The 115,343-nt window shown below is 51.4% G+C and carries 85 protein-coding genes (2 of these 85 cut by a window edge); 43 read left to right on the top strand and 42 right to left on the bottom strand.

The window, feature by feature from the left end; translation table 11 throughout:
* Together U9S71_RS12950 and U9S71_RS12945 are read left to right on the top strand one after the other, a co-directional pair.
* Positions 1–1,739 carry the 3' portion of a DUF4091 domain-containing protein gene (locus U9S71_RS12950; RefSeq protein WP_326327930.1) on the top strand. Its footprint begins 16 nt before the window's first position, so 1,739 of the gene's 1,755 nt are visible here — the last part of the coding sequence; the start codon falls outside the window, past its left edge; its stop codon occupies positions 1,737–1,739.
* Positions 1,740–1,787: 48 nt separating this feature from the next.
* Positions 1,788–2,264 (top strand): DUF5362 family protein, encoded by a 477-nt coding sequence (locus tag U9S71_RS12945; RefSeq protein ID WP_326327929.1) that lies wholly within the window; start codon positions 1,788–1,790, stop codon positions 2,262–2,264.
* 12 nt (positions 2,265–2,276) lie between these two features.
* Here U9S71_RS12945 and uvrC read toward each other — a convergent pair whose 3' ends face one another.
* The 3 genes from uvrC to porW form a co-directional block, all read right to left on the bottom strand.
* Positions 2,277–4,082 (bottom strand): excinuclease ABC subunit UvrC, encoded by a 1,806-nt coding sequence (gene uvrC / locus U9S71_RS12940; RefSeq protein ID WP_326327928.1) that lies wholly within the window; start codon positions 4,080–4,082, stop codon positions 2,277–2,279.
* A gap of 142 nt (positions 4,083–4,224) precedes the next feature.
* Positions 4,225–6,474, bottom strand: coding sequence for a penicillin-binding protein 1A (locus tag U9S71_RS12935; RefSeq protein ID WP_326327927.1), 2,250 nt, complete (start codon positions 6,472–6,474; stop codon positions 4,225–4,227).
* 33 nt (positions 6,475–6,507) lie between these two features.
* Positions 6,508–9,408 (bottom strand): type IX secretion system periplasmic lipoprotein PorW/SprE, encoded by a 2,901-nt coding sequence (porW, locus tag U9S71_RS12930; protein ID WP_326327926.1) that lies wholly within the window; start codon positions 9,406–9,408, stop codon positions 6,508–6,510.
* Between the two features lie 111 nt (positions 9,409–9,519).
* On the opposite strand from porW, the gene U9S71_RS12925 reads away from it, so the two are divergent.
* From U9S71_RS12925 to U9S71_RS12915, 3 genes are all read left to right on the top strand, one after another.
* Complete coding sequence (locus U9S71_RS12925; RefSeq protein WP_326327925.1) at positions 9,520–10,404, top strand: M23 family metallopeptidase; 885 nt, start codon at positions 9,520–9,522, stop codon at positions 10,402–10,404.
* Between the two features lie 31 nt (positions 10,405–10,435).
* A complete protein-coding gene (locus U9S71_RS12920; protein ID WP_326327924.1) occupies positions 10,436–10,849 on the top strand; it encodes a bactofilin family protein in 414 nt (137 codons plus the stop codon).
* A gap of 74 nt (positions 10,850–10,923) precedes the next feature.
* A complete protein-coding gene (locus U9S71_RS12915; protein ID WP_326327923.1) occupies positions 10,924–11,160 on the top strand; it encodes an AtpZ/AtpI family protein in 237 nt (78 codons plus the stop codon).
* 10 nt (positions 11,161–11,170) lie between these two features.
* Here U9S71_RS12915 and U9S71_RS12910 read toward each other — a convergent pair whose 3' ends face one another.
* From U9S71_RS12910 to U9S71_RS12895, 4 genes are read right to left on the bottom strand one after another with little or no spacing between them, the layout of a single operon-like run.
* Positions 11,171–12,109, bottom strand: a complete 939-nt coding sequence (locus U9S71_RS12910) for a DUF5777 family beta-barrel protein (RefSeq protein ID WP_326327922.1) — start codon at positions 12,107–12,109, stop codon at positions 11,171–11,173.
* A gap of 21 nt (positions 12,110–12,130) precedes the next feature.
* Positions 12,131–12,670: a YceI family protein gene (locus U9S71_RS12905; RefSeq protein ID WP_326327921.1), complete on the bottom strand. Its 540-nt coding sequence runs from the start codon at positions 12,668–12,670 to the stop codon at positions 12,131–12,133.
* Positions 12,667–13,038 carry a hypothetical protein gene (locus tag U9S71_RS12900; protein ID WP_326327920.1) on the bottom strand — a complete coding sequence of 124 codons (372 nt, stop codon included), beginning with the start codon at positions 13,036–13,038 and terminating at the stop codon, positions 12,667–12,669. The genes U9S71_RS12905 and U9S71_RS12900 overlap by 4 nt, the downstream gene beginning before the upstream one ends.
* A gap of 59 nt (positions 13,039–13,097) precedes the next feature.
* Positions 13,098–13,940 (bottom strand): hypothetical protein, encoded by an 843-nt coding sequence (locus U9S71_RS12895; RefSeq protein ID WP_326327919.1) that lies wholly within the window; start codon positions 13,938–13,940, stop codon positions 13,098–13,100.
* 160 nt (positions 13,941–14,100) lie between these two features.
* On the opposite strand from U9S71_RS12895, the gene U9S71_RS12890 reads away from it, so the two are divergent.
* The 13 genes from U9S71_RS12890 to U9S71_RS12830 all read left to right on the top strand — a co-directional run bounded on the left by U9S71_RS12890 (position 14,101) and on the right by U9S71_RS12830 (position 27,865).
* Positions 14,101–14,688 (top strand): RNA polymerase sigma factor, encoded by a 588-nt coding sequence (locus tag U9S71_RS12890; RefSeq protein ID WP_326327918.1) that lies wholly within the window; start codon positions 14,101–14,103, stop codon positions 14,686–14,688.
* A gap of 22 nt (positions 14,689–14,710) precedes the next feature.
* Entirely contained in the window at positions 14,711–15,850 is a 1,140-nt protein-coding gene (locus tag U9S71_RS12885; protein WP_326327917.1) for a hypothetical protein, read from the top strand.
* 21 nt (positions 15,851–15,871) lie between these two features.
* Complete coding sequence (locus U9S71_RS12880; protein WP_326327916.1) at positions 15,872–16,300, top strand: hypothetical protein; 429 nt, start codon at positions 15,872–15,874, stop codon at positions 16,298–16,300.
* 117 nt (positions 16,301–16,417) lie between these two features.
* Positions 16,418–18,802 carry a TonB-dependent receptor gene (locus U9S71_RS12875; protein ID WP_326327915.1) on the top strand — a complete coding sequence of 795 codons (2,385 nt, stop codon included), beginning with the start codon at positions 16,418–16,420 and terminating at the stop codon, positions 18,800–18,802.
* 4 nt (positions 18,803–18,806) lie between these two features.
* Entirely contained in the window at positions 18,807–20,087 is a 1,281-nt protein-coding gene (locus tag U9S71_RS12870; protein ID WP_326327914.1) for a DUF4374 domain-containing protein, read from the top strand.
* Complete coding sequence (locus U9S71_RS12865) at positions 20,087–21,280, top strand: alpha/beta hydrolase (RefSeq protein ID WP_326327913.1); 1,194 nt, start codon at positions 20,087–20,089, stop codon at positions 21,278–21,280. The genes U9S71_RS12870 and U9S71_RS12865 overlap by 1 nt, the downstream gene beginning before the upstream one ends.
* Positions 21,281–21,309: 29 nt before the next feature.
* Positions 21,310–22,362, top strand: a complete 1,053-nt coding sequence (locus U9S71_RS12860; protein WP_326327912.1) for a YncE family protein — start codon at positions 21,310–21,312, stop codon at positions 22,360–22,362.
* 24 nt (positions 22,363–22,386) lie between these two features.
* Complete coding sequence (locus U9S71_RS12855; protein WP_326327911.1) at positions 22,387–23,439, top strand: YncE family protein; 1,053 nt, start codon at positions 22,387–22,389, stop codon at positions 23,437–23,439.
* A 7-nt stretch (positions 23,440–23,446) separates the two neighbouring features.
* On the top strand, positions 23,447–24,550 hold the full coding sequence (locus U9S71_RS12850) for an ABC transporter substrate-binding protein (RefSeq protein ID WP_326327910.1): 1,104 nt from the start codon (positions 23,447–23,449) through the stop codon (positions 24,548–24,550).
* Between the two features lie 9 nt (positions 24,551–24,559).
* A complete protein-coding gene (locus tag U9S71_RS12845; RefSeq protein ID WP_326327909.1) occupies positions 24,560–25,606 on the top strand; it encodes a FecCD family ABC transporter permease in 1,047 nt (348 codons plus the stop codon).
* A 14-nt stretch (positions 25,607–25,620) separates the two neighbouring features.
* Complete coding sequence (locus U9S71_RS12840) at positions 25,621–26,400, top strand: ABC transporter ATP-binding protein (RefSeq protein WP_326327908.1); 780 nt, start codon at positions 25,621–25,623, stop codon at positions 26,398–26,400.
* Positions 26,401–26,482: 82 nt separating this feature from the next.
* Positions 26,483–26,770 carry a DUF2218 domain-containing protein gene (locus U9S71_RS12835; protein ID WP_326327907.1) on the top strand — a complete coding sequence of 96 codons (288 nt, stop codon included), beginning with the start codon at positions 26,483–26,485 and terminating at the stop codon, positions 26,768–26,770.
* 114 nt (positions 26,771–26,884) lie between these two features.
* Positions 26,885–27,865 (top strand): endonuclease/exonuclease/phosphatase family protein, encoded by a 981-nt coding sequence (locus U9S71_RS12830; RefSeq protein WP_326327906.1) that lies wholly within the window; start codon positions 26,885–26,887, stop codon positions 27,863–27,865.
* On the opposite strand, the gene U9S71_RS12825 is transcribed toward U9S71_RS12830, so the two are convergent.
* Complete coding sequence (locus U9S71_RS12825) at positions 27,851–28,855, bottom strand: AraC family transcriptional regulator (RefSeq protein WP_326327905.1); 1,005 nt, start codon at positions 28,853–28,855, stop codon at positions 27,851–27,853. The genes U9S71_RS12830 and U9S71_RS12825 overlap by 15 nt on opposite strands.
* A 91-nt stretch (positions 28,856–28,946) precedes the next feature.
* Between U9S71_RS12825 and U9S71_RS12820 the strand changes: the two genes are divergently transcribed.
* The 3 genes from U9S71_RS12820 (at position 28,947) to U9S71_RS12810 (ending at position 34,123) form a co-directional block, all read left to right on the top strand.
* On the top strand, positions 28,947–31,409 hold the full coding sequence (locus U9S71_RS12820) for a TonB-dependent receptor (protein ID WP_326327904.1): 2,463 nt from the start codon (positions 28,947–28,949) through the stop codon (positions 31,407–31,409).
* Between the two features lie 12 nt (positions 31,410–31,421).
* Positions 31,422–32,798 carry a DUF4374 domain-containing protein gene (locus tag U9S71_RS12815; RefSeq protein WP_326327903.1) on the top strand — a complete coding sequence of 459 codons (1,377 nt, stop codon included), beginning with the start codon at positions 31,422–31,424 and terminating at the stop codon, positions 32,796–32,798.
* Between the two features lie 86 nt (positions 32,799–32,884).
* Positions 32,885–34,123 carry a PepSY-associated TM helix domain-containing protein gene (locus U9S71_RS12810; RefSeq protein WP_326327902.1) on the top strand — a complete coding sequence of 413 codons (1,239 nt, stop codon included), beginning with the start codon at positions 32,885–32,887 and terminating at the stop codon, positions 34,121–34,123.
* Here the strand turns inward: U9S71_RS12810 and U9S71_RS12805 are convergent.
* The 8 genes from U9S71_RS12805 to U9S71_RS12770 all read right to left on the bottom strand — a co-directional run bounded on the left by U9S71_RS12805 (position 34,120) and on the right by U9S71_RS12770 (position 45,072).
* Complete coding sequence (locus U9S71_RS12805) at positions 34,120–34,320, bottom strand: sugar phosphate isomerase/epimerase family protein (protein WP_326327901.1); 201 nt, start codon at positions 34,318–34,320, stop codon at positions 34,120–34,122. The genes U9S71_RS12810 and U9S71_RS12805 overlap by 4 nt on opposite strands.
* 42 nt (positions 34,321–34,362) lie before the next feature.
* The gene (locus U9S71_RS12800; protein WP_326327900.1) at positions 34,363–35,373 is read right to left on the bottom strand and encodes an MBL fold metallo-hydrolase; all 1,011 of its coding nucleotides are present in this window, start codon (positions 35,371–35,373) and stop codon (positions 34,363–34,365) included.
* 17 nt (positions 35,374–35,390) lie between these two features.
* Positions 35,391–36,080, bottom strand: coding sequence for a DUF4998 domain-containing protein (locus U9S71_RS12795; RefSeq protein WP_326327899.1), 690 nt, complete (start codon positions 36,078–36,080; stop codon positions 35,391–35,393).
* Between the two features lie 29 nt (positions 36,081–36,109).
* A complete protein-coding gene (locus U9S71_RS12790; RefSeq protein WP_326327898.1) occupies positions 36,110–37,468 on the bottom strand; it encodes a DUF5126 domain-containing protein in 1,359 nt (452 codons plus the stop codon).
* A 34-nt stretch (positions 37,469–37,502) separates the two neighbouring features.
* Entirely contained in the window at positions 37,503–39,518 is a 2,016-nt protein-coding gene (locus U9S71_RS12785; protein WP_326327897.1) for a RagB/SusD family nutrient uptake outer membrane protein, read from the bottom strand.
* Between the two features lie 21 nt (positions 39,519–39,539).
* Positions 39,540–42,995, bottom strand: coding sequence for a TonB-dependent receptor (locus tag U9S71_RS12780; RefSeq protein WP_326327896.1), 3,456 nt, complete (start codon positions 42,993–42,995; stop codon positions 39,540–39,542).
* Positions 42,996–43,162: 167 nt separating this feature from the next.
* Positions 43,163–44,359 (bottom strand): FecR family protein, encoded by a 1,197-nt coding sequence (locus tag U9S71_RS12775; RefSeq protein ID WP_326327895.1) that lies wholly within the window; start codon positions 44,357–44,359, stop codon positions 43,163–43,165.
* 113 nt (positions 44,360–44,472) lie between these two features.
* Positions 44,473–45,072: an RNA polymerase sigma factor gene (locus tag U9S71_RS12770; protein WP_326327894.1), complete on the bottom strand. Its 600-nt coding sequence runs from the start codon at positions 45,070–45,072 to the stop codon at positions 44,473–44,475.
* Positions 45,073–45,332: 260 nt separating this feature from the next.
* Here U9S71_RS12770 and U9S71_RS12765 point away from each other — a divergent pair, with 260 nt between their 5' ends.
* From U9S71_RS12765 to U9S71_RS12735, 7 genes are all read left to right on the top strand, one after another.
* Positions 45,333–45,914: an RNA polymerase sigma factor gene (locus U9S71_RS12765; RefSeq protein WP_326327893.1), complete on the top strand. Its 582-nt coding sequence runs from the start codon at positions 45,333–45,335 to the stop codon at positions 45,912–45,914.
* A gap of 73 nt (positions 45,915–45,987) precedes the next feature.
* Positions 45,988–47,124, top strand: a complete 1,137-nt coding sequence (locus tag U9S71_RS12760) for a FecR family protein (RefSeq protein WP_326327892.1) — start codon at positions 45,988–45,990, stop codon at positions 47,122–47,124.
* Between the two features lie 183 nt (positions 47,125–47,307).
* The gene (locus tag U9S71_RS12755; protein WP_326327891.1) at positions 47,308–50,718 is read left to right on the top strand and encodes a TonB-dependent receptor; all 3,411 of its coding nucleotides are present in this window, start codon (positions 47,308–47,310) and stop codon (positions 50,716–50,718) included.
* A gap of 22 nt (positions 50,719–50,740) precedes the next feature.
* Entirely contained in the window at positions 50,741–52,723 is a 1,983-nt protein-coding gene (locus U9S71_RS12750) for a RagB/SusD family nutrient uptake outer membrane protein (protein WP_326327890.1), read from the top strand.
* Positions 52,724–52,736: 13 nt separating this feature from the next.
* A complete protein-coding gene (locus U9S71_RS12745) occupies positions 52,737–54,080 on the top strand; it encodes a DUF4959 domain-containing protein (protein WP_326327889.1) in 1,344 nt (447 codons plus the stop codon).
* A gap of 4 nt (positions 54,081–54,084) precedes the next feature.
* Positions 54,085–55,947 (top strand): DUF4998 domain-containing protein, encoded by a 1,863-nt coding sequence (locus U9S71_RS12740; protein ID WP_326327888.1) that lies wholly within the window; start codon positions 54,085–54,087, stop codon positions 55,945–55,947.
* A 69-nt stretch (positions 55,948–56,016) separates the two neighbouring features.
* Complete coding sequence (locus U9S71_RS12735) at positions 56,017–57,840, top strand: hypothetical protein (protein WP_326327887.1); 1,824 nt, start codon at positions 56,017–56,019, stop codon at positions 57,838–57,840.
* A gap of 701 nt (positions 57,841–58,541) precedes the next feature.
* Here U9S71_RS12735 and ispF read toward each other — a convergent pair.
* On the bottom strand, positions 58,542–59,027 hold the full coding sequence (ispF, locus tag U9S71_RS12730; RefSeq protein WP_326327886.1) for a 2-C-methyl-D-erythritol 2,4-cyclodiphosphate synthase: 486 nt from the start codon (positions 59,025–59,027) through the stop codon (positions 58,542–58,544).
* A 161-nt stretch (positions 59,028–59,188) separates the two neighbouring features.
* Here ispF and U9S71_RS12725 point away from each other — a divergent pair, with 161 nt between their 5' ends.
* Positions 59,189–60,760 (top strand): SUMF1/EgtB/PvdO family nonheme iron enzyme, encoded by a 1,572-nt coding sequence (locus U9S71_RS12725; protein ID WP_326327885.1) that lies wholly within the window; start codon positions 59,189–59,191, stop codon positions 60,758–60,760.
* 105 nt (positions 60,761–60,865) lie between these two features.
* Here the strand turns inward: U9S71_RS12725 and U9S71_RS12720 are convergent, their stop codons facing one another.
* Positions 60,866–62,329 carry a DUF4270 family protein gene (locus U9S71_RS12720; RefSeq protein ID WP_326327884.1) on the bottom strand — a complete coding sequence of 488 codons (1,464 nt, stop codon included), beginning with the start codon at positions 62,327–62,329 and terminating at the stop codon, positions 60,866–60,868.
* Positions 62,330–62,351: 22 nt separating this feature from the next.
* Positions 62,352–63,182, bottom strand: coding sequence for a glycogen/starch synthase (locus U9S71_RS12715; RefSeq protein WP_326327883.1), 831 nt, complete (start codon positions 63,180–63,182; stop codon positions 62,352–62,354).
* Between the two features lie 150 nt (positions 63,183–63,332).
* Here U9S71_RS12715 and panC point away from each other — a divergent pair, with 150 nt between their 5' ends.
* The 7 genes from panC to U9S71_RS12680 all read left to right on the top strand — a co-directional run bounded on the left by panC (position 63,333) and on the right by U9S71_RS12680 (position 69,744).
* Positions 63,333–64,181, top strand: a complete 849-nt coding sequence (gene panC, locus U9S71_RS12710) for a pantoate--beta-alanine ligase (RefSeq protein ID WP_326327882.1) — start codon at positions 63,333–63,335, stop codon at positions 64,179–64,181.
* Between the two features lie 30 nt (positions 64,182–64,211).
* Positions 64,212–64,559 carry an aspartate 1-decarboxylase gene (gene panD / locus U9S71_RS12705; protein ID WP_326327881.1) on the top strand — a complete coding sequence of 116 codons (348 nt, stop codon included), beginning with the start codon at positions 64,212–64,214 and terminating at the stop codon, positions 64,557–64,559.
* Between the two features lie 79 nt (positions 64,560–64,638).
* Positions 64,639–65,007: a DUF8478 family putative metalloprotein gene (locus U9S71_RS12700; RefSeq protein WP_326327880.1), complete on the top strand. Its 369-nt coding sequence runs from the start codon at positions 64,639–64,641 to the stop codon at positions 65,005–65,007.
* A 77-nt stretch (positions 65,008–65,084) separates the two neighbouring features.
* Positions 65,085–67,385 carry a TonB-dependent receptor gene (locus U9S71_RS12695; RefSeq protein ID WP_326327879.1) on the top strand — a complete coding sequence of 767 codons (2,301 nt, stop codon included), beginning with the start codon at positions 65,085–65,087 and terminating at the stop codon, positions 67,383–67,385.
* A gap of 79 nt (positions 67,386–67,464) precedes the next feature.
* Positions 67,465–68,040: a CAP domain-containing protein gene (locus U9S71_RS12690; protein ID WP_326327878.1), complete on the top strand. Its 576-nt coding sequence runs from the start codon at positions 67,465–67,467 to the stop codon at positions 68,038–68,040.
* Between the two features lie 179 nt (positions 68,041–68,219).
* A complete protein-coding gene (locus U9S71_RS12685; protein ID WP_326327877.1) occupies positions 68,220–68,795 on the top strand; it encodes an FKBP-type peptidyl-prolyl cis-trans isomerase in 576 nt (191 codons plus the stop codon).
* A gap of 37 nt (positions 68,796–68,832) precedes the next feature.
* Positions 68,833–69,744, top strand: coding sequence for an FKBP-type peptidyl-prolyl cis-trans isomerase (locus U9S71_RS12680; protein WP_326327876.1), 912 nt, complete (start codon positions 68,833–68,835; stop codon positions 69,742–69,744).
* A 10-nt stretch (positions 69,745–69,754) separates the two neighbouring features.
* Here the strand turns inward: U9S71_RS12680 and gldB are convergent, their stop codons facing one another.
* The gene (gene gldB / locus U9S71_RS12675; protein ID WP_326327875.1) at positions 69,755–70,789 is read right to left on the bottom strand and encodes a gliding motility lipoprotein GldB; all 1,035 of its coding nucleotides are present in this window, start codon (positions 70,787–70,789) and stop codon (positions 69,755–69,757) included.
* A gap of 86 nt (positions 70,790–70,875) precedes the next feature.
* On the opposite strand from gldB, the gene U9S71_RS12670 reads away from it, so the two are divergent.
* The 3 genes from U9S71_RS12670 (at position 70,876) to U9S71_RS12660 (ending at position 73,893) form a co-directional block, all read left to right on the top strand.
* Positions 70,876–71,550, top strand: coding sequence for an outer membrane beta-barrel protein (locus U9S71_RS12670; protein ID WP_326327874.1), 675 nt, complete (start codon positions 70,876–70,878; stop codon positions 71,548–71,550).
* 26 nt (positions 71,551–71,576) lie between these two features.
* A complete protein-coding gene (locus U9S71_RS12665) occupies positions 71,577–73,220 on the top strand; it encodes an NAD+ synthase (RefSeq protein ID WP_326327873.1) in 1,644 nt (547 codons plus the stop codon).
* Between the two features lie 94 nt (positions 73,221–73,314).
* Positions 73,315–73,893 carry a DUF4136 domain-containing protein gene (locus U9S71_RS12660; protein ID WP_326327872.1) on the top strand — a complete coding sequence of 193 codons (579 nt, stop codon included), beginning with the start codon at positions 73,315–73,317 and terminating at the stop codon, positions 73,891–73,893.
* Positions 73,894–73,940: 47 nt separating this feature from the next.
* Here U9S71_RS12660 and U9S71_RS12655 read toward each other — a convergent pair whose 3' ends face one another.
* The 11 genes from U9S71_RS12655 to U9S71_RS12605 form a co-directional block, all read right to left on the bottom strand.
* Positions 73,941–74,972 (bottom strand): GntR family transcriptional regulator, encoded by a 1,032-nt coding sequence (locus tag U9S71_RS12655; protein ID WP_326327871.1) that lies wholly within the window; start codon positions 74,970–74,972, stop codon positions 73,941–73,943.
* 126 nt (positions 74,973–75,098) lie between these two features.
* Entirely contained in the window at positions 75,099–75,413 is a 315-nt protein-coding gene (gene rhaM, locus U9S71_RS12650) for an L-rhamnose mutarotase (RefSeq protein WP_326327870.1), read from the bottom strand.
* 68 nt (positions 75,414–75,481) lie between these two features.
* Positions 75,482–77,203: an alpha-L-rhamnosidase-related protein gene (locus U9S71_RS12645; protein WP_326327869.1), complete on the bottom strand. Its 1,722-nt coding sequence runs from the start codon at positions 77,201–77,203 to the stop codon at positions 75,482–75,484.
* A 107-nt stretch (positions 77,204–77,310) separates the two neighbouring features.
* A complete protein-coding gene (locus tag U9S71_RS12640) occupies positions 77,311–79,575 on the bottom strand; it encodes an alpha-L-rhamnosidase-related protein (protein ID WP_326327868.1) in 2,265 nt (754 codons plus the stop codon).
* Positions 79,575–81,815: an alpha-L-rhamnosidase-related protein gene (locus U9S71_RS12635; protein ID WP_326327867.1), complete on the bottom strand. Its 2,241-nt coding sequence runs from the start codon at positions 81,813–81,815 to the stop codon at positions 79,575–79,577. Before U9S71_RS12635 ends, U9S71_RS12640 begins: the two co-directional genes overlap by 1 nt.
* 157 nt (positions 81,816–81,972) lie before the next feature.
* Complete coding sequence (locus tag U9S71_RS12630) at positions 81,973–84,876, bottom strand: glycosyl hydrolase (protein ID WP_326327866.1); 2,904 nt, start codon at positions 84,874–84,876, stop codon at positions 81,973–81,975.
* Between the two features lie 31 nt (positions 84,877–84,907).
* Positions 84,908–86,353 carry a sulfatase gene (locus tag U9S71_RS12625; RefSeq protein ID WP_326327865.1) on the bottom strand — a complete coding sequence of 482 codons (1,446 nt, stop codon included), beginning with the start codon at positions 86,351–86,353 and terminating at the stop codon, positions 84,908–84,910.
* A 40-nt stretch (positions 86,354–86,393) separates the two neighbouring features.
* On the bottom strand, positions 86,394–88,121 hold the full coding sequence (locus U9S71_RS12620; protein ID WP_326327864.1) for a RagB/SusD family nutrient uptake outer membrane protein: 1,728 nt from the start codon (positions 88,119–88,121) through the stop codon (positions 86,394–86,396).
* Between the two features lie 19 nt (positions 88,122–88,140).
* Entirely contained in the window at positions 88,141–91,281 is a 3,141-nt protein-coding gene (locus tag U9S71_RS12615) for a SusC/RagA family TonB-linked outer membrane protein (RefSeq protein ID WP_326327863.1), read from the bottom strand.
* Between the two features lie 207 nt (positions 91,282–91,488).
* Positions 91,489–92,322: a sugar phosphate isomerase/epimerase gene (locus U9S71_RS12610; protein WP_326327862.1), complete on the bottom strand. Its 834-nt coding sequence runs from the start codon at positions 92,320–92,322 to the stop codon at positions 91,489–91,491.
* Positions 92,322–93,137, bottom strand: a complete 816-nt coding sequence (locus U9S71_RS12605; RefSeq protein ID WP_326327861.1) for a phytanoyl-CoA dioxygenase family protein — start codon at positions 93,135–93,137, stop codon at positions 92,322–92,324. The genes U9S71_RS12610 and U9S71_RS12605 overlap by 1 nt, the downstream gene beginning before the upstream one ends.
* Positions 93,138–93,320: 183 nt before the next feature.
* Between U9S71_RS12605 and U9S71_RS12600 the strand changes: the two genes are divergently transcribed.
* Positions 93,321–94,211 (top strand): helix-turn-helix transcriptional regulator, encoded by an 891-nt coding sequence (locus tag U9S71_RS12600; RefSeq protein ID WP_326327860.1) that lies wholly within the window; start codon positions 93,321–93,323, stop codon positions 94,209–94,211.
* A gap of 1 nt (position 94,212) precedes the next feature.
* On the opposite strand, the gene U9S71_RS12595 is transcribed toward U9S71_RS12600, so the two are convergent.
* The 11 genes from U9S71_RS12595 to U9S71_RS12545 form a co-directional block, all read right to left on the bottom strand.
* The gene (locus U9S71_RS12595) at positions 94,213–95,565 is read right to left on the bottom strand and encodes an alkaline phosphatase family protein (RefSeq protein WP_326327859.1); all 1,353 of its coding nucleotides are present in this window, start codon (positions 95,563–95,565) and stop codon (positions 94,213–94,215) included.
* A 7-nt stretch (positions 95,566–95,572) separates the two neighbouring features.
* Complete coding sequence (gene eboE, locus U9S71_RS12590) at positions 95,573–96,787, bottom strand: metabolite traffic protein EboE (protein WP_326327858.1); 1,215 nt, start codon at positions 96,785–96,787, stop codon at positions 95,573–95,575.
* Between the two features lies 1 nt (position 96,788).
* Positions 96,789–97,949: a 3-dehydroquinate synthase gene (locus U9S71_RS12585; RefSeq protein WP_326327857.1), complete on the bottom strand. Its 1,161-nt coding sequence runs from the start codon at positions 97,947–97,949 to the stop codon at positions 96,789–96,791.
* A 7-nt stretch (positions 97,950–97,956) separates the two neighbouring features.
* Entirely contained in the window at positions 97,957–98,844 is an 888-nt protein-coding gene (eboC, locus tag U9S71_RS12580) for a UbiA-like protein EboC (RefSeq protein ID WP_326327856.1), read from the bottom strand.
* A 6-nt stretch (positions 98,845–98,850) separates the two neighbouring features.
* Positions 98,851–99,831, bottom strand: coding sequence for a TatD family hydrolase (locus U9S71_RS12575; RefSeq protein WP_326327855.1), 981 nt, complete (start codon positions 99,829–99,831; stop codon positions 98,851–98,853).
* Positions 99,831–100,673: an EboA domain-containing protein gene (locus U9S71_RS12570; protein WP_326327854.1), complete on the bottom strand. Its 843-nt coding sequence runs from the start codon at positions 100,671–100,673 to the stop codon at positions 99,831–99,833. Before U9S71_RS12570 ends, U9S71_RS12575 begins: the two co-directional genes overlap by 1 nt.
* A gap of 117 nt (positions 100,674–100,790) precedes the next feature.
* Positions 100,791–104,261, bottom strand: a complete 3,471-nt coding sequence (locus U9S71_RS12565) for a PVC-type heme-binding CxxCH protein (RefSeq protein ID WP_326327853.1) — start codon at positions 104,259–104,261, stop codon at positions 100,791–100,793.
* Positions 104,258–105,496 carry a GDSL-type esterase/lipase family protein gene (locus U9S71_RS12560; RefSeq protein WP_326327852.1) on the bottom strand — a complete coding sequence of 413 codons (1,239 nt, stop codon included), beginning with the start codon at positions 105,494–105,496 and terminating at the stop codon, positions 104,258–104,260. The genes U9S71_RS12565 and U9S71_RS12560 overlap by 4 nt, the downstream gene beginning before the upstream one ends.
* Positions 105,497–105,551: 55 nt before the next feature.
* Entirely contained in the window at positions 105,552–106,724 is a 1,173-nt protein-coding gene (locus tag U9S71_RS12555) for an FG-GAP repeat domain-containing protein (protein ID WP_326327851.1), read from the bottom strand.
* Positions 106,725–106,764: 40 nt separating this feature from the next.
* Complete coding sequence (locus U9S71_RS12550; RefSeq protein ID WP_326327850.1) at positions 106,765–109,491, bottom strand: family 78 glycoside hydrolase catalytic domain; 2,727 nt, start codon at positions 109,489–109,491, stop codon at positions 106,765–106,767.
* 178 nt (positions 109,492–109,669) lie between these two features.
* Complete coding sequence (locus U9S71_RS12545) at positions 109,670–110,818, bottom strand: glycoside hydrolase family 5 protein (protein ID WP_326327849.1); 1,149 nt, start codon at positions 110,816–110,818, stop codon at positions 109,670–109,672.
* A gap of 634 nt (positions 110,819–111,452) precedes the next feature.
* Here U9S71_RS12545 and U9S71_RS12540 point away from each other — a divergent pair.
* The 3 genes from U9S71_RS12540 to U9S71_RS12530 all read left to right on the top strand — a co-directional run.
* On the top strand, positions 111,453–112,073 hold the full coding sequence (locus U9S71_RS12540) for a hypothetical protein (protein WP_326327848.1): 621 nt from the start codon (positions 111,453–111,455) through the stop codon (positions 112,071–112,073).
* Between the two features lie 27 nt (positions 112,074–112,100).
* Positions 112,101–113,516, top strand: coding sequence for a D-alanyl-D-alanine carboxypeptidase/D-alanyl-D-alanine endopeptidase (dacB, locus tag U9S71_RS12535; RefSeq protein WP_326327847.1), 1,416 nt, complete (start codon positions 112,101–112,103; stop codon positions 113,514–113,516).
* Positions 113,517–113,596: 80 nt separating this feature from the next.
* Positions 113,597–115,343 carry the 5' portion of an NADP-dependent malic enzyme gene (locus tag U9S71_RS12530; protein ID WP_326327846.1) on the top strand. The gene runs 560 nt beyond the window's last position, so 1,747 of the gene's 2,307 nt are visible here — the first part of the coding sequence; the start codon lies at positions 113,597–113,599; its stop codon lies beyond the right edge, outside the window.

The following is a 115,343-nucleotide window of genomic DNA, read 5'->3' as shown; positions in this document are numbered from 1 at the left end:
TCCTACCACTAGCCTGTTTGGCCTTGCTAACGGCATGTAATCCATCCCGCCCGGTAAAAACCTGCGAAACATATGCAGAAGCACCCGATCCGGATACGACACATGTCGACTGGTCGGCCGTCAACGGTTTGAACTATGCATTCGCCACCATCGATAAGCGGTATCCCAAATCGGCTATACCCGAGGTCGGATCATCCACAACGTGGCAGGGCAACGGCTGGCGCGGAGAGCGTATATCCGCGCAGTTGCTCCTGTGGTCTGACCGGCCCGTCGATCAGATCGAATTTGACTTTTCCCCCTTCACCGCTGAAGATGGGTCCACCATGGCGGGCTCCATCGGTACAGCGCGTTTCGTACGGTATGTGCTTACCGATGCCTTTGCCAATGGCTGCGGTCGCCGTAAACCCGAAGATTTCCCGGTGTCGCTATCCGCCGATGTGTTGGACAATGTCGACTGTTTCGATATGTCGGGGGGAACCACCCTACCCGTATGGCTGAGTTTTGACATCCCTGCGGATGCAACACCAGGCACCTATACCGGCACATTGAGTTTGCACGCCCAGGGCGAAGGAACCAAAAAAATGGACTTATCCATTGAAGTGCTTCCACAGCTACTGCCCGCGCCAAGTGAGTGGGCTTTCCACCTCGATATGTGGCAACACCCCTCGGCCGTTGCACGCGTACATGGCGTAGAGGTCTGGTCGGAGGAACACTGGGAGTTGATGAAGGTGCCCATGAAGATGCTAGCCGATGCGGGGCAGAAGGTTATCACTGCTAACCTCAATAAAGACCCATGGAACAACCAGTGCTTTGACCCTTACGAAGACATGATCGTTTGGACCAGGAAAGCAGACGGTCAGTGGACGTATGACTATGCGGTTTTTGATCGCTGGATTAACTTCATGCTGGATCTCGGGGTAAACAAGCTCATCAATTGCTATTCGCTGCTGCCATGGAACCATGAAATCCATTACATCGACGAGGCAACCGGCGATACGGTGAATGTGAGCGCAAAACCGGGAAGCCCAGAATTCACGGAGCTCTGGACACCCTTCCTCACCGACTTCCGCGACCACCTGGATGCCAACGGTTGGCTGTCGTTCACCAATATCGCCATGGATGAGCGTTCGCCAGAGGAGATGAAAATCGCACTAGCCCTGCTAGAAAAGGTTGTCCCCGAGTTGGGTGTGGCCCTGGCCGATAACCACAAAAGCTACCAGCAATACCCCATGCTGAACGACATTTGCGTAGCATTCGGCGCCGATTTTGCAGAGAACGACTTAGCCTTTAGAAAAGAAAAAGGACTAATAAGTACATATTACGTGTGTTGTGCTGACGAATTCCCAAATGTGTTCACGTTCTCCGATCCTTCCGAGGCCGTTTTCATGGGGTGGTATGCACGCGCTACCGATCTTGATGGATATTTACATTGGTCTTACAATTCGTGGACCGAAAAGCCACTGACCGATTCTCGGTTCCGCACATGGCCCGCTGGCGACACGTATGTCATCTATCCCGATGGCCGGAGCTCCATTCGATTTGAGCGCATCCGTGAGGGCGTTCAGGACGCCGAGAAGATAAGGATATTGCGCGAACAATTCACGGCGGCCTCCGATACTGACAAACTAACGATACTGGAAGAAGAGCTGGCGAAGTTCAACATCAAATCGGCACCCGATTCTACCACCGCCGCGCTGGTTAACCATGGGAAGAACGTGCTCGAAAAGTTAAGCAGATAGACCATTACACTAAAATTGCTGCCTCTATAACAAAAAACACTTGATATTATGGAAGAGAACAACCATGTAACGGCTGTAGCGAATGTACCACCGGAGCCACCGTTGGTTATCAACAATGAAATCCACTTATTCTTATCCGAAACCGCGAAATGGAGTAAATTTCTAGCGATTGTTGGTTTTATCATGGCTGCCTTGATTATTTTGGCAGGCATTGCATTCATGATTTTTGGATCGGCGTTTGCCGCCCAACTACCTGCACAATTTGCCTTTACAGGCATGATTGGTGTCATTTATGCAGTCATGGGACTACTATATTACTTTCCGGCCAAGTATTTATATGATTTTTCGACATACGCGCACCAGGCATTGGCCATACAGAATCAAGAAGCTCTTGTCTATGCTTTCTCCAAATTGAAATCCTTCTATAAGTTTTGGGGCATCATGATGGTCATTGTACTGGCAGTATACGGCGTTGCCCTCGTTTTCGGGGTACTCGGAACCTTGGTATTTAGTGCCATGAACTAGTTCAGTTGTCGTTCATTCGAGCAGGGCGGCGAAATAAGCTTGTAACGCGGTTACTTGTCGCTCGTTCAAAATTTGCCGGAGTTGCTCAGGCGCGGCCTCCCGGATTTTCTTTACCGATTTGAAGGTTTTAAGCAGCTTCTCTGCCGTCGTTCGACCGATTCCGGGAATACTTTCCAGTTCCGTACGGAAGGTATTTCGGCTCCGTTGATTGCGGTGGAAGGTAATACCAAAGCGGTGGGCCTCATCGCGGAGGTGCTGGATGACCTTCAATGTCTCTGACTTCTTATCGAGGTATAGGGGGTACTGATCGCCAGGATAGTACAGTTCTTCCAGTCGCTTCGCAATACCGATCACAGTAACCTGCTTATCGATACCCAACAGCTTCAGGCTCTTCAGCGCAGAAGACAATTGGCCTTTGCCCCCATCGATGATGATGAGCTGTGGAAGCGTCTGCCCCTCGTCCAACAGCCGTCGATACCGCCGATGCACAGCCTCCTCCATTGTCGCAAAATCATTGGGCCCCTCGACGGTTTTCACATTGAAATGGCGATAATCTTTCTTTGAGGGTTTCGCATCTTTGAACACCACGATAGCCGAAACCGGATACTTACCTTGGAAATTGGAATTATCGAAACACTCGATATGCCTTGGGAGTACATTCATCCGCAGGTCGCGCTGCATCTGCGTAAGGATGCGGTCGGTCTTCAGTTCGGGGTTGAGCTTCTCGTATTGGTTGAGCCGCTCCTTTTTGAAGTACAACGCATTTTTGAGCGATAATTCCAGTAGCTTCTTCTTCTCGCCCTGCTTCGGCACGGTAAACCGAAGGTCTCCGGTATCGACATCGAGCGCAAATGGCACAAGGATTTCCTTGGATGTGCTGTTGAATCGTGCTCGTATTTCCGAAATCGCCAAACTTAGCAATTCAACTTCACTCTCATCCAGCCGCTTCTTCAACTCCACGGTCTGCGTTTGGATGACCACACCATTCATCACCTTCAGGTAGTTGACAAACGCATACTTTTGGTCGGCAGCAATGCTAAACACATCGACATTCGTGATGGAAGAGTTGACCACGGTCGACTTGCTTTGGTAACGGCCCAACAAGTCGAGTTTACTCTTCAAATGATGGGCGTATTCAAAATTCAATTCAGAAACGGCAGCATCCAGTTGTTCCTTCAACCGGCGGATAACCACACTGATTTTACCATTGAGAATATCGCGGATATCCTTCAAGCTATGTTCGTAGTCTTCCTCCGTTTGGTACGCTTCACATGGCCCTTTGCAATTGCCGATTTGGTATTCCAGGCACACCCTGAACTTGCCACTGGCAATGTTCTCCGGTGTGAGCGACAAGTTGCAGGTACGGAGGGGATAGAGCTCACGGATGGTATCCATGATGGCGTGCATCATACCCACCGAAGCATAAGGCCCGAAATACCTGGAGCCGTCTTTGACGTATTTTCGGGTTGGGAAAACACGGGGAAATCGTTCATTTTTGATGACAATCCAAGGATAGGTCTTATCATCCTTCAATAGCACGTTATACCGTGGTTGATGCTTTTTGATCAGGCTGTTTTCCAACAGCCATGCATCTATCTCGGTATCGACGATGGTAAAGGTAATGTGGTTGATTTTGCGTACCAGCACGCGGGTCTTGCCATTCAGCTGGCTGGTCTTGACAAAATAAGAACTTACCCTGTTTTTGAGGTCTTTTGCTTTTCCGATATAGATGAGTTCGCCATCGGCGTCCCAATACTGGTAAACCCCCGGCCGGTGCGGTATCTGCTCAAGTACTTTACGGTAGTCAAATTTGGTCACTGCTATCTCCTTTCACACTCCATTCACGCAAAGTGCGCGGAGGTTCCACGCAAAGTACGCAAAGAAGACGTATGCAAAGAACCCTCAGCGGCCTTTGCGTGAAAGATCTTAGCGACCATTGCGTGGACTTTTTAATCGTTACTCAAAACCCAAGCCGGTCGTCCAACTGCGGCTCTTCGCTCGGTCTGAATTCTTCGTATTTACTGCAATCTAACTCCTTGGTAAGCCCCCCTTCCGGCAATGGGAAGTCGCCTTGCGTATAATTCAATGTCGTGTCGGCATAGACCTTCTGCATATAAAGGGCAAACACAGGGAGCGCTGCCTGCGCGCCCTGTCCTTCTGCCATCGAGGCGAAGCTGATGCCCCGATCTTCCGCACCTGTCCATACGCCGCTCACCAATTCGGGTGTGATACCAATAAACCAAGCGTCTGCATTATCGTTGGTGGTACCGGTTTTGCCACCGATGGGGTTGTTAAGGCCATAGCGCCAACGCAGGCGCCCACCCGACCCATTCGCCACGACGCTCTTCAGCATGTCGACCATGATGTAGGCGGTCTGGCTATTCAACACCTTGGAAACCCGTGGTGTGTTTTCGTAGATAGGCATGCCGTTCTTATCTTCGATGCGGAGGATATAGGTAGGCTCTACCCATACGCCATGGTTCACGAATGCCGAATAAGCGCCCACCATGTCGTATACCGAAGCTTCATAAGCACCCAGCGCTATCGAAGGAAACTCGGGTACGTCGGAAGTAATGCCCATGCGCTTGGTCAGTGCCGCCACCGGTGTCGCCCCCACTTCGTCGATCATATAAGCCGTTGCGTAATTCTGCGAGTGGGCCAGGGCGGTGCGGAGCGTAATGGGACTACCTGCTGAGTTGTCGCCACGGGGCGACCAAGCATTCGGGCCAGTGCCGACCGTGATCGGCACATTGGGCACTTTAAAACAGGGCGAATAACCATTGTCGATGGCCACTGCGTAGGTAAAAGGCTTTGCCGTAGACCCTACCTGCCGCGTACCGGTTTTCACCTGGTCGTACTTGTAGTGTTCGAAATTGATGCCACCTACCCATGCGCGTACATAGCCGGTATGAGGTTCCATAGACATGAACGAATTCCGAAGGATGAGCTTGTTATACCGAATGGAGTCCATCGGCGTCATCACCGTATCTTTATCACCATCCCACGTAAATATCGTCATGGGTGTTGGCGTCTCGAAATCTTTCTTGATTTCCGATTCGCTTTTGCCCGCCTGCTTCAGCACCCGATAGCGATCGGAGCGCTTCATGCCCGTTTCCAACAGCCTTGCCTTGTCGCCCCGGAAGGGGTCACGGCTTTTCCACTGCCTATCAAACGATGCCTGAACCGTCGTCATCCATTCTTTCTGCGCCGCTTCGGCATAGGCTTGCATCTTGGAGTTGATGGTTGTGTAGACCTTGAGCCCGTCGCGGTCCAAATCATACGGGCTTCCGTCAGCCTTCGTGATCGATAGCTCTTTGAACTCCCGCTGGATTTCCCGTTTCATCACCGCTCGAAAATAGGGGGCTAAACCGTCGCCATATTCCGATATGTTCATCGACAGCACCCGTGGTTTCTTCTGCAATTCCAACGATTCTTCCCGGGTGACGTACCCGGCCTTACGCATGTTCTCAATCACTACGTTGCGGCGCCGGATGGCATTTTGCGGATAGCGCACCGGCGAGTATATACCCGGCCCTTTCAGCATACCCACCAGAAGGGCTGCTTGTGTAATGCTTAGCTTATCGGGCGTTGTATTGAAGTACGTCCGGGCAGCCGATTTGATACCGAACGTGTTGTAGGCACCAAAATCGACCGTGTTGAAATACATTGTGATGATCTCTTCCTTCGTATAGTTGCGCTCGAGGCGCACGGCGGTTATCCATTCCTGGAATTTCTGGATGATGCGCTTGCCGGTACTCCGCGCACGCCCTTCGGAAAACAAGTTGAGCGCCAATTGCTGTGTAATAGTACTCGCTCCTTGTCGGTTGCCAATCAGGTTATAAAAAATAATCGTGAATGTACGTCGATAATCGATTCCCGAGTGGCGGTAAAAACGTTTGTCTTCCGTAGCGATCAGTGCCTGCACCAAATAGGGCGAAAGTTCATCGTAACGCACTTTCGACCGGTTCTGTACGTAGTAAGTACCCAGCACCATGCCATCCTCCGAGATAACCTCAGAGGCAAGGTTACTCTTCGGGTTTTCCAAATCGCGGAACGTCGGTAATTTACCGAAAAGCCCCACGCCCACACAAAAGATAAATAAAAAGCCCAATAAAATGATACCGATAAGTATCTTCCAGAAGGTACGGGTATACCGGCTGATTTCGTCCTTTGTTAGCTTGTTGTTATCGTTCTTTTTTTTGCTGTTCATTCTTCTACTTAAAACGCACGCTTAAGCGCGCACTTACCTATCCAACTGATCTTGATATACGGCATGGTAATCGTCTATCTTATTGAAATCAGATAACGTGCCAAAATTTGTTTCGGTAATCACAAAGGTGTTATACAGATCCCCCGGGATTTTCATGATATCGGGTATAAGCGGTAAAATCCGCGTTTCATACCGCTTGGCGTCGTCGTAGTTATTAAATGGTCCGATGTAAATCAACTGGTTTTCATCGCTGACGGCTTTCAACTGGTGGGCGATGTCCTGTTGGGCATACCGTGTTCGGTTGAATTGACCGATGCCGAAACGCGACGGTGCCAGGTTAACACGCCCATTCATTACGTTCACCACGAAATAGTAGATTGCCGAATCGGGCAGCAATGCCAAATCACGGTATACATTAGCGCCCAATTCACCGACTTCCGCCACTTTGGCCAGCTGTTGTTGCGTTACCCCAACCCCACTCCCTAAGCCATGCATGCCGGCTACCCCCGAGCTTCCGGCAGCAGCAACATCCAGTTCCCGGCGTGGTCTGGGCGGCTCGGGCCCACGTTTAATCACGAGTTGCGGCCACAGGGTCATGGTCGGTTCATCGACAAACCGCTCCCTACCTTCAACGATGGGTTGCAACGCATACTGGCGGGTAGACAGGGTGTCCCGGTGGGTTGTTATGAATTTCAGGTGCTGGTTCACTAGTGGGGTAATGAGGCTGTCATCGGGAAAATCTGCTACCAACTCCTTCAATGCGGTTTCAAATGTATCAATCGTGGATATCCGCCCCAAAGCCAATGCCCGCAGATAAGCCAGTTGGCTCAATGTCTGCCGGCGTCCGGTCCCTTTATCGAGTATAGAATTAATCTCGTCGATTATCTCGTGGTACTCCTGCGCGGCATAGCGTGTATAGGCCGCTTCATATACCTGATCCAGCACGCGTTGCTGCTGTTCCAGTTTGGCCAGGTACATCGGGTCGCGGATGATATGGCTGTACCTCGAATCAGGAAAATCAGCTAATAGTTTCTCGCGGTAGTGGGATACTTTTGCGGCATCAATGTCGGTATACAGTCGATAGAGGTTGTAATACAACAGGGGTACATCTGCAGTGGCCGGGTAGCGGGCCAACAGTTCTTCGTAGGTACGAATCGCTGCTTCGTTGTCGAGCAATTCATCGCGGTAGCTATTGCCAATCCGCAAGAGGGCTCCGTGTATGAGGGTGTCAGAAGCCGCCAATTTTTCATCCGTATCAGGCAGTTCCCCCACGTACGCCTGCTGGAGTTCGGCAGCCCATGTAGCACTATCCACCTCCATGGTATCTTGGGGCAGGGTAACTTCGGTATCGGCAGTAGCTCCGTCAGTGATTGCGGCCACAGCGCTCCCCCCAGCCATATCGCTAAACCGCCAGTTATCCTTCAGTTGACGGTTGCCCCACCGACGTCGGAATTCCGCCTGCCCCATCCCCATGGCATCGGGATTATTAAAGTAAAACCGGTTATCGGTATACGTTGGTGTCGCAGCCATCATATCATCAAACGGCGAAAAGCGCGTCGACCGGGTGGATTTTTCTTCCGTTGGTTCTTTCTTACTGGCTTGGTAGTGAGCCCATCGGCGAGCGATAAGGCTATCCAGCTCAACCTGGCGCTGCACCTCATCCAGCCCCGCCAAATATTGCAAACTATCTTGATGCGCTACGATCCGCAATTGCGTAATCAGGCCATCTAAATTGGCGATTTTCCGCTGCACTTCCCCCGCTTGGGGAAAATCGACAGGCAGTACCATGCCAACGCTATCGTAGTAAAGCTTGGCCGTAGGGTAGTCTGCGGCATGAAAATAATGGTCGGCAAGTTCCAGATAGGTCAGCGTGGTCTGGTACCGGTTGTTACTTTCTTGCCGCAGGGCCAGCTCGTAATTAGCCAGCGCTTCCAGCAGGTGGCCGTCGGCATAGAAAATTTTAGCGATCTGGTAATAAATCTGGTCTTTGAACTCCTTGTTCTTGCCGTCATGCAGCATACGCCGCAGCAGTTTCACCCGTTGTTCGCCAGTGCCGTTTTCGGCCGTCGCTAAAAACACGCGGTTCAGCCCGGCATGAAACGACATTTCGTAAGGCGCATTGCTGCGTACCACTTTGCTGTAGTGGTCGTATGCGTCTTCCGCACGATCGTGTTTCTGCAACAGCTGCCCCAATAGGAAATGCCACCGCAATTTGGTGGGTTTGTGCCGGGTATGCTCGATGGCTTGCTCCAGCATCGTGATTGCAGATACTTCGTCGTGTACAAGGAGGTAGTACTTCGCTTGCGTAGCGAATGCCAGCCCCACCGATTTCTTCTCGGCCTCGAGGCCGGCAAACACGGTATCCAGCACCAGTCCGGCCTGGGTAAGGTTACCCAGCTGCATCTGGGAGCGTGCCTTCCAGACCAAGGCAGCCTGCCGGTATTCAGGCATATCGGCAAACGTATTAGCCACATAGGTAAAAAACTCCACGGCGTTGTAGTAGTTCCCTTTCAAATGGTTTGCCTCGCCGGTAAGCAGGTAAGCCTCGTTGATGTATTTACTTTTCGTTTTAGTATTGATGATATTCCGCGCCTTGCCAATAACAGAATCCATCAATTGTGCGTTTGACGTCGCGGTGGCCTCGGTAGGTTCGATGAGTACGGGCAGCAACTGCTGGTAATTATCGTGGTGCGCCTCAAAATTCTGGCGCGTTACATCGGCAATGATCTTACGGCCATGGTAGACGATGTTGAACCGAGCCGTCAGGTTCTCCATCATATCATACTTGACTTCGCTTTCCTTTTCCCGGTTCGCTGCACACCCGGCCAAAATACAACACGTCAGTGCGCCTGCAACGATATGAAGGGCCGAAATGGCCGACAAGTGCCGAAAAAATGAATATATTTGCTGGGAATGCACATGCAAAAATATCATTTATTTTCGTCTGTATATAATTATTCATTAATTGCTTACTTTTAATGGTATTCACGAATACGTCGCCATTTATTTCATGTTGTCGTACCCCTTACCTAGAAACGTGGTGCTATGGCTAAACAAAAAAACAAGCTGTCGAAAATACTCAACGCCCGTTATAAGGTCGTGGTACTCCATGAAGATACCTTTGAGGAAAAGGCAGCTTTCAGGGGTAAACTATGGTACTGGATAAGTGGCACCATATCGGCCATCATTGTACTTGTGGTACTCACCATCGTCCTCATCCGGTCCACATCACTACGTGAATACGTTATCGGCGACTCGCTCAGCGGGTACGAGCGTACAGCCTTGCTGGATACATACGCCCGGATCGACTCGATGGAGCAGATAGCCCGTGCGCAGGAACAATACCTCAATAACATCAAGCAGGTGATCAGTGGTGAAGTTGGCGAAACCGCCGCAGAAGCACAGGAAGAACACCCCGTGAGCGACGTGACTGCACCATCGGCCTCCGGGGCTCCGGAAGTAGGCCTCTCGGAAGACGAGCTGGCCTTGCGCGAGCTGGTGGAATCAGGCGCACCCTACGACCTCCCCGAAAACCCCGGGCCTACCCGTACGGGCATCGCATCCTATACATTCTATAGCCCCATTAAGGGGATCATCAGCTCGAGTTTCAGTGCCCAGGAGCAACATTATGCGGTGGATATTGCGGTGAAACAGAACGAACCCGTGCGCAACACCCTGAGCGGCCACGTGGTTTTTGCGTCCTATACGCCCGAGACCGGGTATGTGGTCATCGTACAACATGGCAATAATTTGCTATCGCTGTATAAACATTGTGCATCAATTATCAAAAAAGTTGGTAGCTTTGTTCGTGGTGGGGAAGTGATTGCGTTTGCCGGGAATACAGGATCGTTGACAACCGGTCCGCACCTCCATTTCGAGTTGTGGTACAACGGCAACCCAGTGAACCCCACCGATTACATCGCTTTTTGATAACCATATGTTTACCTGAGCATCTATCCAAATGTTTACAAACAAAAAAACCGAAAAATTACCCGAAACGCGGAGCAGCAGTTTTAACCTGATTGCCAGCGGGACCGAAATTAATGGCGACATCACGACTGCGGGCGACCTGCGCATCGATGGCCGCATCAACGGCAACGTCTCTTGCACCGCCAAGCTCGTCATTGGCGACGGCGGCGACATCAACGGAAACGTCAATTGCTGTTCTGGCGAGATTTCAGGCACTGTGCAGGGCCAGGTTATCGCCAAGGAAGTCCTTCAACTCAATCAATCGGCGCTGATCCAAGGGGATATCGAGGCCACGCGGTTCATCGTTGAGGATGGCGCCTCCATCAATGGCCGGTGTACGACCAGCCGCAGTTTGGCGTTGCCCGAACGCCAGCCCGAAGTGAAACTGATTTCGTATGAAACCTGACATGTCAGTGCCTACTGATTAAAAGGCGATGACATACAGGTTCCATGAGGCCGTTAAAAACAAACTATTATCGAATGAACAAACCGAAACGGTTACCGACTAAAGCGCTGGGCAAATACGCCTATTTCAGCGGGGTGGGCATCCAGATGCTGGCCATCATCGGTGTATTCACCTACATTGGATATCGGATCGACCAATCGCGCGAGGCCGAAACGCCCATCTGGACAGCGCTTTTCGCACTAGCGGGGGTTTGTATTAGCATGTATACGGTAATACGGGCGGTGACACACCGCAATAAGAAAGACTCCTAGACCGATACCGTCACAACGAAAACCGCCTGGAGATGGTAAACCCCCATCGGAACTGTCCTTTGGTCCATGATGAGGTGGTTTCCGGAATGTACTGCATCTCCTGGATGGCCGTGGCATTGGTAAAATTGAGATTGAACACATGGCCGCCGGTCTCGACTTCCAAGCCGATGCCCAGGGGGTTGTAAAGCGCGGTGATGGCTTCCGCATACCGTTCCTTGCTTGCCGCCGATCGGAACGACAGGAAATAGTCCATCACCAGCGCCATACGCCTGCTCACCTTCAACCGCCCACCAATCCCCAGAGCAAACAGGTTATCTTGACCATCGTAATCCGCCGTGGTATTCCTACGGATATACGTGGGATGCACGGCCAGCGACAGTGCCGAGCCGAATTTACGGGCAATGATCAATTGCCCTACGATATTGAGCCGGTTGGCAAATTGCCGGTACGAGGTAGCTTCACCATCATTCTGCCAGTCGGCTTGCACGCCGGGGATGGTCATACTGGCGTAACCCGTTAGGGTAAGCGGCACCTTGCCATCGACCGTTTGCCGCAGCATCCGGTATTTTACGTTCATTTCGTATAACTGGGCTACTTGCGTAGCACCCTTGGCGCGGGCGATACCGACACTCAGATCGTCCGTTATCCCATACTCAAACCCGATTTTGATATCCGTGGAATTATCCAAGCCGAAGAAATTCTTGGCACCGCCGTTCGCGCCGGCAATATCGCCGAAACGGTGGTCTACCTTGAAATCGAGCTCGCGTTTATGGATGGTCTCGGGCGATTGGCTATTGATGATGCGTGTCGTCTTGAAGGTAGCTTCCACTACTTCACGGGTATGGCTGCTACTGTCCGCAAGGGCCGCCTCCAGGTCGATCTGCGCCGTTACCGGAAGTGAAAAGGCCACGGGCATGAGTAAGCGTGCCGTACTTTTAATCAATCGCATAGTCTTCATAATTGTTAGGAGTTACTTACTAAACGCTGCGGAAACCTTTACTTCCACCACTTCGGCGATGTTCTTGATAACAATACGGGGAATCCTCACATCGTGGTCGGCCACCCGCACATTGAACTTGGCGGTGGCCGTTACCGATGCTCCCCTTACCGTGATGGTTGCAGGAATCGTGTACCGCTTTCCGACGCCGTGTATATCCAGCGTGCCCACCACCGTAACAGGGTACGCACCGTCACTGCGCCAGTCGACAGGCTCTTGGATTTTACCGTTGAAGGTGGCGTGGGGAAACCGGTCGCTTTCCATGTAATTCTCGTTGAAATGTTCCTGCATGAGCCGTTTTTTGAATGCAAAAGTCTTTATCGCCACCTTGAATGCAATTTCACGGCGGCCGGTATCGAGCGCCGACGCCGCCTTTTCGGTTACCGCAGCGATATTCTCAAGGGGCGCTTCCGAAAAAAAAGATATTCGGCTTGCCTTGTCGATCAATAAGCCCTGCGCCTCCGCTCGGAAGCACAGAGCCATTGCGAAAAACCAAACGTATACCTTTATCATTGCGGTGCCCCCTTATCGATCCATGCCTTGAGCAATTCGCGTTCGCGGGTAGACAAACTCCCGTTTTTGGGCATCACCCTGCGCACGATCACCGCGTCATTGATCCGCTCGATATTATCTTTCACCGAATTGAAACCCGACAACACCCACTGCGAGGTTCCTTCCCCGGAGCCCGCATGACAGCCACTGCACTTCGTCTGCAGCAAGCTGCCCGCGAAGTTGGTGTAGGTCACATTTTCGGTTGTTACTTCATCACCGCCGCCATTTCCGGGCGGATCGGGGTCGGGCGTTGGCCCATCGCCTTTACCGCATGCTATAAAACCGAGTGTTAGTAAAAGCGCAGATATTTTCCAAAAAATTATTTTCAAGGGTGCCATCATTTTGTCCGTTAGTAAATAGTAGAAAACGTCAAGGGGTGGGTTTGTCGTTAAGGCGCTGCGGCTTCCGGCGAATCGGCGTTCAGTACCGGCCAAATGCCGACTGCGGGAAAATCAACCCCTTTGTTTTCACCGCGGGCGGCATCTTGGCCGAAATAATAAAGTGGCCACCCTTTATAGGTCAATTGCGTGCGCCCATGCACGGTTATTTCCTCGAAATCGGCGGGATCAAGTACCGATGGAACGGATGCCAATCCCGCTTCATAGATGGGCCATACACCATTATTGGAGAAATCGGCATTTGTGAAATTGTTGACGTTATACCGATCCTGGACAAACCCGTACAGTGTACGCCCGTAAGCATCAACCAGGTACCGTGTTTGGCCTTCGCCCGGTGTAAGGTCGTCGGTATAAAGCATACCATCCACCCCTACCAATTGGTGTTGCACCACCATCACCGAATAGTCGGGTTTTGCCACAAACCAATTGTTACCCACGCCATCTCCGCCGATAGCTCCGGGCGCGGTATCACTGGCATAATAGTATAACGGCCACCCTTTGTACGTGGATTGCAGGGAACCGTTGGCTAGGGTGATGGTACCGACATCATCGCTATCGATAGCCCCGCTGGCAGCGGCATTCGGGCTATAATAGGCAGGCCATATCGAGGCACAATTGCCTGCACATGCCGAGCTTCCATCGGCATCGCGGGCGAAGAAATATAGCACCATACCTGCACTGTCGGTCAGTACCTGCCCGTGGGTGGCATTGGTTTCAACAAAAATCCCCACTTTGGCCTCCGGCTCGACCGGATTGTCTTTTTTACAAGCGGCGATAGGCAGGCAAATCAGCATTGCCGCCCACCCTACCCATTGGTTGCGATGTGCTTTCATAACGCAGCGGATCATGTGATCTTTTTTGAATCGTTCCATACTTGCAATACGGAACAAGTGCCAAATAGGTTGCTTCAGAAGCGCAGGAAAAAAAAATAAAAAATGCAGGCAACCTTTTGCACCGAAACCCCGTATTATTGTGTAAACGAAATAAAATAGCTTGCCGACAGTAGTAAATGACGACGCCGTACAACAGCATATTGCCGGTTGCTTGAAATACGATAAGCAAAGCCAGTATGCGTTGTTTAAGTATTTCTATAGCTTTGCTATGGGGATATGCCGGCGTTACGCGCGCCAGTCGGATGAGGCGGCAGACATCCTGAACGAAAGCTTCTTGAAAATATTCAACCGCATGGAGCATTACGATGCATCCCGACCGTTCAAGACTTGGATAAGCAAGATCGTCACCAATACGGCGATTGACTATTACCGGTCTTCGCTCAAATTTGCGCAACACGACGAAATCGAAGCATACGAACACCTCAGCGATAGCGAACGTATATATGACAACTTAGCATACAACGATTTACTGGCGATGGTCATGTCGCTCAGTCCGGCGTACCGAACGGTTTTCAACCTGTATGCCATAGACGGATACAGCCATCAGGAAATTGCGGAATTATTGGGTATCACCGTAAATACATCAAAGTCAAACTTACATAAGGCACGCAAAAAACTACAGGAGTTGGTGGAGGATGGCCGCGACACCGGGTCGCTTAAACAAGCCGCAAAGGCAAGCGGCCGGTAAACGGTAGCAAAAGGAATGTGAAATGGAAGAGAAACACCCCATAGATAAACTTTTCAGGGACGGCTTAAGCCAGACCAACATTCCCTTTGATGAGGGTGCCTGGACTACCCTGTCACGAAAAATGCGTCCGCGCAAGCGATGGCCCCTCCTGATCGGTATCGGCAGTGGCATAGCCGCCGCCATGGCCATCGCGACCATTTTGCTATTCGGTGAGCGTGAGCTGGAGGTAGCACGTCCTGAACACCATGCCGTATCGCAGCAGCCAGTCGCACCGCCACAACCCGAAATACCAACGCCCGGTGTGTCCGCTTCCGTCGACGCTACCGATTCGGCAGTAACTGGCATTAAGCTAGCATCAACACCTGTCGTTAACCCACGACCAACGGGTGTCGAGTCAGCCCTTGCCCCTACGCCTGTTCGATTACAGGAACTGACCACGACCACCTTTCCCAACGGTCTTTACCTCGGACCGCAGCGCGTAACCATAGCATTGCCGACGCGCTCACTTCAGAAACCCTATATACCTACTGATAACCAGCCGTTCCCTACCATCCGAAGAGGGAACCGTGGGTGGACATTAGGCATTATCGCTGCCCCCGACTTATCGGGCACACAGCCCTTCCGTGGTAAACTCAGCGGCAACTTGGGACTTATGGCTACCTATCGTCTTAATGGATGGATCAGCATCAGCGCGGGAGTACTTTATGCCAAAAAAATATACCAAGCCGATTTTGCGGACTACCGTCCCGCCGGCAATCCGCTCTATGCCCAATACACACCGATGACCGTGGATGCCGATTGTAACGTACTGGATATTCCAGTGAATATCAATATTGACATCGCACGGCAGCAGCGCGCAACGTGGTTTGCTTCCACTGGAATATCCAGCTACCTAATGCTCAAGGAAACGTATGATTACACCTATCCGCCGCACCAGTATGGCGACTTGGAGCAGCTCACGCTACGCAATCAGAACCGCCATATCCTGGGCATAGCCAACTTGTCAGTGGGTTACCGCCGGCAACTTGGGGGTGCCGTAAGCCTTACCGTACAACCATTCGTCAAAGTGCCGCTTACGGGGATCGGCAACGGCAAGCTCAAACTTTATTCTTCCGGAGTAGCCCTATCGGCTGATGTGGACCTTACCCGCAGGGTTAAGTGACATTCAAATAGGCTTATTTACGTGTCGGAGGCCGTTGTTTCCGGCGCGGAACCCTTCACTTGCGGATTGGAGGCCATTGCTTCCGGCCCGGGACCTATCACTTGCGGAGCGGAAGCCGTTGCTGCCGACCCGGAAGCAACCACTTGCGAAGCGGAAACCGTTACTTCCGATCTGGAAGCCATCACTTGCGTAGCGGGAACCGTTGATCCCGGCAGGCGAGCCATCGCTTGCGTAGCGGAAGCCGCTACTTCCAACACGGGACCCATTACTCGCGGAGCGGGAGCCGTTACTTCCGACCGGGAAGCCATCGCTTGCCGACCGGGAGCCGTTGCTTGCGGAGCGGAAGCCGTTGCTTGCGGAGCGGAAGCCGTTGCTTGCAGTCCGGAACCTATCGCTTACGAAGCGGAAGCCGTTGCTTACGAAGCGGAAGCGATAGATTCCGAACCATAAAAAACCCTTATACAGCATTGTTACACACATTTAATGGATTAGATTTGCTTATAGTTTGTAATTAATCTAAATTAGCGGCATTTTTAAGCGGTCGTTGTGAGACAATTGGTTAGTTTGATGATTTCGAGAACGGGTTTGGTCGCTGCATGCGCACTTTTCATGACCTTGCATGCCTTTGGACAGTCGGGCACACTGGCCGGCACAGTGACCGATAAGCAGGGGAACACGCTTGTTGGAGCCTCGGTGACCCTGGGTACTGCCGTCTCATCGCAAATCACTAATCAATCGGGCGCATTTACTTTCGCTAACCTTCCCGCCGGCAACTACACCTTACGGGTGACGCATGTCGGATACACCGAATACACGGAAAATATCCAGTTCAATGGCCGGGCGACCAAGCTCACCATCCAATTATCGTCGCAATCCAATATGCTCGAAGGTGCTACCGTGGTCGGCAAAAGCGAAACCCAGCAGGTACGCGAACAGGCTATCCGTGCCGTGGTGGTAGATACCCGGGCCGTGGCCGAGCAGCCCACCACACTGGCCGAGCTGATGAACCGCTCGCCGGGTATCCGCATCAGGCAGAGCGGTGGATTGGGCAACACGGTGGATGTATCGATCAACGGATTCCAGGGCAATGCTGTCCAGTATTTCCGTGATGGCATCCCGCTCGAATACCTGGGTGGCGGTTATGGCATCAACAATGTACCCATCAACCTGCTGGAACGCGCCGAGGTATATAAAGGTGTGGTGCCCGTATCTTTGGGGGGTGATGCGTTGGGGGGTGCCGTAAACCTGGTGACACGCAAGCACATCGGCTCGATGCTCGATATTTCATATGAAGCAGCATCGTTCAACAGCCATATCGCTAATTTATCCGCTTATCACCGGGCCGAAAAAGGCTGGTTTGTCGGAATCGATGCGTTTTACAATTATTCCGACAACGATTACCAAGCCGATGTGGAGGTGGTCAACGAAAACGCCAACCTCGTACCGGTAACGGTGCCTCTGTTCCATAACGGCTATGCACATTATTTCGTGGAAGCCTACACGGGGATAGGCAATACCAACTGGACCGATGAACTCCGTTTTTCCGTTGCCCACTATGGCATTGATAGGGAATCGCAGCATCCTGCACTGATGACCAACCCTTATGGCGCGTTGACCATGCACAATACGGGTTGGGTGCCGAGTATACGGTACCGGAAGGCAATCGGCAGTTTTGCGGTCGACCAATTCGTATCTTATAGTACCATCGACCGGTCGCGGGTAGATACCGTCCGTGGCACTTATAATTGGTACGGCGACTTCACGCCACACAACGGTATAGGCGAAAGCCCACGGCCGTCATTAGCGACTATCGACTTCTACAACTTCATCAGTCGTACACACGTAGCATATACGATCAATGAGTCGCATAAACTCGATGCCAATGTCGTCTATAACCATAACAGACGGATCGGTGCCGACCCATACGGCTTGCGCTTTGCGGGAACGGATATCGACATCCTAAGTAAAGAGGCGATTTACGCCAAAACCACTGCCGGTATCTCCTGGGAATCGAAGTGGTTAAACGAACGGTTGGTTAACCAGCTGTCGGCCAAATTCTTCCGGTTCGAAACCCGGGGTATCGATGGATTTATGGCGAATGCGACCGACCTCGACGACTACACCACTTCCGAAAACAACAATTGGGGCATCGGAAACGCTGTGAAGTACACCCTGGGCGACCACCACCTGCTGCGGGCATCATTCGAACTGACCAACCGGTTGCCTAGGGAAAATGAGCTATTTGGTGATAACGACACCCGTGCCCCTAACTTTGACTTGGAGCCTGAACGGAGTTTCAACGTCAACCTCGGTTACCGTTACCAAGCATCACAGCTTTCTGCCGAAATCGGCGCGTTCTACCGGAAAACCAAGGGCATGATCATGCTCGTACCTGTGCAGCCACCCTTTGCACAGTACCAAAACCTCGATAGTATACGCGGGTACGGCGTAGATATCGATCTCCATTACCGCATCAGCGAGCTACTGCAACTAAACGCGAATGCCACATGGCAAGACAACCGGATGGTGGACATCGGCGATGGCCTGCACCAATGGATTGAAGGCACGCGGCTACGGAACACACCCTATTTTTTCGCCAATGCGGGCGCAGTCGCTAACTTTAATGGCGTACTGGCATCCCATGATCGGTTGAAACCCTATGTCCACTGGAACTTCATCCGTGAGTTTTACCTCAACCACATCCCGCGCGATGCAGAGCCCAGTGGATTCCTCGGCCTCTTCGGCAACGCCAAGGTACCGGTAACCAACGTAGTGCCCAACCAGCACCTGCTCAGCGCCGGTTTCAATTACTTTTTGGCTAACCAGCCGGTTTCCCTCGGGTTTGAAGTAAAGAATATGGCCGATAGCAAATTATACGACTACTATAAAATACAGCGGCCCGGCCGCAGTTTCCACGTAAAAATTAATTACCATTTAACAAAAAAGCGATAATCATATGAACAAGCAATTCCTTCGCGCTGCTACAGCAATCGTTACGGCAGCAGCCCTGTTTACCTCCTGTGCAAAAGATGACCCCGCTCCCGACCAGGATAGTGACACTAAATACGTGTTAATCACCTTGGCCGACCGGGTATCCGGAAACAAAGCCGGTTTTATCAGTTCCTTCGACGAGATGCCAACGGGAACGATTTCCAACGCTACGGCCGGGTCGTTGGAAGGCCAGGGCATGGGTGGTTGGCGCACTTACGGCAACAACATCTATAAGATGTTCCGCACGGCAGATTATGTCCAAGGCATCGAGAAAATAAATGTGGCCGCAGATGGTACGGTTACTTCGGGCGCATTCATCAGCTCGAAAGACCAAGCGGCTGCCGCAAAGTATTTCGGAACCGGCAACTTCGTTATCCAAGACGATAACCTGGGTTACTATTGGGATGCCGCAGAGCCTTATAATATCCAAAAATTCAACCCCACCACCATGGTAAACACCGGGTCGATGGATTTCGAAGAAGAAGTGAAGGAGATGGAATTGAGCGAAGTAAGTTTCGCCGCAATCGGCCAGAAATTCCTAGCCATAAAAAACGGTAAACTCTTCGCCAACCTTACCTATGCGAAGAATACCGAAAGCCAAATCGGCTTCTTTGACGACTTTTATACAGACGTATACATTGCGGTTATCGATCTCGCATCAGGAACCTGGGAAAAACGCATCAAAATCGAGGATACGGGAAGCATCGCCTACATCAATGAAAACCATATGTATGACTTTGATGACAATGGCGACCTCTACATCGTTACACAAGGCACCCATGCCAAGGGACTGGGTGGAAAATCAAAGATTGCCCGTATCAAAGCTAACGAAACCGATATCGATAAAACCTGGGAGATGAACTTCTCCGAGTTCCGTAGCGTAGACAATGGCAAATTTGTGAACGTATTCGCTAAAAACGGCCGACTTATCGTGACGCTCAATACGGAGACATTGGCTGGCGGACCTACAGGCAACATCAACAGCGCAGACATCTGGGAGTTCTACAGTGTAGACATAGACAATCCCACGCAGTATAACAAAATCGAGGGTATTCCCGTAGGCACCAACCCTGGCGCAGCCATGCTCGCTTCGGAAGTGGATGGAAAGGTATTCCTCCGTGGTTCTTCCATCAACTCGGGCAACGGGTACTATGTGTATGATTTCGCAACCAATTCCGCAGAACTCGCATTCAGCGTAGACGTCGGCGGAGCGGTATCCGGTTTCCATAAAATAGAAGTGCAGTAATGAGCAAACGGGGTTGCTACATGCTTTTGTTGATATGCCTTCCGCTCTTCGGCACGGCCCAGTATACACTTACGGTAAACGTGACCGGCGTACCGCCATCGCATACCGACGAGCCCGTTTACATTACCGGCAACTTCAACCGCTGGAACCCGGCGGAAGAACACCTCACCCTGAACAAACACGCTGATGGCTCTTATGGCATCAGCGTGTTGCTGGAAGACGTGCCCAGCGACCGCCTCGAATTCAAGTTCACCCGTGGTAGCTGGCCCACTTCCGAATGTACGGCCGATGGCCGATTAGTGGGGCCACGGCTGGCCAGACTGAATCGCGATACAACCATCACCTGCCGAATCGAGGGCTGGCGCGATGATTTTCCGGCATCCACCGCATCACCCAACGTGCACGTGTTGGATTCGGCATTTTACATCCCCCAACTGGATAGGCACCGCAAAATCTGGATTTACCTGCCCGAGGATTATAACGCGTCTACCAAGCGATACCCCGTGCTTTATATGCACGATGGCCAACACCTCTTCGACGAAGCCACCTCACGGGGCCGCATCGGCCCCATCGAATGGGGGGTCGACGAGGTGATCGACACCGCCAGCGAAAAGTGCATCGTGGTGGCCATCAACCACCAAACGGATTACAAAGACCGCGTGCCGGAGTTCTATTACCGCACCAGCACGGACTACCCCACCGTGGAAGGCCCGCAATACCTGGCGTTTATCGTAGAGACGCTAAAACCATACATCGACGCGCGTTACCGTACGCTCGCCGATAAAGCACACACCGGCTTGGCGGGTAGCTCCATGGGTGGCCTCATTACGTTCTACGGCGGACTTGCCTACCCCGGGGTCTTCGGCACCGTGGGCGTCTTCTCGCCATCCATCTGGCTCGACCATGGAAACATTGAAAATGAACTGACTACACTGACAAACATAGCAAACATCCATACCCAACGGTACTACTTCTATGCCGGCACAAGCGAAAACCGCCGCAAACCCGACGGTACGTTCGTGCACATGAACACCGACGTACAACGGGCCATCGGTCTGCTGCAGAAAGCCGCCGACCCCGAAATCGAACTCTCGGTACGCGAGGACGGGCGGCACGGTGCGCTCTACTGGCGCGAAGCATTCCCCGCCTTTTACCACTGGTTCATGGAAGGTACCCAACAGGCTGTTTATTAACCCTATGTTTTACTTTAATCTTAATCGATATGCAACAATTCAAATTCCACCAACTGTTTCCTAAAGCCACCATGTTGGCTTTAGCCGCCGCTGCCAGTGTAACATTGTCTCCTGCCCAAACCCTTTCCACATCGGCCAAGGTGGGCAAAGGGCTTTACGAAATCGTGGTCGACCACAACGACGGTGCCGTTTACGTTGCATCCGTCGGCCAAGGCGATGTCCTCGGTCCCTACATCTACAAACTTGACCCAAAAACCCTGGCAGCCGTTGATAGCATCGCGCTGGATGAGGTCCCTGGATTCGGCCTGGGCATCAACCAAAAGACACAAACGCTGTACACGTCCGATACCCGGTCCAACTCCGTCCACGCCATCGACCTCAAAACCGGCACCGTGCTCGCCACCATCAGCAACGGCGCAGAAAAAAGCCATACACGTGAAATCGCCGTCGACGAGAAAACCAACAAAGTATATGTATCGGATGTAGGGGACCCCAGCACCATCTGGGTGATCGACGGAAAAACGAACCAGTACCTGTATTCGTTGGAAGATGCTGGTAAAACGGCTACCGGACTGGCCATCGACAGTAAAAAAGGATTACTTTATGTAACGGCCATGGGCGACAACGAAGTGCACGTGTATAACACCAAAACCCGCGAAAAGGTAACGTCCTTCCCCTCGGGATCGGAAAGCCCCATTAACATTGCACTCGACAAAAAGGGCAACCGCCTATTCATCACCGATTCGAAAAACAGCGTACTGACGGCCCTAAACGCCTCAACAGGTAAACTGTTACAGAAAATAACGGTGGGCGAAAACCCCATCGGTGTAACTTTCGATGCCAAGCACAACCGCATTTTTACGGCCAACAGGAAAGGCCAATCGCTTACGGTTATCGATGGAAAGACCTACGCCATCATCAAAGACATCGCCACCGAAGGGCTTTCCAACACGGTAGCCGTAAACCCGAAAACCGGCGAGGCCTACGTCACCAACAAGCAGGTAGGTAGCCGCGTGCGCGAAGGACAAACCCCACCCGCTCCGCTGCCGAATGGCGATACGGTAAGTTTGATTACGTTTTAACCCTTGATTTTTAACTTCAACTCCATGAACACAAAAAACAACGTCCGGAAAATCGCTGCCTTTGCATGTGCAGCCGTTACTTTGGTAGGCATGACCGCCTATGATGCATACGCCCAAAAGTTGGTGAAGACCGAAAAAATCAGCACCAATTCCAACGTGTACCAACCCGTATATAACCCTAAGGACGGTTTCGTTTACGTCTCGGCTGCCCATGAACAGGGGAATACCGGCAAAGTATACAAGATCGATGCGGAGACCCTCAAGACGGTCGACAGCATCGCTGCACCCGAGTCGGCACCGATGGGATTAGGCATCAGTGTGAACACCCAAACACTCTATTCCACGAACAGCCGCACCGGTATCGTAACCGCCATTAACCTGGCTACCGGTGAACAAACGCACATTACAACCGGCGAAGAAGGGCAGGCACCCCGCGAAATCCGTGTGGATGAAAGCCGCGACCTCGTGTATGCCAGTAGTGTGCGCGGCGGCGGCTTGTGGGTCATCGATGCCAAGACCAATAAATTTCTGAAATTTTACGGCGACCTCGGCGGTGCCATTACCGGACACTACATCGATGAAAAGAACAACATCATCTACGCGACCGCCATGCGCGACAATGAAGTGGTGGTGGTTGACGGTGCCACAGGCAAGGTGCTGAAGAAATTCGCCGCACACGGCGAACGTCCTACCAACGTGCACCACGACGCCAAAAACAACCGCCTATACGTAGCCAACCAGACCACGGAGAACATCACCGTGCTGGATGCCGAAACCGGCGAACTCATCAAGGCCATCCCCACCGGGAAAGGGGCCCTGGGCGTAAACCACGACCCCAAGCGCGGAAACATCTACGTGGCTAACCGCCATGGACGTACCGTGACGGTGATCGACGACAAGTCGTTGGAAGTGACCAAAACCTTCGAAATGGATGCACTGCCCAATACCGTGGCCATCAACCACGCTACGGGCGACGTGTACGTGACCAATAAGCAAGCGGTACGGGAGCGGAGTGAAAATGCTCCCGAGCCCGTCCCGGCACCGAACGCAGACTCCATCAGTTTGATTAAATTGTAAAAAGAACATGCACACGAAATTTAAAATAACCACCCTCCTACTCGGTGTGATCTTTGCGACAGCGCTGCATGGCCAGCCCATTACGGTCACCGATGTGGTCGGCCGCGACGTGACCATCCCGCAACCCGCCAAACGGGTTATCCTCGGTGAAGGGCGCCAGCTGATTACCCTGAGCCTCCTCCTGCCCGACCCGGTGGCGATCACCGCAGGGTGGACTGGCGACTTCTCCAAATCGGGCGGTTTGCTCTATGAGGCGTACCGCACGCAATTCCCGGCACTCGACGACATCCCGCTCATCGGCACGTCGGGCAAGGAAACCGTTTCCACCGAACAGATCATATCGCTGAAGCCCGACCTGGCCATCTTCGGAGCCGGCTCACACGGGCCGGATGCGAAATCCGCCGACATCATCCGCCAGCTGGAAGCAGCAGGCATTCCCATCGTCTTCATCGATTTCCGCCTCCACCCATTTAAAAACACGGTACCGAGCATGTCGCTATTGGGTAAGGTGCTGGGCCGCGAGGCACAGGCAAATGCCTTTGTGGAATTCTATAACAGGCGGATGAACCACATCCGCGGCACCCTGGCCAAGCACCAAGACATCAAGAAGCCCAAGGTGTACATGGAGATGATCCGCGGCACCGCGCCTCCGGGCTCCCCCGGCAATGGGAACCTGGGCGAATTCATCGAGTTTGTCGGCGGCAACAACATCGGCACCATCCTGCCCGGCGAAGTGGGAACGCTCAACATGGAATACGTGATCAGCGAGCAGCCCGATGTGTACATCGCAACCGGTATTGCCAAGCCGGAAGAAGAAGGCATGGTCATCGGTCAGGACGTATTTACGTACCAAACCCAGGAAAGTCTCGCCAAGCTGGCGGCACGCCCGGTGGTGAGTCCGCTCAACGCCATCAAGGAAAATCGAGTATACGCCATGTGGCACCTCTTCTACGATTCGCCGCTCAACATCGCGGCGGTAGAGGCGCTCGCCAAATGGACCCATCCCGAACTGTTCGGCAAGCTGAAACCCCATGGGGTGCTGAAGGAAATAAACGAACGGTTTTTGGCCGTTCCATTAAAAGGTGTTTACTTTGCGGAATTGAAACCATAGGGAGTAGCTTTGTATCCATCAACCGCGGTCATTGAAAAAGGGTATCGCCAACAGTTTATTAAACGTGTCGTACTGCTGGTCGCGCTGGCCGTGGCCACGGTAGCCTCCTTCCTGGTCGATATCGCCGTTGGCCCGTCGACACTCGATTTTGCCGGCGTATTACAGGCCATTTTTTCACCCGACAGCGTCGACCTATCGGCCCGGGTAATCGTCTGGGAGGTACGCATGCCTTACGCGGTCATGGCACTTTTGGTAGGCGCTTCCCTGTCGCTGGCCGGCTGCGAGATGCAGACCATCATGAACAATTCGATGGCCAGTCCATTCACGTTGGGTGTGTCGGCAGCGGCATCATTCGGCGCCGCGCTGGCTATCGTTCTCGGGCTCAGCATCCCCGGTGTGGGCGGCGAATGGATGATCGTGGTCAACGCATTCGTCTTCGCCTTCGGGGCTACCCTCCTGCTGCAGGCGCTGTCGTCGTTGCGGGGCACGGGTCCAGAAGGCTTGGTGCTGTTTGGCATTGCATTGGTTTTTTTATTTAACGCATTCACGGGCATCATGCAATACTTAGCCAGCGCCGAAGCACTGCAGCAATTCATCTTCTGGAGCCTCGGCTCATTGACCAAGGCCAATTGGGACAATATCCCGTTGCTATTCGGGTTATTTGTGGTCCTCGCGCCGTTTTCGCTAGCGTCGGCCTGGCAGCTCACGGCCTTGAGGCTCGGTGAGGAAAGTGCCCGTAGTTTTGGCGTCGGCGTGAAGCGCCTGCGTTTCCTGTCCCTATTGCGCATCAGTCTGCTCACCGCGGGTGCCACGGCCTTTGTGGGCACCATCGGGTTCATCGGATTGGTAGGTCCGCACATCGCCAAGCTGCTCATCGGCGAAGACCACCGGTTTTCGCTGCCCGCGAGTATCCTATCGGGCGCACTGATCATGTCGTTGGCATCGATCATCAGCAAGGCCATCCTGGCGGGAGCTATCGTGCCGGTAGGTATCGTGACCTCCCTGATCGGTGTGCCGGTATTCGTAGCCTTGATTTTGAACAAGCAAAAACGTTAGGAGAAAGGGATTCCATGGCAACACTCCAGGTTAGCGAAATCCACGCAGGTTACCCCAAGAAAAAGGTAATCGACGGCCTCACACTGCCGCCATTGGCTAGCGGGGAGGTAACGGTACTCACGGGCCCCAACGCAGCGGGCAAGTCCACGCTGCTGCGTGCCATAGCGGGTTTGCTGCATGCCCATGGGTCGGTGCAGTATGAAGGGAACGAGTTGACCACGCTTTCCCCGCGGAAACGGGCATCGTATGTCAGCTTCATGCCCCAAAGCGTACCGACCGATATCAACCTTTCGGTGATGGAGGCCATTATCAGTGCCCTGAAGGCATCGCCCTTCGACGCGGCCACTACCCACAATGAGCAATTGCACCGCCGTGCCATTACGGTGCTGGAGCGCATCGGCATCGCCCACTTAGCCCTCGAGCCCCTCAACCAGCTGTCGGGTGGGCAACGGCAGATGGCCAGCCTGGCGCGGAGCGTGGTACGCGAACCCCACATCCTTTTGCTGGACGAACCCACCAGTGCGCTTGATCTGCGCCATCAATTGAAGGTGATGCGCCTGGCCCGCTCCTTTGCGCAAGACGGGCGCATCGTTATCATGGTGCTGCACGACCTTAACCTGGCCATGCGCTGGGCCGACCGGGTGGTGGTGATGCACCAAGGCAAACTCGTGAGCCAAGGCTCCCCTACCGAAGCCATTACACCCGCGGTGATCGAATCGGTGTATGGTGTACGCATACGTGTGGAACGCTGCAGCCAAGGCAAGCCGAACCTGATCGTGGACGGAGAGTGCTGAATCCATATGAGATAAAGACCCAAAATTAGTACTACCTTTGTTTGTCGATGGAATTGAACCATCCCTAAGAGGACGATTACACATGAAATCAACAACAACAATCGCCACCGAAGCGGCAAGCCGATACATCGGCCAGCTGTGCCGGCATTTCCGGCATAAAATCGAAACAGAATATACGGCTACGACCGGGCTCGCCACCTTCCCTTTCGGCACCTGCAACATGGCAGCCACACCCACCCACCTTACGTTTGACATCGCCGCGGACAATGCGGAAAGCGTGGAAAAAATCAAAGGCGTACTCATCCGTCACCTGGATAAATTCGCCTACAGGGAAAAACTCGAAGTGGAGTGGCAGGATCGTAGCAACTAGCGTTGAAAAAGTTCACACTTTGACAATAATATCGTTAGTTTTGTTTCGGCACCTTTGAGTCCGTACAGCCAATTTCACGATATGTATAAAAACAGCAAAACAGTACCCGGATCCATGACGACAAGAAAGACATTTCTAAAACAATCGGCGCTATCGCTCCTTGGTTTAAGTTTACTTTCATCAACGAAAGCTGCTTGGGCAGAACAAGCCTTTGGTAGTGCTGCTGCTAATGGCAGCTTCAGCACGGATATAAAAACCATCCGGTCGATTTCGTATAACATCTTCAATGGCTGTATTGGATATAAAGGCATCAATGGCCGCAACTTACCCCCGGGCGAACAGAGCACGTTAATCAAAGCCGCCCGGGATTTGGGGCAGATCCCCGCGCGGATTATGCAGGAGCTGGCGCTGTACCGGCCCGATATTATCAATTTCTCGGAGGGTCCCGATGAAAAAACCGTTGCAGAAATGGCGGAGATGCTGGATATGTCATACGCATTCTTCCCCGGCGGAAAAGATGGTTCGGGAAAATTCCCGGGAGCCATCCTCACCAATTTTGAAATCCTGAGCGCCGAAACCCGGCCGTTTGCGGACAAAAACGGCGACCTGGAGGAACTGTTCACCCGCCACTGGGGAAAAGCCAAACTTCGCTTACCAAATGGCAAATCCATCGTTGTCCATTCCGCCCATCTGTGGCCATTTGCAAAAGAGGAAAACGATACCCGCATCCGATTGGACGAAATTGCGGCAATGCAGGCAGCCATCGCACAAGATGCTGCCGGCGATGCGGATTCCATCCTCCTCCAAGGCGACCTGAACCATAGGCCGGACACCGAGGAATACAAGCGGTTAAATAGCGGTTCATTGGTCGACACATTTACAGCGGCAGGCCAAGGCGATGGCTTTACGGCCAACGCCATCAAACCCGCGAAACGGATCGACTACATTTACTGCACAGGGACATTTGCCCGGCACATCAAAGCTTGCCGCTCACTGTACGAAGGGAATTTCCGGATGAATAACGAGGACCCGAACGGGTTTGCATTGAGCGACCACCTTCCGGTGTTGGCCGATTTCGGGTTAGGCAGCGAATAAAAAGGCGCAGATGGTTTCAAGCTCGCCCAGCACGGGGAATGCCGGCAGAACCATACGCAACAGCTTGTTGGGAAGCACACCGAAATGCTTGCGGAAAGCAGCAGTGAAATGCGACGCATACTTATAGCCGACTTCCTGCGCCACCGCCGCCACCTTCAATTCCTTGGATAGCAGCAACGCCTTCGCCAGTTCCATGCGCCGCGCGGTAAGGTAACCGAATACGGTGGTGCCGTAAACCGCCTTGAAGTGCTTTTTCAAGGTAGCCTCATTGGTGCCCACCGCATGTGCGAGGCCGACCAGCGAATACGACCGGGCAGGTTGGTTATACAGCAGGTCCCTTACCTTTTGCATCCGCTCCAACTCTTCGGATCGCAGCCGGGCTAACGCACCTTCATTACTGAAATGATCGGCTTTTTCCAGAAAAAGCACCCAAAGCTCAGCCAGTTTCAGCTGGGTATAGGCGCGCTGTAAATAAACCGGCTTCTTATCATGCAGCAGCTGTTGGATCACCGCTACCTTCCGCATCCCCAACACCATACCCCGTCCACCCAATAGCCAGGCACATGTATCGGTACGCAAGAATTTATTAAGATATGACGGCCGGCCAGCATTAGGCAATGGGAAATCCGGAAGCCCGACAACCAATATGAACAGTTCACAGCTACCTTCGCCATCAATGCCAATGTTTTGCGTACATCCCTCGGTCACCAACGAACAGTCGCTTTCACCGTCCGAAAACACCTTCGCTGGCCCGTGGCAGCCTACTTGGATGCCCTTCCCCTGGGCAACGTACACCAGGCGGACTTCCGGGCGCGGTTGTGCCAGCATACGGAAACGGTGGGCCGCAGACGAGGTGTGGAACCGATAGTAGGTAAACGTACCCGACCGGCTTATCGTCACCTGGCCGCCAACCCATATTTCCGTGTGGGTCTCCCCATCCGCCAATCCTGCGTGCGTTAGTCCACTACCCATGCCTATAAATTCCGCCATTTATAAGTGATTTTCCGTTTTCTATAATTTTCAGGTTAACCGTAACCCTATATTTGCGCCAAATATAAGTTATTTAGACTACATACAAATAATGAGTCTCCGAAAGTATATCACCCGCCTTTTATGCGCCGTGTTTTTCACCCTCTGCACCGCGCTGGGTTTCGCCCAAACCGCCATGCTTTCGGGTACCGTTACCGTCTCCTCCGGACAGCCGGTAGCGGGCGCATCGGTGATGCTAAAACCCGGTAATCGGGCGACGATGACCGACGAAAAAGGCAATTATACATTTGCGGATGTGTCTTTCGGTAAATACACCCTCGTTGTCACGTCGCTTGAAATCCAACCGATGGAGACGTCTGTGGCTGTCGTCCGCGCCCGCCAACGAAAAAACCTTGTTGCAACGGAAAACGAAGCGATCGATCTGGACGAGGCGATGGTTTCGCGGAATACCGAAAAAAAGGAAATGGAAACCAGCGGATTTGCGGTGGCCATCGTAGAGACGAAAGAAGCATCACTAAGAAACCTGACCACCAATGAGCTCCTCGACCGTACCGTGGGCGTACGGGTACGGCAAAACGGAGGCATCGGCTCGCAGGTAGAATATAACCTCAACGGCTTGTCGGGCAGCGCTGTTGGTTTATTTTTAGATGGTATCGAAATCTCCACCTACGGTTCGTCGTTCAACCTGAACAACATCCCGCCAGCGATGATCGAGCGTATCGAGGTGTATAAGGGCGTGCTGCCGTCGCACCTTACGGGCGATTATGTAGGCGGGGCCATCAACGTGGTGTTGAAGAAGGACGCATCGCAGAATAACATCACCCTTGCCACCTCTTACGGGTCGTTCAACACTTTCCAGACCGATGTAGGTGCTACCTTCCGCGATAAAAAAAGTGGCTTCTCCATACGGGCGTCGGGATTTTATACCTATACTGACAATAGCTTTACCACATGGGGACGGTCGACCACCTATGTAAACCACCTGCAACAGATCACCCGACCCTACCGTGCTAAACGATTCAACGATACTTATAAGTCGCTAGGTGGCCGTTTCCAGGCGGGATTTACCGATGTCAGCTGGGCGGATCAGTTCTTTCTAGGATACAACATTTCAGATACCTATAACGAAATCCCCCACGGCACCACGATGGCTGTGCCGTACGTAGGCCGCTTTTCGGAATTCCAGGCACATGTATTAAGCTTGAATTATCATAAAACCAACCTATTGGCGGATGGGCTGGCATTGACAGTCAATGCCGTGCACAGCAACCGCAGCACATACTTGCAAGATACCGTGGGTTTCGCCTATAACTGGGATGGGACCGTGCGGGAGGTGATCGAGTTTGGCGAACGCGTGCCACTCCGGACCTCCGGGGGCGGGCAGCAAGGCGAAAAGACCATCTCACAGATCGACCGGAAGATTACCAACATCCGTTCAAACCTCGGCTATACTATCGCTGAGGGGCATCGCGTCTCGTTAAACCATAAATTTGAAACCACAGACCGGGACGACAATGACCTGCTGAACCCCATTAATAAAGATTTGGTGACCATCAGCAAACTGGCTAAAAACATCCTTTCCGCCAACTACGAGGCACAGACACTGAACAATCGGCTGCGCACCAACTTGCTGGTCAAATACACGGCCAACCGGACCAGTACCAGCCGGCCGGAATTTGTTACCCAAGATGGACAGCTCGTACTTGTGCGGCGTGACACGGCCACGTTTGCCGACAACTTCGGCTATGGTGCCACCCTATCGTACAACATCATTCCCGACCTTTTCGTGATTGCCTCGGGCGAAAATGCCCAGATTATGCCGAGCGAACGGCAGTTGTATGGCGACCCTGAAATCAACATCCTGCCCAACCTCTGCTTGATGCCGGAAAAAAACATCAATTACAACCTCGGACTCCGCTGGGGGATGGTCGACTTCGGCAAGCACCGCTTGTCCGTATACGGCAGCGCCTTTTGGCGGAACGGCTTTGACAAAATCACGCAGCAAGTGGTGGATGAAGACGAAATCGACGAGGAATCGGACGCCGATATCCAAACTACCCGGTACATCAATTTGGGTAAAACCCAAGCACGTGGTGTAGAGGGTGAAATCAACTACATCTATGACAACCGCCTGAATGCCACGGTAAATTTCTCCAAGTTCAATAACCTATTCAAAGGTGGTAATGATGTCGCTGGCGAAGATCACGACCTTTACAACGAACAGGTACCCAATGAGCCTTTCTTTACCATCAATACCAATATCCAATACCGGCTGCGCGATATTTTCCAACGCCAATCGGTCATGAACCTGTATTACAACATGGGCTATGTCGGCGAGTTCTATATCGTGTGGGGGCAACCCGAATGGTCGAAAACCCCTACGCAATTCGCTCACGATCTCGGTGCTAGTTACCGATTCCCTAGCGGAAAACTTGTGGCCAGTCTAGACGTAAAAAACCTTTTTAACGCCGAAGTGTACGACAACTTCATGGTGCAGAAGCCCGGGCGGGGCATCTATTTCAAATTGAATTATACCATCAGTAAATTTTTATAAATAACAGATAGCATGAATAATCAACTAACAAAAATGATGTTTGCGGCGGCACTTGCGGCAATAACGCTAGGCAGCTGTAGCAAAAGTGAAGGCCCCGATCCTTCCACGGAACCACCCGTTGAAGACGGCACACGTTGGATTACGCTGACCGCTTCATTCCCCGACGAGAACGGCACAGCGGGCAACGGCGGCACGCTGGCCTATGCCATTACACCCGAAAACGCCGCAGACCCGAACTACGAAGTAAAGATATTCGATGCCGGCAACGGATTTTCGTTGAAATCGCAGCGCACGGCACGTGTACAAGCATCGGCCGATGGCCAATACCTCTACAATATCCAGTATACCGGTGCCGAAGGTGGTACCTTCAACCGATATAAAGTATCCGGTGAAGGCAAATACGTAGAAGACGGCTTTGAGTTGAATACAGCTATTATTCTGGGCTCCTCACCCCGTTGGACCAAAGCCGCTGAAGGTATCGGCGTAGGCGTTTCCTTTGTCAACGCCAGAGACTCATACACTGGGGACGTACCCAACCACGAGTATCAGCATCCGAAAGGTGAAATCCGTATGGCCTACATCGACCTAAACGAAAACTCCATTAAGAATACAGGGACCATCGAAGTGGACCTGGGCGAGGAACTGGAAAGCCAAGGGTACCATGTATGGCGCGCGGACGTGCCCGTATTGAACGAAGCAAAAGACAAACTGTTCATTGGCGTAGGCATCCGCAGGCACGACCTCGACAACAGGGAACTGGAAGTTAGCCGGAATGGATCGTTAAGCTGGGCCCGAACGGAAGAGCGTGATTTGGGTACGGTAACCTATGTGGTCGATTTCCCCTCATTGCGGAATCCAAAAATCATCACGTCTACCGTTGCACAAACCGACAACTTATCGTACCGTACCATGACACAATACGTCGGTACCGATGGGCATATCTACCAAGCGGCAACGGCCATGGGTAGTGGGCACCAGATCTTACGCATCGACAAATCGACGAACGATTACGATAATTCATACAATTTTGATTTAAATGCAGCGTTGGGCATTGACGACGCCGGCATCCGGGCCTTCCGCTATATACAAGATGGCATCGGTGCGGTCCTATATACCAAGGGAACGGTCGACGGTGGTTACCTTGCCCTGGTTGACCTGAATAACCTGACGGCGACTGCCTTGGCCACAGACAATGAAGGTGATGAAGCCATGGCTACGGCACTCGGTCAATTCCAAAACATCGGTGCAGACGGTGACTACATATATTTACCATTAACGCCCACCGGTAAGGACGGCAACCTGTATGTGATTAACTGGAAAACCAAGGAAATTACGAAAGGAGCCAAATTGGTTAACGGCTCAGGAAGTCATTATATCGGTGCTTACTAGAACATAAACATCTACTTACGAAATAGGAATGTCCCGGATCGTCAGCGATCCGGGACATCGCTTTTTAAACTTCCAACTAAACACCGATGGCTAAGCAAACACGCAAAAAAACAACCTGGCAAAAGACCCGGAAGCTGTTCAACGACATCCATCTATGGGCGGGCCTCATCAGCGGCATCGTAGTTGTCGTTATTTGTTTCAGTGGTACCATCTATACCTACAATACGGAGTTGCGCGAATGGGCGTCGCCCCACCTGCACAAGGTAGCGGTACCGGCCGACGGGGATCGGACTCGGGCCGACTCGTTTATATCAAAAATCGCTGAACTATCCGGTGGCACGGTCACCGCGGTGGGTATACCGGCAGACCCCGCCCGCACCTATACGTTCACGGTCCGCGTAGACGGCGATGACAGTCGCCGGGGTACCACCTATTACGTCAATCCGTATACCGGGCTGGTTACGGACACTTCCGAGGAAGTGACCAAAACCGACGAATTTATGCAAATGCTGTTCAGCTTACACCGCTGGCTGCTGCTGGACAGGATAGAAGAACCCCTCATCGGCGATTTGCCCAACCGGAAGCTGGGCAGTTACCTATCGGGCGCCGCTACGATACTATTTACGCTGGGGGTGTTAACGGGTATGGTCATCTGGTTCCCGCAAAAGCTGAGAAACTGGCGGCAAGGGCTTACCATTAAATGGAGCGCCAACTGGAAGCGCATCAACCACGACCTCCATAACTCCTTGGCCTTTTATTCCCTTATCTTCTTATTCCTGATGGGCATCACCGGACCGCAATGGTCTTTCCCTTGGTATCGAACGGGTCTCCAAAAAGCGTTGGGCACGTATCAGGAGCGACCCGCACAACGCGGTGGTGAGCGACCGGAACGCCCTGCTACGGCGACCAATGAAACGGGCAGCACCGCAACTGCCGATCAACGCGCTCCTATTGAGCTGCTCCCCTTCTCGGCTTACCTCGCCGCTACCGATGCGGCGCTCCCCTATACGGGCGACTACCAGCTGTCGTTGCCGCAGGATGGCGCTACGACCCTATCCATCCGGAAAAACCGAACCGGATTTTTTGCACCTGCCGCCAGTGACCAAGTGAGCTTGGATGCTGCAACGGCCGTAGTGAAAGAAGTAACCGTGTTCCGTGACAAACCGTTCAATGAACGGGTGGCAAGTTCCATCAAAGCGCTGCATGTGGGCAATGTATATGGCCAATTCACTAAGCTGCTCTATTTTCTCGCGTGTTTGGTGGCCACGACCTTACCCATTACGGGAACGCTGATCTGGCTTAACAAAATGAAGAAACGGCGTTAAGCACATTCATACATGAAGGGCCCAGCATACCCCGCTTCATCAAGCGCGGCTAGGATGGCGGGCCAATCATTGTTCCCCTTGCCGGAGCAGGGAAGCCAATGGTTTTCGGCATCGCCGGTACCATCTGCAATATGCACATGTTTCAGCCGCTTACCCAATGCCCGGATGAGCCGTTCGGGATGCTTAATGTGGTTCATATCAACAGCAGCATATACGGTGCCCGGCAAACGGTGAGTTGTCTATTGCAGTTTACCATCCGCCCAAACGAATTGCTCTCCCCAAAACGGCAGCAGGGTATTTTCGCAGTTTACCCCGGGAAGATGCTTCAGTGTCTGGGTAATCGAGGCCTGACCTTTAGGCTCGTGCCGCAGCTCGATTAAATGGGACAACACCGCGTAGCGTGGATTGACGAGTCCCGGCCCTGTGCCGATGATATCATTTTCCCTCGGCGCACCCCAACGAAGCACCAACAGATCCACATCGCCCTGGACATTGGCAAAGCGATCGGATTCAAAACCCGAATCCCCACAGGATAGCAAAGAGAAATTGCCGGCATCGTCGCCACAGTCTATCCGCAGCGACATCACGAAGTCAGGAAGCTTGGGATTTCTTAGATGACTGGAAATATCCGTGCGGATGGTAAAGTTCCCAACTTGATAGCTGGTTGCCGTTGTTGACCTATATTCGGCACAGCCTTTATAGAAATTGGTGATCACGGGCTTTCCCGCTTTCGTCATCGCTTCCATCAGCTTCACATGTGCGTGGTCGCCGTGATTATGGGTGATCCCGATGAAATCCAAATAAGGTGCTAATTGTTCTGCCAAGCGGTGTTCTACATCAATACCGAAACAACCGGAAGGTGTCTTCACTACAAAACCCATATTATAAAGCAACCAGACCAATGCTGTTCCTTCCTTCACCTTGGTATTTTTCACCTCGTGCAGCACCTTATCAAATGCCTCCCGGTAACAATAGATCATCGGAATACCGGCTTCCATCTGCTCGACTTCGGCTTCCGGCTTGTTCAAATAGGCTTTAAACGTCGTGGCCTCCAGACTGTCCGCATAAACCTGAAACGTGTTTAAAAACCGTAATCGTTCGTCATCCAGCACAAACGGCGATGTTTTCCGAAACTGTTCCATGGTCCGGACAGCATCACGCATGCCCCGTTTATCCGATTGTGCATATCCGGATTGGCCTGCTGAAAGGACCATCAGCAGCGCCATCAACACTACATATATTTTCTTCATCTGTCTATCGTTTTATCTTATGGTATCACCGTCTCCAAATAGTTAGGCGCCGCCAACGTGTCGATATCGGTTTCCGTAATCAGGTACCTTGTCTTACTCCGTAAAATCCCACCCCGTTTTGCATCGACGAGCGTAAAACTCCCGTCCCTCACCAGCACTTCCTCGGTAAACTGTCCGTTGGCCTGCTCATAGCTGACCAGGTTGCCCACCGCACCTATTTTCTGCTCGAATGTAATCTCGTCCGTTTCGGGCAAAAAGTTCACCGATGCGTTCACCAACGTAGACACATAGCTATCGCCATAAATAAATGCCCCTTCGCTGGTAACGAGCGACCGGTTGCCAAAGGTATCGACGTTTTGTGCGCCGATAAGGAGGTTACCTTCCACAGACGCCAGCGGGATCAGAGTATAGTAGCAGGCTAAATCTTCATCATAATTCGCTTCCACAAATTCTACCATCACAGAGTCGCGTTCGCCACCGGCTACCTGCCAGCGGAGTACGCAATGCGACCGGTTCACATCTTCGGCCGGATAGATGTTTACACGCAGCCGATAATACCCCGACTGCATATCCAGGGTATCGATTTTACCGGCATAAACAATGGGGCCGTTCTTAAGGTGCTGATCCAATAGCTCATTGGCATTTTCGCAGCCTGCATAAAGGATGGCCATTAACAAGGCGGTTATATAGACATATTTGCTCTTCATTCCTCTTTAATTTAAAGATCGTATTAGGATTAGTACGTATTCAACACTTCGCCGAACATCTGGAACTCGTTGATTGTATAAAACGCTTCATTCGCATTGTAGCTTTCCATCAATTGGATTCGCATATAACGGAAACTTTCCGTCGGCTGTCCCTCCGGGTTGACATTACCCTCTGCAATGGCGTATTCTTGTTGCGTATTGAAATACTCAATTTCCTCATCGGTTAAGCTGGCCAAGTTCGCGGGTTCCCGGCCAACATATTCACCGATCAATGTCCAGGTCTCCGGGAATTTCTCCCATCGCTGCGCGTTGGCATCGTTCGTACCCCATATCCGGAAGCGCTTTACGCTGGATCGCGTATAGGTGTAAACGAGGGCTGTCCGCGGAAATATTTTCACCCGACTGAGCCGTACATCCATATTCAGGTCGAACGTCAAATAGAAATCATGTACGGTCTCGCGGTTCGCCGGGTCAGGATCGTCAAGGTTCTTTACGAACTTATACCCGTAAAATCGGTTCCCCGTCGCGATACCATTAAACATAGTCTGGGGAGAAAAATTCGCTCCGTGGCTGTTTCCGTCGTTCTGGATTCCGGTCGCCGGATTTATACCGTAGGTACCATAATCACGGCTTCCGGCATACAGTGTGGGGTTAAAAAACGAAACGGCCTCTACCTTGTTATAATCGATTTCCACCTCTTTATATGGAACCAGTGAATGTATCAGTGTATCCGTCCGGTTCCCCCATTTATCCGATATCACAAAGCCGAATTCCTGCTCGATGGACGGATATTGGCGAACATAAGCGGTAGTATTCGCCGAGTCGCTGTTATAGATGGTCTTACTGGGATCTTCCTGCAGTGAGGCAACCCCTTTTTGCAGCGTGTCTTGTGTGAGTATATGGATAGCAAACGGTTGTGCACTTTTATTCTCCCAATCGACTTTGACACCACCGAATGCCGGCTCAACGGTCATCGTTGTCAATGCCTGTTCCACTGGCGAGAGCAGGGGTGCCGCGCTCACTATCGTTTCTCCCGACCGGTTGCCGCTGCCATCTACGCATACCAATGCGACCGTTACCTCGTCCGTTCCGGTAAACCCTTCCACCAGAATCGTGGCACTGTACCGCGACGCGGTGAACTCCATGAGTTCGCCCCGCTTATTGGTATACGAGGCCACCACCTGCGCAATATCGGGTTCCCCTTTCGGAAGGGTAAATTTTATCTCCAAGGCCCCCGCGTGTGGCGTCACCTCACCAACAACCAATTCCCCGGGTGCGTCCCCATCCGTTTTAAGCTGTTCTACACCCAGGTACGTATCGTTGCAGCCTGTCAACAGCAACGAACCAGCCGTGGCCATTGCCAGCATACATTTTATAGCACTATTCATGTTCATGTTCTTTGATCAACTATTAAATCGATAATTACCAGCCCGGATTCTGCACCAGATTCCGGTTTTGTAACAATGTATTGGTCCGGATCGGCATCAGGTAATCTTTCATTGAAAACCGGGGTTGCAACAGTACCCGGATATTGTAAAAATCCGCCTTGTTCTCGCCTTCCTTATTCCAGCCCAAAATCGGGTGGTTAAACAATTCCTCAGCCATCATCCACCGCCGTACATCGTAGTAGTAGTGCCCCTCGAAAGCCAGTTCGTTCAACCGTTCCTGACGGATGATTTGGCGCAGCCCATTGCGGTCTTTAGGCTTGTTCTGATAGGCGGGCAGCGCATACTTGGCCCAACTATCTACCACACCTTCCATACCGCTCCGAGCCCTGATCACATCCAGGTAATGGTACGCATTGTTCCCTTGCGAGTCAGTTGCTTCGGGACCTCCGACTTCATTCAAGGATTCAGCGAGCAACAGATACACATCAGCCAGCCGGATAATCGGAAACGAGTACGGTTGGTCGATCAACGTAATCCGGGTGGCGGTATAGGTCGTTGCCAAGTGGCTTAACTTTTTCGTCAGATAACCGGAAAACGGATAAAACCCATACGTTTCGCCATGCTTAAACCCACTGCCGAAATAGCGCATCATATTGGGGAATGACGCTTCGGACAGCGGCTTCTCCCGTCCTTCCCAAATTCCACCATCAAAACCAACCGAAGCATAAAAGCGCAACGAACGATTAAAATGCAGGATAGCAGTTTCCTGACCTTCCTTGATGAAATACTTTTGGTGTTCTTCATCCGGAAGCTGGGTGGTATACCGGTTGTCGTACCAACCGTTATTCTGCCAGTCGGCATCCTCATCGATGGGTATGCCGTTTGCCGAATAGAACTTTTCGACGACATTCACCGTGGGCGACTGCCGTTGCCCGATATCCGAGCCGCCGGAGCCGGCCAGGTTAAACCATTCGTCGTTGCTGAGCATGGTACTGAATTGCTGCAGCCGCCGGGTGCTTTCATTGGTCGACCATATGTGTTCCACATTCCAAGATTCGGTCACCGCTTGCCGCAGGCTCACCATGGCCTTGGTGGTATCGTTGATGTTGGTACTGTTGATATCGCGTATGGCACCATTGCCACCATCGGTCGTAACCAATATCGCTGCGCCATCGGCCTCGGCCGAGCGGGCGGCTTCATCGCAGGCTTGCAGCGCGCGCTCCCACCGTTCCTCGCTGTTGCCGCTGGGGAACAGCTCTACCCCGCGGTTGTCCTTAATCCCACTATAATAGTTGTTATTGTTAAACAACGGACTGGCAGCCAGCACCAGCGTCTTTGCTTTGATGCAGCGGGCAATCGTTTTGGTAAACCGCCCATACTCGCTCACCACGTCCAGCTGGTTGAGCACCGGCAACGTTTCAATCGCGTCGTCCAGCGTACCCACGATGTAGTCCACCACTTGGTCTACCGGTTCGCGGTACATCGCCAGCTCATCGCCCTTTGCCGAGATCGGGATGACTTCATCCACAATCGGGATAGGCCCATACAGGCGCAGGAGGTAATAGTGGAGGTAGGCCTTGATGGTTTTCACTTCGGCAATCCACTGTTCGCGGACCATCTGGTCCAGGTCGCGCGGGCCACCGTTTTCTACCTGGATATACTCCAGGAAGATGTTGCAGTGGCGGATACCCTGCCAAATGTTCTCGCTCGCCCCGTTTTGGCCGTCCCAGAAATTCATATACGGATTGACGGTATTATTTCCGTTAAAGAGCATCAATATCGTACTGGGCACATGTGCCGGGTTACCCCCCGGCATATTCCGCGGATCGTATAAGATATCTCCACCGCCGGAAATGCCCAGCGTAGTATATGGGTTCACAAAATCGGGTAAGCTGCCGTAGCAGGTAAACAGGTATTTCTCCGCATTGTACTGGTCCTTGAAGGCATCTTCCAGTACCGGTTTATCATCGGGTAAAATATCCAGATACTGATTGCACCCAGCTAGCGTAAACAGCATGGTACATGTCAATAAATAGCGTAAATTTTTCATCGTCTTTCTCATTTTTTTCGATTAAAAGTTGATTTGAACCCCAAGATTGAACACTTTCTGCAGCGGGTAGGCCAAGCCATTTCCGCGCATTTCGGGATCCCACAATTTGAAATCAGAGAGTGTGAGTAAATTGGTTCCGCTCGCATATACCCTGCACGACACCCCTTTCACATCTGGGATTTGATAACCCGCTTCTACCGACTTCAACCGTAGGTAACCGGCGGTGCGCATCCAATAATTGCTTCTCACGAAATTGTTGTTGCTACCAATCGCCGCACCGGCCACATCCGGCGACAGCCGGGGCCATGCCGCATAGACATCCCTGTTGGTTTCGGTCCACAGATCTTCAGCAATAAAGTTCAGCATGGCCCTATTTCCACGCTGGCCACCCGAGGTCACCTCGACAAATGGGGCCATATCTTCTGCATCGAGGAAAAAGGAGAACCGCGAGGCGCCCTGCACGAATGCTGAGATATCGAAATTCTTGTAACCGAAAGAGGCGCCCAGACCATACTGGATTTCCGGATTAACGGGATACCCCATGGGTACGATATCGAACTCGTTGATGACGCCATCACCGTTGATATCGCGGTACTTGATATCGCCCGCCTGGTATTCACCGCCGGCGCTATTCACCTGCTGCACCGGCGAGTTGCTCACCTCGTTATCATCGATGAATAGGCGTTCGGCGACGTAGCCTCTCGACTGCCCGACCTTTTGCCCGACCACCGACCGCCAGGGTGCAACGTCCGAATAGTCCAATTCGTCATACACGGTTATCTTGGCCGTTCCGTAGGTAAAATTACCCCGGACGATGTACCACATCGAATTGTTCATCGCTTTATTGTAATTCAGCGTCAAATCCAGCCCCTTCCCTACTGCTTCACCGTAGTTCGTCCGCACACCGGCCGTCAATCCCACGATGGAAGGAATATCCTGACGCACCTGCACGATATTCGTCCGGTTTTCATGGTAAACCTCGGCAATCAGGGAGAGGTCGTTGTTAAACAAGCCCAGTTCGAGACCCAAGTTGGTCTTGTACGATACTTCCCAGGTGATATGGGGGTTCGCATACCGCAGCATCTCGATGGTGGGCCTGCTGAACGTGGCTTCGGGATCATTACCGAAATAGCCTGCGTTGGGTCCGTTCAGGTCGATGTTGGACGTAAAAAAGAAACGGTCCCTTTGCGACACGATGACATCGTTACCCACCAGGCCATACGTTCCCCTGATTTTCAACAGTGGGATGGCGTCTTCCAGTCCATCCCAGAATTTTTCTTTCGAGATCTGCCACCCCGCTCCGATGGACGGGAAAAACCCCCACCGGAACCTGGGGTCGAAACGTTCGGAGCCGTTGATACCGAAATTGAATTCGACAAAATACTTCTGGTCCAAGCCATAGGTGAAACGTCCGGCAAGCGCCACGTTCCTGGAGGGGAGCGAAGAGTCCAGGTTGCTAGGGCTGCCATCCATCGTTTCCTTTACCGACCCCACGATGAGCCCGCCGACATCATGCCGTTCCTGATACCGGCGGTTATACAGCAATGCCCCCTCAGCATAGTAACGGGCCTGCACGAATTTACTTCCCGCCGTATAATCGATGTGGTCCGAGCCACCTTCCGGATTCAATGCCGCAAGTTCGTATGGAAATGCAGCACCTGGATTATGCGTGCCTTTGATATACTGGTAATAGTAAGGCTTATAGCTTCGTTGAATACCAAACCCAGAATACCGCGTTACACTGCCGATAAAGCGGGCTTTCAAGCCCTCGCTAACCATGTTCAGGTCTTGGTGCAGTTCCAATTGCGCTAAGAACGTATTGTTGCGTACGTCTTCATACCCCCGCATCACGTCCGCATAGGGGTTGATATAATCCGGCGAGCCTACGCCATAAGGGTCGCCCGTATAATTCCCAAACAGGATACGGTCGACGTATTGTGTTGCATCATCCGGCGCATAATAAGCCGGGAAAAGCACGGGATTGGCCAGCAATGTTTTGCCGTAGGTATGTGCCCCGCCACTGCCCGATTCGCCGATCGGCCCCGAATAGTCATCGAAATTGGCGCTCACCCGAACCTTGGCCTCCAATGACTTCGTTAAATTCAGGTTGACATTCGACCGAACGGAATACTTCTTCAAATTGATATTCGTATTGAACGGGTTAGCCTTATCCACCTGCAAAATCCCGTTATCATGCGAAAACGAGCCCGCCAGGTAATATTGTGCTGCATTTCCACCCCCGGTGAGGTTAATGTTGGCCCGTTTGTTCAGGGAATGGTTACGCGTAAGCATGTCTTTCCAGTCGACAGCCGGATACACATACTGATTCCTGTTCGGATCCTTGGTAAATTCAATTTTGCTCTGCGGGTAGGTCAGCTGCCCGTGGCGGGTCATGCTTGCCACGTTGGAATATTCCATGAACGTAATCGGGTCGGCCACATCCACCTTTGTCGTAGGCGTCGACATCGACGTTTCGTAACGGAATGACGTTTTCACCTTTCCCTTCTCCCCTTCCTTGGTGGTAACCAGCACCACGCCGTTGGCGCCCCTTGCTCCGTATAGTGCCGTAGCCGATGCATCTTTTAAGATGGAGAAGCTGGCGATGTCATCTGGGTTTAACCGGGATAGATCCCTCGACGTCACTTCAATGTTGTCGATGAGGATCAGGGGCGACGTCAGGCCGCTACCAAAGGAGGTTACACTACGCACGAAAAACTGTGCATCTTCCTCACCCGGGGCACCTGTCGATTGGTAAGCCACCATACCGGCCAGCCGCCCGGCGAGGGCCGTGGTTAAATTACTTGACGGTGTTCTCAGGTCCTTCACGTTTATTGTCGTAATGGATGAAACCACACTTTCCTTTGCTTGCTTTCCGAACGCCACCACGACGGCTTCCTCCAACGATTCGGTATCCTGCGAAAGCCGCACGTTGATGATCCGGACATCGCCGACCGCCACTTTCTGCGTTAAATAGCCTACCGATGAAAACACGAGGGAATCGCCTTCATTCGCTACCAGTTCATACACACCGGCGGTGTCTGTCTTGGTGCCACCCGCGGTTCCCGCTATTGAAATACTTACCCCCGCTATGGGTGCATCGTCAAATGCGTCGGTTACCTTTCCCGTAACGGCTCGCTGGACGACCGCGCGCGGTGGTTTGGGGATAACGGATATCACCCGCCCTTTCATCCCGTAGGTAAGCGGCTGCCCCTGAAACACCAGCGGTAACACTTCCTTCAGGTCGCGGTTTTTTACCCGCAGGGTTACCGGCACGGCCTGCGCCAGGTCTTTTTCGTTGTAGAGAAATGCATATCCGCTTTGCTTGCGCAATTGATGCAACACGGAGACCAGCGACTGGTTGCTGACCTCGAGGTCTATTTTCTGCGCCAGGGCCCCAGCGGTAGCCTGGAGGGCAAACACGGCGGTTAGAACAATGGTAAGCTTCACGACAATGAGTACATTAAAATATTTCTTCATTTATCCATCTGTTGTACAATGCTCACTTAGCCTATTTTGCGTAAGTTTGCATTGCTTGGTAATATTTAAAAATGCGTTAGCCAGTACGATTTGAATGGTTGCCAAGCATCTGCCGGGGGTGTGCAACCACTCCTGGCTTTCTGCTTTCCACAACAATGGGGAGTAATTTATCTTTCCACAAACACCCTCCTTCCCTCGATTTTAAATGTGGCATCTACATGCATCTCCAAGGCTTGCAGTATTTCCGAGAGCCGGATACCGCGGGGCAGTTCCCCCGACAACGCGCCGGAAACGGTTAGTCCGCTTGCGCCGACGAACTCCACATCATACCACCGTTCAATCTGTTTGACGACGGTAGAAACACTTGCGCCTTTCAGCACAATCAGTCCATCTTTCCATGCGGTGTGCGTAGACACATTTACCTCGTGCTTGGCAATCGAGCCGGCGGTTGCCAGTACGCCTTGCTCTCCCGGGGTTAGCGAAACAGCCGACCCGCCGGCGTCCGGGCGCAGTCGCACAGCGCCTTCCACCAATGTGGTTTTGGTTTCTTCGTTCGGGTAAGCGGAAATACCGAATGTGGTGCCGAGCACTTCTACCGTCTGCCCATTCGTGATGACCCTGAATGGGATTTTGCTTTTATTGGGGCCTGTGCCCCTTGTTTGTCGTTTGACATCAAAAAAGGCCTCGCCCTCCAAGGTGACGATACGCTCCGGGCCCGAGAACCGGGCGGGATATTGCAACGTGGATGCGGCGTTGAGCCAGACCTTGGTCCCGTCGGATAAGGTGACGGAATAAGTCCCGCCGTTGGGGGTGGTGAGTCGCTGTTCATTGATGGCCAACCGGTTATCGGCAGTGCCATATTCCGAAACCGCACTCCCATCGAGGTACCTGATCCCTTCACCGACGACAATCCCTTGTTGGGCTTCGCTCAGATGGATCGATCGCCCATCGGCAAAAGCCAGTGTTGCACGGTTGGTGCCCGGTTGCACATCGCCTCCATAGCGGCTTACCAAATGGGTATTGCCCCCTGTGCCAAGCCAATAGATACCGACAGAAAGCATCATCACCACCGCGGCTGCGTAAGGCCATATGCGACGGATGATGGATCTGCTTGCAGGTTGACGGGTGTTGCCTATCGCTGCGGACAGCTTACGGTGGACACCATCCAGGATGGCTTGCCGCTCGGCGGAGATCGCATTGTCCACCCCGATTTCTTCCAATGCCTCCCTAACCAGCCTGCCTAAATCATCGGGCGCAGCATCGCCAAAGTAGTCGAGCAGCCAACGCATCTCTTCCTCGTTGCAACGGCCGTCTAAAAATTTACCGAAAACGATCCGGTGGTTGTATGGCGGTTTTCTTTCCAAAACTCAGATTTTACTAGGTTAATACGCGGACTCCCCTGAAAATCACTATCCCGAATCGAATAAATTCAAAACAGGAACCCTAACGGGCTATCAATCAGTAAGAAATTTTTCGATTAACCCAAGCAAATCTGAAGGATGAGGATGGCAGTAGCGGGAATATTGAGGTGCGAACGGATCAGTTTGTTGGCCTTGGTCATGTGGTTGCTGATGGTTGCGGTAGACATATCGAGCTCTGAGGCAACCTCCCGGTAGCTTTTGCCTTCGATTTTGCAGAGCGTATATACTTCACGGCATTTCCGCGGGAGCTGTCCTAACGCCTCTTGCAAACGATCCAGCTTTCTTTGGTATAATTGATGTTCCCGTTCTTCGTCAAAAGGTTGTTCGTGCGCTGTCCCCACGTGGAGCAGGTGGTCGTACACACGGCGGTCTTTGGCAGCGCGACGGTAATAGTCGCTAATGAGATGTTCGGCAATCCGGAAAAGGTACGATTTGAAAGGCAACGCCGGATTGATCCTTTCGCGATGCTCCCAAACCTTCATGAATACGTCTTGCAACAATTCTTCGGAAATCTCGACCGACCTTGTCAGCTTGAGTAACCGGCCGTAGATACGGTTGCTATATCGGTGGTAAAGGCCATCGAATGCCGTATCGTCCCCATTCTGTAACCGGGTAAGTAGCTCGTGTTCGTTGTCTATTGAATCAATGGAAGGCATCCTTTTCTGGTTTCGAATTGCATCAATTGCCTTTCGTTTAGTTAGCTAATGCAATAATAACACAACTTTTCGACAATCGCGCATGTTTGTACGTTTTTTTACACGGCAAAGGTAGGTTTGTGGTGTGAACCCAGGGTAAAGCCTGAGTCAACTCTCTTAGTCCAATCTATTTATAGCCAAATCTTCTAAACAAAAATGAATCGAACTCAGGTTTTTTTGTTTATACTTGGAAATTCTTGAAAGATGAACCTATATGCTGAATGATGGGGAAATACAACACGATGCCCGATGAGGAGTTGATGGATTGTGTCAAAACCGGCGATAAAGACGCTTTTGCCGAGTTATATCAGCGCTATTGGCCACCACTTTTTCTTCAAGCCGAGCGTATGCTACAAGATGACGAAGCGGCTCGAGACATCCTGCAAGAGGTTTTTCTGAACATATGGCAAAAAGGTGCCGAATTACCGAAAATAACAACACCCGGCGCATACCTGTATCGGATGGTGCGGTACCAGGTAATCGATCGTATCAGTAGTAACCGAAGGCACGAAAACCTATTAACCAGCTTTACATTATACGCGGATCGTTTCACCAACGCTACAGATTCGGCATTCGATGAGAATGAACTTATGCAGATGATCACCAATGAAATTAAAAGTATGCCGGCCAAAATGCAAGAGGTATTTATCCTTAGTAGATTCGAGAATCTCTCGCACAAAGAGATCGCTAACCAGTTGGGCATATCGGTGGCAACTGTGAAAACACATATCAACAATGCGCTTCACCGTGTTAAAAAAGGTTTAAAATTGTATTTTTTATTATTGTTAATCAGTCATTTATAAATAAATCTATTTTCAGCCTCCACCTTCCCCTCTTTTTTTCAGACATCTATATAAGCAACCATATGCTTAATATATGACAAAAAGGGAAGCTGTAGCACTTCTAAGGAAATACGCGCAAGGACAATGCACCGAAGAAGAACGGATGCTCATCGAAGCTTGGTACGATGAGCAGGTCGTTCAGCGCGGTCGCCAGCCGTCGGGAACGGACTATTCGCAACATTACGCGCAATCGTACAAAGCGATCATAAACCATCGGCGAAAGCCAAAACTAGCAATCTACAGGTTTATTCCCTATGCAGCGGCGGTAGCCCTCATTTCCTTTGCGGTTATCTGGTGGTACCACGATGCACGAATCGATAAAACCCGCACCCAGCAGGAAAGCGCAGAAATCCAGCCCGGACGCCATCGAGCTACATTAACGTTAGCGGATGGTCGGCAAATAGACCTGAGTTCGGACCATCAAGGCATCGTCATGGAAGATAGCATCTGCTATGCCGATGGTTCTGTCGTCACCGTTGAGCCCGGTACCTCCGAAATCACTACTGCCCCCGAAACCTCGAATTATGTATTAAGTACTCCAAAAGGCGGCACCTATCAACTTATATTGCCTGACGGATCGAAGGTGTGGCTCAATGCTGCGTCGAAATTGACTTACCCCGCCAACTTCAGCGCAAGTAACCGTACCGTATCCTTAGCGGGAGAAGCCTTCTTTCACGTAAAACCGATGCGTGCAGAAAATGCTTCAGGTCGGAGCCCATTTCGCGTGATGAGCAGGGGCCAGGAAATAGTGGTTTTGGGTACGAAATTTAATGTTTCTGCACACCTCGATGAGGATGAGGTGGTGACGACCTTGGTGGATGGCAAAGTACGCCTAGGCCTCGAGGCGAGGGCCAAACGCTACATTCTCCGGCCTGGCGAGCAAGCTAAAATGATGGGTGGCGGGTACTCGATAGCCAAAGTGGACGTCAGTGAATTTATCGATTGGAAGGATGGCTATTTTACATTTAATAAGACACCGATAAAAAAAGCATTAGCTAACATCGCGCGGTGGTACGATGTGGAGATTGTCTATCATGGAAATCTGGATGGCCTGTACTTCGGCGGATCGCTATCGCGGCAAAACAGCCTGCAAAGTACGTTGGATATTCTTTCGACTACCGCAGCGATGAAATTCAAAATAAATGAAAGGAGGGTTATCGTAATGCCTTAAACTATACTTCTACCCGGACATTATGTATTGATGACCAATAACCTTTAAAATTATCCATTTATACCCGCAATTCTTTGCGGAAAAACCACAAATGGCTTAATGGAATTTATCTTGGTTTGTTTGGCCCACACAGGGGGCAGATACACCTGATTGCTCCATTACCATTGAGCATAAATTATTCGAATGAAAATTAATGATAGCTATAGCGTGCTGGTACGCTCAAAATGCTTGTTTCTGCTATTCTTTTTGTTTGTGATGCAAACCAACGGAAGAACGTTTGCGCAGAAAATAACGATTCAAGTCGAGCGCCAGCCGTTGACAACTGTACTCGAGACGATAAAACAACAAAGCAACAAAGATGTATTCTTCTTGCATAGCCATATCTTGAAGGCCAAGCCTGTGACACTATCCGTCGAGAACATGGAGTTGGAAGACGTACTCAGAACCCTCTTCAGCGAGCAACCCCTTGCCTTTGAAATTACCTCAAACACCATTGTGGTAAAAGACAAAAACCTGCCCATGGAGCCAGAAAAGCCCCTGCAGGCGCTTGTTACCGGCAAGGTTGTGGAAGGAGAAACAGAAGAAGCCTTCGCTGGGGTAAACGTGCTGATAGAGAACTCGTCCGGTGGTGTAATCACCAACGATAAAGGCATATTCGAAATCCGGGTACCCGCAGACGGTGTGCTGGTGTTCTCGGCGATCGGGTACGAGACACAACGGGTGGCGGTTGAAGGCCGCACGAGCCTCACGGTAGCGATGTTGCCTAAGAAAAGCGATTTGGATGAGGTTACGATAGTTGCCTTCGGGAAACAAAAGAAGGAAAGTGTGGTCGCATCGATAGAAACGGTTAACGTCAAAGATTTGACCATTGCATCGTCTAACCTGACCGGTGCATTCGCAGGGAAAATACCCGGTGTTATTTCCTACCAGACCACCGGTGAGCCGGGGGCAGATAACGCGAAATTCTTTATCCGAGGTGTTACGACTTTTGGTTACAAATCAGACCCGCTGATATTGATCGATGGTTTTGAAGCATCTACAGACGACTTAGCCCGCATCCAACCGGACGATATTGAAAGTTTTTCCGTTCTTAAAGATGCGTCAGCAACGGTGTTGTATGGCGCGCGGGGTGCCAATGGCATTATCATGGTCACCACCAAAAGCGGACAGGAAGGAGCCATTCGTGTCTCCGCCCGGATAGACCATAACATCGCTATGCCTACCAAAATGCTGAGCCTATTAGATGGCGTAGAATACATGAAACTGTATAACCAAGCGCTGGTTTCGCGGTATGATGATCAAGAGCATGACGCCAATGACATCCCAACGCCACCCTGGTATAAGGAAGACAAAATCAGAGCAACCCAGCGGGGAGACGACCCCATGATTTATCCAAATATAAATTGGTATGACATGTTATTTAAGCAAGGCACATCAAATACCAAGGCTAACGTAAGCTTTTCTGGGGGCGGAAAAGCGGCACAGTATTATGTGGCTACCGGCTTTGACCGCGAAACCGGGCTATTGAAAGTCGATAACCAAGACTATTTGAACAATTTCAACAATAATATCAACATCAACCGCATCCATTTACGGAGCAATGTTTCGTTTATATTAGGGCCGACAACCAAATTAGACACGCGTATTTACGGGCGATTTGAGAAGTACAATGGGCCATATACCAGCGCTGGCTCACTCTTCCGCCGGGTAATGGATAGCAATCCTGTTGATTTTCCCGCGGTTTTCGAGCCCGACGAACACAACCTTTCCACCCGCTGGACACTCTTTGGGAACGCAGACCCCATGAAAGCCAATCCCTATGCCGAAATGGTGCGTGGCTATCGCGAAAACAATGAAAGCACCATTACCGTGCAAGGTACGTTGATGCAAGACCTGGATTTCATTACCAAGAACCTGAAGTTTCAGGTGCGGGCATCTGCAAGTACTTGGAACTATAATTCGGGGGCCAGAAGATACTCCCCTGTCTACTACGCGTTAGAACAATACAACGCAGCTACAAAAGACTACACCCTATACAACCTGACGCCCAATACCGTTCCTTATTTGGGCGACACCGAGGCAGGCCGGGATGGCAATACCCATTTCTATTTCGAAGGCCGGTTAAATTGGGACCGATCTTGGGGGAAACACTCCGTAGCGGCTATGACCGTGGGCATCCGGGAGGAAAAAATATTAACCAACGGACAGGGAGGTTCGATCTACTATACCCTTCCTGAACGGAACATTGGCAATTCGGGCCGCGTATCCTATGATTTCGATTCACGGTATTTCGTCGAATTTGCATATGGTTATAACGGGTCCGAGAAATTTTTTGGTGATAAGCGCTTCGGCTTCTTCCCCTCTTACGGTGCAGGGTGGATCGTCTCTAACGAACATTTCTACGGTGACAAATTAAAAGACGTCGTTAGTCTGTTGAAATTCCGTTATACGTATGGAAAAGTTGGCAACGATGCCATATCCAACCGCGAAGGACGCTTTTTCTACCTGTCGAGAATCGAGCCAGGCGGAGGTGTATATCAATTCGGTGAGGTATTCAGTCAAGGTTACCCCGGCTTCCATTTTGCCCGCTATGCCAACCCGGATATTTCGTGGGAAATTGCTAAAAAACATAACCTGGGGATCGAGCTCGGCTTCTTCCAGAATGAGGCCCTTCGCTTGCAGGTCGATTTATTTACCGACATGCGCGAAAACATTTATATGGTCCGGGAGAATTTCCCTGAAACTGCGGGTTTCCAAACGGCCATACACGGAAATGTGGGCCGGGTATCGTCAAAAGGGATTGACGGTTCTATCGACTTCAAGAAATTCTTCAATAACTCGCTATGGATAACGGCACGTATGAATTTCACGTACGCTGCCAACAAGTATCTCGAGAAAGATGAGAAGAACTTTCGCGACGAGTATCTGAAATCCATCGGATACCCCATCAACCAAACTTGGGGTTTAATCGCAGAACGATTGTTTGTAGACCAACTGGAAATAGACAATTCCCCGCGGCAGGAGTTCGGCCAATACATGCGTGGCGACATCAAGTACCTTGACGTAAATAAAGATGGAGTAGTCAATAGCAACGATCGCGTGGCTATGGGCTACCCTACGGTACCTGAGATACAGTACGGGTTCGGGATGTCTGCGGGCTATAAAAATTTCGACCTATCGTTCTTCTTCCAAGGCAATTCACGCGTGTCGTTTTACATCGACCCCGATGGGATAGCGCCATTTGTGAACCGTAGAAATGCGCCGGAGATCGTTGCACGCGATTCATGGAGCGAAACCAATCCAGACGTTCACGCCTTTTGGCCACGGCTGGCCACCTACCAGGTGAGTAATAATATCCAGCGATCGTCCTGGTGGCTTCGCGAAGGCGGTTTCATGCGATTGAAAACCATTGAGTGTGGCTATAACATACCGGCTGCGAGACGCTGGGGGGTAGAAACACTCCGGGTTTATTTCAGTGGAGAAAATATCTTTTCAATAAGCCCCTTCAAGCTCTGGGACCCCGAAATGGGGGGTAACGGGCTAGCTTATCCGCTGAATCGCCGGTTCAATATGGGTTTACAGTTCAATTTTTAAGATCATGCAGCAAAAAAAGATCATGTATAAACGCATCATAAACTATGTTTTGGTCACCACCACGATTGTGGTATCGAGCGCGTGCAGCGATTTCCTCGACATCGTACCGGACAACACCATTACATTGGAAGATTATTTCGCAAACAAAGAATCGGCGTACAACGCATTGAGCAATGTATATGCCGGCCTCCCGCGAAACCATCACATTCACGCAACTGAATGGCTCCTTGGCGATGATTGGTTGGGGCAGCGGGACGCCACAAAAGCCCACAGCGGACTGGTTGGCACAAGGGTAATGGAAGGAATCCAAACATCGACCAACCCATTGCTCGGGTTCTGGCAAGGTTCGAACTACGCAACAGACCTCTATGAAACCATCCGCTCGGCGAACACGTTTTTTGAGTACATCGATTTGGTAAAAGATATATCCGATCAGGAAAAGAAAAACTGGGTTGCCCAGGTACGTTTTCTCAAAGCATACTATCATTTTCTGTTGGTTAAACATTACGGCCCCATTGTACTCATAAAAGAAAATGTGGTGCCGAATTCGCAATCGGAGGAACTTTTCGTCCGGCGTTCAAAGATTGAGGAATGCTTCGACTACATTATCAGCGAAATCGACGCTTCGATTCCGGACCTGGCCGATGAACTTTTTGCAGATCAATTGGGAATGGTCAATAAAGCCGCGGCAATGGCGATGAAAGCCCGGATCATGCTGTTTCGCGCCAGCCCTTTTTTCAATGGAAACAGGGATCTCTTCGGCGATTTCTACGATGAAGACGGCCAAACATTCTTCCCGATGGACGAAGAGGGGTCGGCGCGCTGGTCGGAAAAATGGACCGATGCACTAACCGCAGTAAATGCGGCAATAAGCCAATGCGAGGCCGACGGATATGGGCTGTATACCTATGAAGACCAGCCGTATAAGTTCGACATGGAAGACTGGCAGGCGAACCCCGATACAATGCAGCGGTTCTATACCCTGCGGATGCTCATCGTCGATCCTTGGAATAAGGAAATCATTTGGGGAAGAACCTATCCCTTGAATGAAGGCGGTACGATCCAGGACGCCAGCAACATCCGACTGCCGCGTACATTTACCAACGGCGTGCAGGAAACCACAGGCAACTCCTATAATTGGGCCGCTGCAACTTTCCAAGCGATGTACCGCTACTATACGAAAAATGGCTTACCGATTGACGCGGACCGGACTTACGATCGCAACAACATGTACCGTGCGGTATCTACGCCAAGCGCCGATGCCGCCAGTTATCAACCACTGAGGGGTATTATGCAGCCCGATTACACAACAATCAACCTGTATCTGAATCGGGAGCCCCGTTTTTATGCCAACCTCGGAATTACCGGTGGTTATTGGCGTGGCCACCAGGTGCGCATCGACACGGAGATGTACGGTGGCACGGCGGGAGGTTATGACCCCAGTGTGAGCGGCACCGATTTTTTCTGGACCGGGATAGGCGTCAAAAAGTTTGTCCACCCAGAATCGAAGTCGGGCAGTTGGATCAGGCAACGGCATTTCCCTTACCCCATCATCCGGATGGCCGACCTGTTCCTGATGAAAGCAGAAATACTCAATGAGATAAACGGGCCCGGCCAGGAAGTGTTTGACCTACTCAACAAAATACGCCACAGGGCAGGTATTCCAGCTGTTGAAACCGTTTGGTCCGACCCGGAACTATGCATGCCCAGCTATTTGAATAGCCATACTACCAAAAACGGATTGCGAGACATCATCCTCCAGGAACGGGGAATCGAATTGGCTTTTGAAGGCAGCAGGTATTGGGACATGGTCCGCTACAAGCGCGCGGTCACCGAATTTAACACGCCGGTAACCGGTTGGACAGGTAACGCCTACGGGCAACAGAACTTCTTCCGCTTAGAGGTGAAGCAGCGCAGACGCTTCCTGGAACGAAATTACCTATGGCCATTGTCGCTAAATGAAATGAACACAAATGCTAACCTCATCCAGAACCCAGGCTGGTAAAAAACACGAAAATATGTTTAAAAGCACCATATTAAAAGCATTAACGCTAATTACGATTGCACTTTCGCTATGCTACAGTTGCAAAGAAAGTGGGCGGTTTGAAATTGGATATGAAGACGGCGTTCCGCCCCAGACTCCCGAGTACTTACGATATAAACCCACGTATGGAGGGGCACGGATTTACTTTAAGCGACCGGCGGACGAAGACTTGCTTTCCATAGATGCGTCGTATGTAAACGAAGCAGGGAAGAAAATGTGGTTTTCAACATCGTTTATTTCTGATTATATCGATGTTTATGGATTTGCAACCCAAAACCCCACTACAATAGCGTTGTATGCAGTAGACCGGGCCGGTAATCAGTCGGATAAAATATCCATTGTCGTGGAGCCACTAGAACCGGCAGTCGAACAGGTGGCAAGCACCATTTATTGCGTAGCGGGTTTCAGTTCATTTTATGTGAACTGGGAAAACGGATTGAAGCAAAGCATTAACGTGTTTGTGGATTATACGGTCGAAGATGAAAACGGTGTCCAAACGGAAAATCACCTCATTTACACATCGCGCGAGGCAACTGAACGCCGCTTTATCCGTGACCCCAATTTTTCGTCAGTTAAACCGGTCTCTGTGTCTGTGTATGTTGAAGATGAGTTCGGGAACTCCAGCGAAAGGCTCGAATTGGGGCAGCTCAACTTATTGGAAGATTGGGAAATACCGAAGGAAGCCTGGCAGATCCCGGGGGCCAATGACTCTACCATTGTCAACGCGATCGGCGAGCGGATAAATACCGGTGTACCGATGGGCTTTTTCAATGCCCTCGAAGGGCGAGACTATATGGCGATAGACGGCATCATAAGCGATGGCACGTCGGTAAACTTCACCCATACGTACGGGTGGGGGCGCACAGGAGACCCTCGGGATGGAAACATGCCGTGGAATTATATTATTGACCTGGGCGACTATTACGAGCTGAGCCGCATCGTTACGCATCAACGTTACCGCCACACCGGTGCTACGGAGTACAGCGGACGGGAAGATTATTACCGAAATGAAAACGTCGGTAAGTTTGCCGTATGGCGATGGGATGACCAAACACAAAAATGGGATTCGATCACCACCCACAAGATTACATTCCCCATTGATTTGCCCGATAGGCAGTACAGGGTGCTGGGCCGTCAGGGAGATATGGCGTATATGGCCCCCGAAAACCCTTCGTTTACGAAACCGACACGATGGTTCCGCTATGAAGCACTTACCGGGTTTAATGATAATTACGAAGCGTTGAATGCCAATTGCCTTTCTGAAATAACATTGTATGGCAGAAAAGCAGAAGGCTATTCGGCAACAAAAAATGACTGACAATATGAGACGGGTTTTAAGCTTTTTACTAAGTATATGTTTTTTTGCAGTGCTGTGTCTTTCTTGCAGCGACGATTTCTATGACAATATCAAAAAATTCTCTAAAGAAGAAATCATATATCCAGCTGCCTACGATACGGTTTACGCAACCATTGGTTATGAACGGGCCGAAATTGACCTTCGGAAAGATGGCAGGATACCTGCCAGCGAGATGGATTTCGCCAAGGCTAAGCGAACCATCATCGAGTATGATGTCGACTATCCAAATCCCAAAATCATCACGATCGACAGTGTATGTTCCTATGTGAATGTGACCGGGCTAAATGAACCAAGGCTATATCGGTTCAATATTTATACGGAGGATGAATATGGAAACCGATCGATTCCCCAAACCATTTCGTTGATACCCTACACGTCCTATGATGTTGAAGTACTGGCCAAAGGCATCCTGGAACCCACCATGTCGATGTCTCCCAATGCGATCGTGATGGAATGGGGAAACGGGCTGAACACCATTCTGATGGAGTATCACGGCTTAAGCTACGCATACACCGATAAGGATGGAGCGGTTCACAACGATACAGTCGGCAACAACCCGCGGATATATAGCGGTAATCTCTCCGCCGGGGAAGAGGCGGTTTTCGACATGAAATACCGGATTTTACCGATTCTGGAAAATGGCGAAAAGTTGTTGGATACCCTACTCATCGAGAAACCCCTCGCCGTGAAAATGCCGACATCCGATCAGCCTTTTATCCCCCAAGAGCTGGAAATACTCCAAGCAAATGGCATCAGCCAATTCACAACGGCGGATGTAGAAGGGATATCCAAGTTGGCTTACCCCATGAACATGTCCACGTTTGCCGATCTATTTTATTTCCCCAACGTCCGCGAGCTCGACTTAACGGGCAAAGGGCTAAAAGGCATATTGGAAACGACAACCTATGCGTTAAACAACATGCACAGTGTCGTCGGTGGTGGCGCTTGGCAAGAGTTTATGATGCCCGTGGATAAGCCGGCAAACATCGAGGCGCCCGAAAGTTTACAGACACTAAAGGATCTGATAGACGCCGGCCAGATTACGCAGATCAAGTATATCCCCAAATCCTTTGGCCTCGAATTCGACGAATTCCTTGCACCGTATGTAGAAGACGGCGTTGTAGAACTATTGACGAACGACCACCCCTTTTTCCCGGATCATGTATTTATCGAACCGCAGTTTTTTGCTCATGGGAAAGTGCAATCCAATAGTTGGAACATGAACCTCTCCTACTCTGGTGCCTCCCTGCCCAGACCGGGGTTTACTGATATCGGCAAATTTGATGCGAAAAATGATCGGGTGAATGGTAGCGCCGTTGATTTGAAATTGGATCAACTCATCCAGAGCGACGGACAGAATATTTATCGGGGCGTGGTGGTCGACTATCGTCCATCGTTCTTTTTTGCGCTGCCGCGCCAATGGCGTTTTGACAATAAAAAATACCGGTACCTGAAGTTTAAAATGTTCATCGGTAGCGACCCGTCATTGGTAAGCAACAACGGTGGTAACAACCGGCATGTTTACCGCGCACCGTGGGTACGGCCCATGAACAGATTGTGGGCATTCAGCCAATACAGCGACTACGGTCAGGAGAGTTGGGATGCCGGCAGGCTGTCCTCCCTTTCAGACCATGAAATCGGGCAGCAGTGGAAAGAATACACGGTTGACATGAACAATAACGACGGGGGCGACAACTCCAATCGGCGTAACCGCGTTTATGTTTTCAATATTGGCCATGAAGACGGGGTGACCTGGAATTACGATAAAAATAAGGAGGTCGTCATTTATATCGCGGATGTCAGGTTAAGTAAAACCGAAAACGATTGATCATGCATCCACGGGCTTCGATAAGCCGTTAACGAATAAAAAATTACTGATGAACAAAATTATTTTCGAATGAAATATATGATAATTAATTCGTTTCAAACTTTTGTCGGGATTGCCATATTGTGTTTGGTGATATCTTGTAAGAAAACAGGAGATCCGGAAGACATCGATAAAAAGGACATCCCATACAAACCAGTAAGTGTTACGCCAATCAGCGGTGTCCGCATCGGATGGGACTACAACAGCCTTGAACAGCTTGCCGAACGCGGACAGGCACCTGTGATGGTTCGACAGAACGAATCCAATTCGGTCGTAGTATATGAAGCAAATGGTGAGGTTTTTCTACGGAGTAGCGCGGATGGCGGTAACACCTGGGACGCCCCTGTGACCCTATTCGAGAAAACCACACACGAGGGCAAAGACGGTAGCTATGCGATCACGTATACCGACCTTAAAAAGAACCCCTCGATTATCCAGCTTCAAAGCGGTGACCTACTGGCCGCATGTGCCGTGTACTATCAATACACCGAACCCAACTCCAACCCGCGCCTGGATATTAGCTACCCGGCTGGCATCCTCGTGAAAAAAATCAACGGAAATGACCTGCTGATCGGTGAAGCCAAAGAAGTCTTTTTTAACCTGGGGTGCGACGAACCCGCATTTCTGCAATTGCCAAACGGCGATATCCAATTATATTTCACAAACGGAGCCGTAGAAACAGATCTGGCACTACTAAGTGCCACCGGGTTGGATCTCTCGCATCCGACGCGGCGGATAGACATGATCAGTTCGTCGGATGATGGTGATACGTGGTCTTCCAAGGTAGCGCGGTTCGGCGCAAATGATGTTGAACAGCGGTGGATAGGCGCCCACACCATCGTATCCCGTTATAATCAGATAAACAGTGAGGCATCGGCAGTGACCATCAACGAAAAAATTATATTAGCCTTTTCAGATAATCAAAATGTAACGTTCAAACCGTACACCGTTCGCACGCCGCTTACCAACCCATGGCCATTTGCCATCAACGGTGATGCGCAGGAGCGCGATTATGCTTTATATAAGCTTTTACCCGACAACCAGCTGATTGCGGGGCCTACCCTGTTAAATCTGCCGTCTGGCGAAGTGCTGCTTTCATACGAAACCGATTTCGGAAAGGCTAGCGGTATCCGGTCAATGGGTGTGGCCGTGGGCAATGCCGATGCATTTGATTTCACTAACGACACACACCCTTTCGGATTCTCGGACAAACACATGAGCAGGCAATCATCACTTGTATTGTGGGATACGGATACCATCGCAGCCCTGGCAACAAGCAACTACATCCTAGAGACCGACAGTGCACCATACTTGATCAAAGGGCTTATTATGCGTGATTTGGATTTGTCAGCTAGCGAAGACGAACCATACCCGCTATTTGTAGGCAGCAAATCTTCGACCCAATTACGGGCCGGACTCATGGATGCGGGCAACGATTTAAATGTCCGTATTTCTGTAGCCGACAACACACCGGTACCACCCCCCGCGGGCACCGTGGCTGGAGACGGGGTCTATGTATATATCGACGCTCCTAACCTATCGTTGCTGGATGTCGACGCCGGCATGTCCAAATTTTTCATCTCCAGTGAGGGGGATGTGATTCGTTGGGACGGTAAAGAGGGAGCATGGGAATTAGGATCACCCGAAGGAGTTAGCGCCGATGTTTCCGCCGATGAATCAGGTTATTCCCTGATGGTATCCATCCCGAAAAACGCATTGGTTAATTACAATGCAGAGGCGATTCGCTTTGCTGTTGGCTTTACCGACTATTCGGATGAAACTACCCATCTCACCGAGTTGCTCGCGTTGAGCGAAGATTTGAAATCAAGCACTTGGTTAGGCGTTACATTCTAATCTACCGGTTGATATTTTTCCCGACTGTTTTGGCCCCGTTAAAAACGGGGCCGAAATGGTCTTAACATAAAACGCGATCTTCCCTTCTTCAATTAAACCTTGTCGGCACTAAAATGCAAAAAAACCAAACTGGCTGCACGTTGAGCCAACCTGAAAGCTGCTTTGAACATCTTGCAGGCACGTCAAGCCAAACCGTCAGCTATTTGTTTCAGCGAATTACCTTTTCAGACCAAGAAGCAATCTCTCCGGTTCGTCCGGTTAGCTGTCTGATCCGCAAAGCTACCCCGCCAACTAAAAAGGGTAGCGGGTTGAACAAGGCAGTTCACCGTTTGCTCCAGCGAGTTACCTATTCAGGCCAGCGAGTTATCTCTCCAGCTTAACTAGCTAACCGTCCGGCCGGGAAAGTAAACCGTTTATCCGGGAAAGCTATCTCGGCAACATAAAAGGGTAACCGTTTGACTCAAACCGTTAGCTTTTTGGTTCGGCGAGTTACCTGTTTGAGTCAAAAGTGTAGCTCGCGCATATTTCAACCAACCTATTTAATTTAGCTTAAAAACCTTCTTAATGACGCCAAAAAAGCGATTTTTCAAGATAAATCCCCAGAAATCGAATTGAAAAAGGTGTAAAAATGGGCCAGCCCTTTTTGCGTACCCTCCGAAATTTGGCCCATTTTTACACCCTTTGCCCTAACGCCACATCTTTCACTCCCGTTCAATCAGGCACACCGCGTAAGCCACTACCCCCTCCTGCCGGCCGATGAAGCCCATGGTCTCGTTCGTAGTGGCCTTGATGGAAATATCGTCTTCGGTAATCCCTGCCGCCTCCGCGATTCGCGCCTTCATCGCGGGGATGTAAGGCTTTATTTTCGGGGCCTCCAGGCACAGCATGGCGTCGATATTGCCCAGTGTCCATCCCTTCGCCGCCAAAAGTTTAACGCACTCCTCCAACAGCAGCAGGCTGCTTATGCCGCGCCAACGCTCATCGGTATTGGGAAAATGGTAACCGATATCTTCCAGGTTGGCCGCGCCGAGTACGGCATCGCAGATGGCGTGTACCAGCACATCGGCATCCGAGTGGCCAAATGCTCCGGCATGGTGTTCCAACTGTACCCCTCCTAAAACGAACGGATGCCCGTCTTTCAACTGATGCACATCAAAACCGAAACCTACTTTTATTTTTTTAGACATTAGACAACAGACATTAGACAACAGACGTTCGGCCAAACATAGGTAAATACCCCGGTATTCTCAAATGGTATGGAATTTGTGCGATTTAAGTTGTGGGTAACTCCAATAATTTACTTAATTTTGATTCTTTAGAAAAGAAACGTGTCTTTCCGATATACCAAATGAGAACAAAAACGAATACGTATTTCGCCCCCATCCTGATCTTGTTTTTCTGCAGCACCTTATTCGTCTCTTGCAAAAACCAGAGTGGGGTTTCTTCGAAAACGGGCGTTGCCTATAACGACCCCTATAATGGTGGCTTACAAATCAACAGGAAAGTGAAGGAAGGCCCCGGACCGGGACTGATTGTTATTGAAGGTGGCACGTTCGTGATGGGTGGTAGCCTTAATGAAGACATCACCTATGCGCACGACAACCTGAAACGCCGCGTAACCGTAGCCTCCTTTTACATGGACGAAACGGAAGTATCTAATGCCGACTGGTTAGAATACTTGCATTGGCTCAACCAGAATTTCCCGGACGACAAAGAACTTTATTACAAGGCACTGCCCGACACGCTGGTGTGGCGCCATCCGCTCTCCTACAACGAACCGTATGTAGACCTCTACCTGCGCCATCCGGCTTATCAGGATTACCCGGTGGTGGGTGTAACGTGGGAACAGGCCAATGACTATTGCATTTGGCGCACCGACAGGGTAAACGAACATATCCTGCGCCAGCGTGGTGCATTGGTTGACTATAAGACCCTGGCCGAATCGCAGGCACAACCCGCCGAGCCATTCAATACCGACATCTACCTCAACGGCCAGTACCGAGGCGAAGGGATAGACGGCGAGAAGATGCCAAAAGACAATAGGCCCGGTACGGAAGAAGATGCCCGCCGGCCCGTCCGGATGGAGGATGGCGTGCTCAAACAACCCTATCGCCTTCCTACAGAAGCAGAATGGGAATACGCTGCCCTTGGACTGGTGGGAAATACCGAATATGGCAATATCGAGAGTGGAAAAATATATCCATGGGATGGATTGGGCGTCCGCTCGGCAAAACGACGTACACAAGGATTGATGATGGCTAACTTCAAGCCGACCGGTGGCGACAACATGGGGGTGGCAGGCTACCTCAACGACGGTGGGGACATCACCGTATCGGTGACCAGTTACCTACCCAACGACTACGGCCTTTACAACATGGCCGGCAATGTCAACGAGTGGGTGCGCGATGTCTACCGACAGCTGTCGTTTGAAGATTTCCAGGACTTCAACCCCTTCCGCGGGAATGTATATATGGATAAGCAATATGAAGATGCCGAAGCGGGCATCATTGCGAAAGATAAGTATGGCCGCCCCATCCGGGTACCGGCTAAGGCACCCCGCAAACAAACATGGGAAGAGCTGCAGGCGGCTGCTGCTACACCCGACTCCGCGGCACAGGCTACCTTTGATTACGACGTACGCGGGTATGCCGACGAAACCAACGACGAACTCTATGGCGTCACCACGCTGGTGAATGATAAGTCGCGCGTATACAAAGGCGGTTCATGGAACGACCGTGCTTATTGGCTCAACCCTGCAACGCGTCGCTATATGCAACAAGACGAATCGAGTGCGATGACGGGATTCCGCTGTGCAATGACACTGGTCGGCTCTCCCGAAGTGAACACGCAATCGAAGCCTACGTTTCCTGCCAATCGCGCACGGACACAGGGCGACCGGAAAGTGCTAGGCATCTTCTAGTCTTCTAACACGAATAACGACTGTATTAAAAGAGAAAGCGCCCACTCATTATGAGCGGGCGCTTTTCTTATTATGCTGTTTCGCTTCGCGATAACCGGCAATGAACTAATCCACAGACCGTTTCGTATAATAGATATTGAGCTTCATCTTCAGTTCCGTGTCTTCCACGTTGTTGATAATGGTACGCCCACCGGCATTCAACACCGGGAAATAGGGAACGGAGTTGTCGGAAGTCGCTGCAGGGGCGATAAAGAACTCGCTACTGCTGATCTTTCCTTGAAGGATGTCCTGGATATAGGAAGTCAAATGGAAAATGTAACGGTCTTTTTCCTCGTCCAGCAGGCCACCGAATGCGCGCCAGTTGCCATAGCGGTACCAAAGGCTACGGCTATCGCCGGCGAAACCGCCGCCGCTGGTCCGCGAATCGCCATCGGGTATAGGCTGCCGCTGTCCGGCGATGTCTTCCCGGTACAACGTGAGCCTCGGCGCCTGGAGGCCAAGCGCATCGCCGGGTATATCCGTGGAAGCATACAGTACCAGTTCAACCTTATTGATCGCGATGTTGCGATCTTTCAATTCGTCGATATAAGGGATGTGCACGCGGGTGCGGAGCCCCGCCGGAGCTTGCAAGTACAATACGTCATAATGTGCTTCGGGATGGTCCAACTGCGCCTGTACATCGGCCGTATAAGTCCGCCTGATACTGGACGTCAGCCTTCGGAAAGTCCCGCCGTTACCCTGTATCGTGGTTGGCAAGAATGCACGGAGGGTATCGATGGCGGCGTCTTCGCCTTCCTCTCCATTCGGCTGCCTATAGGTGAGTTCGATACCGGTTTTATTTGCCAATCCCTGAAAGGACACCAATCCACCCACACCGGTCATCTCGCTTTCAGCAACGCGCAGGTATAGTCCTTTTACGTGGTTGTTAAATCCAGCTTCAGTAGACAACATCGCCGAGTCGACCTCCTCACTGAGGAGCTCCCTGAAAAAGGCGGGCGACAGGGAAATCCGCAATTGCGGAATATCCATTAACGAGGTATCCCTGTCGTCAACGTGTGTGATGATTTTGACGCTGTCTGTCTCTTTATACGCAAAACGGCCGATGGTTTTCGTGCCGATAACCTCATCGGTCACTGCCCATTGCTTGGTGGCATACTCGCCGTCGGTATAGGCTTCATCCAGTTGCAGTACTTCGAGGGTAAAATTGGGGCGAAGCGTATCGCCGAAATATTCGGTGCCGTAAGGCAGCACAAGAATAACAGAGTCGATTTCGGCATCGGTCCGTATACGCGGAACCGTGGTGGGCCGGCCAATGGCCAACGCCAGATCGGCTACGGTTTTTCCAATAACCGGATCATCAAGCCAACCGAATGTAGTCTGGGCAAAAGACGAGGACCGTGTGCTATCGTCGGGTACCGTCACCGCCTCCAATGTGAGCGTGTCTGTCAATACACCCACCAACTCATCTCCCGGATCGACATCCAACCCGATACCTGATGGATTGGTACAACCTCCTAAAACAAAAAGACTTATCAACAGGGTTAATAAGTCTTTGGTATGATATCTCATTCGCAAAGAATTACATTCAAAATTATGCTTCCAATTCTGTCTCAAGCGCTACACTTGAAAATTGTTCGTAAAGGTTGCAATAATTTTCGAATTCTTGGTGGTCTTCTAACTCGAATACCGGAATATCGCTCTTTTTAACAATATTTAACAGTTGTTTATCTACATCGTCGCCGGTCAGCACCACGCCATCAGAATAGGCCAATGCGCCGTTATACAACCCGGCATAATCACCGGCACCGTAGGGCGCTACGTCTTCGGCGGTCATATCGCCCGTACGGGCAATTTCGGAAAAATCGTTCCCTAATGAAAAATCGATTTCTTCGTTATAGAGGGAATAAACCACCTTAGCATCCTTAAAGGTAGGATCATCTTTATAGGCTGTTTTTATATACGCCGGTATCAACGCGCTCATCCAACCGTGGCAATGCACCACATCCGGAGCCCAGCCCAGCTTTTTCACGGTTTCCAACGCACCTTTGCAGAAAAATACCGTTCGCTCGTTATTATCCTCGAAAAACTTGCCGCAATCATCACAGAATACCTGCTTACGCTGGAAATATTCTTCATTATCCAAGAAATACACCTGCATGCGTGCCGCCGGAATAGACGCTACCTTGATGATCAGCGGATTGTCGTTGTTATCCACAACAATGTTCATCCCCGAAAGCCTGATGACCTCATGCAACCGGTTACGGCGCTCGTTGATATTGCCGAACCGCGGCATCAGGATACGAATCTCGTAGCCCCGCTCCTGCATCGCCTGAGGCAGTTGACGGGTGATTTCGGAAATTTTGCTTAATTCGAGGAAAGGCGACATCTCGTGGGTAACAAACAGAATCTTCGTTTTTGACATCTCCAATTATTTGTTTTTATTTTATTTGCACAGTAAAATCGGTTCGCAAAGATAAGCAAATTTTGTCAATATACCAATTAGTTAACGAACCCGGCGCGGATATCCGGTAAAAAATCACCATTTTTGCCGAACAAAAAAAGCGTTCATTTGTTGGAAACAGTTAGCACCAAAGTTTCGTTACAGCAGCTTCTCGCGCTGCCCCGCAGCCAGGGGCAACGGATTGCCTTTGTGCCCACCATGGGGGCGCTGCACAAGGGCCACTTGGCCCTGGTTACACAGGCCCGGCAGTTGGCCGATATCGTGGTATGCAGCATTTTCGTCAACCCAACCCAATTCAACGACCCGAAGGACCTGGAAAAGTATCCACGCCCCATCGAGCGCGACACCAGCCTGCTGGAGGAGGTCCACTGCGACGTCCTCTTCCACCCTGCCGTGGACGAGATATACGGCGCGGAAGGTACAGAGGGGGATTCGCCTTTCGACCTCGGCCACCTCGAACAGGTGTTGGAAGGATTACATCGTCCGGGGCACTTCCAGGGGGTTACACAGGTACTTAGGAAGCTCTTCGATGCGGTGCAACCCGATGTGGCGTGTTTCGGGCAAAAGGATTTCCAGCAGTACAAGGTGGTGGAATATATGGTAGACCAACTGAAGCTGCCCCTGCGCCTGGAGTTATGCCCTACGATCCGGGAACCGGGCGGACTGGCCATGAGCTCCAGGAATGTGCGATTAACACCCGAAGGGCGGAAACAAGCGCTGCAATTATACCGCATCCTGCAACACACCAAGGCCGATCTGCAACGGAAAAGCATGGATGCACTCCGCGCAGATGCCATCAAGGCCTTAAATGACAGCCCCGGTATCCGAGTGGAGTATTTCGAGATTTTCGAAGCGGAAAGCTTCACGGCAGCCGACGAAACATCGCGCGACAGGCAGCTGGTGGCGCTAGCCGCCATTTGGGTGGATGGCGTACGCCTGATCGACAACCTGTTTTTATAGCATTATTTTAATTTTACGTACCTTTGCACCATGGTTATCGAGGTACTGAAATCCAAAATCCATCGGGTACGCGTTACGCAGGCCGAACTCAATTATGTGGGAAGCATTACCATTGACGAGGATTTGATGGATGCGGCGAACATCATTGCCAACGAAAAGGTGCAGATCGTGAATAACAACAACGGAGCACGCTTCGAAACGTATGTCATCAAGGGCGAACGTGGGTCTGGCGTGGTTTGCCTCAATGGTGCAGCAGCGCGACTGGTGCAGGTAGGCGACGTGGTGATCATCATTTCGTATGCACTGATGGAGCAGCAGGAAGCGAAGGGATATGAGCCGTTATTGGTATTCCCCAATGAGAACAACCGATTAATCTAGCCTACGTGTTAGATTAGTCAAACTTTATTCCTTACTTTTGTTTTGCGGCACCGGTTTCGGTGGGGTAATAATCGCTGTGGTGAAAAAGCATTCGGACAACATACGATCGAGGCTCGCACTGTTCCAAGCAGTGTTGTTCTGTTTGATCGTGGCCAGCGGCACGGTCTTCATGCATAAGCATAAAACGCGCGATGGACGGATCATCATCCATACGCACCCCTATAACCTCAAGGCCGACCCCGCCACCAACCCGCACCACCAATCTGAAACAGAAATCTATTTATTGGATGCGATCTTCCAAGGCCGCTTTCTGCAAACGGATTTCACCACCTATGAACAGCCCGTTATTAAGCCCTTCACGGTGGCTTACCGCCCCTATCGGACGGCGGATGTGCAATTGGCGGCGATCTACCATCGCTCCCCCCGCGCGCCCCCATATTTCAACTAGATACATTCTACACGTGATTAGTAACAAACAGGGACCGTTGGGGTCGCTGCTTCCATCGCATTTTCTAGTTGACTATTATGAACACAAAACACCTGATTGCCAGTTTCGTACTGGTGCTTTTTGCCCTACGGGGCTATACCCAATCCGTTTCATCCATACACGGTTCCGTTACCGACAAATCGGGCAGCGCCATTCCCTGGGCCACGGTGGCCATCCCTTCGCTCCATATCGGCACAACGGCCGACAGCACCGGCCGGTTCTCCCTGCCCGACGTGCCGGCAGGAAACTGGGAACTGGAAGTTAAATACGTGGGTTACCAACCTTATACACTGCGTATCCGGACGAACGGTACGGCTCCCGTGCATAAAGATCTGGTACTCCTCGACGCGGGCACCTCGCTGGATGAGGTGGTGGTATCCGGCACGATGAAAGAGGTATCCAAATTGGACAGCCCGGTACCGGTAGAGGTCTATACCGCCAAGTTTTTCAAGTCGAATCCGGCAGCGACCGTGTTCGACGCATTGCAAAACATCAACGGTGTGCGCCCCCAGCTCAACTGCAACATCTGCAACACGGGCGACATCCACATCAACGGGCTCGAGGGTCCCTATACCATGGTGCTGATCGACGGTATGCCGATGGTTAGCGGCCTGTCGACCGTGTACGGCCTGAGCGGCATCCCCCAATCGCTGATTGAGCGGGTGGAAATCGTAAAGGGACCGGCGTCGACGCTCTATGGGAGTGAAGCCGTGGGCGGGCTCATCAACATCATCACCAAGAATCCGCGGAACTCCCCCATCTTGGCGGTCGATGCCTTCGGCACCGGCTGGGGCGAACTCAGTGCCGACGTCGCCGCAAAGCTGCATGTAGGCAACAAGGTACAGTCGCTCTTGGGGGTTAGTTATTTCAACTACCAGAACCCGACAGACAACAACAACGACAATTTTACCGATGTGACCCTTCAACACCGTATTTCGCTATTCAACAAGTGGAACTTCGAACGCAACGAGGGCCGGATTTTTTCATTTGCCGCCCGCTATGTCTATGAAGACCGCTGGGGTGGTGAGATGGGCTGGTCGGGCGAGCACCGCGGTGGCAACGACGTGTACGGCGAAAGCATCTACACCAGCAGGTGGGAGGCCTTCGGTACCTACCAGCTTCCGGTGAAAGAACACATCGTGTTGATGTTCAGCACGAATGGCCATAACCAGAACAGCGTGTATGGGAATATGCCTTTCCTGGCCGACCAATATATTGGTTTCGGCCAGCTGGTCTGGAACAAACCATTGGGCAACCACGACGTGCTCGGTGGCCTGACCTACCGACATACCTACTACGACGATAATACCCCCGTTACCGCCGACCCCACGGACGTAGCCATCAACAGGCCCATGCACACCCGGTTGCCCGGGGCGTTCGTCCAAGACGAGATTTCGCTCAACGAAACCCACAAACTGCTACTCGGTGCCCGGTATGACTACAACTCCATCCATGGGAGCATCCTTACGCCACGCATCAACTATAAATGGAACACCCCCAACGAACGCAATGTGCTCCGCCTCAGTTTCGGGAACGGGTACCGCGTAGCCAACGTGTTTACGGAAGACCACTCGGCGCTGACCGGTGCCCGCGAAGTCGTTTTCCAATCGGAGCTTGCCCCCGAAACCTCATGGAATGGCAACGTCAACTTCGTGAAGAAAGTCCCCTTATCGAGCGGCGGCATCATCGGCTTCGACGCCACCGTATTTTACACCTATTTCAGCAATAAAATCATTGCCGACTACGACACGGATGCGACGAAGATCATGTACGGCAACTTGGATGGCCATGCCATCTCGCAGGGCATATCGTTGAATATCGATCTCGCATTGATGAATGGGCTCAAGGTGAACGCAGGCGCCACTGCACTGGATGTATATAGCCGCGAGGGCGGACAAAAGGTCCAACAACTATTTACGGAAAAATTCACCGGGGTATGGAATGCCAGCTATCCCTTGAAACGCCTGGGGCTCACCGTGGATTATACCGGCAACCTCTATGGCCCCATGCGACTGCCGCTGCTGAGTACCGCCGACCCCCGGTCGCCGAAATCGCCGTGGTGGAGTATCCAAAATATACAGCTGACCAAGGCGTTCCGGAACGGCGTTGAAGTATATGGTGGCATAAAAAACCTGCTGGACTGGACACCCAACCGGAGGAATCCGTTCATCATCGCCCGGTCGCACGACCCGTTCGACAAGCTGGTGGAGTTTAATAGCGATGGCCAGGCAGCCATCACGCCTGAGAACCCGTATGGCCTCACGTTCGACCCTTCCTACGTTTTCGGGCCCAATCAGGGCGCCAGGGGGTTCCTGGGTATCCGGTACAGTTTTTATTGAAAGAATGCGTACGATCGGAGAAAAAATTTGTGATAACTAAATTTTTTTACGTTTATTGCAAATAAATTAATAACTACCTATGTTGAAGTACGTTGCTTCTGTCGCTTTCTGCGTGTTCGCCTTGCTGTTTGCCTGCGAGCCGAATGGCAGTGAATTGATGGAGCCCGTAGTTGGACAAGAGCCGAATAGGTCGCCAGGTAACGAACAGGCCAACCAACAAGATGGCACCACAGCTTTAGACGCCAAGGCGGTCCAAGCATTAGCGGAAGTCAATAACTGGCGGCAAAAGGGCTGCACGTGTGGGGATGTATCCATGCCCGCCACCACCAAGGTTACTTGGAATAGCAAGCTGTACGAAGCAGCGCTGGCACACGCTAAAGACATGAACGCCAACAATTATTTCAGCCACACCAGCCCTTCGGGCGAAAACGTGTACAACCGGCTTGTGCAATCGGGGTATATCGGCGATATCCGCACCATCCTTGCCTATGGCGAAAACATCGCCTTCGGCAATTTCGACCTGCAAGCCGCCGTGAAGAAATGGCTCGATAGCTCGAGCCATTGCGCCAACTTGATGCGCGACTCCTACCGGGAAATGGCCATTGCCCACGATGGCAACTATTGGGTGCAGGTTTTCGGTGCCACCCGCGATTAATGTGCTTTCAATACCCCATACCATTTTATTTGCCGCCTGTAGCGAAACCGGAAATGAGCACGTCTGTACTTTCGACAACACTCGGCATACTTGTTGATTATGTTTGTTAAATAGTGTTAACAGCTCAATTAATTGGATTATTTAAATAACTTTGCATCCTGCAAGGTTGAAACAACGAAATGATGAAGAAAATACATGTATTGATGTTGGGCGCTTTCGTCGCCTTAGGATTGTCGTCGTGCATCAAAGAGGGGGAGCCATATGATCGCGAAGCACAATATGCATTGGAAAAGCCGGTTATTGAAGAGTACGTGCTGGCCAATATGCCCGGGGCGATGGAACACGAGGAAACCGGCGTTTGGTACGAGATTGTAGAGCCGGGCGAGCCGGGATCATTCAATTATAAAACAACGTACCCGAACGTGTACGTGAATTACGTCGGTGAGTTACTTGATGGTACTGAGTTTGATAGCGACGATTCCGAGTCGGGCGCAAAATTACCCCTGGGCAACATGATCGGTGCATGGCAACTCGTCTTTTTCCCCACAGAAATCAGGTATGATGAAAACGGTGAGCTGTTACCCGAAACCTTCAAATTCGGTGGCCTCCTACCCGACGGATTACAAAAAGGAGCTAAAATCCGGTTTGTTACCCCGTCGTTCTTTGCCTACGCGCAGCAGGGAAGGGGCACGATTAAGCCGAATTCACCCCTCTATTTCGAGATAGAGGTAGTGGATATCGAAGACCCGAATTAAGCAAGCAACTAATTTAAATCAACTGTACAGATATAACATGATCAAATCGACTCCTTGTATTGCGGCTATCGGCATCGTGGCTATCGTGTCATTGATGGGTTGCTCCAAAAAAGACTACCAATCGTTTGAAGAGCTGGATAACGCAAACATCCGTGCGTACATCGAAAAAAACAACCTGACGGTGCATCAGTACAAGGAAACCGATTTGTTTTATCAAGTGCTGGAAGAAGGAACAGGTAGCCCCATCGACTATACCGAGAAGTACCCGGTGGTTTACACCGTAAAAAGCTTAGACGGCGTCTACAACGCGGCGGATACCTTAGACGCCAACAGCCGTTATGCCGACTTCTTCGGTTACTTCCCTTTCGGGTCTTCATATGCGGGAACACCTACCGTTGAACGTCCCGGCGACTTCAAAGAGGTGATCCGTGAGGTACTGCAACACACGAATGGGAAAATCCGGATTATCGTCCCCTCACGCCTCATGTACGGTAGAAAAGGACTCCCACGCCTCGGCATCCCCCCCAACGCGTCGCTCGACTACGTGGTCACCGTGCACGATAATTTTACCGACTACGAAGATCAGGTGATCCAACGGATGATGGCCAGCGAATCGCTGAATATTGACGATTTCACCAAACGGGAAGATGGTATTTATTACCAGATTATCGAACAGGGAACCGGCGATGCCATTACGGCCGACTCAACCATAACGGTTGATTACACGTTGAAAGATCCGGAAGGTAACGTACTCGACTCGGACACCGACAGCGAATTCAGTTTAGCGGGCGGGGTTATATCCGCGTGGCCCAAGATCGTACCGTTGGTCAATAAAGGGGGGAAAATCCGCTTTTTTACGCCGAGCGACCACGCTTATGGAAGAACCGGGAGCACCAACGTCGCCCCCTTCCTATCGCTTGATTTCGAGGTGGAAGTGAAGGATGAATAAGGTTAATGCCTTAGCCGCCCCGATACCTCGATTCTTCCAGTAGCCTTTGGGCATCTTTCATGCCCAACAGTTCCGCAAGGCTTACATCCGGATTTCGCTCCATATAGGATTGCACCATTTTCCAGCCGATGAACACACCTAGTTTCGGTGCCGACTCGTTTTGCTCGCCCAGCTCGGGGGTAAATGGGGCTTCGCCGAGGTACTTCTGGATACGGCTGTAGTCGGCCTCATAAAGCAGGTTCTCCTGTAAAAACCACGCCCAAATATCGCGTTCGAAATGATTGGCCCACGCCCACTGGTCGGTGGTATACCCAATCATCAGGCTGTCGGCTACGTCGGGCATCGTCCGCTCCATCACATACATTACTTTCCCCTGGTACACCATGTGTTGCAGCAAACTCACATCCAAGGCATCCTGCGGGTACAGGTTCTCGCGTACATAGCTTTCGACTACCCTAGGCACGATGTTTTCCGGTGTGAAACGCTGCGAAAGGTACTGCGGGATGCTACCGCGCAGTGCGGGATAAAATTTGGAGTCCGCTCCGAGGAACATATCCAGCCCGACACCGATGTAATCTTCACCGACGGGCGTTTGTACGGCAAAACCGGAAAAAAAGGCGATGATCCGCGGAATGGCGATCGACGGAAAGTAATATTTCAAGTGTTTGAACGCATCGGTCAGCCCGGCCTCCTGCATCCCCATGTCCGGGAAGGTTTCATAAACACTCGCTTTCAACGCCTTGAAATCGTCCGTAGCAATAACCGCCTCCAACACCGAAGCCACCTCGGCGCTGTCTAACGGATTGCCGGCCTCCAGCATATATTGCATATAATCGGCATAGAAAAAACCGTACTGATGAAGCCAGGTCCGGTTTTTGGCGATAATATTAGACAAGCTCAGGCTGTCCAGCACGCGGTCGAAGCGTTCTACGGTAATATCCACATCGATGTGGCTCACATCTACTCGTTCGGTCCGGCCGCATGAAAACAGGCCAATAATTAAAAAAAAGCAATAAATTTGTCGCGCAGGGGTTTTGAGCATCATTTTTGTTCATTAGCTGGCAGCGAAGTTAACGATTTCGGCGGGGTTTGATGGAACCTGGGTTTGACAGATTAAACGAATTTATTGATATGCGAAACAAAAGAATACCCTTTTACATATTGATCTTTTTATTCCTCACATTCAGTGGCCCGCGCGTCGTTGCGCAGGATTACTACAGCTCGACTTATCAATACAGGCCGGTTTCGCTGGGGATTACATTCGCGCCGAATATCGCATGGATGCGGTACGGTGATACTGGCGACCACAAGAGCATGCCAAAATTCGGTTACGCCTACGGCCTGCTTGCCGATTTTGCTTTTACCGAAAATTACTACTTTTCATCCGGATTGCTCATCAATACGTTGAACGTCGAATCGGACTACACAAACCCCACGGTGGATTACGCGCCCGGGACGGATTTGACCAGCAGCTACCGGCTGCAATACGCCGAAATCCCGATAACCGTTAAGCTCAAAAGCACCATGCGCTATTTCCGCAGCTACTATGGTCAATTCGGCTTCACCGGTGGCGTAAAACTCAACGCCAAGGAAAAAACACCGGGCAACTCCACACGGACATCCATGGGTGACGACGCCGACTTCTTCAGGCTGGCCTTGCAAATCGGCGGCGGGGTGGAATGGCAGCTCGATCACAACATGGTGATGGTAACCGGATTGAGCTTCAATAATGGTTTCACTCGGGCCATCAAAGCGGGCGAACCCCGTAATTCGTATGTAGCATTTAATTTCGGCATCTTTTTCTGACCCTAACCGACAACTGTAAGAACCCTATGATCATTGCGCTAGCCCAACTCAACTACCACATCGGCAACTTCGACCGGAACACCGCAGCCATCATCGACGCCATCCATTCCGCACAGGCCAAAGGTGCTCACCTGATTGTATTTGCCGAATTGGCCATCGGCGGCTACCCTGCCAAAGATCTATTGCGGTCGCCTGCATTTCTGGCAAATTGCGAATCGGCTGCCGCCGAAATCGCCAGCCACTGCACAGACATCGCCTGCATCATCGGTGCGCCGGTTGGCAACACGACTGGAAAAGGCAAACCGCTGCATAATGCGGCATTGTTTATCGAAGGGGGCCGTATACAGCAGGTTGTTCACAAAGGGCTGCTTCCAGACTACGACGTATTCGATGAGTATCGTTATTTCCAGCCCGCCGAAGCTTTTGGCTGCATCAACTACCACGGCAAGAAAATCGCGCTGACCATTTGCGAGGATCTGTGGAACATCACATCGCCGCAACTGTACCGCCGGAGCCCGATGGACGCGCTGGCGGAGGAACATCCCGATCTCATCATCAATATTGCGGCGTCGCCGTTCTCGTACAACCACCTTAACGCGCGGCTGGACGTATTGCGCACCCACGCCAAAGACAACGCAATACCCCTACTATACCTCAACCAAGTGGGTGCCCACACCGACATTATATTCGACGGCCGGTCGATCGTCCTTTCGCCCACGGGCGAGTTGGTTGATCTGATGGCCTCCTTTGCAGAAGCGGTAAATTTTTACGAAGTGGGCGACAATGGTGTCACCCCATTGCAGCAGGCAGACCCCGTACACCACCCGCTGGACACGCCGTTGATCCATAAAGCGCTCTTACTGGGTATCCGCGACTATTTCGGGAAATCGGGCTTCAGCAAAGCCGTCGTCGGGCTGTCTGGCGGCATCGACTCGGCGGTGGTGGCAGCCCTAGCATGTGAAGCCCTAGGAGCCGAAAATGTCATGGCCGTACTGATGCCTTCGGTGTATTCGAGCGACCATTCCATCACCGATGCGCTGGCTTTGGTGCAGAACACGGGTTGCCTACACGAAATCGTCCCCATACGCCCCATGGCTGAGGCTTTTGAAGAAAGCTTGGGTACGGCGTTCGAGGGGCTGTCGGCCGATGTTACCGAGGAAAATATCCAAGCCCGCATCCGGGGCACGTTGCTGATGGCTTTTTCGAATAAACTGGGCTATATCCTGCTTAATACGTCCAATAAAAGCGAAGCCGCCGTGGGTTACGGCACCTTATATGGCGATATGGCTGGTGCGTTGGGCGTCATCGGCGATGTATACAAAACACAGGTCTACCATTTGGCGAACTACCTCAACCGCAACGGGGAAGTTATCCCGCAACACACCATCACCAAACCCCCTTCGGCCGAATTACGGCCTGGACAGAAAGACAGTGATTCCCTACCCGACTATGAGCTGCTGGATGGCGTGCTCTTCCAATACCTCGAAAACGAAAAGAGCGCCACGCAAATCATTGCGCTCGGATTTGAAGAAGCGTTGGTAAATCGCGTGTTGCATTTGGTAAACAGGGCCGAATTTAAACGTTTCCAGGCCCCGCCCGTATTGCGCGTAAGCAGCAAAGCCTTCGGTGCCGGGCGTGCCATGCCGCTGGTGGCTACGTATCCGTTGTGACGATCCAACTGTATCGGTGGTCCCCTACCCGATTAAACCATCCCGCCCGGACATCGTCTAAGTCTTATAAGCAAATGATTAGGAGGCCATAGCCATGAAAAAATTCATTCTATATCTTGTCCCCCTGATGGTGCTGGCATCGTGTTCGGCTTATCAATACCATACCACTAAAATACAAAGCACCGATTTTTCACGATACCACACCTACGGCTGGCTCTCACCGGTAGATTCATTGTCAAAATCCTATTTCGACAACGATATTGCCAATGCCAATATTTTAGAGACGGCCAACCGGGAGCTGGAAGCCCGTGGGTTGACATACAGCAAGGACAATCCCGATTTATTATTCCGTTACATTGTTATTGTGAATAACAAAAGCCGACCACTTTACAGTGGGCGCCCGTACGGCCCCTGGGGCATGTGGGGGTACCATCCGTGGATGTGGGGACCTGGTTGGGGATACTACGGATACGGCTGGAACCGACCGGTCGGCGAAGAACGTTACCGCGCTGGCCACGTTATCATCGAAGCGCGCGACCGGCAATCCAACACGGTGATTTGGCAAGCGCGCGGTAGCGGGCAGGTCCGTTCGCCGGAAGACGCCATCAATAAATTACCGGAAATCGTTACCGGCGTGATGGATCAGTTCCCTGTAGCGCCGGCCAAACAATAGTCGCGTAATTTTCACGGAGCTCACAACCTCACAAGTTCACAAGCTCACTAAAGTGACGGCCGGAGTGTCAGGTAAAACGGCACTTCCTCATGCTGTTTCGAATTCTCCAAGATAAGACGGGCTGCGGTCTCCCCCATCTGCTTGAAATCGGTGGAGATGGTGGTGATCCCGTTAAGGATGAATTTTTTCAAAGGCGTCTCATTGTATGAAATGATGCCCACGTCCTTCCCTATTTTCAACTTGAGGGAAATCACACGATCGAGCAATTTCACCAAATCGTCTTCCATCAGGTTAATGTAGATCTCGCCCGACGATATGGGTTCTTCCGAAATATCACTCACCAACAGGTGATTGAAAGCATATTGCTGGCAGAAACGGTAAAACCCTTTGATGATGCCTTTTGGAAAATAACTTTTATCGGGAAATATCAACTTCAACGTGTGGTATTTACTCAATTGCTCTTTGGCCTGTTCGAGGGCTTTATAGATATCCTTCTCGAAATTCTCATACACCGCCGCATATTCGCCCCCAACGCCGGGCACCAATTTATCCACAAGCACCAACTTTTCCTTGGGGATGTTGTTGATGATTTCACCCGCCGTATCCCGCGCTTCGATAAAGTGTGGAATAATGACGTAATGGGTATAATTCTGCTTCAGGTTCTCAAGCAGCTTACGGAAGAGTGGAAGGTCGTTATTATACACGTAAAAATCGACAGACGCATCGGCGCCGATGGCATCCACAAACGCATCGTATACGATTTTCTTATGTGCACTTAGCTTGTTAAAAAACAAGACGATTTGCAATTTCCGCTTGAAATTAGCGTCGGCGATGTAATAACCTTTACCGGGAACCGACCCCAGCACACCGAGTTGCTTGAGGTGCTTGTACCCTTTCTCGGCAGTATCGCGCGATATTTCCAAGACATAACTCAGCTCATTGATGGATGGGAGCATATCGCCCTTTTTTATTTTCCCATTTTCAATGGCGTTGATTACTGCATTTGCCAGCTGCTGGTATTTGGGCGTGGCGGAGTACTCATTAATGTAAATATGTTCGAACACAGAAACAGGTTTCATGCTTGCAATTTTTTTTTACCCGGGGCTAAAATTAACCGGATAAATCGATATTATCGTGAAATTTGCGTCATTTTATTCCAGCTTCTATGATACGATTGGTCGACAGGCTCGCTTTAGACCGGATAACTATGGCATATAAAACACTTCGGTGAGCGGAATGCTCACCGGCGAATTATCGGCATTGGTTTCCATGAGATCGGCCATGTATGCCCACCACCGCTGCACGATGGGGGCACTGCCCAAATCTTGCGACGATTGGTCACCAACCTGCCCCTGTACGGCGAACAAGGTATTCGTCTCTTCATCCAGGAAAATGGCGTAGTCGCAGACACCGTTTTCTTTTAACAGAGCGGCCAATTCGGGCCAGATGGCATCGTGGCGTCGCTTGTACTCGTCGCGGCAACCCGCCATCAGTTTCATCTTAAAAGCTATCCGTTGCATGGTATGCTGAGTTCATCGTTAATCTACCGTTATGACCTATAGGCCCGCGAGCCTATAGGTCATAACGGTTAGCGACTGCGTATGATATTGACCTCTTTCGGTGCCGCAATCTCTGATACGACCTTACCGTTTTTGTCTTTCCGGTGACTAACGTGTATCACCCCATAAGGTGTGGGGTATGTCCCTTCGGCATACTCCAGATCGCCCAGGTGCGGATCTACAAGAATCGTCTTACTTCCCGGGGCTACCACTTTTATGCCCAAGACATGCTCCGTGAGCCACGACGTGGGGCCAGATGCCCATCCGTGGCACAAGCTATGGCGAAATCCGACATAGCAATACGCACCGTAGTCGCCGTGGATATCTTTTTTGCCTGCGGGCACGAGCTCATCGATCCGGCCCGCATTCGGCAGCCACTCCATATTGAAGTCTTCCCAGAAGGTGGTCGCTCCCAAATCGAGCATGGCACCCCAATAGTTACGGATGACATCCAATGCGCCTTCATAATTGTCCGCTTTGGCCATGGCTTGCAGCATATAGTAGCCATAAAAGGTGGAGAAATTCTTTGCACCACCTACCGCCAGCACATCGTCATTGGCTGTCTCGGCGTCTACCATACCCGTAAGCGCCATGAGTGCTGCCGCTTGCTTCGAATGACCCATAGGCGGGGTGTATTTTTTCAACCGTTTCACCGCTTCGTTGGCAATGCGGCTCGTCTCCGTATCGCCGATGATCTCACCTATTTTAGCAGCGATGGACAACGACCACATGCTCATGGCCTGCAGGCCGGCATGCACGGCGGCTTCATCTTCGCTGGATGGCCAATCGAGGAACCGGTTTCCGTCCATTTGCTCCTTCCCATCGGGGCCGATTTTGGAAACGATCTGTTTGACCAAGTCGGAGAGATAAGGTTGCTGTTCCTTGAGGTAAGCCAAATTGCCATGATGCATATACCAATCGTGATGGAGGATAATCCACCACATGGAGTAGGTGCTGATGCCGCTCATCCAACCGGGCAGGGGCGTTACATCCCGGGCCAGATCCAAGCTTTTCGGTACCACTTCGTTATAGCCGAACACGGTGTTTACCGTAGCTACTTCGGGGTGGAGATCGCCTACCCACACAAGGCGGTCGCGCTTGATACCATCCCAAAGGTAATCCTGCATATTAAGATGAACGGTATAGGCACCGGTTTTCCAGATTTCGTTCAACCGCTCGTCGCTACTATTGAAAGAGCCCAAGTAGGGAATATCACGATAGGTGAAAATTGCCCGTACTTCTTTCAAGTGCAATTCGGCATCTTCATCGAGCAAATCGATGCGAACAAACCGGAAGCCGCTCTCGCCCACCTGGGCTTTACCCAACCAGGGCACCTGGATGTTCATATCACGGATGGCGTGGTCATTCGTCGCCCCCTTTTCGCCGATCTCGGCCATCGCCTCACTTGCCGACTCGCCAAAGCGGACACGGATGTTGCGCGGGACGTTGCCGGGCGACCACATGCCGGTAACGATCTCCAGTCCGCCATGCAGTTCCTTGCCGAAATCGAGCAATATACTCGATTGCTCATCCCCTTCGTTCTTGAGCACGCAAATACTGGCATTGGTAAGGTCCGCTTGCCCGTTGCCCGGCTTGAGCAATTGCTCCGTATTGGAAACTTGGCCCGTTTGCCAAAGGACACGTACGGGCGACACGAAAGTCCGCACGATCTCTGTTTCGCCATCAGCAAAACAGGGTGCAATAAATTGCAATAAAAAGAATACAGTTGAAAAGATGTACAGTCGTTTCATTAGACGTTAGCTTACCATTAAATTAATCAACGCAAGATAGGCAGGATAACGGGAACTCCCATCCTGTGCTTACCCGATGGCAGCTATGCCCTTGTTTCGTGGACTCGTCAGCGTAGGTCGACCGTGATTTGATAGTTCCCACCCGTAAGCGGGGGAAATTCCAGCCAGCCATCCGTGTGTTTCACGCGTACGGACTCACCATTGACGGTGATATCGGGGCGCCTCTTACCTGGATAGGGCAGCTGCACATTGGCCGTACTATTTCCGGGTACGGTCAGTTCCAACGTATACGTTCCGCTCTCTTGTCGGCAGGAGACCAGCACGCTTCCCCGGATGGTAGGCACGACAGCCTTGGCCCACGCCAGCGAACCGATTTGCGGCCGCACGCGAAAGACCGCCCAGCCGGGCTGCAACGGCTCCACCCCCATCAATTTGCGCGGAATGGTATTCGCGGGGACCGCCCCCCATGCGTGGTTCCAATCCTGGTTGGGTTTGTACTTATTATCCCATGCTTCCATGGTAATGGTGCTTCCGGCCCGGATCATATTGTACCAACTGCGGTCATCCTGCGACGTAAGTAACGATAAGCCGTAGTCGGCATCGCCGGCCGCATAAATCGCGTCCATCAGGAATTGGCTTCCGTATACGCTGCATGCCATCCCGCGTGAGCGGATGAATGTGGCTACCCGATCGGTCTTGGCAGCGGGAACCAACCCAAATGCCAATGCCATCATATTGGTATGCAAGGAAGCATGGTCGGTATCCAGCCCATCGCGATAGGTACCCGAGCGGTTATCCCATAGCAAGGACTGGAATGCACGGTAGGTTTCCTCCGCCTTTTCAGCAAATGCCGCGGCATCGGCTTCGCGCCCGAGGGCCTCCGCGAGCTCAGCCATATCACACAACGCTTTATAATGAAACGCATTCACCACCGCATTATACTCGGTAAAGACAAATCCGTCTGTTTCGCCGTTACCTACCATGCCGAAACCACCCGTATGCGGCCAGTCCACAATATCGCGCAGCGAATCGCCCCGATAATGCACAGCCTCCATCAACTGGGGTGTTTGTTTGCCCTTACGGGTGCTGATGAGGCCATTGCCCTCACGCAATGGCAACAGCAATTTGGCTTTCAAATCGTCGTAATGGTATTCGACCGAGCGGATGTCGCCGGTATACAGGTAATCGTTGTAAGCCATTAGCACCGACTGCAGGATCCATTCGGTGGGCCATGTGGCGTGGTGGAGCAGGTATTCATGCGATCGGCGTGCCATCGTGTATTCCTTATCCACGCCGTAATGGCCAAGTTGATTAATATAGGCATCTGCCTCATATGGAATGCGTTCGCGATCGCCATCAACGTAGATTCCGGCAAACGATGTGGCCTTAATACTGTATTTACAGAGCTCCCAAACGGCGTTCAACACCGAATCGGAGCTCTCGAAATGGGAAGCGAAATCATCGAATGGATAATGGACGGTAGCGCGGACGATATCGCCGGGTTCGACCTTTCGGGCATACCCCTGGAGCTCCACGTAACGGAACGGCAGTACCTCACCGATATATGCGGGCATTTTGATGGCCTGCCTGCCCGTATTTCGCTTATTGGGTGTAAACTGTAGCTGATACGTATGCTGTCCACGCTGCAAGGGTAGCTGATATTCGGCGTACCGGATGGTCCCGCCCGGCTTGCGGTTGATGGTCCCATCGGCGTTTATCGCTTCACCGAGCCGCACCGTGAGTGTGTCGGTGCTTACAGAAGATGTCAACGTGAGCTGCAGTTGACCAAAAGACGCCTTCCCAAAGTCGGCCCGTATTTCGTTTGGAAATACCCGCAGGCTTTCCGGCACCTCGTCGGTTTTCTGCAAGGGGTAAAAAGCGGTTTGGTAATCGTGTAGGGTGCCCGCTGTGCGGAAATGGCCAACGGCCGACCATCCCAACGATGCATCGTCTTGGTTCCATAGCATAACCTGCCAGGCATAGTCGGTATGAGGTTGCAAAGGCTGGCCGTGATAACTGACATTGGTCGAAGCGGCCGACCTGACCTTCCCCGAGTCCCAAACGTCTCCAATGCCTTTTGCGAGACTATCCTGATTGGTCGCCACGATAATCCGGTAAGCAGATTGCATGGTTGCTTCGCCGATAGCGGCCAATTCCCATCCGAATGCCGGTTGTTTATTAGCGATCAACGGCTGATTTCCGCCACTGATCTTGTCGCCTACTACGGGGTAACCATTCACCACGTGCAGCATGGGGTGTTGCAAGAGGTCTACCTTGAGGTTGACCACCCGGTGCTGCTGGCCCAGGGTAGTCATTACCGTGGTCGACACCCCTAACAGGGCGAAAAAGCAAGCTAATGGAAATTTACGCATCAATAATTCAATTTAAATTCATGCCTCCCGGCACCGACATTTTGCAGCAGAAGGTAATTTCCCTTTCTCTCCGCAGCTGTCATGATGCCGTTTTGCAAGAGCGTGAAATTACTTACTTCCGTTGGTATCGGCAAATATACATCCGCTTTCATGTTGGCCGGTAAAGTTACGGTCAGCGAAAAAGCGTTTGCTTGTTGGTCGAAGCCTGTTTCGATCGGGCCGCGTATAGTGGGTAATTTTGCCTTCGCCCATGTTAACCCCGAGGGCTGTGGCTTAATTGTTACCCGCCTGAAGCCCGGCGCTGCCGGCGTGACACCCATCACTTTCCGTGGCAGGATATGGGCTGGAGAGGCACTCCAAGCATGGCTCCAACCGTTGTTATTCTTATATTTCGTGTCCCAAGCCTCGGTGGTCATCGTTGCGCCCACGCGCAACATATTATACCAGCTGCGATCACTTGTTGAGGTAAGCAGCGACATGGCGTACGCTCCCTCGCCAGCGTTGAATAGGCCCTCCAACAGGTAATTAGCACTGTAGACACCGCAGGCCATGCCTTTTGTTTTGATATACTCCAACACCCGATGCTTGTTTTTCTCAGGCACGAGGCCAAACGCCAATGGGTATAAATTGGCATGGAGTGACGCATGGTCAGTGCCGATACCGTCGATATATACCCCCTGCCGGTTATCAAAGAAATGCCGTTGGAACAGCTTGGAAAACCGTGCAGACGTTTTCTGCAATTCGTCGGCTTCACGATTTCTGCCCACGGCCCGCGCCATCTTCTCCATCAGCTTCAACGTATGGTAGTGGAAGGCATTAACCACCGTGTTATAATCGGTGAACACGTATCCATCCGTTTCCCCTCCTTCGGGGATGGCGGAAGAACGTTGCGGCCAATCCACAATGTCGCGCAATGTTTCGCCATTGAAAAAGATGGCCTTTTTGAATTCGTCAGTAACCAAGCCGGTCGTGGTGGATATCAAGCCGTTTGGCATCGTTAGGGCCGTCATTAACTTTGGCTTAAGGACGTCGTAATTTTGCCGGATGACGCTCGTGTCTCCCGTGTGGAGGAAATCCATCCATACCATCATAATCGAGTGGGATATCCACTCCGTTGGCCAAGTGGCATGATAAATCATGTTTTCCAAGCTATAGCGGGCGGTAGCAAATTCGCGATCCACGGCATAATGACCAAGTTGGTGTATATAGGCATCGGCTTCATACATCATCCGTTCGCGTTGGCTGGCGGCATAATCGCCATTAAAGGTATTGGCGATAACCGAATAGCGGCACAGGTCATAAATATCGTTCAGCAATGTGTCACTGCTGACAAAATATGACGCATCTTCGTCGAACGGGACGTGAAGGCTCAACTGCTCGGCCGATACCACCGCAAGATCCAGGCCGCCACCCGAAATCTCAACGAACCGGAATGGGATCACCTCCATCATATGCTCAGGCATGGTTTGGCTATGCGGATAATGCGGTTTGAACCGTGGGATATCCAAATAATAGGTGTCTGTGCCTGCGTGGATGGACAACGGGTATTCGCGGTAAATCACGCCACCACCCGGCTTGGCATCAATGGAGTCGCCGACATTTTTTTCGCCTATACGGACCTGCAGCGTGGTATCCGTCCGCTGGCCGGGGCCTACCTTCCAATTCAATGTAAGCGCCACGTTGGCAAATCCGGCCCGTTCGAACGCAATAAACCAATCGCCCTCGGATTTACGGTCGACTTGAATGGGATAAGCCGGATGGTACTGGATAGGTGCTCGGTCCTCAAACGTCCATATTTTCTCGCCCTGTCCGGTATCCAATTGCACCCAACGGCTTTCGCCGGGCCATCGCTTTTCGCGCCCCGCATCGCCGATATGGAATTGCTGGATTTCGCTATATGCAGAAGCCGTTCCGCTTTTATTCCAAGTCCGTACCTGCCAATAATACACCGTATGGGAATCGAGGGGGTCACCAGTGTACGCCACATGCAGGCTGTTTCCATCTTCGGTTTTTCCGCTGTTCCACAGGTCGGGCCGGCCTTGCTCCAGCAACGCTGGAGATGAAGCAACCAATAGTTGATAGGCTGTCTGATAATCATTACGTTCCAATGTGGGCACTATCCAACTGAATACCGGCACCGATGTAGTAATGACGGATTTCTGGGGATTGGTCAACAAGTTGGTCATTAAGCCGGTGGGCTTCACCGTGCCTGCAACGGCCAACTGACCTGTACTAATCATCAACATTAGCAATAACCAACCGTATTTTTGCGGCGTGTATCTTATCATCATCAATCGATTAATCAAATGTTGCATTGTCTCCGTGATGCAGGATATGTCTGAATTCAGTCGCGCCAACTCCACCTTTCATAATTTATAAAGACGGTCACGAACTGTTTCATTTTGGTACCGATGTTAACAGTTGCACAGGCCCGAACAGGCCGGAGGGCAACAATTCCCATTCCGCGAGGATCTTGATATTCGTCGAGGTAAACTGCTGGTCCTTCGGCTTGCCCCGATCGCCCACCAGTCGGTTTCTCCAAGAGTTCACGACTTCCACTTTCAGTTCATTACCTTCACTTCTAAGCACATCTGTGATTTTCACCCGATAGGGAGGGGCCCAAACAACCCCTAAGTCCCGGCCATTAAGCCATACACGTGCTATTCCGACGTCGTGTATTTGCCCGAGGTCCAGCACGATGTCCCCGCCTTCCGCCGGGGCGGGACTGTCGAAATGCTTTGTGTACATCACTTTACCAGAGTAATATTTTATGCCTTCTTCGTTATGATCAGTCCAACTTCGCAAAGAATCAAATTTCACCGGCTCAGCTGGCCCTCCCCACTCCGAATCAAACTGCAGATCCCATGCACCGGTTATCGTAAGCAGGGGCTGATAAGCAGGGTAGTTTTGTGTGCCTTCCCCCTCGCTATTTTCTCCGATTGACTTTCGGAACACGACAAATACGGAACCATACGGATTAAGTTCAAGTGGAACGACTGTGCGCCCGTCTTCCTGCAGGAATGCGTTCGCATCCCTGATTTCGCCGGTGACCGGGTCCCACAGTTCGGGTTGTTTGCCGGCGACTCTGAACGAAGCGGAAAAGCGCACAGTTCCCTTGCTTTGGTTACTCACGAAATAGTAATCCATGCCGGGGAGCGTATGATGAATATAATCAACTACCGAGTCTTGGTCAGCGCCCTTCACCAGGAAATCCGGCTGTATATGTTCTGCCGCCAATGCTTCTCTGGCGGTCATCCCCCAAATTACTTTACCCTTGCCGATCCCACGGATCCCCGATGGGGTCGACGCATCCCCCCACAACTTGTCCGCAATTTTCTTCAATTCGGATTCCGACTGCGGGTAGTTAACGAGGCTGCTCGTGGTGCTCGGTTTGGGACCGACAATGATTGCCCCTGCTTCTACCAACTCCTCGACTTTTCTGGCTGCAGCCAATGAAAGAACCTTCTGGGCAGGCAATACCAATATACGGTAACTCATGCCGTGTGGCAAGGTCACGCGTTTATTCTTTACCTGGAGCTTCAACAGCATTTCTTCATTGATGACGTCATAATCATATTCAGGTAGAGCGTTAGCCGGGTCGTCCGCTTTTCTCCCTGCAATATTCGGAACATGGTCCCCGTAATAATAAAGTACATCGGCGACAAACCGTCCCTGTTGCATCATGTGTTGAATACGTGCCATATAATCAAAGAAATCACCAGCCAGATCCCACCACGTGATATTGGGGTTGATGTGTGTCCCGGCAAAATAAGCCTGTCCAGGAAGGCCCATTTCTTTAGGGGATGAGGCAAACGTATGCAAGTACACCAAGTTAAGTCCCGCGCAAACCTCATGATCAAAACTGGATTTCAGATCAGCCCAGATAACATCGTCCCAATGCTTACCAATGGTAGTAAAAGCTTCTGCTCCTATTAAATGACGGTCATAAATATGCGCTGCGCTGGACGCCTGTTTTACAAAGAACCGATCTACCGGTTCTGCACGATGGGGGGATGGAGCCCAGAATTCGCTCATCATAATCTGGCTTTTGCCATAGTTTTTCAACCCGTCAAAAGGGCCGCCATGCGGGCCGGCCGATTCGGGGAGGATACCGATACCATATTCCTTCGCCCTTTCTGCAAATACCCCGTAATGGTTTTCAGCGATACAATCGCCGACGGTTTTGCGTAAGTCTGCCAAGAAACGATTGCTCACATCCCGGTTTTCGATTATTTTCCCAGCTACAACTGGCAAGTACGGTAACAGGTCGTATCCGCGTCTGTTTTTGAATTCATCCCTGAATAGTTCGGTCCAGTTAAGTCCACCTCCTTCCCAGCTGTCTGTCTGTACATATTTTAAGGTCGTACCGGCTAACGGACCTATGGTATCCAACAGTGGTTTGACATTGGAGTCCCAATAGCGGTTGAACCGCTTTTTACTCATAAAATCTATTATATAACCCTGCCACTCGTCGCTGGATGTTTTTACCCTGGCATTGGAAGTGGTATATCCGAAGCGCATCACCACCCAATCACCGGCAGGCACTTCCCATGTTAATATACCACTTCCGGCATCGAACGCAGAAGTAATATCCTGTACCTGATCTATCAGCGCGTCCTCCTCACCCGGTATGCCTGCCGTATCTGTTAATAAATGCCAGGTCTTCGGAGCCGACATTCCCGCCGAACCGAAGGCTGCTTTCAGCCGGAGGTCGCGAATCGGCGGGCGTGACGTCTGCTCTTTAGCCGGAAACGCAAGAACTGCAATATCCCTATAAAATCCCTCTTTCGAAGGGGGCTCGGGTAATGCACGCTTTACTGCCGCACCGCCTTTGACACGCACTTCCGACCAAGTTAGGTGCTTATTACTCTCTTCCACCGTTACATCGGGCCCCCCGACGTTCCAACCACTTTGAATCATCAAGCCCAACTCCAAATCCAACCGTTCGGCTTCCTTAACGGCATAAATGTACAGCTCCTGCCAAGCGGGACTTCCAAACTTAGGGCCTGCCGGCACAGGCCCGTTCCCACGATGCGTATCGCCACCGGCATCAATTATACTGGCCCCACTGAACCCTTTCTCTTTCATTGCTTCCAAATCACTTGTTATGGATTCTTTCGTAACATTAGCGTTCAACCACCACCACCAACACCGTATCCCGCTTTTGCTTGCAGGGGTTTTAAATAAATAAGCGAGTGAATCCGTCTTAGGGATTTCAGAGTAACTTTTCCAAGAGGATCCCCCCAAAAAAAGCGCAGAAATTATTCCCGGTAATAAAACGGTCAGTATTAATTTTTTCATAACAAGTATTAATTTATATGCTTCAACATGCTCATCGGGCGCTCAGGTCATTCGTACGGACCGCTTTCAGTTTCTGTTTCAGTTGAAGCTGCAGCTCCTGCACGATGGGCTTGTATCTCGGAAAATGAGCCAGGTTGTTGTATTGTTTTGAATCGTATTCCATATCGTATAGCTCCATCCCTTGGGCCGCATCGTCCCCATACTGGATATAACTCCACTTTTCCGTTCGAACCAGGAACGCTTCCCCTAACCTCTTGCCGTTGGTGCTAACAGAAAAAGCCATATTCCTGACCTGATGTTCGGGTTTATCCAATGTGGTTACCAGGCTTTTTCCTTGCAGATGCCGTGAAACAGGCAACCCCGCTAATTCAGCCACGGTAGGATACAGGTCAATCAGCTCAACAAGGGAATGGCATATGGCCGGTTGCTTCCCGGGCATTTTAATGATCAGCGGCACCCGCACCGATTCTTCATGCAGGCCCACCTTCATCCAAAAATCATGTTCGCCAAGATGGTAGCCGTGATCTGATGTAAAAATAACAACAGTATTGTTTTCCAAGCCCTCCGCTTTCAACGTCTGAAGGATTTTACCTAACTGCCTGTCCATATAAGACACGGTGGAGTAATAGGCAGCAATAGCCTTCTTTTCCTGTTCTTCACTCATCAGCCCATTGAGGCTGGTCACGTAATTGATGCCGGGTGCAGGTATATCATCCCAATCGTCTGCTACTTTCGGCGGCAGCACGACCTGTTCATACGGATAGGCGCGGAAGTACTTTTTTGGCGCCACGAAGGGTACATGCGGTCGAAAAAAACCCGCTGCAATAAAAAAGGGTTTGTCTTTATGTTTACGAAGTAATTCAGAAACTTTATCTGCGGTTTTTCCGTCGGAATAATCGGAGTCGTCCCCTTCGGCCCTGACGATGGACATGAGATTCCTACCCTGCTTTGGCGGCTCCAGACCAAACGGATTTTTCTGAACCAGCTCCCCTTCGCCCGCTGCGTTCCACAACGGATCCTGGCTATTGAACCGTTCCGTCCATGAGGCCACGTCGTCTGCACCATCCGCACCATTGATCATGTCGGCGGTCCCCATGTGAAATATCTTACTTACCCGGGCCGTGTAATAGCCGTTATCCTTAAACAGCTGTGCCCAGGATTTCCTATCCGGCCCAACGTCTTCCCGACCGCTAACATAGCCATACGTTCCAGTCGCCGTGGGGTAATAGCCGAACATCAAGGAAGCCCGGGAAGGGCCACATATGGGATATTGGGAATACGCGTGTGTATACCTTATCCCCTCAGATGCTAAGAGGTCAATATTTGGTGTCTGGCTGGCGGTGTTTCCATATGCGGAAACGGCGGTAGCCGTCAGGTCATCTGAAATGATAAACAAGACATTGAGCTTATCGTGTTGCTGGGAAAAACACAGCTGCACACATGTAAAAAGAAAAAGTAAAATCCCAAAAATTTTCATCAACCATTCGTTAAATTGACTGGACGGTTTCCATGGCTACCTATCTATTTTTCCATCCTTCGTTCTGTTCCAGTGGCACATCTTTATTGGTATCGATGACGGTATTGGGAATGGGCCACAGGTTATAATCAAACGTCAACGTAGCTTCCGCCTCCGGCCAAAAGGCATACTCGCGGATTCGATCTACAGCAATCGTACCTCCCATCCGCAATAGGGTATTCCAGCGGCTCTCTTCATAAATCAGTTCACGCGCACGCTCGTCCAAAATCAAATTAAAACGATCGTCAACATCAGCCGCGGTGACCATATAGCCGCACTGTGCCCGTTCACGTAATAAGTTGATATCCGTAGCGGCGCCCGATTTATCTCCCAACCGTTGTTTGGCTTCTGCGCGCAGCAAGATGGTTTCAGACAAACGAATAAAATAATCGTCCCGGAACAAGTTGCTTCTGTTTTCGCCGTCTTCCAATCCTGTATACCGATCGGTCGCGATCTTGCAAGAAACGGGGTAGCACAAACTTTGATTCGCCTTGTTTATACTTTCATCATTGCTACCGTTATACATGACCTCCCAAGGCACGGGTTTGCCGTAATAGGGCGACGACGGAACATTTCCGATAAATGTACGGCGAAAAACAATATCGGAATTCCGCATATCGTCATTCCATTTACCGGCATAGACCTCATCGCGCGTGTACATCGTCGGTATTATTTGCGCGATACCTCTACCCCCAACATCTTCTGCCGTTCCGGTAAGGTGCCCTAACGCACCGTCACGGAACACCGGCCCATAGGTGCGCGAATACGGCAGTTTAGACTTGCCGTCTTCTGCGCGGTAGGCTGCATAATCAATCTGGAGCGCCCAGATACACTCGGTATTCCCATCCTGATAATTGACATTGTCTTCCTGAAAAAGGTCCCAATACACATTGCCTTGTTCCTCGTCCTGCCGCGAGCCAAAGCGCGATGTCATCAAAGAAAATGTCCCACCATTGATGACCTTATCTGCATTGGCTGCCGACTGGACAAACGCCGATTGGGCAGCCCCCTCATCTCCGTTTGCTGAGAATTGTATACCTTGCGCGAGGTACGCCCTGGCCAGCATGTGCTGGGCTGCACCCCGAACGAGGCGCCCGCCTTCGCCGGTCGTCGGCGGCAGGTCGTTTTCAACAGCCAGGAGTTCGTCGATGACGAATTGATAGGTTTCAACTCTCGTCGTCCGCGAAAAATCATACTTTGGTCCTATCGTAATTTCCGTGACCATCGGCACACCGCCGAACAACTCACCCAGATTCAGGTAGGCAAAAGCTCTAAAAAAACGTGCCTGGGCTATCGCATAAGATTTTTCCTCCGCATTAGACCACGAAATCTGCTCCAGATCGGCGGAGTAAATCGCGAGGTTTGCCTTGGCAATAATTTGGTACCAGGTGCTGTAGGCATTGTAAAAAGTTCCGTTGTCTGGATTGATATTGCCGTAGTTGTTGAACGAATTCCCACGGCGGATGCTAGGTGCATCGTACATGTCGGTACCGTTGCCACGCAGCACGAAAATCCACTGTTCCTCACTCGGGTTTGCCCACAGATCGCGCAACTGCGAGTATATGGCCACCAATGCTTGATCAATTTGCGCCGAGGTACTGAACGCATTGTCAATGGTATAAAACGTAGGGGGAATCTCCGTTAAGAATTCCTTGTCCGATTTACAACCCGCCAAACCCAGCAGCAGGCTAAATGCCATTCCGAAGCTATATTGATAAATTCTTTTCATGTCTCTCATCTGATAATAATTAAAAACTCAGGTTTACGCCCAACGAATATGTTGCGGCTACAGGCATAGTATTATCCCTTACCCGTGCGCCCGTCTCCGGATCTCCACCGAACCAATCGGTGAACGTGGCTAGGTTCTTCGCTGTCGCAAACACCTTTAGCGAGCCGATACGTGCTGCCGACACCCAGGGCTGATTAAACGTGTAAGAAAGGGTGATGTCTTGAACGCGCACGAATCCGCGGTTCTGCAAACCTAGAAAGCGGCCGTCGCCTGAAAACACCGCAGAGGGATATACATTACTGGGATTTTCCGGTGTCCAATAGGGTATATAATGTCGGTTGTCATTAAAGCCCCGTCCCGTACCACTCGTTATATAAGCTGCCGGGTTGGACCGCAAATACATATTATTGCCGCCGAAAGTTCCGGTGACCATCACATAGAATCCGAAATTCTTATACGTCAAGCTGCTACTGAAATTCAAGCGGAAATTTTCCTTATTGTATCCCAGGATTTTCCGGTCGGCGGCGGTGATTCCCGGCTCGCCGTCTAAATCCCGATATTTCGGCGCACCGGGTGCGGCACCGGTTAGCCCGATGTACTCGGTATCGCCTTCCTGTACAATGCCGATTTGCTCGTAACCGTAGATGGCTCCCAACGATTTCCCGATGAATAAACTATTAGCAATATCATCATCTTCCACGCCATCCCCGTCCAAATCGTCGCCGTATAGGGAAACCAGCCTGTTCGTGTTCTGCCAAAAGGTAAGAGTGGTGCTCCAAGTCAACTCCGGCTTTTGTATATTCACGGTACGGACCGTTGCTTCTACGCCCGTGTTATTTACCTGACCCATGGAGGTCATCATGGTTTTGAAACCGGTCATGACCGGGATATTCCGTGTAAAAATCTGGTCCGTGGTTTTTGCAAAATACAGATCTAAATCTGCAAAAATGCGGTTGCCTAGCCAGGTCGACTCAAACCCGGCATTCCATGAAGACGTGGTTTCCCAGCCAAGGGAAGCGTTGCCAAGTGTACCTTGGTACAATCCATAATAGATTTGGCCCGGTGTATTTGAAAACTCGTACCTCGCACCGCCACTGGCCGCATTCGCCACAGCAGACAAGGTACCATAAGGGTTTAGCCCTTGATTACCGTTTTGACCCCACGATGCTTTCAATTTTAAATCATCCAGTATCCCAACCGATTCCATGAACGCAGCATTGGTCACCCTCCAGGAAAACCCGGCGCCAAAGAAATCAGCCCACTTGTTGTCCGTCCCAAAAACAGAGGCGCCATCACGACGGTATGAGCCGGTGAAATAATACGTATCATCGAGCGAGTAATTGACCCGGCCAAGATAGCCGATGTTAGAACGCTCATAATTACGCGTAGTCATATTATTAAGGTCGGTTCCGTCGTAATCAATGCGCTGCACTGTGGCTTTGTGTAAGCCTTGAAGACCGAGTGTAGTATTGCCGTTCGCAGCAAAGTCCCGTCCCGTCGTTACGTATCGCTCGTACTTCATATGATCTCGTGTAGCCACCAACGTAACGTCAAGTGAGTGACGATCAAATGTACGATTGAAATTAAGAATATTATCCCAAACATAGCTATTACCTTTCCTTTTCTCAATCGTACCGTTGGCATTGGTCAACAACCCTTGAAGAACCGCCGGCGAATAACGATCGGGAGATTCCCCTTCTTGCACATAATAATCTTCATAGAAAAAATTCCCATAGTGGGTTTCGTCTTGATTAAGCAGGTAATTGACCCGATAGCTCAACCCTTCCACCCAAGGCAGCTTGACAATCGCATGAGTATTCAATCGATAGTTATGAAGGAAATCCTCGTTATCACGGGTATTGTCATCGACTCCCCACAAGGGGTTGACAAGCGATTGGGTGTATGGATACTTTTCGAGGTTGCCCTGATCATCGCGGTACATGACACCATAAGGCGACATGCTCTGCGCTGCCCCTACGTTGGCCGAGACCCCCGAGTAATCGCGCTTAGAAAAACCTGCGTCTACGCCCACCTCCAGCCAACTCGTGATGTGGGTATTCATTTTCCCCAAGATCGCGATGCGGTTGAACTGATCCCCCACGGTGATGCCTTTGTTATCATCAAATGATGTAGACAGGTAATAATTGATGTTTTCGGTCGCACCGGAGATTGCCGCTTGATAATTCTGCATTACACCTGTCCGGGTCACTTCATCCAACCATACGGTTTCACGGCCGGCATCCCGATTCGCCAGCTCGCCGCTTTTCAACCAACTGATTGTCCCTTCGGGATATTGATTACGTGCGTTGACCACTTCCACCCATTCTTCAGCCCGAAGCATCACCGGCTGGTTTTGCCATTGCTGGAAACCCGTGGAAGCATTGAAACTGATCACCGGTTTACCGGTACGGCCTCGCTTGGTGGTCACGGCGATGACGCCGTTGGCCGAACGCGATCCGTATGTTGCAGCTGAGGTTGCGTCTTTGAGAACATCGATCGTTGCGATATCATTCGGATTGATGTCACTCAGGCTACCCATGAAAATCACGCCGTCCAATACAATCAACGGTGTATTATTACCGTTGATGGAGTTCTGCCCGCGGATCTGCATCGCCGGTTCTCCGCCCGCCGAGTTTGTTGCGCCGATATTCAGGCCACTGATACTGCCCTTAAGCGCTTCCAGCGCGTTGAGATTAGGCGCTAACGCAACGGGTGAATTTTCGAGATTCAATGACCCAACGGAACCGGTAAAATCTTTCCGTTTCATGGTGCCATAACCCACAACGACCACTTCGTCCAAATCAGAAGCCTCGAGCTGTAACACAACACCCACCGTGCGCTGATTACCTAGTGTAAGTTCTTCCGACCGAAAACCTATCGCACTGAATACCAACACTTCTCCTGTTGAGGCTGGTATCTGGAATTGTCCGCTGGCATCCGTAGCTACGCCACGGGATGTGCCCCGCACCTTCACCGATACGCCTTCCAATGGGTTCCCCGTCGAATCGCGCACCAGTCCAACAACTGGCTCCTGTGCCACCGCTATGGCTGAGCTCGCAAAGAGCAGGGCCAATAACATCAGCGTTTTCATCACCGCCAAACAAGAAGATGACTGATGAACCGGTTTTCTAGGACCGGTTGCCGTAAATACTTTATACATATCAATTTCGGTTATTTTTGTATATTGGTTATACTTATCGTTGGTTTGTCAAATAACAGGTCGCCGTATAGCGTCCGTTGATATACGCCTCAATCACCCATACTTTCCTCCTTTCTATCTGTTTCAAACCCGATTTCCATTTTTTTAAATGTCGGTGCCAAAATATACCACGTTTTCTACCAATCAGCGTCCCGCGCTGCCCTGTAATCACGATTCATACCGCTCCTTAAGCAACCGCATTATCCAACAATTGATCTCCCATTGGCTGGCAAGGGGGGTTGTTGTAAATGGCGAATACGGCATATATGGATAGGGACCGAATTCAGGCGTAATGGTTGCACGCTCGACGCCTACTTCCTTCAGGTGCGCTATCCATCGATCCCACCATGCCAGGTGATGCATCAATGCAATTTCATTTTCAGGCGCCCGCGGATCAGTGACCTGTGGCCCTTCCGGAAAGCCAACGCGGGCATGCAGGTGTCGGCCATGCTTGATAGCCAACTCAATGGCATCGTCTTGGTCTTCCAGGTAGCTTTCCGAAACGCAGACCCAATGTGAAAAATCGAGGGCAAGTTCCAACGATGGGAACTCCGTGAGATAATCTTTGACAATATGCGCGGCAAACGACCATTTATTGCGGTGCGTTTCTTGGATAATCTTTACCGAGGATTCCCGGCTGATCCGATCGCATATGGCGAAACACTCGGCCATCTGGGCCGGGCTATAATATTCCCGTCCGGTTTGCGAAACAATAAACTGGGGTTTGGCATCCCGGCTCTGGTATTCCAACAGGGCATACAGGTTACGTTCCAATGCGTCCTTATACCGATTGAAGTCTTTTCCCTCGTGCAATTCGGCATGAAGGAGGATATAAGACAAACCTGCATCGCTAAGGACATCGGTCATACCCGCATTGTTGGGTGTATCCCCTAAGGGGAAAACTTCCACGCCCGTAAAACCGGCTTGCGTCACTTGCGTAGCAAACAGCGGCCATCCGGTATGTTCGGAGCCCCATCGCGGACAGTAGAAATCGATTTTCATCACCGTTTATATATCAGCGGGTTTTGTTCCTCATTATCTAATATATCGCCCTCCTTGAGCGTTTTGAGATACTCGTCCGGCAGTATATTGGGTATCCCGTTATATCGGTTTCCATCCGGCATGTACGCACAGGTCATCGCTCGCCGAAACCCGGGAGTCATATTGGCGTGGGCACCGTGTATAGTTAATCCGTTATGGAAAGAACAGCTACCCGCTTTCATGGCGGCAGCATGGGATTTGGTCTGTTTGAACTCAGGGTAGACCTCAAAGATACCACCCATGTTTTTTCCGATTCCAGCATTTTCGAACGTGGTTGTTTTGTGGGATCCCGGGATAAAAAACAAACATCCGTTTTCGAGTGTGGCGTCATCCAGGGCAACCCAAATGGAAAGTGCCTGCCGATCGGAAAACGACCAGAACGGTGTATCGAGATGCCAGGAAGTTGGGTTGGCCCAAGGCCGTTTGATTAACGCTTGATCATGCCAAATACGGATGCCATCCACGCCCGCTAAATCAGCCGCCATTTTGCCGATACGCTCATCGACCATGAGCTGTTTCATTTCTTCGTTGGTCTGCCATAAGTTCAACAGCTGATCAAACACGTTATTGAAATAGGCTGCGTCTTCATTAATGCCGTCGTCGTCTCCAATACGAACCTCCTTTCCAGGCATTTTCAACCCATTCCGCTCGCGAACGGCCTGGGTCACGACTTGCCTCCAATGTTCCAGTTCATCGGCATTAAGAAAGTCCTCGATAACGACATAGCCGTTTTCACGATAAAAATTGATTTGCTGCTCACTTACGTCTATATTCATAACACGATTACAATTGGTGAATGTACAAGACAAATATCGCCTTCTGCCCGGGAGATAACATGACCGATTTCGGCCATTCTTTGCACTTTTTGACATTTTTTAAGTCAACAGATGCGAACTACAGGTAGTTGCAAATCCTTATTACTTTCGGTATGTTTGACAAATCATATGCAAAAACTCGTCATGGAAAACTACCACAAATACCTGCATATAAGAAATATAGATCGGGATCTAGGATTCTATATCAATACGGTTGGCTATACTAAAATTGACAAACACAGCCGGTATCCCGAAGTAGGCCAGCACCCGGCAGACCATGTATTTTCTTGGAATAAAGGGCGTATCCTTGATGGATACTATGTTGTCTTCATTACCGGTGGGCGCGGCCTGTTCGAATCGGCCAAAACACCACCTAAAGTCATTGAATCGGGCACCTGCTTTCTGCTGTTTCCCGGCATCTGGCATCGATACAAGCCTGACCCTGAATTTGGGTGGGAGGAATATTGGATTGGTTTTAACGGTGACTATCCAAGGCATGTCATGAATCGCCTGTTCCGACCAGAAGCACCATTTGTCAAAACGGGATTAAGCAAAGACTTACTCAGTGCGTTTACGCAGCTACTGCGTACGGTTTCACAGGTGGAGGTTGGATATCAGCAAGTGATGGCGGGTATTACCTTGCAGATTATCGGCTTAATCAATCGGATCAATATAACCGAAAAGACGGATAACGACCCGGCATCTGTTTGGGTCTCCAAAGCCATCCTAAAGCTTCAGAACGAACTGGCGAACCCTGTCCGCATGGAAGATCTTGTTGCAGAATTCCCCATTAGCTATTCTTCATTCCGGAAATCATTCAAACGCGTTACGGGCGAATCGCCCAACCAATACCACCTTAACCTTCGGCTCAATAAGGCTGAAGAATTATTGAAGACAACCCATCTAACCGTTACCGAAATCGGTTACCATACGGGCTTCGATTCGCCGTTTTATTTTTCGCGTCTCTTCAAGAAGAAATTTGGTGTTTCGCCGAAGTCACTTCGGGCATCCCATACGCGGCCGACGGAAAAATGATTCAGGTAAACAGGCTTGCTAAAACAACATCCTTTATGGAAATGGCTTCCAACTCCGCATCATATTGCTTGTCTTTGCTGATTAGCACAGGGTAATATTCCGTTGGGATATCCACTGCCCCATGCGAACCCTTCACCAGCGTGGCATCCAGCGGTATCACATCCATCACATACCGGAAGCCCAGTTTTTTGCGAAGCAGCTTGTAGCCGGCACGTAGTTTAGACGACATAAACATTTCCACCGGGTCATAACCGGGTTTCTTATGGATATCTACCACGCGGGCATAATCGGGGGCAACACGGTCATCGAGCCAGAAATAGTAGGTAAACCAGCTGTCGGGCTCGGAAACCGCCACGATGTCGCCGGCCCGCTCGTGGTCGATGTGGTATTGCTTTTTCCCATCGTCGTCCAGCAACCGCGCTATCCCCGGTGTTCCGGCCAGCAACGCAACTACCTTCGCCTTAATCGCCTCGTTTTGCGTATAGATGTGGGCCACTTGATGATCGGCCACAGCGAACGCTTGGGACGCGCCAGCGTCGAGCAGCTCCAGTCCCCTTTCTATCCGTACGGCCAACAGGCCAGCCTTGCGGAGCAACCGGTTGATATGTACCGGCCGCGAAACAGGCACAATACCATATTCGGACAGCAGCAGTATGTTTGCCCCTTTGCCTTCGTAAAAACCCACCAACCGTTCCACTAATGTATCGATTTCACGCAGCTCCTTTCCAATTTCGCTGGTATCGGGACCAAATTTCTGCTGGCAATAATCAAGGTGCGGCAGGTATATGAGGTTAAGCGTGGGGTTATACTTGTCGTCCACGTACATAGCAGCATTGGCGATCCACTCGGATGATGCAATATTCGCTCCGGGACCCCAGAAACTAAACAAGGGGAATTGCCCGAATTGTTGCTGCAGTTCATCGCGTAAGGTTGCCGGATGGGAATAACAGTCGGGCATCTTCCTTCCATCGGCCAGGTAATTGGGCCGCGGCGTAACGGAATAATCAGCCCCACTATACATATTATACCACCAAAACAGTTGGGCACATGTAAACGTAGGGTCCATGCGTTTAGCCACATCCCACACGCTTTCACCCTGCACCAGTTTATTCGATTGTTTCCAAAATTTGACTTCGCTATCGGTACGATCGTACCACCCATTCCCCACAATGCCGTGCTGCGACGGCCACGTGCCCGTGAGGTAAGTGGTTTGCATGGACGTGGTAACGGCAGGTACATGGGGCTTTATCCGGCTTACGTGGGCTTGCTTGATATATTCAGCTAAAAACGGCGTATGTTCGCCGATTACGGCGGAAGATAACCCTACGATATCAATGACGACTGTTTTCTTCATAGCAACGTTATTCACCCATTTGATTAACCACCCAACGGAGTTCGCGCGAGATGGATTCGGCAATGGGTAGTTGTAATTGCTGGGGCAGCACGCCCCAAGTGTATGTTTCCACTTCTAGGTGGCCGGTGAGCGACTTGTTTCGCTGTATAGCTAACACCTCGATGATATCGGATTGCGTGGATTGCAACATACCCAAATCTTCCAGGAATATCGGGATATGGAAATGCGAACGCCACTCGGTGGCCCGCTCGTCCAAAATTGCAGCCTGCGCATCGGGCAAATCCTTGAAACGACGGACTTGGCCATCGGCTTGCTTCGCGATAACCTGATGTAAGTAGGTGGGCTCGTTAAAGGCCATGAACGCTTCACCGATAGCCTGCCTGCCCGTGCTGTCGCGAGGCAATGTCGCCTTTAATGCTGCGCTGATCTGGAACTTCCCAATCTGAATGCCCTGTTGCGACAATGCGTCTACAACAGCCTGGTGGTTTTCATAGCCCAAAGCAAAATGGCAAACATCATAGCACAGTCGGATGTGGCGCTTAATCGCTGCTTCTGCTTCAGTAGCTGTGATCCCCAGCGTTCCAACCAACAGTTTCACACCTACAGGAACGAGCTCTTTGGTGTACCAGCCGATAAACTCCTCGCCCGTTTCCAACACGCCGTCCGGCTCGGGCTCGATATCCAGGTGCAAAACTTTATGCTGTTCGTGGTGTATCCGCGTAAGGTGTAATGCCACTTCAGCAATTTGCTGTGTAGCCCGTTCGCGCATGGCCTGCCATTTGCTATCGGTTTCGTTATACCAATGCCGATACGCCAATGGCGAGGTAGAGACTCCCCCATCCATACCCTCCGGCAGCAATTGGGCGAGAATGTCGAACAGGCGCTTCGTGTATGCCAACCTTTCCGGTGTTGTCCAATCGGGGGTGTGCACGTGCGCTTTCACCACATCTTCATGGAAATCGCCGAATGGGAATCCATTCATCGTGAACACATAACCGGCTTCATCTGCTAGCCAGTTTTTTAGTTCATTGAGTTTTCCCTTATCGAGCAATGCCTTACTGGCCATATCGGAGAGCCGGAGACCCACCCCCATGGGGTGATGCGGCGACACGGCCTGCTTCACCTGTGGAAAGTGCTGGCGAAGCAGTTCGAAATGGTCTTCCCATTTTTCGCCGCCATGTATATTCGTGCAATAAGTGAAATGTCCGTAGTCGGTAACCATATTAACTTACTAAATTAACGCCTTCTTGCAATGCTGCGGCTGCCCGTAATACCTGAGCTGTATCTAGCGCGTGGACTTCCACACCCTTTCCGATGGCTTGAAGCAGCATAATGGTAAGCTGCCCGCCCAGGTGCTCACGGAATTCCTCCAAGCCTGCCAGCAGCGGATGCGTGGTCTGCTCGCCTTCCAACAACGGATGAAAAATAGGCAATCCAAGGTCTTGTAATACGGTTAGCACGCGCTGTGCATCGTGAGGCGGTAACCTATCCGTGATTGCCGAATACACGGCGTCGAGTGCGATACCGATGGCGACAGCCTCACCGTGCAACACCTCAAAATGAGAAAGTTGTTCCAATTTATGGGCGCTCCAGTGGCCGAAATCCAAGGGGCGGGACGAACCAAACTCAAAGGGATCCTCGCCCGCAATGTGCTGGAGGTGTAGCTCCGCGCACCGGAAGATCAGGTAATCCATGGCTTCGCTATCGCGTCGGCGGAGACGATCGGCATGGGCCTCAATCCAATCGAAGAAGGCGGCATCCTTAATGAGCGCTACTTTCACCGCCTCGGATATGCCCGATACCCACGCGCGGTCACTCAGCGTCAACAGGAAAAGGTTGTCGTTGAAGACTGCCACTGGTGGGCTAAACGTGCCCACGAAGTTTTTCTTTCCGCGGTAATTGATGCCATTCTTCACACCCATACCCGAGTCGTTCTGGGAAAGAACGGTTGTGGGTACCCGGAGGTGACGAACACCACGGTGGGCAACCGCAGCTGCATATCCTACCGCGTCGAGTACCGCCCCACCACCGATGGCCATGATGTATGAATGGCGATCGATGCCGTATTGGTTTACCGATTCGATGATGCGATCCACACTTTCCTGCTGGTTTTTGATGGCCTCGCCACCCGGGACCCGTAAGATTTCACCCACCAGTTGCACGGCGGACTCGGGTTCGAGGTAATCGCGTATCCGCTCGATGAGTGCCGGATGGTGGGTAACGACCCCCTCATCGACCACCACCAGCAATTTGGGCACCGTGCCCCCTAGGCGCGCTGCAAAGAAGTCGCTCAGTAAACGGTTTTCGGGCGCAAACAGTCCCGATGTGAAATGGATATCGTATTGGTAAGAAACCGAAAATTTCTGCTTTATAATAGCCTTCATAAACAAATTAAGTAACGGCAAACCGCTTTGCCAACCAAATGGACAGCGGGAACAACAACAGGGTAACCAGCGTAAGCCCCCACATACCCGCGGCCGCTGTCCAAGCGGCGTTCATAAAAATCAGTCCGATCACGCCGTGTTTGACGGATTTACGCACATCACCTGCCTGAAGCGTCCGGATGGCCTTGACCAACGGCGGGAACACAAACGCCACAAACGGCAACACCATCCCAACAGCCCATACGCCGCTTTGGTAGTGCAGACCGAAAGCCACGATACAGGCTACAACAATGCCATATAATAAGGCGGACAAATACAGGGGCGCCCGCTGTCCGCCATGGACTTCCCCCCGACTGATGGTGGTGACTGCCGCAATATAGACAACAGGCACGAATGCGATAAACCAAACCCGGTCTAATGCCACCACCGAATAACTCATGCCCAGTGCCAAATTGAGACCGCGGCACAGCCCCATGACCAACGGACCGGCAATAGCGTGGTGTTTTGCCCATTTATCATAAAGCAAACACATCACCACGATGGAAAGGGCAACCATGGCGGCCACCACACCCACAACGCCGGCGGCTACCACACCGATGAGGAAGAGCGCCATGGCCAGTTTGGTGGCCCCGCCTACGGAGACCTTCCCACTCGGAATGGGCCGCTCAGGCCGTTCGCGCGCGTCGAGATCGGCATCAAACACATCGTTGAAAACCACGCCTCCCCCATACAGGCCTATGGTGGCAATGATCAGTGCCACCAACACCGGCCAATCGAGCGTCGATCCCTCCGGGACAAACAACAGGGCGATAGCGGTACCTGCACACACATCGGAAATCGCCGTAACGATGTTTGCCGGCCGCATCAATTGCAGGTACGGTTTCAAGCCTGCCATCCCGCGCTAGGATATAATGATAGACCCTGCATCCCGGCGCGGCTGCTGCCCGCCGCGTAACACCGAATTGCCCTCGAATTTCTGCGCTTGGTCGATTTGGACCTTTTCGGAAAACATCCCTTCGTCCAACTGACCGCTTTGGCCGAATGCGGCTATCGCGTTTTTAAAACACACCTGTTCGATGGCTTCCCGGCTTATCCCACTCTTCACCATCAGGGCTGCGGTTTTGGGTACCGCCAACGGATCGCTGATTCCCCAATCGGCTGCGGAGTTGACCATGATGCGCTCCGGACCGTATTCCTTAACGATCTGCACCATGCGCTCATTGCCCATTTTGGTAAATGGATAGATGGTAAACGCAGCCCAGAACCCTTTGTCGAGCACCTCCTTCACGGTTTCTTCCGTGTTGTGGTCAATGATGACCATTTTAGGGTCGAGGCCATGCTCAAGGGCAATATCCATGCTGCGGGAGGTGCCACGGGTTTTGTCGCGATGGGGCGTGTGCACCTGCACCGGCAGTCCAGCTTCCTTGGCCAGCTCCAGCTGTAAGCGATAATACTTTTCTTCCGCGGCCGTCTGGTCATCAAAACCAATCTCTCCGATACCGACAACGCCTTCCTTATAGATGTAAAAAGGCAGGAGTTCCATCACCTCTTCGGCTAGCGCTTCGTTATTGGCCTCGCGCGAATTCAAGCCGATGGTACAGAAATGACGGATACCAAACTGCGACGACCGGAATCGCTCCCAGCCAATCAGGCTGCTATAATAATCGCGGAAGGTATCGATACCGGTACGCGGCTGACCAACCCAGAATGCCGGCTCAATCAACCCGACAATCCCCGCATCGGCCATGGCCTGGTAATCGTCGGTAGTCCGCGAAACCATATGGATATGCGGATCGAAAAACTTGAATCCCTTGACTAAATCCAGATCCAACGCCACGCGCTGTCCCATAGACGCGCGATCCTGCTCATGATAGCTACACATTACTGATTTATCTCTTTAGTTTCTCCTGTATCACTTTCCCACGTTTCCCAAAGCGTGCCGCGGTATTCCGAAAACGAATCGGGAACGTCATTTTCCTTCAGGTATTGCAACGCAGGGCCATATCCGCTGTGGGTAAACGCATATACGATAGCCTGCTGTTCGAGGGGTGCATGGCTTTCCGTCACGATACGTTCCATCAGCTCAAAGGCTCGATCATCCATGAAAGGTCCCACGAGTATCCACAGCATCGGATTGATTTCACGTTGCGCCGCGTGGCGCTCGTACGCGTAGTCGGTCAATGCTTGCGCCAACCGTAAATTGTTACGCGGTTTCAGTCCGATGATATGCGGGATATCTTCGTCGGTAAAAAACGCTTTAAGCACCAACTGGTTCCACGCTTCTTCATCCAAGAACCGGGCCGGATATGGATTGTTCACCATGACGGCATGCCGCACCGGACCGATATTGCTCCGGATGCCTTCTTTGCAGCGAAGCAGCCAGGCTTCTGGGTAGTGAAAAACCTGTAACGCCGAATAGAGGGCAACCAATTCCTCCATGTCGCCGTATTTAAACAACCGCTCGATCAGCTGCACATACTCGGCTTCTTCGTGCTTGGGAAGATGCGTTAACACCCAAACCCTTGCCAATCTAACGATTGTGCTATCCGATTTGAGTTGCCTGGGCAACGAGGTGAATACCCGGGCAACCAGGCTCGGATTCGGGTCGATAGCAAGATTTTCGACCTGAGACAACAATCCTTGCCACGCCGGTGCCTGCAAGTGCGACTTCAATGCGCGCCCGATGGCGTCACCGATGGTAACCTCGCTTGTATTTACGTCCACAGTATCTCCCTTTCAGTGAAAAAATGGTGCAATCCACAAAATTACGAATTTTACGCGCTTCGTCAAATGTGGATGTTCCTTCGTTTGTCACAAAACCGTTGGAGCGTGCGGAATCGGCTACTTTATCACCAGCCGTGCTTGAGCATTTCCGTCATCCGTGAGCTGCACCCGCAGCGTTCCTTCTTTGCGGAGATTCCGGTCTATCGCGAATGTAAACTGGTGCACCCCCTGCGCGAGCGAAGTGGTAAGCTTGTTTTCTTCGATTGCGACAGCTTTTGCTCCGGCCCAGCTGGCAACGCCATTTGCATCGTCGAAGCTCAGCGTGATGTCGCCCGGCGTAAGCACTTCGAGGCGGAACTTCACAAAGCTATAACGCTTATCGTCGCCGGTTTCGACGAGCGGCAATTCTTCAATGGGAAGCGCCCCTGAAACCGTACTGTAATGGGCCTTACCTTCGGGTATATCTTCTTCGGCAATCGCTTCTATTCCTTTTTCTTTGATTCTTGCCACGATGTCATCGTTGGCCGGTACGGTTTCCCACCGTCTTGCAAATCGCGCTGTCGGCACCCTGAAGTCACCGGCGGTACCGAGTTTTGAAAGGTAACTGACCAAGTCGACGAACTCCTGCTCATCCAGGCTCGCGGCCAAGCCCGGCGGCATGAGCGAACCCGGCACTTTTTCCCTTACCTGTACGTTGTCTTTCGGAATAGCAACCTCATTACCGGCAAAGTCCCTGATCGTAATCTCGCCGGGCTTGTCGGCAATCAGGTAGCCGATTACCTCCGTCCCATCTTTGCGGGTCACCCGTTGCATCTCATACCCCTCTTTAATCGATTCCGTCGGAAAGATAATGGATTTGATAATCGTTTCGGCTGGCGAGCTCGTTCCCAAACTACTCAAGTCGGGACCTGTCAGTCCACCGGCGCCACCGATGGCATGGCACGACAGGCAAGTGAGTTCGGGTCTGCGGAAGACAAGCTCCCCGCGGACGGGGTTACCGCTTTTCTGAACATCAGAGGCGAGTTGTTTAATCTGCTCATCATCGAGGTCCAGCGACATCCGTTCAACCGGCAGTACACCGCCCGATGCTTCCAGCCCTTGAATCAGTAATTTGACATCGTCGGCTTCTCTACGGCTACCCGGAATGGCACTCTGCAGGTGCTGGCGTGCCGCCAGGGCCACGGCCTCAGGGATGCGTGTGTCTACTAGCACTTCGCCCAGAACCTGGGTACGCCCCCCATCGCCGATAAACGCATCGAACACTTCCTTAGCCTGATCCGGGGTGTCCAAATCATCCAACAACCCTACGCCGATCCTAGCGGCGTCAGCGGCATTGAGGTGCGCCAGCTGTGCAACGGCAATCAACCGAAGGTCCAATGGCTGCTTTCCGTTGGTCAGCTGCTTCAAATGGGCTTGGGCCGATCTCGGGTTTATGGCTGCCAACGCCGCCATAGCAGTCTTCGCATACTTACGATTTTCGTGCTTCAGGTGTTTGGTAATCGGCGGTTCAAGTGCGCCTACTTTTAACGCGCCCGCTACTTTCATTGCGGCGATGGCCGAAGCTTCATCAGTACCCATAATGATGGCTTGGAGACGACCGAGTTGGCGGTCCGCTCTTACCTGCCTGTTTTTCGCCGCATTTTCGACGGTGCCAAGCTCTTCTGCAACGTCCTTTTTTTCAGCAAACCAGCCTACCGCCACATCGAGAATATCATTCAGGTCTTGCACTTGTCCGCGTGCGGCTATTGCCGCCAGCGCATCGGTCTTATATTGCTGGGGAACTTGGCCTTCTTTATAAATATGCGTTAATAGGGTAATGGCATCCGCACTGGCGGCCGACTTTAACGCGTATGTCGTTTTCGCAGGATTCCCGAAGAACTCCGGATCGTTTTTCAGGCTGCTCATCCATTGCGATTCAAGCTGACGCATGGTTTGCCACAACGCAAAATCGAGGAATTCATCCATCGACTGGTCCAGCACATCAAGCGCTACGTTGGCCGCGGCAGCGTCGCCCAGTTCCCTGAGTGCGATAACCGCTTCAAGGCGCACCTGTGGGTGTGGATCCTTCACGGCTTTCTGCAAGATGGCCTCTAGGTGCTCAACGCGACTATGCCAAAGCTGGAGCGCACGTAGGGCAGCAGCCCTCACTTCGTGGCTTTCTGCCGCCAAGAGGCTTCGCAAAAGTGTGTCGTTGTAGGTATCAATCGATTGGAATACCCACAGACCTTCGAGCTTCAGTCTTTCGTAGTCCTCACTTTCTTTATCAAGCTCATCAATCCATTGCTGCAGCGGCACCGCCACCGCTTCGGCTCCCTGTTCTTTCAGGAGTCGCCGGGCTTGATCACGTGTCCACGCTTCGGGTGCTTCCAATGCTTCCAACAGTTCGTCGACCGAGGCACCTACCAATTTCGGCTTCTTTACTAATCGGCTTTTTTTAGCCGTTATGCGCCAGATTCGCCCGTGTTCTTTATCTCGCCGCGGGTCGTGGAAGTCGACCTCGCCATGCTGGATAATCGGGTTGTACCAATCGGCGATGTAAATCGCACCATCGGGGCCAATGGAGACATCTACCGGGCGGAACGCGACGTGATCGGTCCACAGCAGGTCGGCCATCTGCTTGGAGGCGTATCCGCTCCCCTGTTCTTCTAATTCGAAGCGGTTGACACGGTTGGCCCGAAAATCATTGGTGATCAGGCTGCCTTGCATGGAATCGGGCAAGTGCCGTCCAGATACGATGTCCAATCCGGAATGCTTCGGCTGCCCCGGGTTCAGTCCGCGAAGTATTTTTTCGGCACCGGGGGACGAAACAAACGTTGCTCCGGGAAATGCATAATTGATCCCTTCGCCACCCGCCCCGTCGGTGAGGAACGATTGACCGTATTGATCAAAGCGTAGCCCCCACGGGTTCACAAGCCCCTTGGCGTAAACATCCAGTTCGAGTGTATGAGGCTGGAGTTTCCATACCCCGCCCCCTTCAAGCCGCCTGATTCCCCAGGGGGTTTCCACGTGGCTGTAGATATAAATGGACTGGTTGAAATACAGCCGCCCCTCGGGTCCCCAGCGGAACGTGTGGATTAAATGGTGGGTATCGCCCGTGCCGAAACCGCTGACAATCGTCTTTCGGGTGTCTGCTTTACCGTCGCCATCCGTGTCTGACAGGTGCAGGATTTCCGTCGCATTGGCCACGTAAACTCCGCCATCGCCGGGGAGGATTCCGGTTGGCTGAACGAGACCCTCAGCAAAAACGGTGGATTTATCGGCAACACCATCTCCATCGGTATCTTCCAGGATAAACACTTTATCATTGGCTTCCTCTCCGGTTTTGGAGAGCGGGTACGCCGTGCTGGTGATGACCCACAAGCGCCCCTGAGCATCCCAGTTCATCTGGATAGGCTTTGCAACAAGCGGCTCCGCCGCGAATAGCGTCACTTCAAACCCTTCCGCAACCTCGAACGATGCGAGTTCGTTTCTGGGGTCATCTTCAGGATATTCCTCGGGCTCGTCCGGCTGGGTTGAACAAGCACTGATTAGCAACAATGGCGCAACGAATAGGCCGCGGAAGGCCGATAACATACGTATCAATTTCATCTGTTTGTCTTGTTCAATTGGCTAAGTTCATACGTTTTGATCACCGGTTTACGGTGCAGGTTGATTTGTCCTTCTAGCCACGCAATGATAAGGTCTAGATCTTCGAGGCCTTGTTTGTGCCGGCCCTGTTCGTACGACCTAAACCCTAAGATATACGTCCTGTTCAAGGGGCGGTACTGCTCAAAGAACAGTTCGTTTTTCTTAACGATGTAGCCACCGATTTCTGCGGCCTGTTCCTGCGATATGCCATGGTCCAACACCATGCCTGTTGCCCAGTCGGCAGCCGATGCGGTAACCAACTGCCGGCCCTCCTCCGTCAAGGTGTAGTACCCATCCGCCAGCCCGTTTATCTGAACGGACACTGATGCCTGTACAACCGGTTTACCCGAATCAGGTACGGGGAGCGGAAGCACAGGCTCTTCGATGCTGAATACGACGTGATCACCGTCGCTTGAAATGATTTTCGCGGGTCCGGAGGCCGTGGCAGTCGATTTAGCGGTATTCACGGTTACTTTTGATGCTCTCGGAGGCCACCCGAAGGATTGTTCAATGACTTGCGCCAAGAAATAATACCCCGCGTCATTCAGGTGGATACCGTTGTCAAGATAGATATCGTCTGTATTTCCCGCTAGGGGCGTATAAAGGTCGATGTATCTTTTTTTGCGTTTCGCTGCCATTGACGAAATCGCATCGGCATACAGCTTGAGATTTTCGTTTTGAGTAATCGTATTTTCCGAACTACCTGCGTGCTTTACCGGAATCGTTGACAGGAGGATCGTCTGTGCACCCAGCGCATCGACAGAATCGATTAGCACCCCGAGGCCGTTAACGAATGCATCAAGCCCCGCTTCTCCCTTTTGGGATTCCACACCGCCATACGCAATCAGTACGCGATCGGGGTGTGTGCTTCTGATCTGCTGGAACAATTGCTGATAGGGAGTTGGGGGCGATGTAAACGTGCTCCGCGCTTCCGCGAAGACGTTGTCGCCAGTCCAGCCGAGGTTACGGAATGTGAGGTCCTTATCGGGCCAACGGCTGGAAATCGCATACTCAAGGTATCCATTTTTTAGTTCATTCTCAAAAAGCGACCCGCCGAGAAAAAGGATTCGCTCACCTTGTTTGAACTCCAGTGCATCATCGGAGCCCAATCGTTGAGCGGGGAGCTCCAAGCAGGTACCAGCCAGCAGCGTACCCATTATTCCACTGGCAAACAAAAGCAACTTTATTTTTAACATTCTTAGATTAATTAGCGATGTGTAATCAGACGATTGGTGATTGGACGTAAACTCTTTATTGGATTCCTTCGTTGAAGAATACCCAAAGGCCATCTTTTCCGGCCACGACAATATCTTTTCTACCCGTACCCCTAAGGTCGGCTACTTGCATATATATGCCCGTGCCTTTACCAACACCGGCAGGGCCATATGCGATGTTATTCTTCGTGAATGACTGGCCATCCCAGGTAAAATAATACAAACCAACGTCGTCATTTGCCCCTGGGTCTCCGCCGTTATGTGCCCGGTAACGTTTGCCCGTAATCAGTTCGGGTTTACCGTCGCCTGTAATATCGGTCCACACCAGTTCGTGGTATTGTGAGGCGGTGTCGTCGATGAGATGCTTTTTAAACGAACGCTTCCCTTTCCCATCTACCTGCTGTTCGTACCAATAGATACCGTAACCGTGTCCATTACCTGCAATCAGGTCGCTCTTGCCATCTCCGTTGAGGTCGGCTACGATGATTGGAATACTCGCATGCGGCCCCAGGTCAAAATCGGGATGAAACACCCATTGGTGGTTTCCCTTATTTTCTACCCAACCATTGGTCACGACAAAATCGCCCTTTCCGTCGCCGTTGATATCGCCATAGCCCAGGCCGTGACTTTTATAATCTCCCACCTCGTAACGGACAAATTTGCCGGGACCTTCCAACTTAAAATAATGGAGCGGCGCATTGGGCGTGTTCGGCACAATTTCAACCTGACCATCATTATCGAGATCCCATGCCCTCACGGTTTCTACGTTACCTACCTTTGCAATAATGTGGGCTGGCCATTCACCGTCAGCTCCCACGTTCTCGTGCCAACGCAACTCCTCACCGAACCAACCGCCGGTGATGAAATCCATACGGCCGTCTTGGTTGACATCCAACGGAATGGTCGCGAAATCATCGAAGTATTCGCCGAAGGCTTTCTGCTGCCCCAGCCGGTGGCGCTTGCGGAAGATGGTACTGACGTCGGCATCGTTGAGATAGTAAAAATCGCCCGAAACAAGGTCTGGCTTACCATCGTTATTCACGTCTAGCACACCGACGGTTTCGAAACTTTCGGCGGCGACGAAATAGGGGGCGAACGTAATCTTCCCCTGTTGCGCTTTTAAAAAAGTGACGGTGCTCCCAGCGAGAAAGACAGCCAATACAAAGGTTCGGATAAATAGTCTGCGGGTATCGTTTAAAGATTCAAACATGTTGTTATAAATAAATATTATGACGTATCAACAAGATTAGTTATGGTGCTATTTGCTTCAGTTGGTATGTACCGGGCAATACTTTATACTGCAACAAACCGTTTTGTTCGGTCGGCTTCTCGATGCTTGGATACGCTGAGATATCTACGGCTTCGTCGGTTGCCAGTTGTAGCCACGCTACACTGTTGGGCGGCACCGTCATTTCTAATGCTAACTGACCACCCCTACGCGACCAATTCGACCTGATCGTACCCACGGGCGATTCAAACGACGCATTCGCCCACTTCACCTCCGTTGCACCGGGCAATGCCGGACGGATGATAAACTGTTTGAACCCCGGGTGTTCCGGATCGCGCTTAATGCCAGCGACACCATCAATATACCACGCCCCCGGGTAAAGGTACGAACTATGCAGCAGCGAGTGTCCCGGCAGATCCTTCTCCCACATCTCCCAGAGGGTGGTTGCGTCATTGGCTTTCATATACCCCCAGCTGGGATAGGTAGTTTGCGACACCATGCTATAAATCAAGTCGTCCCGACCTTCATTGCGGAGCAGCTTAAAAAGCAGTGCTCCACCCGTAATGCCGGCATGGATATGGCCATCCCTTACGTCAAGAATTTCCTTCTCCAGGCGTTGCATCACCTCGCTACGAAGTGATGCAGGGGGAATATCAGCCAACAGGGCCGCAGCGAGGTTGGCCATAGACCCATCGGCATAGCTATGATCTGCCGCATTGAAAAAGCGGGCATGCACCGCTTTTGCCGACGCTTCAGCTTGTGCCTCCCACTCGGATGCTTCGGCTCCATGGCCGGTAACCCGCGCAATTTTTGCCGCCGTACGCAAGTTGAACACGTAATAGGCATTATTCAAGCAAAGTGTTTCCGGTTTATCGTTGTTCATGCCTTCGGCCGTCGCGTTAGGCCAAAGCCAGTCGCCCAGAAAATCCCATTGACCGCCAAATCGTTGCAACAAATTATCTTTTGTGTGTGATTTTAGGAACGCTAACCAACCTTGAATGAGCTCGAAATTATTCTCCAGCACAAGCTTGTCGCCGTAATGCTGATACATGAACCATGGCAGCGTAACCACGATCCCACCCCAAGCAGGGCCACCGCCGCCCCAATATGTCGGAGCAGTATGGGGAAGCACCCCATTATGGAAGAGCCGACCGCTGGTTACCGCTTTGCGGGCATAGTTGGTGTCGAGCATATTTCCCACCATGGGCTCCGTGCCTTGCACGTCGCGCCAGTCTTGCATCCATTTCGTATAAAAAGCACCCAAATGGTAATTGAACATGCCGGTTTCGCTCGTTGCATGGGCATCGCCCCCGTACCCCATGCGCTCGCGCTGCGGGCAGTCGACGATGAAACCACCGAGCGACAAGTTCTCAAATGTCCACCGCACCCGGTCATATATCCAGTTCTGCAACGTATCCGACGATTCAAACTGTGCGGCATTTTCATAATCCGTCCGGACCATCCACCCCCGTATATCATTGATATCTGGCGCCTCATCCAATCCCTGTATAGTGATCCACCGTCCCGAGCTGTAGTTGAAACGGTTGCGGAATGTGCCCTTGCCCGTAGCACCGATTACATACGCACTATGCAGGTTGAACGTCATATCGTCCTGTTCCCGCTCGGAATACTGGAAACGGATGGTATCGCCTTCTTGTCCCTTCACTTCTACCTCGGTCCACCCGGCAAAATTGACCCCCATATCTACCCGAAAAGAGCCATCGGCCCGTTCTTCGATGCTTACTGGCGTAATTTCATCAAATAGACGGTTGCCCGCTACCAGCTGGGGCGAAAGCGTCAGGTTAGGCGTGTATTCGGTGGCTGGTCTCCAGGTGGTTTCGTCACAGGTTACTTTGTTCCAGTCGGCGATTTCTTTCCGGGCATCCCATATTTCGCCGCCCATGTTTCTGAAATCCCACTTTCCCAGCAGCCGATTGGGGCTGGGGTGCGTTTTCCATGACGAGTCAGTAATCATCCTTATCAAGGGCTGCGCGTTATCCGCTGGCGAGACATCCTCGTATACCTCCATTTGTGCACTCACGATTGGGGTAAGCGGCCGATCCTCATGAAGGATATATCCCGGAAAAATCGACCACGACGTTCCCAGCCAAAGGGCAATCACATTGGTGCCGCGCTTGAGTTTATCAGCGATATCATAGGCGACGTACCGGGCCCGTTTGGTATGGTCTGTCACTGCGGGAGCCAGCACCTCGTCCCCGATGCGTTCACCGTTTACATACAATTCATGATAGCCCACGGAAGCCACGAATATCGTCGCTTTCCCCGGCTTCTTACGAAGTTCCACTGTTTTCCTGAACCAGGGGTCGGTGATGTTGTTCTCACTCGCCGCGCGATCATATAATTCGCCGCTGCCAATCCATTCCGCTGTCCATTCACTCGCATTGAACAGTCCGGTTGTCCAATAGGCCGGATTGCTCCACGCAGACACCCTACCCTGTTCGTCCTTCACCTGTACTTTCCAATGGTAAGTGCGGTCAGATCTTAGCTCCTTCCCATGGTATGTGATGTGTTGTGTTTCGTCCGACTTTACCCAGCCGCTATCCCACACATCGCCGTGTTCTTTGGTCAATAATCGAGCTGTAGATGACACCAACACGCGGTATGCTGTCTGGCGTTGTGCAAAGTCTCCTTTATCCGTTGCTTCCAGCACCCAGCTTAGCCGTGGCGATTGGATGGTGATCCCTACCGAGTTGTCAAGGTATTCGCTCCGAAGGTTTATCGGGAGCATTGAGCTCCGTGGTTTAACCAAGGCCGCCTCGGACGAAAGAGAGCCCGAAAGGACCAGTAAAAACAGTAACAGGATTTTTCTCATTATTTGCAGAAGATCATCAAAATTGGTAAGGTGGTAAAGATAATGGGAAAAGGCAAACTTACCATCCTGCCCCGTTATGGAGGATAGGCACATACTAGACAAACTTCGTCAATAGATTTAGCATTTTCCGGTCGAGCTTTTGCCCATACCAATCTTCATACTCCACGTCTTTCCGATCGGAATTGAGGATACCAAAAGTCCCGTCAAATTCCCAAAGCGCAAATCCAATTCCGTGTTCCGTCAATATGGAAAACATATCGTCCATCCAGGCTAAGGCAACTTGATGCGGGGTCTCCTTCCATGCGCCGCACTCGCCGCAATGTACGCCCCCGCACTGGTTCACCAAATCGATCCAGGAGGCAAAATGCTGCCTAAGCCAAGCTTTGTCTTGCAACACCCCATTTTCTTCGCTAGGCCAAGTGACCGCTGGTAAGTCCTCTGGATGTTGGAACACCCAGGGAGCTTTGTAATGGGAGACCAAGCCGGGCGCATAGCCTCTGCAACTTTGGGCAACGTCCAAATGGGCTATATTATCAATGACCTCGGTACCTATGTTATTCCCATCCGCGATGACCAAATGTGTTGGGTTGGCCATCCGTATGGCATCAACACCTTTGACAATCAGATTCCGGTATACATCTTTGGGCACCGCACTGCGGCGCGAAAACTGGTCGTTCATATCCTCGCGGAAACAGGGTTCGTTCAGCAAATCAAAACTGATCTCTTTGCGGGTCTTATTCCTAAGCAACTTGGCCCAATACGTCCAATGGAAGGTAAACGCCTCCATGGCCTCCGGATCGGTCCAGAGGTTGTAGGGTTCTTCGAAGCCCGCATTGATGCAAAATCCAGGCGCCCGATGTAAATTGAGGCTCACATGCAGGCCTTGCTTATTGGCATGTTCCACCAATTCCATTACCTCCTGTACCCGCTTATCATCGATACGGTATACCTCTTCCTTATTGATCGGCCGGGTCCGGTCGAAATCCATATAATACGGGTATGCCATGGGCACACGAACAAAATCGAAACCCCATCCGGCCATCCAACGGAAATGTTCGGGTGTAGTGTGCTGTCGCCTCAACCGGGGATCCGGATGGAAGAAATCCAGCACATTAAATCCTTTCCACCGGGGGAGCGCGTTGGTAGACTTTGCGGCCAACAATTCCCCTGCCCGCATCGAGGGCAACCCCATCAACCCCAAGGCCAGCGCCCCGGTATGTTTGATCATTTTCCGTCTTTCCATTTATTTTTTGGTTAGTTAATCCACCCGGTTCCTAATTGACTGACTCAATTGCCAACTGACTTCATCCGTTAATGCCGCGTAAGCCATACCAATCTTGTTTCCCGATCCTCCGCTTGACCGAATACAGACACATAGCCGAAAGTACAAAAATAAACACATCTAAAAATAACTAACGGCGGAATGGGTGCAATTCAAATTCGGTAAGCTGCGTTTTTCCTGATGGCCGCCGCATATACGTACAAGTATGCTATCTGCTCATCGACGAAAAAACTATCAAACGAGAATTTGGAAATCTCGCAGCTATCGAAGACAACTATGCCAAATACGTGGTATCCATGGACCCAATCATGCCACCCAACACATATAAGGGCATTCGTCAGGTCTCGCTCCGCACCTTCCTTTTGATGGAGACATTTTGAACTCCGTGAATTAGCGGGGAACGACGGATCTCAGGTCGCCATAGGAAATCAATTCAATTCTACAATCGGCAACAGAATGTTAATGCGTTTGCCCCTGATTCCCGCGCCAACCGCATTGGATATTAGACTACTTTTTCTTATCTTAGCCTGTCACCAACGATTTCCGCATGCTTCGAATGCTACTTATTGGATTGACATTGTTCTTGTTTGGTCGTTTGAACGCACAAGAACCACGTCAATACACGCAGGGCAAGGTCATCCCTTCGGTCATTGAAGAAGCCGTGCTGCAGGCATTATCTCATTATCCTGCATTAAAAGAAACATCCATACACTTTGTTTTTACAGACAAACTGAAAAAATCCATCATGGCAGCGAGGCCGACCATCGGATCGTTGTTTAAAAAGCGACGAAACCGGACGTATAAAGTGTTGATTAATCCAGCGTTCAAACTGGACTATGGCATCGAATCCATCAACCAGATCCCAGACAGTGTGATGGTGGGTTGGCTGGGGCATGAGCTGGGCCACATCATGGATTATGAAAACAAAAGCACTTGGGAAATGATAGGCATGGGTATCTCCTATTCGCTGTCGCGGAATTACATTCGTAAGGCCGAGCGTTTGGCCGATGCCCACGCCGTGGACCATGGAATGGCTCCCTACCTGGTGGTGAAGAAATATTTTATTTTGAACCATACGGAGCTACCACAGGCGTATCGCGATAAAATCGAGGCCCTTTACCTTTCGCCCGAAGATATCGATAAATTAGTGGCTGACCTGGAATCCGACGATATGGGTGAGCAAACGGAATTACCAAGTATACCGGGTAATAGCTAACTTAGCCCCCTAGAAAAACACCGCTGCATGCAACGCATATTACTATCGGTATTATTTTTAGGGTTTGTACTACCGGCAAGCGCCCAACCATTGGCTCAGCGAATCGCCGCTGCATTCCGAACGTTTGAAACCCACGAGAGCTTGGCCAATGGGATCGCCTCACTAACGGTCATCAACGCAAAGACGGGAGAAGTCGTGTTTGCAAAAAACGAAAAGATGGGCTTGGCGCCTGCTTCCACCTTGAAAACGGTAACCTCAGCCACCGCTTATTATGTGCTTGGCGCAAACCACACGTTTGGAACCACACTCTATTATACGGGCCAAATTGACCCGTCGGGCACGTTAAAAGGCGATCTTATTATCCAAGGATCGGGCGACCCATCCTTAGGCAGCGATCGCTTTCCGCAAACGGCCGACACCGCCTTGCTGTCGGATTGGGCACAAGCCGCAAAGGCTGCGGGTATCCGTAAAATTGAAGGACGGGTTATCGCCGATGACCGGCTATATAACGGGCAAACTGCTCCAAGGGGTTGGACATGGCAAGACATGGGCAACTATTATGGTGCCGGTGTCTCTGCGCTCAATTGGCGCGAAAATTCAGTAGGCATCAATTTCATTGCGGGGGCCTCGCCGGGAGATGCCACACGCATAGGCAATACGACGGCCGACCTCGGCTATGTGCAATTGGTAAACGAAACGACTACCGGCAACCGCGGCACGGGCGATCGCGTTTACGCATTTTCAGCGCCTTATTCTAGCCGTGTTTACTTGAGAGGCACCTACGGCATCGACCTGAAAAAAACCATTTACCTTTCGTTGCCCGATGGCGCCTACGACGCTGCCTACCAACTGCAAGGCGCACTGCAACAAAACGGAATTGCGGTAACGGGCACACCCACTACAACCCACTTACTTCTGCTGGCAGGGCATACCCTACCCGGTGGAGGTACCACCCTCCACACCCATCGCTCGCCCACACTGGGTGAACTGGTCTACTGGTTCAACCAAAAAAGCATCAATTTGTATGGTGAGGCGCTCTTATTGGCCATGGCACAAAGCCAAACCGGAAAATCGACCACCCGCGATGGCGCGGACATGCTCCAGGAGTTTTGGGCAGCAAAATTGGAGCTACCTCCCAACGAAATGAAAATCATGGACGGCAGCGGGCTATCGCCCGAAAACCGGATCACGACCAACGCACTGGCCCGCATACTGACGTCGGTTAAGGGCGAACCTTGGTTTGCCAGCTATTTCGAAAGCTTACCCACTTACAACGGGATGAAGATGAAAAGCGGAACGATTGGCGGCGTGCTGGGTTATGCCGGATACCAAACCAACCGAGATGGCACTCCGTTGGTGTTTTCGCTGCTGGTGAATAACTATAACGGATCGGCTACACCGATGCGGCGACGGATGTTTCAATTGCTGAATGTGCTTAAGTAAGCAACGGATGAAGATAAACTATTACCTTTGCACCAATCGCTTGCGGACAACGCAGCGCACGCACAAAAAACCAAAAACGCATGAATAAGACGAATCGGAAGCAGGATGCCCTCGACTACCACGCCAAGGGGAGACCGGGTAAAATAGCAGTTGTACCTACAAAACCTACACAATCACAACGGGACCTATCACTGGCCTACTCGCCCGGCGTAGCCGAACCCTGCTTACGGATAGCCGAAAATAAGGAAGATGCCTATAAATATACGGCAAAAGGCAACCTGGTTGCGGTAATAAGCAACGGCACGGCCGTGCTGGGCTTGGGCGATATCGGACCTGAGGCCGGAAAGCCAGTGATGGAAGGCAAAGGATTACTATTCAAGATATTTGCCGACATCGATGTCTTCGACATTGAGTTAGACACCAAAGACGTCGACGAATTTGTTCGGATTGTAAAATGCCTGGAGCCCACCTTTGGCGGGGTCAACCTGGAGGATATCAAAGCTCCGGAGTGCTTTGAGATAGAACGCAGGCTCAAAGAGGAGTTGAACATCCCCGTAATGCATGACGACCAACATGGCACGGCAATTATTTCGGGGGCGGCGCTGATCAACGCCTGTGCACTACAGAAAAAGAAATTAGAGAAGGTTAAAATTGTCGTAAACGGAGCTGGCGCTGCGGCTATCTCATGCACCCGGATGTACATCGCGTTGGGCGCCCGCAAGGAAAACATCGTCATGCTCGACAGTAAAGGTTGTATTCGCCACGACCGGCCGGACCTCGATGCTACAAAAGCAGAATTTGCCACAAAGAAAAAGATAGCATCACTAGCGGATGCGCTTAAAGGTGCCGATGTGTTCATTGGCCTTTCCAAAGGCAACGTGGTTACGGCCGAAATGCTGAAAACCATGGCAAAAAATCCCATCGTGTTTGCGATGGCTAATCCCGACCCTGAAATTGCGTATCCCTTAGCGGTGGAAACGCGTCAGGACGTCATTATGGCGACCGGCCGTTCCGATTACCCCAACCAGGTAAACAACGTGTTGGGATTCCCCTACATCTTCCGCGGCGCTTTGGATGTAAGGGCCACAGCCATCAATGAGGAGATGAAAATAGCGGCGGTGATGGCGATTGCCGAGCTGGCCAAACAGCCCGTTCCGGAGGCGGTAAACCAAGCTTACGATGCGCAAAATCTGAAATTCGGCCCTGACTACATCATTCCAAAACCTACTGATCCTAGACTCATCACCGAGGTAGCCCCTGCCGTGGCGCAGGCCGCCATTGATACGGGTATAGCGCGCACGCCGATTACCGATTGGGACCGATACCGTGAGGAACTACGGCAACGGTTGGGGCAAGATGATCGCATCATGCGGAACCTGAGCGAATCCGCTAAACGCAACCCTAAACGCGTGGTCTTTACGGAAGCAGACAATTATAAAACCCTACGTGCGGCACAAATTGTTAAAGAAGACGGTGTGGCCATCCCCATACTGTTGGGCAATAAAAAGAAAATACAGCAGCTGATTGACGACAATCTACTGGAACTGGCCGATGTGCCCATTATCGATCCCGTGGAGGAAAAAGGTGGCGAACGCTTCCAGAAATATGTAGACTTTCTCTATGGCAAGCGGCAACGTCGGGGCGTTTCTTATTTAGATGCCCAAAAGCTCATGCTCGACAGGAATTATTTCGGGGCAAGCATGGTGCAATTCGGTGAGGCTGACACCCTCATTTCGGGACTCACGAAAAACTACGCTACCGCCATTCGCCCCGCACTGCATGTCATCGGCACCCAACCGGGAAGCAAATTGGCTGGAATGTATATGA

This window comes from Parapedobacter flavus, assembly GCF_035818675.1.
In the GTDB taxonomy this organism is placed as follows: domain Bacteria; phylum Bacteroidota; class Bacteroidia; order Sphingobacteriales; family Sphingobacteriaceae; genus Parapedobacter; species Parapedobacter flavus.
The sequence above is the reverse complement of the archived record's forward strand: the minus strand, read 5'-3'. Positions and strand labels throughout refer to the sequence as shown.

Coding starts and splice junctions, on each gene's coding strand:
- porW (WP_326327926.1), bottom strand. CDS start 9,408: ATGATATTTTTGCATGTGCATTCCCAGCAAATATATTCATTTTTTCGG.
- U9S71_RS12660 (WP_326327872.1), top strand. CDS start 73,315: ATGAAAAAATTCATTCTATATCTTGTCCCCCTGATGGTGCTGGCATCG.
- U9S71_RS12935 (WP_326327927.1), bottom strand. CDS start 6,474: ATGAACAGCAAAAAAAAGAACGATAACAACAAGCTAACAAAGGACGAA.
- U9S71_RS12735 (WP_326327887.1), top strand. CDS start 56,017: ATGAAATATATGATAATTAATTCGTTTCAAACTTTTGTCGGGATTGCC.
- U9S71_RS12600 (WP_326327860.1), top strand. CDS start 93,321: ATGGAAAACTACCACAAATACCTGCATATAAGAAATATAGATCGGGAT.
- eboC (WP_326327856.1), bottom strand. CDS start 98,844: ATGGCAGGCTTGAAACCGTACCTGCAATTGATGCGGCCGGCAAACATC.
- U9S71_RS12615 (WP_326327863.1), bottom strand. CDS start 91,281: ATGTATAAAGTATTTACGGCAACCGGTCCTAGAAAACCGGTTCATCAG.
- U9S71_RS12750 (WP_326327890.1), top strand. CDS start 50,741: ATGTATAAACGCATCATAAACTATGTTTTGGTCACCACCACGATTGTG.
- U9S71_RS12865 (WP_326327913.1), top strand. CDS start 20,087: ATGAGCAAACGGGGTTGCTACATGCTTTTGTTGATATGCCTTCCGCTC.
- U9S71_RS12725 (WP_326327885.1), top strand. CDS start 59,189: ATGAGAACAAAAACGAATACGTATTTCGCCCCCATCCTGATCTTGTTT.
- U9S71_RS12695 (WP_326327879.1), top strand. CDS start 65,085: ATGAACACAAAACACCTGATTGCCAGTTTCGTACTGGTGCTTTTTGCC.
- U9S71_RS12795 (WP_326327899.1), bottom strand. CDS start 36,080: ATGAAGAGCAAATATGTCTATATAACCGCCTTGTTAATGGCCATCCTT.
- U9S71_RS12555 (WP_326327851.1), bottom strand. CDS start 106,724: ATGTTTGAATCTTTAAACGATACCCGCAGACTATTTATCCGAACCTTT.
- U9S71_RS12745 (WP_326327889.1), top strand. CDS start 52,737: ATGTTTAAAAGCACCATATTAAAAGCATTAACGCTAATTACGATTGCA.
- U9S71_RS12945 (WP_326327929.1), top strand. CDS start 1,788: ATGGAAGAGAACAACCATGTAACGGCTGTAGCGAATGTACCACCGGAG.
- U9S71_RS12915 (WP_326327923.1), top strand. CDS start 10,924: ATGAACAAACCGAAACGGTTACCGACTAAAGCGCTGGGCAAATACGCC.
- gldB (WP_326327875.1), bottom strand. CDS start 70,789: ATGATGCTCAAAACCCCTGCGCGACAAATTTATTGCTTTTTTTTAATT.
- U9S71_RS12790 (WP_326327898.1), bottom strand. CDS start 37,468: ATGAATAGTGCTATAAAATGTATGCTGGCAATGGCCACGGCTGGTTCG.
- U9S71_RS12620 (WP_326327864.1), bottom strand. CDS start 88,121: ATGAAAAGAATTTATCAATATAGCTTCGGAATGGCATTTAGCCTGCTG.
- U9S71_RS12860 (WP_326327912.1), top strand. CDS start 21,310: ATGCAACAATTCAAATTCCACCAACTGTTTCCTAAAGCCACCATGTTG.
- eboE (WP_326327858.1), bottom strand. CDS start 96,787: ATGGTTACCGACTACGGACATTTCACTTATTGCACGAATATACATGGC.
- U9S71_RS12825 (WP_326327905.1), bottom strand. CDS start 28,855: ATGGCGGAATTTATAGGCATGGGTAGTGGACTAACGCACGCAGGATTG.
- rhaM (WP_326327870.1), bottom strand. CDS start 75,413: ATGCAACGGATAGCTTTTAAGATGAAACTGATGGCGGGTTGCCGCGAC.
- U9S71_RS12575 (WP_326327855.1), bottom strand. CDS start 99,831: ATGTGTAGCTATCATGAGCAGGATCGCGCGTCTATGGGACAGCGCGTG.
- dacB (WP_326327847.1), top strand. CDS start 112,101: ATGCAACGCATATTACTATCGGTATTATTTTTAGGGTTTGTACTACCG.
- U9S71_RS12910 (WP_326327922.1), bottom strand. CDS start 12,109: ATGCGATTGATTAAAAGTACGGCACGCTTACTCATGCCCGTGGCCTTT.
- U9S71_RS12740 (WP_326327888.1), top strand. CDS start 54,085: ATGAGACGGGTTTTAAGCTTTTTACTAAGTATATGTTTTTTTGCAGTG.
- U9S71_RS12820 (WP_326327904.1), top strand. CDS start 28,947: ATGAGTCTCCGAAAGTATATCACCCGCCTTTTATGCGCCGTGTTTTTC.
- U9S71_RS12855 (WP_326327911.1), top strand. CDS start 22,387: ATGAACACAAAAAACAACGTCCGGAAAATCGCTGCCTTTGCATGTGCA.
- U9S71_RS12715 (WP_326327883.1), bottom strand. CDS start 63,182: ATGTCAAAAACGAAGATTCTGTTTGTTACCCACGAGATGTCGCCTTTC.
- U9S71_RS12840 (WP_326327908.1), top strand. CDS start 25,621: ATGGCAACACTCCAGGTTAGCGAAATCCACGCAGGTTACCCCAAGAAA.
- U9S71_RS12830 (WP_326327906.1), top strand. CDS start 26,885: ATGACGACAAGAAAGACATTTCTAAAACAATCGGCGCTATCGCTCCTT.
- U9S71_RS12875 (WP_326327915.1), top strand. CDS start 16,418: ATGATTTCGAGAACGGGTTTGGTCGCTGCATGCGCACTTTTCATGACC.
- U9S71_RS12770 (WP_326327894.1), bottom strand. CDS start 45,072: ATGCCTTCCATTGATTCAATAGACAACGAACACGAGCTACTTACCCGG.
- U9S71_RS12680 (WP_326327876.1), top strand. CDS start 68,833: ATGATCAAATCGACTCCTTGTATTGCGGCTATCGGCATCGTGGCTATC.
- U9S71_RS12785 (WP_326327897.1), bottom strand. CDS start 39,518: ATGAAAAATTTACGCTATTTATTGACATGTACCATGCTGTTTACGCTA.
- U9S71_RS12550 (WP_326327850.1), bottom strand. CDS start 109,491: ATGCTCCCGATAAACCTTCGGAGCGAATACCTTGACAACTCGGTAGGG.
- U9S71_RS12895 (WP_326327919.1), bottom strand. CDS start 13,940: ATGAAAGCACATCGCAACCAATGGGTAGGGTGGGCGGCAATGCTGATT.
- U9S71_RS12685 (WP_326327877.1), top strand. CDS start 68,220: ATGATGAAGAAAATACATGTATTGATGTTGGGCGCTTTCGTCGCCTTA.
- U9S71_RS12920 (WP_326327924.1), top strand. CDS start 10,436: ATGTTTACAAACAAAAAAACCGAAAAATTACCCGAAACGCGGAGCAGC.
- U9S71_RS12645 (WP_326327869.1), bottom strand. CDS start 77,203: ATGAAACGACTGTACATCTTTTCAACTGTATTCTTTTTATTGCAATTT.
- U9S71_RS12595 (WP_326327859.1), bottom strand. CDS start 95,565: ATGAAGAAAACAGTCGTCATTGATATCGTAGGGTTATCTTCCGCCGTA.
- U9S71_RS12805 (WP_326327901.1), bottom strand. CDS start 34,320: ATGAACCACATTAAGCATCCCGAACGGCTCATCCGGGCATTGGGTAAG.
- U9S71_RS12545 (WP_326327849.1), bottom strand. CDS start 110,818: ATGGAAAGACGGAAAATGATCAAACATACCGGGGCGCTGGCCTTGGGG.
- U9S71_RS12655 (WP_326327871.1), bottom strand. CDS start 74,972: ATGAAACCTGTTTCTGTGTTCGAACATATTTACATTAATGAGTACTCC.
- ispF (WP_326327886.1), bottom strand. CDS start 59,027: ATGTCTAAAAAAATAAAAGTAGGTTTCGGTTTTGATGTGCATCAGTTG.
- U9S71_RS12560 (WP_326327852.1), bottom strand. CDS start 105,496: ATGTTAAAAATAAAGTTGCTTTTGTTTGCCAGTGGAATAATGGGTACG.
- U9S71_RS12925 (WP_326327925.1), top strand. CDS start 9,520: ATGGCTAAACAAAAAAACAAGCTGTCGAAAATACTCAACGCCCGTTAT.
- U9S71_RS12635 (WP_326327867.1), bottom strand. CDS start 81,815: ATGATTAGTACAGGTCAGTTGGCCGTTGCAGGCACGGTGAAGCCCACC.
- U9S71_RS12610 (WP_326327862.1), bottom strand. CDS start 92,322: ATGAAAATCGATTTCTACTGTCCGCGATGGGGCTCCGAACATACCGGA.
- U9S71_RS12885 (WP_326327917.1), top strand. CDS start 14,711: ATGGAAGAGAAACACCCCATAGATAAACTTTTCAGGGACGGCTTAAGC.
- U9S71_RS12810 (WP_326327902.1), top strand. CDS start 32,885: ATGGCTAAGCAAACACGCAAAAAAACAACCTGGCAAAAGACCCGGAAG.
- U9S71_RS12665 (WP_326327873.1), top strand. CDS start 71,577: ATGATCATTGCGCTAGCCCAACTCAACTACCACATCGGCAACTTCGAC.
- U9S71_RS12815 (WP_326327903.1), top strand. CDS start 31,422: ATGAATAATCAACTAACAAAAATGATGTTTGCGGCGGCACTTGCGGCA.
- U9S71_RS12850 (WP_326327910.1), top strand. CDS start 23,447: ATGCACACGAAATTTAAAATAACCACCCTCCTACTCGGTGTGATCTTT.
- U9S71_RS12690 (WP_326327878.1), top strand. CDS start 67,465: ATGTTGAAGTACGTTGCTTCTGTCGCTTTCTGCGTGTTCGCCTTGCTG.
- panD (WP_326327881.1), top strand. CDS start 64,212: ATGGTTATCGAGGTACTGAAATCCAAAATCCATCGGGTACGCGTTACG.
- U9S71_RS12585 (WP_326327857.1), bottom strand. CDS start 97,949: ATGAAGGCTATTATAAAGCAGAAATTTTCGGTTTCTTACCAATACGAT.
- U9S71_RS12605 (WP_326327861.1), bottom strand. CDS start 93,137: ATGAATATAGACGTAAGTGAGCAGCAAATCAATTTTTATCGTGAAAAC.
- U9S71_RS12720 (WP_326327884.1), bottom strand. CDS start 62,329: ATGAGATATCATACCAAAGACTTATTAACCCTGTTGATAAGTCTTTTT.
- U9S71_RS12565 (WP_326327853.1), bottom strand. CDS start 104,261: ATGAAATTGATACGTATGTTATCGGCCTTCCGCGGCCTATTCGTTGCG.
- U9S71_RS12630 (WP_326327866.1), bottom strand. CDS start 84,876: ATGAAAAAATTAATACTGACCGTTTTATTACCGGGAATAATTTCTGCG.
- U9S71_RS12780 (WP_326327896.1), bottom strand. CDS start 42,995: ATGAAGAAATATTTTAATGTACTCATTGTCGTGAAGCTTACCATTGTT.
- U9S71_RS12800 (WP_326327900.1), bottom strand. CDS start 35,373: ATGAAGAAAATATATGTAGTGTTGATGGCGCTGCTGATGGTCCTTTCA.
- U9S71_RS12625 (WP_326327865.1), bottom strand. CDS start 86,353: ATGAAAATTTTTGGGATTTTACTTTTTCTTTTTACATGTGTGCAGCTG.
- U9S71_RS12765 (WP_326327893.1), top strand. CDS start 45,333: ATGATGGGGAAATACAACACGATGCCCGATGAGGAGTTGATGGATTGT.
- U9S71_RS12670 (WP_326327874.1), top strand. CDS start 70,876: ATGCGAAACAAAAGAATACCCTTTTACATATTGATCTTTTTATTCCTC.
- U9S71_RS12640 (WP_326327868.1), bottom strand. CDS start 79,575: ATGCGTAAATTTCCATTAGCTTGCTTTTTCGCCCTGTTAGGGGTGTCG.
- U9S71_RS12760 (WP_326327892.1), top strand. CDS start 45,988: ATGACAAAAAGGGAAGCTGTAGCACTTCTAAGGAAATACGCGCAAGGA.
- U9S71_RS12905 (WP_326327921.1), bottom strand. CDS start 12,670: ATGATAAAGGTATACGTTTGGTTTTTCGCAATGGCTCTGTGCTTCCGA.
- U9S71_RS12835 (WP_326327907.1), top strand. CDS start 26,483: ATGAAATCAACAACAACAATCGCCACCGAAGCGGCAAGCCGATACATC.
- U9S71_RS12755 (WP_326327891.1), top strand. CDS start 47,308: ATGAAAATTAATGATAGCTATAGCGTGCTGGTACGCTCAAAATGCTTG.
- U9S71_RS12870 (WP_326327914.1), top strand. CDS start 18,807: ATGAACAAGCAATTCCTTCGCGCTGCTACAGCAATCGTTACGGCAGCA.